This is a genomic window from Staphylococcus sp. SM3655, assembly GCF_016917315.1.
Classification (GTDB): domain Bacteria; phylum Bacillota; class Bacilli; order Staphylococcales; family Staphylococcaceae; genus Staphylococcus; species Staphylococcus aureus.
In genome coordinates this window covers 980,413-1,095,755 of the sequence record NZ_CP070305.1, presented here as the reverse complement: position 1 = coordinate 1,095,755, position 115,343 = coordinate 980,413, and the positions used below count along the sequence as shown (strand labels likewise).

Here is a 115,343-nt window from a genome sequence, read left to right as displayed (position 1 = left end):
GCAAATAAAAATCCAGCGTGATAACCATGCAACATCGTATCAACTTTAATTTGATTCATCATATCAATTTTGTTCATGCCATTATAGTCTGACATAGTTGGAGAAAAGTTTTTGCTTGCATGGGATAAAATAGTAATTAATGCAGCTGTTCCGATAGAACCAGCAATTTGTTGTACTGTGTTTGTCATAGATGAACCATGTGCATTCATTTCTGGCTTTAATTGATTCATCGTATGGGTCATTACTGGAATTAATCCTAACGCGATACCAACCATTCGAATCGCATAAACTGTTGCCAACATGATTGTTGATGTTTGTTCATCCATTACAACAAAATAAGCCGTAGTAATAACAACAATCGCCATACCTACTAAAGCAAGCTTTCTAGGACCAAACTTTTCATATAAAGCACCCGAAGTCATCGACATAAATGCCATAACAATTGCTCCTGGTAATAAAGTTAACCCAGAATCTAAAGCTGAACGATGCAATAAATTTTGCACAAAGATAGGTAAAATCGTTTCCGAACCAATCATCGATACCATTGTGACACCCATAATAATGATACCAACTGTAAATTGTTTATTTTTAAATACAGCAAAATTTAATAATGGTGTTGATAGCCGATATTGACGTAATACAAATAATGCGACTAAAACAACGCCTCCAATCATAGATACTAATACGATAGGATTATCAAAACCTTTTTCTGAAATTGAACTCGTTCCATACAATAACCCGCCGAAACCTAGTACAGAAAAAATGACAGAAATAAAATCAATAGGTACTTTAATTGTAGTTCCAACATTTTTTATCGTTTTAAATCCAATTAAAAATGTCACAGCTGCAATTGGAGCGACAACATGGAAAAGCGATCTCCAGTTAAAATATTCAACAAGGTAACCTGAAAGAGTAGGTCCAATAGCTGGTGCTAAACCAATTACCAAACCAAATATCCCCATATATTTACCGCGTTCATGCGGTTGGAAAACATCCAAAATCGTTGTCATCATCAATGGCATCATAATACCTGCGCCTAACGCCTGAATAATTCTAGCAACTAATAATGTTGCAAAGTGCGGACTCAAGCCGCCGAGTAATGTACCTAAGAAAAAGATAGAAATACCCACTAAAAACACTTGTCTTGTTGTATAACGTTGTATAACAAGCGCGGACAAAGGAATAACAATCCCATTAGTCAATAAAAAAGCTGTTGTCAACCATTGAACTTGTGTATATGAAATTTCAAAATCTTTCATAATACTTGGTAAAGCCGTCACTAATAGTGTTTCATTTAATAATCCAAAAAATCCACCCATCAGCATAGTAATAATCATCGTTAATTTTTGTTTCTTCGACATTTAAAGCTTCCCCCTCACCATCTAAAAAACAACACTCATTTTTAGATATCCGGTAATTATACCCATTTTCAAAAAAATTAGCACGACTTTATTACAATTTCTTTAAAACGTAATCATTACTATTTACATATGAGTAGTTATCGGTCATAATATATTTGCAAGGAGGGATAGAGATGAAATTAGATTTACAGACTGCTCGTCGTAATTTAAATAGCCCTAACATTAAAACAAGAAAGCGTGCTTTAAAGATTATTAAGCAACATAAAAGAGCGAAATAATTGTTTTAATTTGACTATATTGTATGTCTAACTATATTTTCGAGTATCCCTAGCTCGTTAATATAAACTCTATACTTAACTATTTCCTTACATTACTTCACATATTTAAGAGCTGCATATACACTCACTCCTTGTGTACATGCAGCTCTTTTTTTATAAGTAGTATTTATCTATAACTTCTAAATCATCCGTTAATTCATAAACAAGCGGTGCACCTGTTTTAATTTCATAATTAATGATATCTTCATCTGACACATCTTCAAGATATTTAATCAATGCGCGAATTGAATTTCCGTGTGCAGAAACTAATACCGTTTGACCATCTAGCAAATATTGTGAAATATGATCTGTCCAAAATGGTATCACTCGAACTAAAGTATCTTTCAGACTTTCAGAATAAGGCATCATACGTTTATCTAAATGATTATATCGACGATCAGCTAAGTAAGCTTCACGTTGTTCTTCGGTTTCAGCAGGTGGTTTCACATCATAAGAACGACGCCAAATATGTACTTGTTCTTCTCCAAATTCTTTTCTAGCATCATCTTTATTTAAGCCTTGCAATCCACCATAGTGGCGTTCATTTAAACGCCAGCTTTTATATACAGGAATCCATTGTTGTTTAGATTCAGTTAAAATATAATGCGTTGTATCTAAAGCACGTGTTAATAACGATGTAAAAGCTACATCGATGGCAATGTTATTTTCTCTTACTTTTTCACCTGCTCTAGTCGCTTCATTAATACCTTGTTCAGATAAATTAACATCTTCCCATCCAGTAAATAAGTTTTTAGCATTCCACTCGCTTTGTCCATGACGACATAAAATTAATTTTGGCATAACTTATAACCTCTTTCCTTTAATCTTTAGGACGTTATTTCAGGGATATTTTAAGATGATTTAATCTTAGTAATTTTCTTTTCAATATATTTTAAAATTCAATGATTAAATCAATTATCACTAGACATTAAATACATAAATCCTATTCCCCATTTTCATTTTTTAATTCATAAATGAATCAATAACCACCTAATAACAAATCATATTATACACCTTTGTTCGCCATTTTTCTAAGGTTTAAAAAATATTTTTAGGTGCACCTAAAAATAAATGTAATAAAAACGCCTACTCAGATATTTATATATCTATGAAGACGTTTAAATACATTATAGATGGTCTGGTTCTGGGTGAACGTATACTGAGGAAATACCTTTTTTGTGCAAATGATGTTCGACATTGTCACAAATTTGATGCGCTTCTACTAAGGAAAGGTTAGCATCTACAACAATTGTGACATCAATAAACACACTACTTCCATGGTAACGCCCTTTAATACTTTTAACTTCTTGTACTTCATCAACTTCTAAAATATCATTGCGATACGCTTCTAATTCAGTTTCATTGAAACCATCACTCAACATAAAAATTGCTTCTTTAAAAATACCAAAACCAGTATAAACGATTAGTAAGCCTAGTAATGTTGCTAAAATAATATCGACAATTGGGAAACCGATTTGCGTAAAAATTAATCCTATCGCTGTTCCAATGCTGACTAAACTATCTGATAAATTATCTTTGGCAGCCGAATTTAAAGAACTACTTTTCGTTCTTTTCGCTAGTCTTTGATTGACTGCAAATACAATCAACATTACAAGACCACTGATTAAGCTGACGATAATTGTTATTGCGTTAGGTACAACGTCATCTTCTTTGAACAAACGAGGTGCATTTTGAATAACTACTTGGATACCTACAAACATAATGACAAATGACACCAATAATGAAGAAATATTTTCAGACTTCAAATGGCCATAAGGATGATTTCGATCTGCAGGTTTAATTGAAATTTTCAATCCAATAATAACAGCTAAAGAAACGATAATATCTGTCATATTGTTTAATGCGTCGGCTCTTACAGCTGCAGAGTTAAAGACAAAACCCGTGACATACTTAACAATAGATAAGATTATATATACAATTAAACTCAAATAAGCACCGCGTTGCGCCAATTTAAGATTTTCATTATGAGACATGCGTTGAACCACCTTGAATTAGTATAGTAACAATATTATGAATGATTTATTTTAAATTTACAACGTTTTTAATTTTTATAAATTTTTATAAAATTAAACTAATTTATTCATTCGCAACCCCTAAAAATAATTTTTAGCCTTTCTACGAATTTTACGAGCTAGAAAGGCTTATGCAGTTGACGTCTTACGTCCAACTGCGTTCCTTCGTCTTCTTCAAATTTATTTGTTAGAAAGGTGCCCAACCCTTCCTGCTTGTTAACTTTCGTCTCGAAAGTTTCTATATTGGGACCCTATGCATTAGTTGCGAAGCTATCTAATGTCATGACCTAATTATATAGAAGAAAAAGTGCATCAGTGACAAATTAAATGAGATTTCTACTCTACCAAACTCTCTTCGAAAGACAATTTTCTCCTCTATTTATTAGCAAACTATTGCATTTCTCCATATAGTACTTCCTTACTTAAAATACGCTGAATGTTCTGAATTAAACGCTTTTTTACATAGTTAACACTAGTTAATCTATTAGTTAACATTAGTTAATAATTAGTTAATTTCCATTTGTATTCTCATGTGATAAATTCTAAAAGCATACAATAAATTTAATATGTAAAAAGAAAGGGAATACACATGAAAAATAAATATATCTCGAAGTTGCTAGTTGGGGCAGCAACAATTACTTTAGCTACAATGATTTCAAATGGGGAAGCAAAAGCGAGTGAAAACACGCAACAAACTTCAACTAAGCACCAAACAACTCAAAACAACTACGTAACAGATCAACAAAAAGCTTTTTATCAAGTATTACATCTAAAAGGTATCACAGAAGAACAACGTAACCAATACATCAAAACATTACGCGAACACCCAGAACGTGCACAAGAAGTATTCTCTGAATCACTTAAAGACAGCAAGAACCCAGACCGACGTGTTGCACAACAAAACGCTTTTTACAATGTTCTTAAAAATGATAACTTAACTGAACAAGAAAAAAATAATTACATTGCACAAATTAAAGAAAACCCTGATAGAAGCCAACAAGTTTGGGTAGAATCAGTACAATCTTCTAAAGCTAAAGAACGTCAAAATATTGAAAATGCGGATAAAGCAATTAAAGATTTCCAAGATAACAAAGCACCACACGATAAATCAGCAGCATATGAAGCTAACTCAAAATTACCTAAAGATTTACGTGATAAAAATAACCGCTTTGTAGAAAAAGTTTCAATTGAAAAAGCAATCGTTCGTCATGATGAGCGTGTGAAATCAGCAAATGATGCAATCTCAAAATTAAATGTAAAAGATTCAATTGAAAACAGACGTTTAGCACAACGTGAAGTTAACAAAGCACCTATGGATGTAAAAGAGCATTTACAGAAACAATTAGACGCATTAGTAGCTCAAAAAGATGCTGAAAAGAAAGTGGCGCCAAAAGTTGAGGCTCCTCAAATTCAATCACCACAAATTGAAAAACCTAAAGCAGAATCACCAAAAGTTGAAGTCCCTCAAATCCAATCACCAAAAGTTGAGGTTCCTCAATCTAAATTATTAGGTTACTACCAATCATTAAAAGATTCATTTAACTATGGTTACAAGTATTTAACAGATACTTATAAAAGCTATAAAGAAAAATATGATACAGCAAAGTACTACTATAATAAATATTACCAATATAAAGGTTTAATTGACCAAACAGTTTTAACAACAATCGGTAGTGGTTATGGTTCATACATTAAACCTCTTGAAGTGAGCAAAGAAAGCGGGAATTTGGCTAAATCATATGCACAAGTAAGAAACTATGTAACTGAGTCAATCAACACTGGTAAAGTGTTATACGCATTTTACCAAAAACCAGAATTAGTAAAAACAGCTATTAAAGCTCAAGAAACAGCAACAACTTTCAAAAACGCTTTAACAGGCATATTCAAATCATTCTGGAAATAATCAATCAAAAGTATCTTCTCTAGTTTTACATCATTTTTTAAATAATTTTCGTAATAAACCGTGATTAAAAAGAACCGTAGATTCTCAATCGAATCTACGGTTCTTTTTTCATTATCCATCAATTAAATGTTTCTTCGCTATTTGTCAGCCCACTTTTTTATCTGCGACTTGTTAAATAATCCTTACATCGTTAACGAATAGTTCATCATTTAGTTGAATCAGCTCAACTTTATTAACTTCAAATTTTCACAAACTGTTGCGCAATCCATTCCTCTTCCACTACAAGCACCATAATTAAACAACAATCCAATAGAATAAGACTTGCAAAACATAGTTATGTAGCTATATAAACGCCTGCGACCAATAAATCTTTTAAACATAACATAATGCAAAAACATCATTTAACAATGATAAAAATGTCTCTTCAATACATGTTGATAGTAATTAACTTTTAACGAACAGTTAATTCGAAAACGCTTACAAATAGATTATTATATATATGAACTTAAAATTAAATAGAAAGAAAGTGATTTCTATGATTAAAAATAAAATATTAACAGCAACTTTAGCAGTTGGTTTAATAGCCCCTTTAGCCAATCCATTTATAGAAATTTCTAAAGCAGAAAATAAGATAGAAGATATCGGCCAAGGTGCAGAAATCATCAAAAGAACACAAGACATTACTAGCAAACGATTAGCTATAACTCAAAACATTCAATTTGATTTTGTAAAAGATAAAAAATATAACAAAGATGCCCTAGTTGTTAAGATGCAAGGCTTCATCAGCTCTAGAACAACATATTCAGACTTAAAAAAATATCCATATATTAAAAGAATGATATGGCCATTTCAATATAATATCAGTTTGAAAACGAAAGACTCTAATGTTGATTTAATCAATTATCTTCCTAAAAATAAAATTGATTCAGCAGATGTTAGTCAGAAATTAGGCTATAATATCGGCGGAAACTTCCAATCAGCGCCATCAATCGGAGGCAGTGGCTCATTCAACTACTCTAAAACAATTAGTTATAATCAAAAAAACTATGTTACTGAAGTAGAAAGTCAGAACTCTAAAGGTGTTAAATGGGGAGTGAAAGCAAATTCATTCGTTACACCGAATGGTCAAGTATCTGCATATGATCAATACTTATTTGCACAAGACCCAACTGGTCCAGCAGCAAGAGACTATTTCGTCCCAGATAATCAATTACCTCCTTTAATTCAAAGTGGCTTTAATCCATCATTTATTACAACATTGTCACACGAAAGAGGTAAAGGTGATAAAAGCGAGTTTGAAATCACTTACGGCAGAAACATGGATGCTACATATGCTTACGTGACAAGACATCGTTTAGCCGTTGATAGAAAACATGATGCTTTTAAAAACCGAAACGTTACAGTTAAATATGAAGTGAACTGGAAAACACATGAAGTAAAAATTAAAAGCATCACACCTAAGTAAACAGTTCAATCATTTTATAAAATCCTGGGACACTTCATACTTGTCTCAGGATTTTTTAACATATTGAATCAGCCTCATAACATTAAATTAATTTATCGTATATTAAATTTAATAATAACAACTGATTTTTATAAGAACAAAGTATCACACCATAGTAGATACACAAATAATACAAATGAATCCATTTAAGTTGAAAGCTTAAATAAATATTCTCAAGTTAATAAATAATTAACTTTTAGATGGATTCATCAAAAATCGTAAAAAGAACAATTTGTATTTTACAAACATTAATTAAAAATAAAAGCAAGACATTCGTGCAATCGGTTACCTTAAATTGTTTACAACTGTTAACAATACCAAGGTTTTATTAACTATATTTCTCACAAAATTAGCTTTTAGCATTCCAAACAAAAAAGGTTAAATTGAACGGAATTATGGCATTTTTAACTTAATTGTAAAAAAAGTTGATAATGGTCAATTGTTAATGAACAGTTAATTATAATAACGCCCAAAATATATTATTATTTAATTAAGTTAAATAAAATTATAGAAAGAAAGTGAAACTTATGCTTAAAAATAAAATATTAACTACAACTTTATCTGTGAGCTTACTTGCCCCTCTTGCCAATCCGTTATTAGAAAATGCTAAAGCTGCCAACGATACTGAAGACATCGGTAAAGGAAGCGATATAGAAATTATCAAAAGGACAGAAGATAAAACAAGTAATAAATGGGGCGTGACTCAAAATATTCAATTTGATTTTGTGAAGGATAAAAAATATAACAAAGATGCTTTGATATTAAAGATGCAAGGATTCATTAGCTCTAGAACAACATATTACAACTATAAAAAAACTAATCATGTTAAAGCTATGCGATGGCCATTCCAATATAATATTGGTTTAAAAACAAATGATAAATATGTTTCTTTAATTAATTATTTACCTAAAAATAAAATTGAATCTACAAACGTGAGTCAGACATTAGGATACAATATCGGTGGTAATTTCCAATCAGCCCCATCACTCGGTGGTAATGGATCATTTAACTATTCTAAATCGATTAGCTATACACAACAAAATTATGTAAGTGAAGTAGAACAACAAAACTCAAAAAGTGTTTTATGGGGCGTCAAAGCGAATTCATTCGCCACTGAATCAGGTCAAAAATCAGCCTTTGATAGCGATTTATTTGTAGGCTACAAACCTCATAGTAAAGATCCTAGAGATTATTTCGTTCCAGACAGTGAGTTACCACCTCTTGTACAAAGTGGATTTAACCCTTCATTTATCGCCACAGTATCTCATGAAAAAGGTTCAAGCGATACAAGCGAATTTGAAATTACTTACGGAAGAAACATGGATGTCACTCATGCCATTAAAAGATCAACGCATTATGGCAACAGTTATTTAGACGGACATAGAGTCCATAATGCATTTGTAAATAGAAACTATACTGTGAAATACGAGGTCAATTGGAAGACTCATGAAATCAAGGTGAAAGGACAGAATTGATATGAAAATGAATAAATTAGTCAAATCATCCGTTGCTACATCTATGGCATTATTATTACTTTCTGGTACTGCTAATGCTGAAGGTAAAATAACACCAGTCAGCGTAAAAAAAGTCGATGACAAAGTTACTTTATACAAAACAACAGCCACAGCAGATTCTGATAAATTTAAAATTTCACAGATTTTAACATTTAATTTCATCAAAGATAAAAGTTATGATAAAGATACTTTAGTACTTAAAGCTACTGGGAATATTAACTCAGGCTTTGTGAAACCTAATCCTAATGACTATGACTTTTCAAAATTATATTGGGGAGCTAAATACAATGTATCTATAAGCTCACAATCTAATGATTCAGTAAACGTCGTTGATTATGCACCAAAAAATCAAAATGAAGAGTTTCAAGTTCAAAATACTTTAGGCTATACATTTGGTGGTGACATTAGTATCTCTAATGGTTTATCTGGTGGACTTAATGGAAATACAGCTTTTTCTGAAACAATTAATTATAAACAAGAAAGTTACAGAACAACATTAAGTCGCAACACAAATTATAAAAATGTTGGCTGGGGAGTTGAAGCACATAAAATTATGAATAATGGTTGGGGACCTTATGGAAGAGATAGCTTCCACCCAACATATGGTAATGAACTCTTCTTAGCTGGCAGACAAAGCAGTGCATACGCTGGCCAAAACTTCATAGCGCAACACCAAATGCCATTATTATCTAGAAGTAACTTCAATCCAGAATTTTTAAGCGTACTATCACACAGACAAGATGGCGCTAAAAAATCTAAAATTACAGTAACTTATCAACGTGAAATGGATTTATACCAAATTCGTTGGAATGGCTTCTACTGGGCAGGCGCAAATTATAAAAACTTTAAAACTAGAACATTTAAATCAACATATGAAATTGATTGGGAAAATCACAAAGTGAAATTGTTAGATACAAAAGAAACTGAAAACAATAAATAGCTAGTAAAACACGGTCGCCAACAGTAATTGTGACGACCGTGTTTTGATTTATTATCTTAGTAAGACTGCCATTCTTTTTCTCAATGTGAGATATAAAGGAATAGCTACAATTAAAGTGAATATTACGCCTGGAATCGCGTTTAACAACACTACCCACACAGGTAAATTTAAAATAATAGATAATAGTAGCCTAGATACCAAACTGCCTAATACACTTGCTAAAACTAATGATAGTACATTTATTTTCAATAAATAAACAACTGCAATAGCTATAACTCTAAATATAATAGAGATAATCACATTAATTGGATTAAATACGCCAAATACTAGTAATAATAGGCTAGATAATAATCCACCTAAAAAGTACTTTTTAATTCCAAAGAAAGCTAATATCAATAATGCTGCCGGTGCAGATAATTGAAAATCTAATCCTGGTATAATGGACGGTATTTTCAAAACTGCCAAAATGGTTAAAATCGCAGCAATGACACTAATTTGAGTAATATCTTTTGATGTCATACTAAAACCCCTATACCGTTTCATAAACAACTTGCTTCGGTGTGCTTTCTAAAAATGATATGTAATGATTTAAATCAATACAATCGTCCACAAATATTATTCTGCCTCCATATCTCGTATTAACTGGTTTAATATCAAACAATCGATGGTAACCAATTTTAGCAGAGGCAAAATAACCTGTCGTATACGTTAAGTCATCGGACACGCAAAGTTCTCCTTTGACATACGGATGCGCATTGATACAACTAGCAATTGCTAAGGCATCAGTCACTCTTTCATTAAGATCACCTTTATTATTTATATCTTCAAACGAAAAATGTGTTGCCCTAATCCCCCTTTGTCCAAATGAATCTAAACGTTTACCAGATATAGCAGATAGAATAATAGCTCCTGTATAAACCGTTTCATTTTTAATATATGTCATCCCTTGATTTAGCGCTTGTTCAGTGACACCACATTCTTGTGTTAAATGTTGGAGATTTGCTTTATCATCCTCAATAATTTGTAATGCTTTTATTTGTTGAATCGGTTCCATGATTTTTTGTATTTTTATATTGAGAAAATCCGGTTGCCCATTTTCATGAAAAAAACCTTTATTATAAAACCTTTGTACCGTCTGTTCTATTTTGTCAAACTCACAAATCGTTTCAGCACCACTAATATGAACATCTTGATTGCTAGAACGCATTTTTATACTATACATGACGATCACCTCAATCTTCTTGATGCAAAATTTCAAACAACCTATCTATATCTTGTTCAGTATGAAAATACGACAATGATATTCTTAACATTGGCTTAGTCACAGTTGGATACCTTAAATAACTTGTAAACACATGATGCTTTAATAATGTTTGATGAATGTTCTCAGCCGCTTCTATGTCATCAAACTCAATAAACTTAATCGGCGAGTTTGAACTATTATAATTAACATTGAGTGCTTTTAACTTTTGGTTAAAATATTTACTCAAACTATTTAATTTAGTGCGTCTATCATCAGCATTTATTAACTTTTCAATGTTTCTTTTTATAAAATACAAATTATAAATTGGCAAACTACTTGAGTAGATGAGTGGTCTACCGTGATTAATTAACATATCCTTCACATCATTTGAACTTAAAATCACACCCCCGTATGCACCACATGCTTTAGATAAACTAGAAGTGAGTATATCTACACCTTGATAATTCGAGTAATTCTCTATTCCAAAACTATGTGAAACATCGAGTATCAGTGTTGCGTTATATTTATGCTTTAATGAGACTAATTGACCAATATCCACAACGTCGCCATTCGTTGAAAATACACTATCAGATATGATTATTTTTGGTATATTTTGATTAGGGTATTTCTCTAACCTTTTTTCTAAATCAGCAATATCTAAATGCTTATATATCACTTTTTCTAAACCACTTAACTTAATACCGTCAATAATACTCGCATGATTTTCTTGATCTGAAAACACGACACAATTTGTATTTTTGAAAATATTAAATAACGCCAAATTAGCATCATAACCACTATTTAAGATAGTACATGCACTATATCCGAGCCAACCTGCTAACATTGTTTCAATTTCTTCATAAGCTGTCGAACTTCCACTAATTAATCTTGAACTTGATAAGTGATAACTATACTTCCGCATAAATCTTTCGAAATCATCCTTATCAAACGCTATTTGACCTAATCCTAAATAATCATTAGATGTATAGTTCGTACATCTCTTATTTTCTACTTCAATATACTGTCTATCTATATACCCTACCGATTTAAGCGACCGATATAACCCTTTCTGTTGTAATAAATCAATTTGCTCTTGAAACATCATTCTTGTTTTCCTTATTTTCACAAGTGTCATAATCAATTTCAAAGCCCAAATCATTAATCATATCGTAGTCTAATTGGTTCGGTTGCCCACCAGTAATTAGATAATCACCGACAAATATTGAATTCGCCGCTTTTAATGCTAATGGCTGTAACGAACGTAAGTTGACCTCTCTTCCTCCAGCAATACGAATTTCTTTCGTAGGATTGATTAATCGGAATAATGCTACGATTCTTAAACATTTCATTGGTGTTAAATCATCCATGCTTCCAAACTTTGTACCTTTGATTGGATGCAAAAAATTAATCGGAATACTGTCGGCATCCATTTCTTTTAAAGCAAATGCCATATCAACAATATCTTGATTAGATTCTCCCATACCACAAATCACGCCAGAACATGGTGATATATTATTCGCTTTCATTAGTTCTATCGTATCTGTTCTATCTTTATAACTATGCGTTGTCACGACGTTATCATGGTAATTTTCACTTGTATTAATATTGTGGTTATATCTGTCTACACCAGCTGACTTAAGTTTCTTAGCTTGTTCGTCATTCGTTAATCCTAAACATGCACAGATTTTTAGTTGCGGGTGTTGAGATTTAATCGTTCTTACAGTATTACTAATATGATCAACTTCTTTATCGCTCGGTCCTCTACCACTCATAACAATACAATATGTTCCAATATGATTATCATGTGCCACCTTTGCTCCATCGATAATTTTTTCCTCTGGAATTAAAGCATATCGCTGTTTTTGTTTAATATCTCGTGATTGTCCACAGTACCCACAATTTTCAGGACATATACCACTTTTAGCATTTAAAATCATGTTTAATTTTACTTTTTTACCAAAATAATGTTTTCTTAAAATGTACGCCTCATTTAATAAATCTAAGGTATCAATATTAGTATCCTCATAAATTTTCAATACAGTCTCTTTTGTTAATTGTTCCCCTTGTAATATGCGTTTAGCCAAATTCATATTAACACTTCCTATCTAAAATGTTATGTACTGCCTTTTTAAAAATACGTACCATCGTTTTCACTTCTTTATTTGACATACTTAACACTGGCACAAACGTAATGACATTTTCTAAATTTCTAATCATTAGCCCGTTTTCTTTACAATTACGTACAATACGTTCAACTTTTTCAATTTCTAACGGCGTTTTACTATCTTTATCTGTAACTAATTCAACTCCAAACATTAAGCCTCGTCCTCTTACATCACCAACATTTCGATGACGCTTCAGCGCATGTAACTGTTTCTCAAGTGTTGATGATGTCGTTTCAATATGTGACAATAACTTACGTTTTTCATAAAGTCTTATATTTTCTAATGCAACCGTACAAACGATTTGATTTCCGGTGTATGTATGACCATGGAAAAAGGTATTCACACCATGCGAATCACTTAAAAATGCATTGTATATTTTTTGAGATGTCAATGTAGCTGCAAGTGGTAAGTAGCCACCAGTAATCGCCTTACCTAAACACATAATATCCGGTTGAACATCTTCATGATTGCATGCAAACATCTTTCCAGTTCTCCCAAAACCAACTGCTACCTCATCACAAATTAATAAGACATCGTATTTTTTGCACAATTTCTCGACTTCTTTCAAAAAGCCTTTAGGATGAACAAACAAGCCTGTCGCACCTTGAATCAACGGTTCCAATATAAACCCTGCGATTTCATCATTTCTTTCAATTAGAATTTGCTCTATATTCGTTAAAATAGCTGTCATCATTTCATTTTCAGTATCGTAATTACTGCGATAGAAAGATGGGCTTTCTACTTGAATATTCTCAAATATTAAGTCTTTAAATATTTTATGAAAGGTCTTGATACCACCAACACTTACCGCACCAATCGTATCCCCATGATAACCGTGATTTAGCGTTATAAACTTGTTTTTCTTGGCATATTTTTCTCTATCAATATTTTTCCAATACTGATATGCCATCTTTATTGCGATTTCAACAGACGCACTGCCTGTATCAGAATAAAATACTTTTCTTAGATTACTTGGCGTGATTTCGATTAATTTTTCCGCAAGTTCTATTGACGGAATATTTGATGATCCTAGTAGCGTAGAATGGGCAATTTTATTGAGTTGCTTTTTAATTACCTTATTCAAGTATTTGTTATTATGACCATGCACATTGACCCACAACGATGCATAACCATCTAAATATTTATTGCCATTCGTATCGTAAAGGTAACTACCCTTTCCTTTTTCAATGATGATTGCTTCTTCTTTGCTATATACACCCATTTGTGTAAATGGATGCCAAACATATTCTGAGTCTTTTTGTTTAAGTTGTTGTGTGTAATTCATTTTTAACTCCTATTAATTGTTTTAAAAATGCTTCTGAGAAATTTTCATACGTGGCATGTTCTTCAAATGTATAGACTGTTTTATTTGTTAATTTTCCAATCGTAATTTGATTGTCTTTTTCAATATAGCTGTCTGTATAGCGATTCATTATTAAAAAATTACTCGCCGATACATTCTGATTAACATAATCTTGGTGAACAATGGCATCGCTAATAGCACCTAATTTTGATGGCAACACACTGATAACACAATCTGCACAATCATTGATTAAATCTTTAGTCATGTAGAAATCATCTGTACCTTCATATATTGGTACGGCAATTCCCCCAGCACCCTCAATTAAGATAAAATCAAATTCCTTATCTAAAACTTTTACCTTATCTAATACACGCTGCTTATTTAGAAAAATTTGATCTGTCATTTTAAATGCAAGGTGTGGTGATACAGGTTGCTTAAAAGTATAAAGTGACGTTATGTCATAGCTTAAATCACATTCATTTTTAAATACTTCTAAATCTGGAAATGTCCCGTCTTGGCGTTCCTCAGTTTGAAATGGTTTAAAAATACAAACTCGATGACCACGTGTTTTCAAAGCATGGTATAAATGCTTTGTAACATAGGTTTTGCCTACATCAGTATTCGTACTTGTAATAAAAATCCTCATAAAAAATAAGCACCTCAATCCGAATGTAAACTTTTATAATTAATAAGTTTACATTTAAGGCGCATGTTTTTCAAGAAAACATGAATTTAAACTTCTCAGTATAACTATAAATTTTGGCAAAATTTTGACCTTGCTATTGAAATGACTAAGACTTCTTAAGGAATTCGGGCAGATATAAACAGCGATTCGATAAAATATGTCAGTTAAAATTAATAATTGCATTATTTCTTAATAAAAAGACATCCTAGCTTTACCATCTTGTGAAACAATCCATTAATTGTAATATTACGTTGAGCGCCTTGTTCATCAATGCTATAATTAGTTACATAATAAATTGAACATCTAAATACACCAAATCCCCTCACTATTGCCCTAGTGAGGGGATTTATTTTGCTGTTGATTATCTATCACCCTTTTTATTTCCAAATTCTGATTCCATATTAAACTATTATTTATAATTTCCAGCCTGCTGATTTACTTTTTATTCTTATAAAGTCTTGATACATTCCTGGTTTTCGAATTAATTCATCATGACTACCTTTTTGAATTATTTCACCTTCATTGAGCACTATAATCTGATCTGCATTTTTAATAGTTTCAAGTTTATGTGCAATTGTAATTACTGTTTTGCCTTTACTTAATTCATTAATTGCCGTTTGAATCAGCTGTTCATTTTCAGGGTCAATACTTGCAGTTGCTTCATCTAAAATAATTATTGGTGCATCTTTTAATATCGCCCTAGCAATAGAAATCCTTTGCTTTTCTCCGCCAGATAAATTACTACCTTTTTCATTTAGCATTGTTTGATATCCCTCAGGTAATGACATGATGAAGTCGTGGCAACATGCTTGCTTCGCTGCACGAATAATTTCTTCTTTCGTTGCACCTGGATTGCCAAACAATATGTTATTTTCAATCGTATCATTAAATAAATACACCTTTTGAAATACTGCACTAATTTTCGACATTAACGTACTTAATGTCATATCTTTAATATCAACACCATCGATGCGAATATTTCCATCATCGATATCATAAAAGCGCAAGAGTAAGTGACATAATGTAGATTTCCCACTTCCTGAAGGTCCAATTATTGCTGTTGATGTTTGTGTAGGTATCTCAAAATTCACATTCTTTATCACTTGTTTATCATCATATGAAAAATTCACGTTTTGAAAAGCGATATTTTCATTTTTAATCGTCAAATTTTTTCCATTCTCATCCAGTTCTGGAGCATTTTTTATCTTTTCAATATCATCTATCGTCATATCTATCATTTCAAGTACGTGTGCAGCACTATTAATATTTTCAACACTATCAAATATCACAAATGAAAAAATTGAAATCATAATAAGGGTAGGTAAATCAATACTATGATTCATATATAATAAGCATGCAACTAATACAATCATTATTGAAACAACTTTTAAACTAAGTAAATGCAATAAATTGAATGGGATATATTGCATTTCTATTTTTGTATTTATACGTTTACTTTCATTGACTGCTTGGTTAAAACTTTTAAGACTCGTATTTTCTTTCGCGAATGATTTTATTACTTGAATACCACGAATAACCTCCAATACCTTTTCCACTAATTGGTTTTGTACATTATGATACGCTGGCGCATTTTGTCGACTCTTTCTTTCTAATAATTGAATCGCAAAAAATGATAGTAATACGCCAATGCATGCTAATAATGATACTTGCCACGAAACTACAAGTAGAGACAATATGAGTACTGTAATTAATATGTATCCATTAACAACAACGTCCACCATTTTCATAGCAAAGTTTTCTAAAAAGGTTAAATCTGTTGTTACTATTGTTGTTAACTCATTTGAATGATGCGAATTAAAATAACCTAACCTTACATTTTTCAATTTATCCCCTATATCTAAACGTTCTTTCGCACTCATTTCATAAGCGATGCTCTCATGGCTTTTGCTTTTGAAATATGCTGTAATAAATCGTCCAATCACTAATAAAACCATGATAATTACAACATTCAATATATCTTTCATATAAATAGGTTTATGAGATAGCACATTATTAAATATTTTTGCAGCTAAAAAGATAGGTAACGCAATAAAAATAGCATTTAAAAATGACATGCTAAATCCTAAAATCATTCTTGCTTTATATGGTCTTATCCAGTTTAAAATTTTAAATGTAATTTGAAACATATTTGACCTCCTTTTCTCATTAGTTTAATTATGTCCAGTATTGATTCCCCAATCTTTTGTATGCATGTGCGTATCCCACATTTTCTTATAATTACCGTTTAATTTTAGCAATAAGTGATGTGACCCTTTTTCTAAAATTTGTTGTTTACCTAAAACAATAATTTGATCTGCATGTTGAATCGTAGATAACCGATGTGCAATAACAATCAATGTTTTATCCTGCGTCAACACATTTAATGCTTCTTGAATTTTTTGTTCGTTGTCTGGATCAACGTAAGCAGTCGCTTCATCTAATACAATGATAGGCGCATCTTTTAATATCATTCTTGCAATAGTGACTCGTTGTTTTTCACCACCAGACAATTCATCTCCCACTGTACCAACATTCGTATCATATCCATCTGGCAACTTTTCAATAAATTCATGACATTGTGCTAACTTGGCAGCTTTTTCAACTGCCTCATCCGTAGCTTCTGGATTGCCAAGTTTAATATTTTCTTTAAAAGTAAGATTTAATAAAAAGTTATCTTGTCCAACAAAACCAACTAAATCGTTAAGTTGTTTCGATTCAATATCTTTTATATTTATACCGCCAATCGTAATTTCACCTGAAGTCACATCCCAGTATCGTGATATAAGCTTGGCAATGGTTGACTTACCGCTACCAGATGCCCCGACGATAGCTGTGAAATTATTTTCTGGTACTGTAAATGATAAATGCTTAAAGACCAGATCGTCCTTATCTTTGTTATATGAAAATCCAACATTATTAAAAGCAATTTCATAATGTTGAGGCTTCTTAAATTTTGTTGACAATACTAACTCTTCTAGACTTAATATTTGATTCACTTCAGTTAATGCGTATTGTATAGACTTTAAATGATTTACATAATTAGTAAAATTCTTAATCGGTGCTACTACACCTAAAGATAATACGATGCATAGGAAAAATTCCGCATAGTTTAATTGGTTGATAGATATCAAATACATGCCGACCGGTAAAATCCCTAAAAATGTTGAAGGTAATACACTAGCTCCTAAATTCATATACCCCCATGTATTTTTAAACCAATTCAAAGTGTGAATCTTATAATTATCTACTGCATCTTTATATTTTTTATATGAACTTTGAGATTGATTAAATGTTTTAATTACCTCAATGCCTTCGATAAACTCTACAATCGCGCTATTCATATAATTATTCGATTTCATTTGTTCAGCATATGTCTCATTAAATCCAGACATAACTTTTTTAAAAGCGAAAATTGAAATTGGTATCGTTACTAATAAGGCACTAGCCATACGCCAATCAATGAGCATTATGTATAAAAAGATAGCAGCTGACAAAAGTAAGTTTCCTATAACTTCAGGAATCATATGTGCTAAAGGTAATTCTATTGTTTCAACCTTATCGACAAATATATTTTTTAATTCACCTATTTTCTTAGATTCCACTACGCCTAAAGGGAGACGCATTAATTTTTGAGCTAATTTTTTACGAATTTCAGATAAAATTTCATATGCCGTAATATGTGATAGCATCGTTGACGCTCCAAAACAACACACTTGTGAAATATAAGCGATTAAAGCAATAAAGATATAAACCATAATCGAATTAATCGTATATGCATTGTTAATCATCATTAAAATAATTTTAAAGACTGCCCAATATGGAACTAATCCAGAAAAGACACTGATGATAGACAACAAAATTGATAACATAATTTTCCATTTACTATCAGAAGCAAATCCGCTGAGTATCTTTATCCAATTTGTCTGATTGTTCATCGTATATGTAACTCCTTTCAATTAATAATCTAAATTAAGCCGCTTATATTATTTATTTCACTGGATGATATACATAATATAAATTTGTTATTTGTTAAAAATTAATACTTATTACAAGTACATCATATATTAGTTGATAACGATTATCAATGTCGCGTGGATTTGTGACACATTTCTTTTAAAAATTCACAAGGTTATGGGGCAGAAATGATAAAGAGCCACTAATGATTTATTATGTAATGATTCTTTATCCTTAGCCACAGCTAATATGTACTTAAAAATAGGAATACATGAGTAAAACTCTATGTTGGGACTCCGCCAACTTGCACATTATTGTAAGCTGACTTTCCGCCAGCTACTGTGTTAGGGCCCCGCCAACTTGCATTGTCTGTAGAAACTGTGGATCCAATTTCTCTATGTTGGGTCCCTGAGTATAGCCTTGTAGAGTCTAGTACATTGATTTGTATCCCAATGTCCCTATAATTGATTATTCGCTTTATCTAATGATCCTATGACTCAACTATTAAATCATTTTTCGAAATACTTAATTCTAATATAATTAAATTCATTTATTGTAATATTACAAAAATACATTGCACACCTTGTTCATCAATGCTATAATTAATTACATAATAAATTGAACATCTAAATACACCAAATCCCCTCACTACTGCCATAGTGAGGGGATGTATTTAGGTGTTGGTTATTTGTCACCTTTTTTATTGTTGCGCGTTCGTAACCAATGTGCAAAAAACGCAACAAGACAGCCGCTTAAAGCTGAAGTCATGATGTCAATTAATAAATTGAACATCCGTCATACACCTCCTCTCTGCGTTAAAGTAACGCCCGAGATGTTAGGCGACCATTATATTATATCATTTATTTATTATATTTCACGCAATATTAAAGTTTGAGTAAAGCGTTTTTTAGTGGTTTACGCTACTTTAATTACTATCTTTTAAAATCCATTTAGATAATACAAATGTGATGGGTATCGTAATCACTAAACCTGCAAATGGCGCAATTTCCGCTGGCAAATTTAGCCAGGATACAAAAACATATAATAAAACTGTTTGTAAGCTTACGTTGACAATCTGCGTAATTGGAAAACTAATGAATTTTCTCCAAGTAGGTTTTACCCTGTAAACAAAATAACAATTCAAATAATACGAAATCACAAAAGCGACTAGAAATCCGGTAATATGACTAATCATATATTCAATGTGTAATAATTTTAACAGCAATAAATAGACAACATAATAATTTAACGTATTAATGCCGCCAACAATGATAAATTTTAAAATTTCAGCATGCGTTTGTGTTAGTTTCATATGTGTAACTCCTCAACATCAAAATATATGCATAACTACGTTCTCGAACTTGCGTGCCAATCCTCTTCACTTCAAATATGCTTATTTCAATCTTTATACCCTTTCACAGCAAATTTAGTCTCTTTCCCCTCATCCTTATACGCCATTATAATGTAACTGATTTATCGCGTGACTCATTAGCACTATAGAGATTACTTTAGTTCACTAGTAATTTTATATACAATAAGAGCGACAACAGTAATGAGAGGATGTCTACTATGCAATTACAAAAAATTGTCATCGCTCCTGACTCATTTAAGGAAAGTATGACCGCACAGCAAGTTGGCAATATTATAAAACAGGCTTTTACTAATGTTTATGGGAATACCCTTCATTATGATATCATTCCGATGGCTGATGGTGGTGAAGGTACCACAGATGCTTTAATGCATGCAACAGGTGCCACTAAGTATACAGTCATCGTTAATGACCCTTTAATGCGACCTATTGAAGCATGTTATGCACGCGCAGACGAACAACAAATTGCAATTATTGAAATGGCGGCAGCGTCAGGTTTGGATTTATTAGAAAAAGAGGAACGTAATCCTTTATACACATCATCATATGGTACCGGTGAACTAATTAAAGATGCATTAAATCATGGTGCTAAGACCATTATTTTAGGGATTGGTGGCAGTGCAACAAATGACGGTGGTACAGGTATGCTAAGTGCACTAGGCGTAAAGTTTACTGATGTAAACGGGGACTTATTACAAATGAATGGTGCTAATCTTGCTCACATTGCACAAATCGATATAACCAATCTAGATTCGCGATTAAAAGAGGTGACCTTTAAAGTGGCCTGTGATGTTTCAAATCCTTTATTGGGTGAAAATGGTGCTACCTATATTTATGGTCCTCAAAAAGGCGCTGATGCAAAGATGATACCAAAGTTGGATTTCGCAATGTCGCATTATCATGATAAGATAAAAATGTGCACAGGAAAGTCCGTTAATCAAATACCAGGTTCTGGTGCAGCTGGCGGTATGGGCGCAGCATTATTAGCGTTTTGTGAGACAACTTTAACAAAAGGTATTGATGTCGTCTTTGACATTACAGATTTTCATCAAAGAATTAAAGATGCAGACCTCGTTATTACTGGAGAAGGACGCATGGATTATCAGACCATCTTTGGTAAAACACCCGTAGGCGTTGCGTTAGCTGCAAAACAATATCATATTCCTGTCATCGCGATTTGTGGCAGTCTAGGCGAAAATTATCAACATGTTTACGATTTCGGTATTGATAGTGCCTATTCTATAATCTCTTCACCTAGCACTTTAGAAGATGTCCTACAAAATAGCGAACAAAATTTATTAAACACTGCAACTGACATTGCTCGTATTCTGAAATTACAATAATGTCAAAGTAAATCATCAGCTTTATTATTTGCAGTTAAAACTTGAATGAGGTGAAACCCATGAAAAGAACTGATAAATACCGTGATTCATATCAATACGACAATCAAAACCAAAATCATCGTCGTCAATCTGAAGACGCATCGTATAGACAACAATATGCTAAAGGCGATCCTGAAGAACACCCGGAACGATACTATAATGGTAGAGATTATCGAAGAGAACAAATTCTTGAAGAAGAAAACGAGAAATCCCGCCGTTCAAAAAAATGGTTATATATCATTATTGCCATTCTCTTAATTATTGTCGCTATTTTTGTCACACGCGCCTTACTTAACAATGATAGCGATAAAGTTAGTAATGACCCTAAAGTCTCTCAAAATTATAAAAAACAAGTTGAAAATCAAGACGGCCAAATTAACCAGCAAGTTGATAATGCTAAAGAAAATATTAAAAACAACCAAAAAACTGATGACATTATTAAAAATTTACAAAATCAAATCGACAACTTGAAGCAGCAAGAACAAAACAAAGCTGATTCTAAGCTAACTCAATTTTATCAAGACCAAATCAACAAATTGACAGAGGCAAATAATGCACTTAAAAACAATGCAAGCCAAGGTAAAATTGAAAGCATGTTAAATGATATTAATACAAAATTCGACAGTATTAAATCTAAATTAGAAAGCTTATTTAAAGATGACAATGGTGGCGCTAATTAATTATTACACCTGCTTTGATGATAAACATTAATTCCCTATACTTTATCTGTATCACTACGTTATTCGTGATGATGCATTAAGAGTATAGGGATTTTTTATATAAACTTGTATTCTAACTACATACAAATACACACAAAACGTATATAATTTATATAATTATATCATTTAAAGGAGTCTGATCATGCAATCAACGAAAACCAAAACGAAGCATTTTTCATTTTTATTGCTAATTACGTTAGGCGTCATGACCGCTTTTGGCCCACTAACTATAGATATGTACGTACCATCATTACCTAAAGTGCAAGGTGATTTTGGTTCTACTACATCAGAAATTCAATTAACATTATCATTCACAATGATTGGTCTTGCACTAGGCCAATTTATCTTTGGACCTTTATCCGATGCTTTTGGTCGCAAACGGATTGCTGTATCCATTTTGATCATTTTCATTTTGGTATCAGGTTTGTCTATGTTTGTTGATCAATTGCCATTATTCTTAACTTTACGATTTATTCAAGGTTTAACTGGTGGTGGCGTCATCGTGATTGCCAAAGCCTCTGCTGGTGATAAATTTAGTGGCAACGCACTCGCTAAATTTTTAGCATCTTTAATGGTAGTAAATGGCATCATCACTATTCTTGCACCATTAGCTGGTGGATTAGCTTTATCCGTAGCAACATGGCGTTCTATTTTCACAATTTTAACTATTGTGGCACTCATCATTTTAATTGGCGTCGCTTCTCAATTACCTAAAACATCTAAAGATGAATTAAAGCAGGTGAATTTTAGTAGCGTCATTAAAGACTTTGGAAGTCTATTGAAAAAACCAGCGTTTATTATTCCAATGCTATTACAAGGTTTAACTTATGTAATGCTATTTAGTTATTCATCTGCATCGCCATTTATTACTCAAAAATTGTATAATATGACACCCCAACAATTTAGTATCATGTTTGCTGTTAACGGTGTAGGTTTAATCATTGTCAGTCAAGTCGTTGCTTTATTAGTAGAAAAATTACATCGCCACATATTATTAATCATTTTAACTATTATACAAGTGGTAGGTGTTGCTTTAATTATCCTGACACTTACATTCCATTTACCACTTTGGGTCTTACTCATCGCATTCTTCTTAAATGTGTGTCCTGTGACGTCAATTGGACCGCTTGGTTTCACAATGGCTATGGAAGAACGAACAGGTGGCAGTGGTAACGCATCAAGTTTACTTGGCTTATTCCAATTTATCTTAGGTGGCGCTGTTGCACCATTAGTTGGCTTAAAAGGCGAATTTAATACATCACCATATATGATTATTATCTTCATTACAGCCATTCTATTAGTCAGTCTACAAATCATTTACTTTAAAATGATTAAAAAGCAACATGTCGCATAACACTTCAACATAATTAGAACCCTAGCAAAGATATCTATCTTTGTCAGGGTTCTTCTTTATGAATTATGAGATCGAATCTTCAACTAAAATTACGCCTTCATATCAAGGACATTTCTATTCAATCACCCTTTAACAGGCATCCAAATTTCTGTAATATATTTTTCACTTGTAGTATCACCATCCTGATACAACTCAAAAAATGGTGCTGATTTTACCGTATCTGCTTGATATTGATGTATGTAGTGATGCACCTCTTCCATTTTTTGTTGAACTGCTTTAGGTACTGCGCCCTGTGCTTCAAATACCATATACTTTGAACTTGCTAATGTTATGACATCATATTTTTCAATATCAGCACTATTATCTCCGGTAACTGCAATCATATATGACATCTTACCGTCTAATTCGGGTATACATAAGCCAAGTATCCCGGCTAAATCACCATTATTTTTTAACTGTAAATCCGCAATTACTCCCTCTTGATAACATCTTTGCCAAAACCCGGCTATATGTTGCTGAGCCTGTCGTCCATTTTCATACGTTTCTTTAATACCTACTAACGTTAACGACGCAAGTTGTTGTAATTGATATTCCATTTTATCACTCCATTAATTTTATTCACTCATGTAAAACATATGTTTAGGACATTTTGCATTGACGCTATATAATTATATTAAATATTTATTGAATCAATGCGAGGACTATATTATGAACCGAAAAATATTACCAGTTAAACCTATCAGTCAGCTATTTCCTATCCCTATGGTCATGGGGTGTGAAGGTGTTTCCGCAGCCATGATGTTGCAATACAACAACCAACATATCCCTGCTACAGAAATTATGAGACATTGGCCGACACATCCGAACAATCCACATAAAGGTTATGTTGGACATCACTTATTCATTAAGCTTGGCAATTATCATCAAACGATATTTCCAGAAGCATATGTACCATTTTTACAAAAATACAATCCTAATATCGTAGACGGCACTGGTAAATCCTTAGAAGATCTTAAAGGTATTATCGATCAAGGTCAACCTGTGTTAATATACCATACTAATCTTGGTTCTAAACCATTACTACGTGTTTTCCGCTTTGATAACAAGCCAGCGAAACAAGTTTCAAATATTCACGTAACGTTACTCATTGGGTACGATGATTACTATTACTATTATATCGATCCACTTTGGAGTCATATTCGTCGTGGCCTAGTTTTACCTGCCATCATTCCAAATCGCAAACAAATTATTAAAATTCGTAAAGAGAAAATGGAATACAGCTTTAATTCACCAGGAAGAAAGTGCATTTATGTGCAACCACATTCATATACAATTGAAAATCAACAACAAAATAAACACACGTAAGTAAACACATTACTCACGTGTGTAAAACATAAAATGCGCAAACTGGGTCAGGTTTGCGCATTTTAAATTTCTATTATTTGTATCGTCTCATTTATTTCCTGGTAAATATCTTCTGAACGCCATTGTCTTGGATAGCCTAGACACGGACAGAGATAACATCTGCCATCATCCATCACACTTTTACGAAAATGAACATGGCCCATAATACTATATGGTATATCGAACATCGCATACAAAGGATTGAAATCACTTGTCCCAATAAATGCATTATAAAAATCGAATATACGATGTGGCATAGGAACAATGAAATCAGGGTGCGTCACAACATGTGTGACTATAATCACTCGTCTATTTCCTACTTCTAATATATCTTTCTTCACTTGTTCAGCCGCTATTTTAGATAAATTTTGATCTGATATACCCCAAGATATTCGTTCTTTATCTTGCCAAGTCGCACCATAATGTTTTCCTCTTTGTAACTCATCTAATGAAAATCGTTGTGCTGCAAAGCTATAATCATACCAACCTGTATGTCCTATGATTGCCCATTCTTCATTTACTATAAATGGTTTTCCTACCAAGCACTGTGACATACTCTTATAATTATTCCAAATGTCTTGCGTAGTCATACTTTCAACTTCCCATAAATCATGGTTTCCAGGAACAAATTTCACAGGTATATCTAATTGTTTTGTCAATTGCGTTATAAATTGGTGCGTCAATTGATAATGATTTGAGATATCCCCCGCAATCAACAATATATCCAATTTCTTATACTTAACTATTTCAACCAATGCCTCTAAGTAATCTTCGGATGTTTTTTTATTATGACGATCAATATGTAAATCGGCGATTGTCCCTATCTTCATACCCTTACCTTCTTTACTCAAATTAAAATGTTATTTATTATGCCATAGCTTATCTAATATATATAGTTAACTGCTTCATTTAGATGATTATTTTATATTTTTGCATAAAAACTTATATCTTTTCAAAAAATCGATAAGTTTTAGTTATCATACCCTTACCTATCAAATGTTTTTTCTTATATTTAAAAAAATAATTGCTTTATTAAATGGATTTCTTTAGTATTTATAATTAAGAAAACGCTTACACACAACTTTTTTATTTGCTTTATCCTGAGGAGGAAAATTATGGCAAGAAAATTGCATAGAGAGTTGAATAACAGACACATCCAATTAATAGCAATTGGGGGCGCAATTGGAACTGGGTTATTCCTAGGATCAGGTCAAACAATATCTTTAACTGGTCCATCACTGTTATTCACATACATGATTATTGGGGTTGTACTATTCGCTTTTATGCGCGCATTAGGCGAATTGTTGTTGAGCAATACAAGATTTAATTCATTTGTTGATATTGCAAATGAATATTTAGGCCCTTTTGGTGGCTTTGTCATTGGCTGGACTTACTGGTTATGTTGGATTGTATCAAGTATGTCAGACCTAACTGCGATGGGACAATACTTTGCATTTTGGTATCCACAAGTCCCAAATTGGATTACCGTGCTATTTATTGTTTTAATCTTGATTAGCTTCAACTTATTAGGTGCCAGATTATTTGGTGAACTGGAGTTTTGGTTCTCTATTATTAAAGTTGTCACAATTATTGCGATGGTTATCGTTGGTCTTGTATTAATCTTTTTCTCATTTAAAACACATTATGGACATGCATCATTCACAAACTTAATCAGTCACGGTGGCATGTTCCCTGGTGGAACATTTGGTTTCTTAATGTCATTCCAAATTGCTGTATATTCATTCATTGGTATTGAACTTATAGGTGTAACTGCTGGTGAAACGAAAGATCCTGAAAAAACCTTACCGAAAGCAATTAATAATGTACCTATCCGTATTTTATTATTCTATATCGGTGGTCTATTAGTAATTATGTCAGTCATACCTTGGAATGATATCGATCCAAATAGTAGCCCTTTCGTTAAACTCTTTACATTAATCGGCGTACCATTTGCAGCAGGTGTCGTTAACTTTGTCGTGCTAACTGCCGCGGCCTCTGCTACAAATAGTGGTATCTATTCGAATAGTCGTATCTTATTCGGACTGTCACAACAAGGGTTAGGTCCTAAAGTTTTAAATAAAACGAATAGTCATGGCGTGCCTTATTTATCAATGTTAGTTTCATCAATTGCATTACTTATAGCAGCCTTGTTAAACTACATTTTCCCTAATGCAATTCAACTATTCATATACGTTACAACGTTATCAACTGTGTTGTTTTTAGTTGTTTGGGCAATGATTATTGTCGCTTATCTAATGTATTTGAAAAAGCATCCTGAGGCACATAAAAACAGTAAATTTAAGTTGATTGGTGGTAAGCCTATTGCTTACATTATTCTAGCGTTCTTCTTCTTTGTATTCATTTTATTATTCTTTAGTGACGAAACAAGAGCAGCTATTTATATTTCGCCATTCTGGTTTATATTTTTATTTTTCTTTTATAAAAAATACAAAACGAATGCTGAAAAGCTCGCGTATGAACAACGACAAAATGACAGCGGTCATTTCAGATATGACAATCAATAATTTAAACATCTCGCTCTAGTATCAGTTCAACCGATACTAGAGTTTTTTTGAAAATAACTTCATTTTATCAATATATCTATGTCATTATGCCTTAAAAGTGATAAAATATTAACTATTAAAATTTTGAGGAGTATTGTATGGCACTATTAGAAGCATTTTTAATTTTTATTTTTGCTGTGATTATTAGTTCGGTTATCAATAATCGATTCCCACAAATTCCTACTGCCTTTATTCAAATTGCATTAGGTGTCGTTATTTTCATTATTCCAATACAAGTTGATTTCCAATTCAATTCTGAAGTATTTATGTTTGCCGTTATCGCGCCACTACTTTTTGTGGAAGGTACCCACGTCTCTCGAACAAAATTATTAGAATATCGTAAACCTATACTATTAATGTCAATGGCACTAGTGTTTGCAACTGTAGTCGGTGTTGGCTATTTTATACATTGGATTTGGCCTGCCTTACCAATGCCAGCCGCTTTTGCAATAGCAGCAATTTTATGTCCTACTGATGCAGTAGCAGTATCTGCTATTACACGCGGAAAATTATTACCTAAAGGTTCTATGACGATTTTAGAAGGTGAATCTTTACTCAATGATGCAGCAGGTATCATTTCATTTAAAATTGCTGTTACTGCATTAGTAACTGGTACCTTTTCATTATTCCAAGCTGTTGAACAATTTATCATTTCAACAATACTAGGTGTACTTATTGGTGCAATTATTGGATTCGTTGTCGTTAGAATACGTATAGACTTAACCGCTAATAAAGGTTTAAAAGATAACAATACCTTAACTTTTATTCAATTATTAACTCCTTTTGTCGTATACTTTTTAGCAGAAGAAGTTCATGCTTCAGGTATCATTGCAGTTGTAATCGCAGGTCTAATCCATGGTTTAGAACGCGACCGTTTAATTAGAGCACAAACGGAACTACAAATGAATTACCATCAAATTTGGAACACATTTAGTTATGCCTTAAATGGTTTTGTATTTGTTGTATTAGGTTTTATGATTCCTACTGTAGTCATAGATATTTTCCAAACAGAGCCTGACAACTTTTCATTTTTAATAGTGATCACTATATTAATCGCTATTGCAATTTATGCATGTCGATTTGTTTGGGTTTATTTCTGGTACAAAGATTTTTATTTCCCGAAAAATATACAATCTTATCTAGACGAGGAACATGATTCACATGAAACACCACCTTCTCGAGTGCGTTACGCATTTATTATGACCATGTGTGGTATTCACGGTACAATTTCACTTTCAATGGCACTTACATTACCATTTATCATTACAAAAGGACAAGCATTCGAATACCGTAATGATTTATTGTTTATTGCATCTTTCATGGTATTAATTAGTTTAATCTTAGCGCAAATTGTTTTACCTTTAATTACACCATCTGCCGAAGATACTACTTTTAAAGGTATGACTTATCAATCTGCCAAAATTTTCATTGTTCAAAAAGTGATCCAGCATTTTAAAAACGAAAGTAAAAAAGACAAAAACGATACAAATTATCGCCCAGTATTAAACCAATACTATGGAGAATTGTTATTTTTATTAAATTCAGAACCTGATAATCAAAATACAAAAGAACTCAAACGTTTAGAAGATATTGCAAAAGTAATCGAAACATCTACACTTGAGCGTTTAATTGATAAAGGTAAGGCAACATATCAGGATATAAATAATTACCGCAATATTGTCGAATTAACAGAGACACACCGTACTGCTTCATTTGTTGAAAAATTTGCAAACTTCTTCAAGATGTTATGGCTTAGACTTAAAGCGATGAAGCACTACAAAGCCTTAAACAAAGAATCTAAGAAGCAAGAATTTGAAAATTCATTCAAAGATGTTCAAAAAATTATGCGTATTGTGAATCACAATATTATTTTACGCTTAAAAGAAGAACAAAATAGTACAAATGTACTTGAAGTTAGCTTAGTCATTAATCATTACTATGATATGAGTCGCTCATTAAAGTGGCGTGCACAACGTCGAAAAGAACGTCAAGAAAACAGCAATCAAATCATACCGCAAGCTATGTTCCATAACCACAAATTGGAAGCATTGTACTTACAACGTCATCTTTTAGATGAATTAATTCGCAAAAATAAAATCAACAATATCGTTGCAGCTCAAATTCGAGAAAATATCAATTACAACGAAATTGTCTTGTCTTTACAGTCCAAACATTAAGCAAGACATAACAACACCCCCGTACATATGAGACAAAGTCATTATCATCTCATATGTACGGGTTTTTTATATTCAACATCAAAAAATCGGATTGATGAAAAGTAAATAACCTTTCATCAATCCGATTTGATTATAGAATCTATTTTTTAAGTTTAAATGGAATTGTACATACGTTAACATTCTTTTGATAAATTAAATACAATTTCATACGCAAACTAGTTTGATTGTGTAACAAATTATGCCAACGTTTCTTAGTAATAAATTCTGGTATCATTACTGTAATCATATAGTTTTGATCGTTGGCTTTACGATTAATCTTATCGATAAAACGTGAAATTGGTCGTATAATACTGCGATATTCCGAGTGTAAAATAACTAATCTTACATCTGGGAAATGACGTTTCCATTTCTCTTGGAATGCTTTTTCATCTTCATCTCCAAATGATACATGTACTGCTATGACATCATTATTCGCAAGCATTTGTGCGTAATAAATAGACTTATCAACTGCTGTTGTAATACTTGTTATCGGCACAATTGCTAAATTACGATCTACCACGTCCACATTAAGAACATCAATGTCAGAACGTAATTGTTCTGCGATATCTCGATAATGTTTGTTAATTTTCAAGAAGAAAATCACCACGAACGGCAAGAAAATAAGTATCGGCCATACTTGGCTAAATTTAGTTATGAGTAAAATCATAAAAACAATAAATGTCACGATACCACCTAGTAAGTTCACAGACAACTTACTTAACCAATTCTTAGGACGTTCATGAATCCATTTAATAACCATACCGAATTGTGCTAGTGTAAATGGAATGAATACACCAACCGCATACAATGGAATTAAATCTTCAGTCATACCATCAAATACAATAATTAAAATAATGGCTAATACACCTAAAATAATAATTGAGTTAGAGTAGCCTAAGCGATCACCTCTAACAGTAAACATTCTAGGCATATATTTATCTTTAGACATTGAAGCCGCTAACATCGGAAAAGCTGTAAATCCAGTGTTGGCTGCTAATACCAAAATCATCACGGTCGTTGCCTGTACAAAATAGAAGGCAGCATTATCACCAAATATTTGCATAGCTAATTGTGATAAAACTGTCGTTTCCGTTTGTGGCATAATTCCATAAACATATGCTAAACCAACGATACCAACTAATAAAAACGCTAAAATTGAACCCATAGCAATTAACGTTTTCACAGCATTATTAGCACTTGGTTCTCTAAAATTGGTTACCGCATTTGAAATAGCTTCAACACCTGTTAATGATGAAGCCCCTGATGAAAATGCTTTTAATAGCAAGAATAATGTTACTCCAGGAACCGCAGTTCCTACTGATGCATGCATATGTGGTTGAATATCTCCTGTCGCCACACGGAAAGTACCTATAAATATTAATATCACTAACCCTATAATGAAAAGATATACTGGATAGGATAATACGGTGGCAGATTCAGTTAAACCACGTAAATTTAATATTAAAATAAAAAGTACAAGTAAACATGCAATCAGTACTTTATGCCCATATAAACTTGGGAATGCAGCAACAAATGCATCAGCACCAGATGATATACTAACAGCGACAGTCAGTATGTAATCGACTAATAATGAGCCTCCTGCAAGCAATCCCCATTTTTCTCCTAAATTGGTCTTGGACACCATATACGCGCCGCCACCTTTAGGATATGCATAAATAATTTGCCTATAAGACATAATTAAAGCAGCTAATAAGATCAGAACAGCACCTGCAATCGGTAAAGTATACCAAGTTGCAACTGCACCCACTACTGATAGTGTAATCAGTATTTGTTCGGGACCGTAAGCCACTGAAGATAATGCATCCGACGAAAGAATCGCTAACCCTTTAAACTTCGATATCTTTTCGTCTTTTAGTTCTCTGTTTTTTTTAGGTTGCCCTATAATAAGTCTTTTAAATTGATTGAACATAATCTCCTATTCCTTTTTATAGTTTTTGATGGATATCACTATACGCCTATCTTTCCAAAAAGTATAGAGAGTTAATCAATATTTTTTATGTAATTATACACCTATTAACATATAAGGTGTCAAAAATAATGGTAAATATACCTCTTTAATTAATTTATTCAATAGAACTGGTATAATAAAATAAATCTCATTAGGCACTTAAGTAAATTTAACATATAAAAAGGAACGTTTATGACTACTAAAAAACTGTATTTTCTATCCATTTCTATTATCATTTTAGTCGCCATTTCAATTGCTATATATATAACATTAAATAGCAATACGAAGACACGGTTAACCAATGATTCGCAACAACAAATAGATACAATTATCGAGCATGATTTACAAAAGGGACACATTCCTGGAGCATCAATTTTAATAGTAAAAAATGGCAAAGTTTTTTTAAATAAAGGTTATGGTTATCAAGATGTTGATAAAAAAGTCAAAGCTTCTCCCACAACAAAGTATGAAATTGCTTCTAATACGAAAGCTTTCACAGGTCTTGCAATTTTAAAATTAGCTCAAGAAGGTCGATTAAACTTAAATGATGCCGTATCCAAACATGTGCCTCATTTTAAAATGAACTATAATGGTCAAAATGAAACTATTACGATTAAGCAACTTTTGGCTCAAACAAGTGGTATACCTAGTGATATTACAAGCGAAGATTCTGTGACAAGCAAGCGAAATCAATTAACAGATGTGGCAAGTGCAATTATGGGAGATGAGCTTCACCATAAGCCAGGCGAGGAATTTGAATACTCAAATATGAATTATGATCTGTTAGGTTTAATCATCCAAAATGTCACAAAGCAATCATATACGCAATATATAACAGACCATTGGCTTAAACCACTTCAAATGAAACACACGACATTTAAACAAACAAATTACAAATCAAAACATGATGCTATTGGCTATGAATTACAAGGTTCGACACCTGTCGTCTCTAAACCTGAATTTAACCTTTGGGATACACCATCAGCATATATGATGACATCAACTGAAGATTTGGAACATTGGATAAAATTCCAACTTAATCCACCTGATAAATACAAATCATTAGTTCAACAATCACATAAAAATTTATCATCAACAATTGGTGAACCTAATGCCAATGCATATGCTTCGGGCTGGTTTACCAATAATGATGAACATTTAGTGTTTCATTCAGGAACGCTCGATAACTTTTCATCATTTATTTTACTAAATCCAAAACAAAATTATGGAATTGTTGTACTTGCAAATCTAAATTCGGAATATGTACCCAAATTAGTTGAGCATCTTAATACACAGATAGTTAACAACACACACTATACTACTGTTGCTTCAACGCTGAATCATTATAAAGGACAATTCAATATTGTTACCGTTTTGATGACAACACTTATTTTATTAGCATTTATATTCTCAGCTTATCGTGCTTGGCAAATGCGCCATGGTCAAATTCTTTTGCGTAGATCAAAACGGATTGCTGTATTGAGTTGGTTATCATTATGTATATGTATCGCTTTAGCGCTCGCGCTTTATGCATTACCATATTTAATTCTCGGTAGCAATAATTGGTCTTTTGTACTGACTTGGCTACCAATAGAAATTAAATTAGCACTAATCACAACATTAATTGCATTATTCAGTACATTAATTGTAATTCTGTTATTCCTTCATACAAAGATAACGAAGACATAATAAAAAGACTTGTTCGAGCCGTGCGTTTGATAATATATCATCCACGATTCGACCAAGTCTTTATTCTTTGTATATTAAACGGATAAATTATTATTTAATTGGATTCATGCCATCTTTCCAAGTTTTATAAATCAGAGTACCACCTTGCGCTTTAAACTTCTCATTGCTTACGCCACGTTCAAATGGTTGCGCAGGTTGAATATCAATATTTGGTTCAACACCAAGTTGTTCTTTATACCATTCTGCAAATTCAGAACCTTTAACAGGTGCATCATCTGCTACATTATAGATACCATTTTCAAAATGAATAGCTTGAATAGATGTTTCAACTGCATCATCAAGATGCACAAATGATGTTACGCCATCTGAAAGTGTCACTTGACCATCCATAAATTGATTATAAATCATGCCATCTTTTCCGTACCAAGTACCTGGGCCATATAACCAGCCAAAACGTAAAACAACGTATTCATCCATACGAGCCGTTTCTTCTAGACCAACCACACCATCAACCGTTACTTTTCTATCACCAGTTGAGTTAAAATCAAGTGAAGTTTCCTCATTTGCTAATCCTTCGCCAGGTTCATACATAAAGGCAATACTTTGGGCAATTACTTTCTTAACATCATGCTTTTTCGCCGCATCAATTAAGTTTTTAGAACCTTCAATACGTACTTTCGTATTTGCTGCCATATCAACATTTTTTAAATCCGTAATTTGGTTGATAATGATTTCTGGTTTAAAATCTGCTAACGCTTGATCAATGGTATCAGCTTTTAATATATCACCAATATATGCTTTTACATTAACCGCAGCTAGCTTTTGTTGACCATTCTCAGATGTAGTAAAACCAGCAACCTCATGCCCCTCTTCTTTTAGTCTTTGAACTAATTTAATGCCAATAAGGCCCGTTGCACCAGTTACAAAAATTTTACTCATTATAAACACCTTTTCTCTATTTGTCTTTTTAATATAATTACTTGCTTGATGAGTTTACAAAATTCACGTGAGACTTCCAAATGATTTGCCTCAAAATTTTTCAAAGTGTCGTCGTAAAAACTGTCTAGTAAATGCTAATAGTATGTCGTAGACCTATGACAAATCTGAATTATGACGAAGATCAATCAAGAAAAACAGCACCAAGATCATTTCAATTTGAAAGTACCTTACTGCTGTTCTTTATTTATTACATTTCAATCTTAATAATGACCGTAATATCACGTGATTGTCATTTCCTTGTAATCATACCTAAAAACACTAATTAATCCTGTGCATGTCGCTGACTTTCTTTAGTATGAATTAAATCAGTAATAAAGCGATTGACTGGCGCTTCAATATGACGTTGTTTACCTAATGTTGCAACTGCGCCATTAATATAATCAATTTCAGTTTTTCTATTATTAACAATTAAATCTTGATACATGGATGGATAATGCGCACCAACTTTTTCATTTAAATCAACTAAATATTCAAATACTTCATCAACATTTAAATGAACATTATCAATCGTCGCTACATACACTATTTCTTGCGTTAATTTATAAATCAAACACTTCGCATAACTACTTTCATTCAGTGATGCCATATTACACTCCAATACTGTGCTTAATGCATTTGCCGTACCATTAACACAAATCTTTTTCCAAATCGATTGGTATAAATCTTTACTAATGACACCATTCAATTCCGCTTCGTTAAGTAAATCAGCAACTTTTATAACATTTTCTTTACCTTCATCCACTAGTTCACCTATTTCAACTGGTCCACTACCAAGTAAATGACTGTGTCCAGGGCTTTCAAGACCTGCCGTCCAAGTCGTAACACCTCTGACAATTTGTGATTGAGCAACATACTGCGCAATGACTTCTTCATGCTTCAGACCATTCATCGTACATACGACGATCGTTTCATTATCAATATGTGGCTTCATATCTTCCATCACTTCTTTTAATTGCATAGACTTTGGAAATAGAAAGACAACATCGTAAATGCTTTCGTCCGGTTGATCATTAAAATGATACATCGGAATGTTTAACTCGAATGCCTCTCCATTAATCGTTATATTTAATCCATGTTGCTTAACCGCTTCAACATGAGATGTATATCCGTCAATAAGTGTGACATCATATCCTGCTTGAAATAGTTTGGCACCAAAGCCACTACCTAATGCACCCGATCCAGCAATTGCAATTTTCATCCTATAAACCCCTCTTCATCGTTGTTGTTCATTTTAAAAATACTACTTTCGCATATTAGCGTCAATTTGAAAATCATTCGCTTAATATGCACACAGCTTTTATCGTCTATAAAAGAACACACCTAACATTAAACGTCAATACGTAACATTAAGTGTGTATGATAAACTTACTTTCACAAAATTTCCTTTAAAATCCCTACATAATAACTTGCTTTCATTTCGGTTTTACAAATTCGTTTGATTTTTAGGAACTAATAGTAAAATGACTAAAAATGCAACAATTGCTAGCAAGGCATTAAACATCATACCTGTGAAACCACCTAAGTTCAAATTTAAATTAGCTGCTAACACAGTATAAACTGTACCAGATACTGCTACTCCAAATGCATTTCCTAATGATGACGCCATTTTATATACGCCTGAAGCAACACCCGACTTATCATCTGGCGCACTAGCAACTGCTGTATCAGTTGATGGTGTAGCATATAATCCTAAACCAGTACCAAACAATAAATATCCAACTATACTAGATATGATATACCACACTTCTGGTAAAAATGTTAACGACAATAAGATTAACCCAATCACTGTAAAGCCACTTCCTAGTAATAGTGGGCGCTTCGGACCATGTTGAGATAAAATCTTTTCACCTACACGAATCATTGACAACACTGCTATTAAATACGTTAATGAAATATAACCCGTTTGCGAAGAATTAAATCCTAATTGTTGTTGATAATACGTGTTAATAACGATAAGTGCACCACCTGCTACACCATTTAATAAGAAGTTTGAAATAGTTGCACCACTGTATCCTCTATTTTTAAAAATTGAAAAATCAACAAGTGGATGCTTTATTTTATTTTCGTAATATACAAAACCAACTAATGAACAGATAAACACAACAATTAAACCTAGAATTAACGGTGAAACTAAACCAAAATGAGACGTCTGTGTGATGATTACATTTAAACTTAACATCGTCACTACTAAAATGACTAAACCAATAACGTCAAACTTTTTAGCTTCTGCTTTCATACCTTTGATTGGTTCTGCTTTAGTCTCAGGTGCATGTTTGATTAAGTACATTGCTAATAATGTTAATAGAATTGAAACAACAAATATTGAACGCCAACCTATATATGTAGCCATTAAGCCACCAAACAACGTACAAATACCACTACCACCCCAAGAACCAATAGACCAATAGCTTAAGGCACGTTGTCTTCTTGTACCAATATAATATTCGTTAATAATAGCAAGTGTGGATGGCATAATACATGCTGCAGACAAACCTTGAATTATTCTACCTATAATTAAAAATGCTGGCAAAGGTGTAATGATGATGAGTAATGAACCTACAACATTTAATATCAATCCTACATAAGTAATTTTGACGCGACCAAATTTATCAGCAACATCACCAGCACCTACGATAAACAAACCAGCAAATAAGGCAGATAAGCTAACAGCGATATTTATCGTTCCAACGTCACTACTATATGTTGATTGTAATGGGACAACAAGATTAACAAGTGACTGCGCGAATAGCCAAAAGGTAATAACCCCTAAAACGATACCCAAAAGCAATCGGTTGTCACCTCTAAATTGTTTTGATGTGTCCATGAATTAGATAAGCCTCCTATGTTTAAGAAAAACAAATTTTTAATATGATATATTAAGAAACAATATCATAAATTTGCAGAAAATTATAAATAAAACATCTCATTTTTTAGCATTTTTACAATAATTAACGCTTTTTATCCAAAAACTTTCATGATAATAATTGCTATTTTAGTGTAAACGCATACAAACACAACCTATAAAAAGGCTACTCAAAGATTATTTGAGCTCCTTGAGTAGCCTCATTTTTTATAAATCATGAAACGAAATCGCTAAATTATAAACATCTTCTACTATTACATATTAATACTTTGCGGCCGATGATTAGATTGATTTTTACGATGTCGTGTTGTTGGGTCTAATCGTTTTTCTAAAAATCTTAATAGTACATCAATGACGATTGCAATGATAGCAATCGGAATCGCACCTGCTAAAATAAACGTTGTGCCATCCGTCGCATTTGTACCACGAATCACAATGTCACCAAGCGTAGGTGCTCCTATAAATGATCCAACGGCAACAACACCTATCGCAACAACCAAGGCAATACGAATGCCACCGATAATAACCGAAACAGATAACGGTAATTCAATCATTCGTAGCACTTGATTGCGTGTCATTCCCATACCTTTGCCAGCATCCTTAATATTCGCATCAACACTAGCTATACCAGTATAAGTGTTTTTTATAATTGGAAGTAACGCATATAAAAACACTGTTAAAACTACTGTTTCTGAACCTAAGCCCATGACTAACATTAAAATAGCTAACATTGCAATGACTGGAACTGTTTGAATTATATTTGCAATTGTAATTACAAATCCAGAAAGTTTTGTGTATCTTGCAAGCAAGATTCCCAATGGAATACCAATTAAAGCTGCAAACAGCACACCATAGACAGACATTAATAAGTGTTTGAAAAATAAATCCCATAGATAACCAAAGTTCGTAACATAATAATTGAATAATTGCTGTAATAAATTACCTTCCATTACTTATGACCACCTTTCTGTTTATCAAAATAGTGGTGTTTTTTCAAAAATTCTTCTGCGACGACAGCAGGTTCTTTACCTTTACCATCCGCTTCATAATTCAAGCGTTGCATCTCTGAAGTCGAAATCTTTCCTGTCAACTTATTAATCGTCGTTTTAAGTTCTGGGTGTTGCCGTAATAATTCATTTGTTGCAACAGCACTCGCAGCATAAGGTGGGAAAAATTGTTTATCATCTTTAAGTACTTTCAAATCATACGCGGCAATTCGACCATCTGTAGAATAACCTAATGCAACGTCTAACTTCTCTGTGTTTAATGCGTCGTAGACTAGACCTATTTGCATTGGTCTCACTGTACCAAAGTCAAAACCATACTCTTTTTTAAATCCTTCATAGCCATCGCCTTTACGATTCATCCATGAACTATCCATACCTAAACGTAAATCTTTACTATGCTTTGCTAAATCTGAAACTGTCTCTAAATGATATTTTTTAGCAGTTTCCTTCGTTACCATGAATGCATACGTATTCGCAAAACCATACGAATCAAAAAACGTTTGATCAAATTTCTTTTTAAATCCTTGTTGTGTGGCTATCATTGCTTTCTTAGGATCTTTAATTGGTGCTTCCTTCAAAGCTCCCGTTAAATCTGTGCCATTATATCTAACACCTGATATATTAGCATCCCCATTAATTAAGGCATTATGTTGAATCGTACTTGACCCTAAATTATTTACTAATGTTGGCTTTATCTTACCATGTGTATCATGCTCTATTAACAACCGTAACATATGTGAAATAATTTGCGATTCGCTTGTTGATAATGCTGTAATTTTGACATCATTTTTCGTGCTCTTACTACCTAGTCCGGGCAAACTACATCCAGATAATACGGTAAGCGATAAGACAAACACGACAAGTATATATTTAATTTTCTTCATTATCTTAGCCTCCTAATTATCCAGATACTTTTAAGCCTTTGGGAACTACCCATTTTTCAACTAAAGCTAATAAGGCATCAACACCTAATGCTAGTGCAGTAACGAGTACCGTTGCAGTTACAATCATCAGTGGATCATATAAATTTAAACCATTGAAAATGAAATCACCTAATCCACCCGCACCTACATAACTTGCAAGTGTAGCCCAACTAATTACATACACAGATGACAAACGAATGCCACCAATGATAAGCGGCAATGCTAACGGCAATTCAACATCCTTCATCAATTGAAATTGTGTCATTCCCATACTTTTTCCAGCTTCTTTAATGTTGCTATCAATATTTTGAACACCGAGTACCGTGTTATTTAAAATAGGTAATAATACATAAATAAATAGCGCTACAATTGCAGGCGTTTTACCAACACCAAAAATCGGTATCATAATAGCAAGTACAGCTAGTGTTGGAATAGTTTGTAAGACACCTGCCACAGTTAATACAATATTGGCAGTTCGCTTTGTTTTTGATAATAAAATGCCTATAGGTACTGCAACAATGATGGCAAGTAATAATGCCACTATAGAAATATAAAAATGTTCCAGTGTTTTCGACATCAACTGTCCACCATGTTCATGTAGGAACTCAATCATGATTTATCATCTCCTATGTCACGTACTTTGACATTAGTAGTGTGTTGCTCATGCACTTTTGAGGACGCAGTGTCTTCCCCCACATGTTCTGCTTGCACTGTATCCTCACTATCGCCCCAAATCGTGTCATAAACAATGTCAACAACATTGGCACGCGTAATCAGTCCTACTAAACGTTGCTTATCATCTACGACAGGTACATTCCTAACGTTTCTTTTTAAAATCGTACGTACAGAATCTTGTAATTTAGAATCAATTTGAACGGTATAAATATGTTGTTGCATGGTGTCTCGTAAACTTTTGTGTCCACGTATACCCTGATTTATATCTTCAATGTCTAAGAAACCTAGTAAATGGTTATTACTATCTACTACAAAAATAGTATCAACACGTTTTTGTCTCATAATATGAACGGCGTCATTCAGTGTTGCTTCTGCCTGTATCGTGATTGGTTTAATCATTACACCTTCTACAGTCTTGTCATTGGGACGGTCTTGAATCAGTCTATTTTGTCCTATAAAATCACGTACAAAATCATTTGCGGGATGTCTTAAAATATTGTCTGGTGTATCAAATTGCACCACCTTACCTTCTGACATAATACAAATTTTGTCTGCTAATTTAATCGCTTCATCCATATCATGTGTTACAAAGATAAACGTCTTGCCTAATTTTCGTTGTAACGTTTTAACTAAATCTTGTAACGTATCTCTCGTAATAGGATCCAATGCACCAAAAGGTTCATCCATTAAAATAATATCTTGTTCGGCCGCAAGTGCTCTTACGACACCGATACGTTGTTGTTGCCCACCTGATAGTTCTGCTGGATAACGCTCTAAAAATGACTCCGGTAAATCCACAAGTTTAATTAATTCCTTTGCACGTTTATCCTTTTCTTCTTTAGTCCATTTCAACAATTTGGGTACCAATACAATATTCTCTTTAATCGTCATATGAGGCATTAACCCAATTTGTTGAATAACATAACCAATATTTCTACGTAATTCGACAGGATTCATACTCCGAACATCTTTACCATCAATTTCAATTTGTCCTTCTGTCGCTTCAATCATACGGTTTATCATTCTTAAAGCAGTTGTTTTACCACTTCCACTGGTCCCAATAAATGCGATAAATTCCCCAGATTGAATATCTAAAGAGATGTCATCTACTGCCTTTTTATTACCAGAATAAATTTTCGTTAAATGCTTAATACTTAACATAATCATTTCTCCTTCCTCATAAAAAATATGACGAATGATACGCATAAAATAAAAAGACCATCATCGCAATTGTTAAACAAATAGAGTCATAAGTTAAACAAGTACACATCATGGTCTTGATTATGTAGAATTTTATATTTTTCATCTGTAATGTGAATACTTAACAGTAAACGGCGCTATGTATGTTGAATTTCTACCGATTACTTTGTTTGCACATTCGTATATTCGACATTTAAAACTAACATACTCTATATGATGTTATTAAACATTATTATTTTATCTTTGGCAACTAAATAGATAACTCATATTTTTTAAAAGCGAATTTATTGTCGCTCAATTGGTTGTTTTATAGCAAAAAAAGTGTCAAAAATGTGAAATATTATTGCAAAAGTCGAATTTTTGTAATAATGCACACGCATCCATTGTTACAGGCGGACAAACGCCCATCCGCCACTCACAAAGTCATCCTTATATTTTAATATCTTCATCATTCATTGTAGACACCCTTGCCTTTTGCTAACAGTTCCTACTCCCAAGTCTGTAACGGAATTCCACCGTCAAAGTGTTGCCCGTGACATGCACACCTAAAAAACAACCAACAGCATGAGCCATTGGTTGTTTCGTGTCATCTTGTATGTTGTTGTATAACCGGTATGCTTTTACTCATTAATTACTTATCATGCATCCCTTTACCTTCTAGTATTTGGTTAATATACTTTTCAACACGCTTTTGTCTTGTTTCACTGCGTTTAGCTTGCCCAATATGATATATATATTGATGTTGTCTGCCTGGCGTTAATTTATAAAATGACGACTCTAGCTGTGGCATTTCTTCGAACTTAGCTTCTAACTCTTTAGGAATAACATATTCCTCTGTTTTCTTCATTTCAACTTTTTTACCAGCTTTTTCAGCTTTAATTGCTTCAGCTAGATAATATTTAATTTCTTCGCTACGTGCTTGAATCTCTGTTAAATTTTCAAATCGTAACTGACGAGCTGCTTGCACCTTTTCAGTCTGTTGAATGAGTGTATGATATTTATCCTCCAAAATGGCACCTTTATGAAATAATAGTGCAACATAATTTTTGAAGCCATGGATAAGTACTACATTTTTATTATTCAACGTGTAACAAGGATGCATCCATTTATACGCTTCCTCTAATTCTGTTTCATTAAAGATTAACGCTCTCAAATATTTATATTCTTCTTGCCATTGACTCTCTTTATTTAAAAATGCTTCAACTTGTTCATTTGATTGTTTCTCACTCATAGTCATCACTTCCATTTTGTTTTTCAATACACATTGTATTATATATCCTAATTTTATAAAAAACTAATTTTACAAATGCTTTTGCGTTCTTACAAAAAATGCATTTGACTATTATTATAATAAGCGTATAATTGTCGCATATTATTTTTTGTATTTTTGGCAATAACGAAGGAGTATTTATGAATAAAGACAAGCAATTGCACAACGACAAAATCAATCTATCCCAATTAGTCTTATTAGGGTTAGGCTCTTTAATAGGATCTGGTTGGCTATTTGGTGCGTGGGAAGCATCATCAATAGCTGGACCAGCAGCAATCATATCATGGGTTCTTGGATTCCTAGTCATTGGAACCATTGCCTATAACTACATTGAAATCGGCACAATGTTTCCTCAATCAGGTGGCATGAGTAACTATGCCCAGTATACACATGGCTCATTATTAGGCTTTATTGCTGCTTGGGCGAATTGGGTGTCTTTGGTGACAATAATACCTATCGAAGCTGTGTCAGCTGTTCAATATATGAGTTCTTGGCCGTGGCATTGGGCGAAACCAATGAGATATTTAATGGAAAATGGCTCTATTAGCACATACGGATTGCTAGCTGTATATCTCATCATTGTTATTTTTTCATTATTAAACTATTGGTCCGTAAAACTTTTAACATCATTTACGAGTTTAATTTCTGTATTTAAATTAGGCGTACCCATGTTAACCATCATCATGTTGATGTTATCAGGATTCGACACTTCAAATTATGGCCATTCGGCAAGCACATTTATGCCTTACGGAAGTGCACCGATTTTTGCTGCAACAACAGCATCAGGGATTATTTTTTCATTCAATTCATTCCAGACAATTATTAATATGGGTTCAGAAATTAAAAATCCTGAAAAAAATATCGCAAGAGGCATCGCTATTTCACTGTCAATCAGTGCAGTGTTGTACATCATTTTACAAAGTACGTTTATCACTTCTATGCCTCAATCAATGTTACAACATAGTGGATGGAATGGCATCAACTTCAATTCACCATTTGCTGATTTAGCTATCTTATTAGGAATTAATTGGCTCGCAATTTTACTATATATTGAAGCTTTTGTATCACCATTCGGTACTGGCGTGTCATTTGTCGCCGTTACAGGTCGAGTTTTACGAGCAATGGAGAAAAATGGACATATCCCTAAATTTCTTGGGAAGATGAATGAAAAATATCATATCCCACGTGTAGCAATCATCTTTAATGCCATCATTAGTATGATTATGGTTACATTATTTAGAGATTGGGGTACGCTAGCAGCAGTTATTTCTACTGCAACTTTAGTAGCCTATTTAACTGGCCCAACGACAGTGATTGCATTAAGAAAAATGGGACCAACAATGACTCGTCCATTTAGAGCAAAAATTTTAAAAGTAATGGCACCATTATCATTTGTATTAGCTTCATTAGCCATATATTGGGCAATGTGGCCAACAACGGCTGAAGTTATTTTAATCATTATACTTGGATTACCAATCTACTTCTTCTATGAATATCGTATGAATTGGCGTAATACAAAGAAACAAATTGGTGGTAGCTTATGGATTATTGTATATTTAATCGTGCTATCAATACTGTCATTTATAGGAAGCAAAGAATTTAAATGCTTAAATATGATTCACTATCCATTTGACTTTATCGTTATTATTATTGTGGCGCTTATATTCTATTACATCGGTACAACGAGTTCATTTGAAAGCGTCTATTTCCGTCGCGCAACACGAATCAATACGAAGATGCGCGAATCACTAAATAATGAATCAAAGTCATCTCATTAAATATTTTAAAATGCAGTGCCATATATGATTTCAACACACACATTAACCAACCATTGATTTCAACATCTTGGTTGGTTTTTTATTTTGAAAATGGGTTATAAATAACATAACAAGATGATGAGCAGGCTGGGACATAAATCAATGTTCTATGCTCTACGATGTTATATTGGCAGTAGTTGACTGAACGAAAATGCGCTTGTAACAAGCTTTTTTCAATTCTAGTCAGGGGCCCCAACACAGAGAATTTCAAAAAGAAATTCTACAGACAATGTAAGTTGGGGTGGGACGACGATAAAGAAATACTTTTTCTATAGAAATTAGTATTTCTTATGCATGAGTTTTACTCATGTATTCCTATTTTTAAGTACACATTAGCTGTGGCTAATGTATAAGAACCACTACATAATAAATCATTAGTGGCTCTTTATCATTTCTGTCCCACTCCCGTAGAAGTACATCATATAATGCTGAAAATGGTTTGAGTTAAAACAGATATCAAGCTAGTCTGATTCAGTCACAAAATTGTCTTGTTATACTTGTCACCTATCATCTATAGACCGTGGTATGATTAAATTGGGGATGATAAAGGAGGTTAATAAATATGAAGATTAATACTACAGGTGGTCAAATTCATGGTATTACACAAGATGGTTTAGATATCTTCTTAGGCATTCCTTATGCAGAACCACCAGTTCATGATAATCGCTTTAAACATTCTACGTTAAAAACACAATGGTCAGAGCCAATTGATGCAACTGAAATACAACCCATCCCACCGCAACCAGACAACAAATTAGAAGATTTTTTCTCCTCACAATCTACAACTTTTACTGAACATGAAGACTGTTTATATCTAAATATTTGGAAACAACATAATGATCAGACGAAGAAACCTGTCATCATTTATTTTTATGGTGGTAGTTTTGAAAATGGTCATGGTACAGCCGAACTCTATCAACCGGCACATTTAGTACAAAATAACGACATTATCGTTATTACATGCAATTATCGTTTAGGCGCATTAGGATATTTAGACTGGTCATATTTTAATAAAGATTTTCATTCCAATAATGGCCTTTCAGATCAAATCAATATCATAAAATGGGTGCATCAATTTATTGAATCCTTCGGTGGCGACGCTAATAACATTACTTTAATGGGTCAGTCTGCAGGCAGTATGAGCATTTTGACTTTACTTAAAATAACTGACATTGAGCCATACTTCCATAAAGTCGTTTTGCTAAGTGGCGCACTACGATTAGACACCCTTGAGAGTGCACGCAATAAAGCACAACATTTCCAAAAAATGATGCGCGATTATTTAGATACAGATGATGTTACGTCATTATCGACAGATGATATTCTTATGCTAATGGCGAAGCTAAAACAATCTCGAGGACCTTCTAAAGGGCTTGATTTAATATATGCGCCTATTAAAACAGATTATATACAAAATAATTACCCAACAACGAAACCAATTTTTGCGTGTTATACAAAAGATGAAGGCGATATTTATATTACTAGTGAACAGAAAAAATTATCGCCGCAACGCTTTATCGACATTATGGAATTAAATGATATTCCTTTAAAATACGAAGATGTTCAGACTGCGAAGCAACAATCTTTAGCGATTACACATTGTTATTTCAAACAGCCGATGAAGCAATTTTTACAACAACTTAATATACAAGATTCAAACGCACAACTATGGCTTGCTGAATTTGCATGGCATGATACTTCTAGCGCACACTATCGCAGTGCTTACCATATTCTAGATATGGTATTTTGGTTCGGAAACTTACAAATATTAGCAGCACATCAATATCCAACAACTGCTCACCTTAAATTTTTAAGTCGACAAATGCAAAATGATTTAGCTAATTTTGCTAAAAGCGGTAAAATGCCTTGGCCGATGTATCATAATGAACGTCGCTATTATCGCACATATCAATAACGTTATCGCATCTAAAAAAGCACACCTGAATTTGATAGCAGGCGTGCTTTTCATATGAGAATTATGATGATTTAAATGTTTTAGCATAATGATTATTTTTCAATGTGAAAACAACGATTAATCCTAATGCGCCAATGATGGCACTCGTATACGTGATAGCTTGAACAGAAACATGTGTCATGACCAAGCCTCCAATAATGCCGCCAACACCAATACCAGCGTTTAAACTAGACATGTTCCAACTCATTACTTGGCTTGTGTCGCCTTCAACATGTTGAATCACACCGCTTTGCACTGCTGGATTAGTACTCCATTGCATGATATTCCAAATAAATAGTCCTGCTAACAATAGACCTGAACCAGGTAAGATTAAATTCATAAGTAACATCATGACGATAAAAATAGAAACAGAAATCATTAACCAACGCTTACTTGTAATTTTATCGGAGAATATACCACCCAATGATGTTCCAATAACGCCAGCGATTCCATTTACTAGAAGTGCTAATGAAACGAATGACATATCATGACCATTAGATAGAATAAGTGGATTTATAAAGACGAATGTCACTGAGTTTGCAATCAATACTAAAAACGTAATAATTAAATATTTTGCTACTTCAGCAGGTCTTAATATTTTCGAAGTAACATGATTTTCATGAGATGGTGCCTCATGATTCACAGGGCCTCGTTGTATTTCCTGATCCTTCGGTAAATAGATCATCATCAAGAAGCCAACAATAATACTCACAATAATTAAGAATAGAAATGTATAGCGCCAACCTACTAAATCGCCGATAACCGTTCCAATTGGTACACCAAAAACATTGGCCCCACTAAACCCTGTATAGACAAGTCCAATCATTTTGCCACGATTTTTAGGTGCTGATAACATCGCTGTAATAGCTAATACTTTTACGATAATTAGTGCTGCTGCTGCAGATGAGATAATTCTACCAACTACTAATATTGAAAAATTTGGCGCTACAGCAATAATGCCATTACCAATGATAAATATAAGTAATGTCCATAATAATACAGGCCTTGATGAAAAACGGTTCGTTAATTTAACCAGAATAGGTCCACATATCGCAAATGTTAAAGCGTACATTGTCACTAATTGACCAACGACAGCTTCTGATACATGTAAGTCCTGACTCATCAAGTTCATAATTCCTGCAACCATCATTTCAACCATTCCTACGATAAAAATACTTAAAATGAATGTAAATAGTCGCATGATTGACATTTTAAAACTCCTTTCAAACAAAATTTCCGATATTCATTTCCCTTAGAATAACGATTTATTAAAAAATGTGTGCAACACAATTTTATATATAACCGTTCTATTATATAATATTTTGCTTTAATTTTCTGTGCTTAATTGGAAAATTATTGAAATTGTTTTTCAGTATTTGAAAAATTAACACAAGTATGTCATTTAATAATTATGTATAATTACTTCAGTTTCAACAATGTCTCCAAAAAAGCACGCACGCTTTATATGTCAGAACAGATAACTGACTACAAAGTATGCGTGCCTTTATGAATATTTTCGCTGTGTTAATGAATAGCGATACTATATGTGCGCGTCACTTCATTTCCAATTAAAACTAATGCCTAAATCTGATGCAGTAAAATCTATCATGATTCACTCTTAACATCAGTATTTCGTGCTACTAATTGATGTCTTGCATTGAAAAATTGACCATAGCTTAAATATGTCGCAATCAAAGCAGACATAATGGTCGCAGTTGTATGAATAAACACGACTAACAATTGAAATTTAATCGCTTGTAAAGGTGGTACGCCACCAATAATTAAGCCTGTCATCATACCAGGAATCGACACAAGCCCATATGTTTTAACCGAATCAATTGTTGGCACTATAGCTAAACGAATACTTTCACGTATTGCACCTTTAGAAGCCAATTTAGGTGTAGCTGCAAGTGATAATTTAGATTCAATATTAGTACCATCTTGTACGAATGCACGATCTAAATTCTGGTAAGCTAAATTAATTGCAATCAAGCCATTATTAGCAAGCATGCCGCCAATAGGTATAACTTCATTGGCTGTAAATTGAATGGCCCCTGTCGCAATAGTACCTGCAAGCGGTAATGCCGTTCCAATGAAGATAGCTAGAAATGATATCCAAAACACATGATGCATCACTGGTGATGCTCGACTAATTGTATTCCATGATGCATTAATAATAATGACCAATACACATAAAATAAGCAGCCATTTATCGTTTATTTTAAAAATATAATGCAGCAAAAATCCCAAAATGATTAATTGCACAACTGCGCGTAATGTCGCAACAATTAAATCTTTAATAATATGTAAACCTTCTTTATATGAAATGATAATCGGAATGACTAAAAGCAATGCCGTCAATCCAAGTGCCGTGTTACTCATGTTGATTCAACTCCTCAACCTTAGAAATTTTGCCATCAACAATCGTTATGCGCTTTTGAAAATGTCTCATACTTTGATCATCACTATGGGTAATCCACATGATAGCAACATCCTGTTCCACTAACTTAAAAATGATATTTTCTATCTTTTCTTTATTATGAACGTCTAATGCACTGGTCGATTCATCTAATAAAAGAATATCCGGTGTATACATCAGTTGGCGCGCTATAGCAATTCTTTGCCGCTCACCACCCGACATATTTTCCACTTCCGAACTTAATTGATAATGTCCCAAACCGACATCTTTAATTAATTGCTTTGCACGTTTTCTATCAAATTTATCATTACGTGCAAGTGATGGGAATATCATGTTATCTTCAATCGTTTCACCAAACAAGTCACTTTGCTGCATCAAATAACTGATTCGTTGACGCAATTCTTCCGGGTCATAATCATTATAGGGTTTACCTTTAAAATAAAGTTCTCCACTAGTTGGACTAATCAAATTACATATTTGCTTTTGAAATGTACTTTTACCACTACCTGATGGACCTATAATGGCAATGCTCTCGCCTTTATCTACTTTTAGACTGATATGATCTAGTATGATTCTATCGCTCGCTTTATACACTAAATCTTTAATTTCTAACAACATTTGCACCGCTCCTCATGTAATATATCAGGTATATTATTCCCGTTTTTTTGGTTTTTAGTGCAATTACATTTAAGAAAAAATCATTTTCTTGTAATATCAAAATTTAGGCATAATTGATTTTCAGCATTTAAATTAAAAACAAAAAATCCTATTAACATGGATACTGTCTAATGACTAAGAATTAAAGTTAGACAATTGTTTAACAACCTACCATATTAAAAGGATTCTTTATTATTTATGGATTTGATTACCACATGATATTTTTATAACTTTCATCATTCAATGAACGGACAATTTCAGTAACAAGACGGATAGAATTTTCATAATCATCTACATTGAGCACTGAAACATTAGAATGCATGTATCGCAGCGTAACACCGATTGTCATCGTTGGAATACCTTCATTTGCGACATGAATACTTCCCGCATCTGTACCTCCACCTAGTGTCGTATCCCATTGTACTTCGATGTTATGTTCCTTAGCTACATCTTTAATATGCTTACGCAAACCTTGGTGAGCAATACTTGTAGCATCCATCATAATGACAACTGGACCATCGCCTAGTTTACTATCGCTCGTTTGACCTGACATACCTGGGGTATCATAAGCAATACCTACATCGACAGCTATCGCCAAATCTGGTTTAATTGTATTCGCTGCCACTTTCGCACCACGCAAACCAACTTCTTCTTGCACTGTGGCACCACTGTATAAGTTAATGCCAATATTTTCATCTTTTAAACGTTTTAATACCTCAACAGCTAATGCACAGCCATAGCGATTATCAAATGCTTTCGCAGTTAAATATTTATCATTTGCAAGCACTTCAAATTCACTATATGGCGTTACCATATTGCCTACTTCAACGCCAGCTTCTTCAGCTTCTTCCTTGCTACTAACACCAATATCTATAAACATATTTTTGATTTCCATTGGCTTTTTACGTTCTTCAGGCGTTAAGACATGTGGCGGTTTAGAACCGATGATACCTCTAATTTCTTTGCCCGAATCTGTTGTAATCGTTACTTTTTGAGATAGCATGACTTGATTCCACCATCCACCAACTGGCGTAAATGAAATAAAACCATGTTTATCAATCTTTGTTACCATAAAACCAACTTCATCCATATGACCAGAAATCATAATTGAGTATTGACCATTCTCAGCATTTTTCTTTCCAAAAATGCCACCCAAGTTATCTTCAATAATTTGATCACTGACAGGCTCTATATAGTTACGCATTGCTTCTTTAACTTGCATTTCATAACCAGCAATGCCGTTTACATCTGTTAAATGTTTAAGTAATTTGACTGACTGATTCATGTTATTCATCCTCCTGTATTTCAACTTAAAACTATTGTATCACTAACTTTCATAAAAACGTTCCCTACCGCTTTATCATTTTTCAGGCTTAAATATTTTTAAAATTTTGTGAGGAATCCGCTTAAAAAAACTCATATTTCTAAAATTTAATATTCCGAAAAAGTCACAATTTAAAATTCCTTATTATAATACGTTATTCTTTTATTGTTATTAATTTCAATCTGTTTAGTCTTGCGCTATTATAAAATTAAAAAGTGTAGAGATAACAACGCATTAACGTCGCAATTTCCCCTACACTTAAATACTAGTTTCTTTAATTAACTTATCATTAAAGTTATTCAGATATTGAATATTCATTAATCATAATGTGACCATGCCGATAGTATTAATACTACTTTATTTCGATCATCTATGGTATAGACGACCCTGTGCTGAAGGTTAATTCTTCTTGAATATCGCTCTAAATATTTAGGTTCTAATTTTTCAAAGGATTGTGTTATTTTATAAGGATTATTTTTTAAAGTCTCAACAATTTCTATAAATGTCTTCTTTAAATCTAACTTCGCCGAATTTTTAATCTTAACCGTGTAATTGCTCATTAAAGATTATCCCAATCAATATCATCTATATTTGTTGTACCACTATTATCTTTTTCTCTTTCTCTTACTTTGTCCATTGTACCAGTAGATACAAGATACATTGTCTCTTGTATACTTTTCCAATCTTCTAAACCTATAATCACAGCATTATTTTCGGCATTATTACCACTAATATAAATTGGTTCGTGATTATTATTAACATTTTTTAGTAATTGATAAAAATCTTTTCTCGCTTCTGTAGGGCTAGTGATAATCATATAAATCCTCCTTTGTCTTCTGTTACGCTAATTATGGCGTACGTATTTAAGTACGTCAATATCACCGACACATCCGTCGTAATCTTAGTCTCTATATGCTATCGTACACAAGCTTTTGTTCTTTTCTTCCAACATACCGCCTATAATGCTCAAAAAGAAATCAGCAGTGGAACACACTACGTTCCCTACCGCTTTATCATTTTCAGGCTTAAATATTTTTAAAATTTTGTGAGGAATCCGCTTAAAAAAACTCATATCTTCAAAAAAAATGACAAAATTTAAATTTTTGAATAACATCATTTTTTAGTAAATGTTATAATTTCTTTATAATACAAATATCGAAAGAAGGCGACTGACTTTGAAAAAATTATGTTCATTAATTGTAGTAGCATTAGTTTGTATCATTGCATTATCAGCTTGTGGTAAAGAACAAACCAAAACATATGAAGGTGATGTTAGTGGTAAACATGTACTAACTTCTATCACATATAAAGATGATAAAGTTTTAAAACAGTCTACAATCAACACAATTAAATATGACGATCTAGGTATGGATAAAGACGAAGCCAAAAAGTTATTCGCCAAATCTGAAAGTATTTTCAAAGACCTTAAAGGCGTAAAATACAAAGTAGACTATAAAGATAAAAAAGCAATTGAACACTTAGACATAGATTACACAGAAGTTGACATGAAAAAATTAAATAAACGTCTTGGTGTTTCGACTAAAGAAAATAAAGATATTAGTTTTGAAAAACTTGAAAAGCAATTAAAGCACAGAGGTTTAAAAGAAAAAGATAAAATGGACGACAAATAGTTTATAACTTAAAAATGCCCTCAGATAAGACTAAGGTTACAAACCTTAATTCATATTCTGAGGGCTTTAATATTTGAAGTTCTTGTGTGACCAGCATCCACTACTAATATAAAATTATTTGCAGTAACGCTAAAATCCGCTGCTTTCAATTTCCCGAAATAATTAAGTTAACTAATGAGTTTTAATTTATAATCATGTATCGTTTGTAACTCACCATCGACTTTTCGATATACAATATGATCAGCAGTAATTTCTGTAGGACTGGATACGCCAACAGCTGCTGCAATATTGAATAAGCCTTCATGCAAACTTGTTACATAGTTTGTGACACGATATTGCTTTTCTCCAACAATCAATGCTTTTTCTTTCTTCGCATCTGTCGTTGCAACACCTACAGGACATGTATTCATATGGCATTGTTGACTCATAATACAACCGACACTAATCATCATGCCACGTGCGATATTTACAAAATCTGCACCTAAACCTAATGCAATCGCAATTTTATCTGGTGTCACTAACTTACCAGATGCCGCCAATTTCACTTTATCTCGAATACCATATTTTTCTAACATGCCAGACACAATAGGTAGAGCTGTAAATAGCGGTAAGCCAACACCATCTTGTAATTCTTGGAATGTTGCACCAGTACCACCTTCACCACCATCAATCGTAATAAAGCTTGGATACTTATCTAGTTCCACCATCGTACGTACAAGTGTTTCAATTTCTGAAACTTTGCTTACTACAATTTTGAATCCTACTGGTTTTTGACCTAATTGCTGCAACTGATCGACGAAACGAATCAAATCTTCAGCATTATGAATAAATTCGTAACGGTTAGGTGAATTGATTGTTTTATAAGGTTCCACATTTCGGATTTTAGCAATTTCTTCGTTTACCTTTTCAGCTTCCATATGACCACCACGAGTCTTAGCACCTTGTGCCAACTTCAGCTCAAATGCGCGTACATTAGATAACTGTGCAACCTATTTAAATAAACCTTCACTAAAATTACCTTCTTTATCACGAACACCAAATAAACCGGGACCAATTTGGAAAATGATATCCCCATTACCTTTTAAATGATATTCTGATAAGCCACCTTCACCTGTATTCATCCAAGTGCCCGCTTTAGCTAGACCTTTAGATAAAGCTGTAATGGCATTTTTTCCTAAAGCGCCATAACTCATACCAGATTGTCCTACGATACGTTTTAAAATAAATGGATGTTTTAAATGTTCACCTAATTTTATTGCATGGTCATCACTTAAGTAATACGGATCAATCTTTGTCGGTACACGATATTCTTCACGACTAAATAAACGCTCATTCGCGATTTTATAAATGAATGTTGATAACAATGTTGTATTATCTACTGAAATCTCATTACGTTGCATCGGAAACATTGTGTTCTGTATGTAAAAGCCGTCTTGATAATCTTTAGTAGTACCGAAGCTGGTCATACGAGAGTTATATTTTCCAGCCAAAACGATATTTTTATAATCATTACGTGAAAAAGGTTTCCCTTCATTATCCCCAGAAAATAAATACTGACGTAATTCCGGTCCCATTTTTTCTGAAATATATCTAATACGTGCTAGTAAAGGATAATTCCTTAATACACTATGTTGTGATTGTCTTTTATCTTTAATTAACCAAATAAGCCCGATAACAATAACCGTAAGCAGGAAGCCTACAACGATAATGTTAACTATAAATTGCATGACTGTAAGAAACGTCATTACAATACCTCCCCCCAAAATTTCAATTCAATATTTATGATACACCTTACAAAACAAAACACAATGGAAGCGCTTCATTTTATAAAACAATTTTATGATATGTTTTTCATTTTAAATTTTAATGTATAAAACATACAATACAAAGTAATATGTGCTAAAGTATCTATATAATACAACTATTTAAGAGGTATACTATGTCAAATACAAATAAACATTACATAGAAGAAGAATACGCTACTGAACAATCGCGTTTTTTCAAACGTGATATTGGATTTATTTTCCTTTATATATTTTTGGTTAACATCTTGCCAATCATTATCGTCTTTTTAACTTTTGGGTTAGTAGCTGTATTCACTCAACAAGCCCCATGGGGTTTCTCTTTTCCTATTTCAATGAACATTAGCTATTTACTCGCAGTTATTATTTCACTAGCTATTTTTCGTCGGATGCATGAAGATGCATTTGTTCCGATGATACGTACGCAAATCATTGCCAGCACCAAATATAAATGGCATATTCTTATATCATTTACACTAAGTGCCGTACTCTTTTTACTTTTAAATTATTTCGATATTTTCGCACTAAATGTAGATGCCTTTACTGTCTTTGACATTTACCCGCTCATTAGAGATTATGGTTCCATCAGTTTAATAGTAATGTTGTGGTTAACCATTATATTAAATACTTTAATTTGTCAACTTATTTTCCGTCATATTTTAATTCAAGAATTAAGCAGATTAATACCTTTAAAGATTACAATAGTATTATCCGTTATCCTTGAAACACTATACTATTATCCATACATTAATACATGGTGGGAATTCATTCCAGCATTGATACTAGCTAGTAGTGCGACTTACTTATATTTAAAATCAAACCGTAATTTTATGGTGAGCTATTTCTATCAATTAGCAGTTATACTCGTTTTGCATATTTTCATGTAAAATTTTTCAGAATATTATCCATTATCCATTATCCATACACATCAAAAAGCACACTTAAAAGTCAGTATTACAACTCACTTTTAAGCGTGCTTTATTTAGATATACTGTCGTTCTAAAAACGAGCCATATAGAATGTTTCATGTCCTAGCATGAAGCACATGAATCGCCATGCTCAATATACCTTTTAAAATTTAAATATTTATTAACTTAAGATGCTTTAATTCACTTCATTAAAGACTATTTGCTGGGCGTGGTGTTGGTTTTTTCAATAAACTCATAATCATTATTACAATGACTAACATACCACAAATTAGATACATCCATTTAAATCCTACTAAATCGGAAATAGGTCCCATCAATGCGCCACCTAACGATATACCTAAGTCTGCACAGGCAATAAATAAACCTAACAACATATTACGACCTACTTTTGGTAAGACGAAACTTAAGTATGATGTTAATGTTGGATACACCATTGCTTGTGTCATTCCTATTAATATTGCACTGCCATAGAAAATAATTGCACCTACTTGCGGACCAAATGCCACTATAAATGACGCGATCACTAATAATGATAGTACAGATACCATATATTTAGGATGCCACATACCATCTGACGGAATGTATTTCCTTAAGTAAAACCTTGCCGCAACAACTGCGATGGCCTGTATTGTCAAAAAGATTCCCGCATTCGCGAATCCTAAACTCACTGTGTATAACGGTACAAATGTACTAACTGCACCAAATACAATCGATGCAACAATCATGATAATACCACTGTTCAACAACTCTTTATTTTTGAAAAATTGCGCAAAAACAGTTACAGCGTTAAACGGCATTTTTTCAATCTTATCTGACGTATCGGGTTCCTGTTCAGCAAAGGTCACGCGATAGCCAAAGAATGTTGTTGTTAATGCGATAAAGATAATGACAATTGCAAATAGTGAAATATTATTTGCATTCCAAATACCTACGGCAACTAATGGTCCGATTAAGTTTGGAATCGTTGAAAATAGCGAGTACAATGATACACCTTCAGAACGATGTTCCTCTGGTAATGCATCAATAATACCTAGCTGTAAAGACATAGAAAAGAATGCCGTACACACACCTTGCATAACACGTGCTACGAAATAACCTTCTAAGCCAGTAAAACCATAAATAATTAAAGCTATGGCATTGATAATCAAAATAGTTCTTAATACTTTAATGGGACCGACACGAGCAATAATTTGTCCTGCCCATGGTCGAAATACCATTGCTGTTAACATGTATGCCCCCATAACGATACCGATAACCGTATTCGTTGCGCCTAAATCATGCCCTCGTAACGGTATAAATACGTTTAAGATTGCATTGGCACTAAAGAACATCAATGTTAATATATATAATCTCAAAAAGGGCCAAGCCATTGCACCTTTCATTATCTCACTCCTTAGAATGATAGTTGTTTTTCTATTAATTCTCTTGTATAAGCATTGTCACTTTTATGCAATGCGCTTGTCGGAATTTGTTCTTCTATTTTTCCGTTTTTAAAAATAATTAATTGATCACATAAATACGTGGCAGCTTGAATATCATGTGTGATAAAAATATAACTCAACTGACGCGTTTCACGTAAATGAATCAATAAATCTAATATTTGTGTTTGAATTGACATGTCGAGTGAACTAATGGCTTCATCAAACAAAATATATTTAGGGTTAATACATATTGCACGCGCAATCGCAACACGCTGCGCTTCTCCACCTGATAACATATTAGGATATTTATCCATATATGCCTTAGATAGACCGACTTCTTCCAACAATGTAATTGCTTGGACTTCCATAACTTCTTTAGGTTGTCCATCACATTGACACATCACTTCAAATAAGATTTCTCTAACAGTCTGAAATGGGTGTAATGATGACGTATAATCTTGAAATACAGCACCAATTTGATGACGTCTGACTTTCTTCTTATGCATCGGTAGATCATTTAAGGTTACACAGCCTTTATCCGGTTTCTCAATACCTAATATCATACGACTCAACGTCGATTTACCGCTACCACTTTCTCCGATAATCGCAATCGTCGCACCGATTGGACACTCAAATGACACACCTTTCACGATAGGTGTTCGACGACGCTTAAAAACATGTGCGCTTTGATATGACTTTTCAACATCTTTAATTTTAATCATGTACATCACCCCTCATCACATGTTTAAAATGATCATTAATCTTCTTCTTCGTTGATAATAAATACTTCGTATAAACATGTTCTGGATGATGCAAGACTGATTCACGTGTCCCTTGTTCAATAAGTTGACCATTTTTCATCACAACAACACGGTCTGCAATCTTGTTAATAACCGTTAAATCATGTGAAATGAAAATCATCGCACAGTCAAAGTGTTTTTTAATATCTATAAATGCTTCCAGTACATCATATTGTGTAATTGTATCTAAAGCCGTTGTCGGCTCATCAGCAATGATTAACTTTGGTTTCAAAGCTAACGCTAAAGCAATCATCAATCGCTGTAACATTCCTCCTGATAACATGTAAGGGTATGATTTTAATATACGTTTAGGATCTTTCAAACTTAAATAATCCATATATTCAATCAATGTCTTTTCAATTTCTTGTGTAGACATTGACGTATGTACTTTCATAGTCTCAAACATTTGTTTACCGACAGTAGTTGATGGGTCAAAGGCACGACTACCTTGTTGCATGACCATCGCAATATCTTTACCACGGTATTTTTTCAATTGTGCTTCCGATAACGACAACATTGGCTTACCATCAAAGGTTATATCACCTGTTACGCGTAATCGTTCTGGATTTAAACCTACAATCGATTTGCATGTAATTGATTTACCGCTACCACTTTCTCCAATAACGCCTAAAGTTTCACCCTTAGTTAATGTAAAATTCACATCACTCACGAGTGGTTGATCTGTCCAAGTATCTGTAATCGTCAAATGCTTAACTGTTAACAATGTCATGATTGCACCACTCCTTTTTTCACAGAACGAAGTTTATCTTTAGAAGAGATGCGGGGATCAATGGCAATTTGTAAAGCATCGGATAAGAAGTTAAATGCCATCACTATAATCACTATGGCAATACCTGGCGCAAACATCATTTCAGGATGTGTAAACATCACTTTTCTAGCTTCGTTAAGCATCATGCCCCACTCTGCAGTAGGCGCTTTGACACCTAATCCTAAAAATGAAAAGCCAGATATTTGCAAGATCATTGAACACATCGAGCTACTAGAGATAATAGCAATATCTGCTAATGTTAACGGCATAATATGTTTGTGAATAATTTTCATATCATTCATACCGATTGTTTTAGCAAATCTTACATGGTCAGAAGCAGTGTACTGCATAACACTTGTACGTATAACACGACAGAACCATGCCCAACGCGTCAAAATAAATGCCATGATAATATTTTCGGCACCCATACCAAACAATGCAATTAATGCTAACGTTACAACATAACTTGGGAATGCCAACATAACATCACACGCACGCATGATTAAGGCGTCAACAAACCCTTGGAAATATCCTGATAAGAATCCTAAAATAGATCCAATAAGTACAGAAACAAATAGTGCAACAAAGACATATAACAAACTTGGTCTAATCGCATAAATTAACCTAGTTAAAATATCTCTACCTAAATGGTCCGTACCTAGTAAATGTTGAAAACTCATACCAGCAAATTTGTTTGCTGTATCGATATGGTTAGGATCATAAAATGTCACAAGTGGTGCTGCTAATCCTAAAAAGACATATAATACAATAATGCCTAAAGCAATCACTGCACCTTTATCTTGTAATAATCGTTTTAAAATTATCATCGTGCGCCCTCCCTTAGTCTTGGATTTAATAGCGCATTAATGATATCTGCTAATGTATTAAATACAATAAATAATACCGCTACAATTAATACATATGCTTGAATGACTGGAAAATCGTGTTCAAGTATTGCTTTTAAACTTAATTGACCTAGTCCAGGCCATGCAAAGATATACTCGATAACAACTAGTCCACCCATTATCATTGGTATAGACATACAAAAGATTGATACCGCAACTTGTAAAGCATTACGCAACACATGCAACATTAATGTGATAGATTTCACACCGCTTGCTCTTAAATAAAGTACATAATCTTCATTTAATTGTTCCACCATCGAACGTCTAACATTTCTAAAGTAAATACCAGCATAGGCAATCGTAATAACGATCACTGGCAATATGTAACTTTCTGGACCTGTTAATCCAGAAGTCGGCAATATGTTTAACTTCACTGAAACGTAAATAATAAGTATTGAAGCTATCCAATATGATGGTAATGCAGTTAGAAAGAAAGCCACTGAACGTATCGCACGATCAGTGAACTTTCCTCTTTTTAAAGCACTAACTACACCTAAAATAATTGATGTAATCATCACCATAACACTTGAAATTATTGTTAATTTCAATGTATTCATAAATGCTGGACCAATGCGTTCAGCAACAGGATCACCTGTAATGTAGCTTGTACCAAAATTAAATTGCATCGCTTCAAGTAACCAATTTTTATATTGAATTAATAATGGATCATTGAAACCGTACTTCTCATTCGTTTCTGCAATCAACTCTGGTGTTACATTTGGCGTTCCTTGTGCATGTAAAATTGTCACAGCTGGATTTTCATTTGTAATATACGTCAATAGAAATGTCATAAAACTTACTACAATCATCAATGGAAACATGAGCGCAATACGTTTTAAGATAAATTTGAACATCTAAACGCTCCTTTATTTATACTGCATTTCATTGAATGGTAATTCATACTGTGATTGTGTGAATGATACTTTTTCTAAATCTTTCGGCGCAACAATTGTCATACTACCGTGTGAAATAGGGATAAAGATACCTTCATCATCAACTTGTTTCAAAATGTTTTTATAAGCGTCTGAACGCTCTTTACCGTTTTGGATTTTAAATGCGTCATCAATGCTGTTGTATATTTTATCTTTATTCTCAATGCCTGATGTTGCACTTTCATAACCATTTTTCGCTTTAAATGCTGCAATAGTACTTTGTGGATCGTACAATAATCCCCAAGTTTGGTTGAACATTAAGTCATAATCACCAGAAGTACGACGTTCAGCAATTTTATCTGATGTTTCGCCATTGATGTTTAACTTAATACCCATTTTCTTAAATTCTGCTTGTAAGTATTCTGCTTGTTCTTTTTGACTTGAAGAACCTTTGTCATAGTACATTGCCATTTCAAGGTTTTTACCATCTTTTTGACGAACATCGCTGTCTTTACCTTTCTTCCAACCAGCTTCATCTAATAATGATTCTGCTTTTTTAAGGTCATACTTACGTGTTGGCATATCGAAATTAATGTCTGTTACATTTTTCGCAAATAATTGAGTTGCTGGTTTTTCTTGACCATCTAAAATTTCTTTGGCAATTTTATCTCTGTTTACCATATGACCAATCGCTTGTCTGACTGTTTTGTCACTGACAGCGTTATCTTTTTTACCAGAATTGACAACTAACATTTTCGTATTCATAGGTTGACTACGCTTAACTTGATAGTCACCTGTATCTTTCAATTGTTTTAAAGAGTCTTTGTCTAAGCTATCCGTACCTCTATCATCTGTGAAGGCAAAGTTCGTTTCACCTTTTTTCATTGATAGGAATGCTGTTTCACCAGCAGGCATTACTTTTGCTTGTACTTTGTTAAGTTTAGACTTTTCGCCCCAGTATTGATCATTTTTGTTAAAGTCTGCAGACTCATCTTTTTTGTGTTCACCTAATTTAAATGGACCAGTACCATCGAACTTTTTAACGCCATCTTTTGTTGTACCGTTTTTAAAGTCTTTTGGAGACACAAATACATATGGACGAGGCATCGCTAATTCAGCCAATGCAGGTTGATATGCTTCTTTCAAATTCAATTCAACCGTGTACTTATCTTTAACTTTAACATTGTCAATTAATGTTGAAATCTTTAACCAAGAATGCAATTTTTTATTTTGTTGAACCGCATCAATATTTTTCTTAACTGCGTCAGCATCAAATGGTGTACCATCATGGAATTTAACGTCATCTCTCAAATGGAATGTATATGTCTTCCCATCTTCAGACACATCCCATTTTTTAGCTAGTAAAGGCTTAATTCCATCTTTCGTGTTACGTACAAGCGGCTCGTATATCATACTTTCAGCAGACATCGATCCACCGTAAACATGCGGGTTCATATCCCCGATATCTTTAACCGTCGTATACGTTAATTGCTTGTTTTCTTTTTTCTCCTCTAAACCTTTATTACCGCCACAACCAGTTAAAATTAGCCCTGATGCAAGTAACATTGCACTCATTTTAGTTAGTTTTCTCATTTGCTTTTCCTCTTTCTAAATTGATAAGTTGCATTACTTAATCAAATCGTAATGATTATTTTTCTCAATTATTTGCTTATTTTTATGTAAATGTCAAACATAATTCAATAATTTTTTTCTATTATAAAACTTCAAACCCTTATTATGAAAGCGTTCTATTGATTTCCAAAAATTTTGTGACGAGTGCTTTATCTCCTTCAAATAGATTTGTATTAAATTGAGAAGATAGTTGTTGATCTTGGTGCATATCCTTGTACGCCTGGCAACTTGCTTCATAGCGAGTTAGGAACTGATCAATCATTGGCGTTTTGATACCTAGCATTTTCCCAATATGCTGAATCATCGCCGTTCTGTAATAATCCTCACTTGGCATTCTTGGAATTTGAACAACATCCTGTTCATTTTTATAGACTTGCTTAAATGGTACAGCTGAAAAATCAAAGTAATGTCCGTTTTCGTCTGGCTGTGAAAATGGATCAATGAGGATTGCGGTATATCTTACATAAAGCAGATATTCTTGTAAGATATCTGGCAAGATTTCGAAATGCTCAATATCACCTTCATCCAAAGTTTCAGGACGTACTGGATAATTTTCCTTCACCATAAATTGAAGCAGGTTGACTGACGGCACTCTAAATGCTTGTAAAATAGCCATCATTTCCTTCCACATTAAACGCATTTCACGGATTAGTGTCATCGTTATCGGTCCTTCAGGAAATAACTTATACACATAAACCGGTACATCCGTTCCTTCGAAAATGGCTTTCAATGAAAAGTCATTCATAAATAGTGGTGGGTGCACATAAAGCGAACTGTTTCGCGTTTCAGCATGCAGTGGCGATTCAACGACTTCTAATTGAATCTTCAATTGCTCAGCTAAAGCAGAGATTCGTTGACACATTGTTGAGTTTGAATGTGTCGATCCCATGTACAATTTCTTTTTTACACCTGTTGTCAACACATGATTAGGTGCTTCTTTATCAACAATACGTGTATCGCCAAGATAAGTTGAAAATGAAATCACTTCGATATCCTGACTGAACTTAGACATAAATTGTTCCACAATCATTTGCGATCCAAATGTCGGTGAAATTAAAATGACATGTTTGACACTTTGCAAAGTTTCTAACGACAATTGCTGTAGTGTGTCATAATAAGCATCTGCTGTGCATGCCATGACAACCGTTTCGTATTCACCCTTAACGTTTTTAACATCTTTATACAAACGATTAATTTCAAACTTACCTTCCAGATGTTGATGCGCCTCGTTTTGTATTTTGACTTCAAATTGTTTCTCTTTTTTATACGCTTGATATAAGCGTTTTGATTTTTCTGATGTTGAGGCACGTCCAACCATATCAATCTCATAATCTGATTTTAAATAGCAAATATTCGCTAATTGGATTGCGACCGGACCAGTGCCTATCATTAATAATTTAGACATCCGTAATACCTACCTTTATAGCTGCTTTTTTATAAAGTGCTATATCAAAAATTTGCTGTGATCTCATATGTTTATTCACACATTGCCACTTATCTTCCGCTGTTTCTTGTGACGGATAATTAAATATTGCTTTGATGCCATCACCAAAGCGCATTGCAACTACGACATTTTCATTTGTTAAATCATATAATTCTTCTAAAATGCTGTACTTTAAAGGAATTGTCGAGCTGAATATGATATGCGTCACATCTTTGATATCTTTAAGTTCAGATACCTTTTGATCCGTAATTGTTATATCTTCATTTGGTGCTAAGACGTTAACGATTCTGCGCCCTAGGTCAACGGCTTGTGGATCAATATCAATACCGATTACTGAAGCACCTGTTTCTTTTGCTACTTGAATTAACGTCATTGGATATGCACCTGAACCAACTAACAATAATTTGTCATTGCTAGTGATACTACATTGTCCAAACTCTTCATCAATACAATGTTCTATATTGTCAAAGTAACCTGTGGTAGACGCCTGTCCGTCTAATAGACGTCTCGCTCTAATGACTTCCACTTGTTTAACACACTGCGCTGTAATATATTGCAGTGATTTTATTAATTGTGCTTTTTCTTCAACGTCACGCCAAGCATTAAATTGTTGTTCATAAATAGGATTTAAAATAAATTCACTATAGTCATCCATCAATGTTTCTAATGCTTCGATATATTGATCGTCTTGTAATACACGCTCGTAATGCGCTTCAAACTTTTCTATATATTGTTGTAATATCAATTTGATTTCATTATTAAAGTTATTCATTGTAGGCTCCTTATTCTATATATGCTTTTCCTGTAGCTACAGTTGTAACCTGTCCTTTAATTGAAGTTTGATATCCCAATTGATGACATCGCTTTGATGTCACTAAAATACTGCCCCCTGGCTGATGTACTGTAAAATCTTTGCATGCGTCATTACGTTGATAATTATTAAAAACCCCAATTGATGCTGTACCAGAACCACAGCTATTTTCCCAAATTAAACTTTGGATTTCTGGTATATAGATTAATGGCTGTAAAAATTGACGTTGTTCATCAAAAAGCATCATACCTACTGTTTTATATTTGTGATTCCATTGATGCTTACGCACATACGTTTCAACCAAATGTTGAATTTCTGTTGTTACTTGTTTAACTGGAATCACATAATGTACATATGTTTCATAAATAATTTCTATTGCTTTCCATGAATGATTACCCATATTAATTGTTGTTGGCACAACACGATGGGCTTGTGGCATTTGAACTTCATAGTATTGGCAATCATGAATTGCGCATTGCACTAAATCCGAACAGCCAGACACCTTCACCTTAAACTGTTGGTCTTTAAGCAAATGACTTTCTTGCAAATGATGTATATATGACATCGTCGCATTACCGCAAAATTCATTACCGCTCATAACTAGATGGAAATCATTGCCATCATCATTTTGTGTTGATTCTATAAAGCCTACCTGTTCACAACATACATGTGTTGCGGCCATCAACTGATTGGCGATAGATGCATATTCACTAGCATCATGTTTTGAATGAACAAGTATCGTCATATTCCCCGAAGGATTATACTTAGAAAATTCTATAACCTGCCGATTCATACGACACTCCTTTAGATGTATTTTTAGAGCCTCTGTAATTTTAATTACTAGAGGCTCTTATGCAGTTGTTGCGAAGCAAGCAACTGTATTCCTCTAGCTCTTTTACTTTAAGTGATTTTTTAGAAGATGAACCTAATAGTTTCCCATCTATTAGGTAAGTCATGCTAACCCGCAAAGTGGAAAGCATGACTTAGTAATCGGTTGTTGCATCAACATGCAACCGTAAACCTTATTTAAAGTTGCTTCTTGTGGCTCTACAAGTGAATGCAGTTGTCCGTTAACTTCATTCACTTAGGTGCTTTTACTGTTTTCACCTCAACTAAAACTTCAAAAAAGTTGCAGAAAACAAATCGTAACTATTACGATTTGATTATATACTATATTAGTTGAGAATCATTGTCAATAAAGGTTGTAAATGAAAGCACATTTATATTTTGATAATCCTTCCATAAACTTCGTATTCTCAGCACATTCAAGTCTTTTTGAAAATTTTTATCAATAATTGAGTAGAAGTTCCGTTCTAGTCAGTTCAAAATTTTACGTAAGTTGTCTCTGCGTATTGCTTTAGTGAGAATAACCCACACTTGTGGAAACGTCCTTTTGTTAATCTACAATGGATACCCTTGTCTTTCGCTAACATTTCCTATTACCAATCCTGTAACGGATTTTCATCGTCAAGTTGTTGCCCATACAATACGCACCAAAAAAAGCTTTGTACAATTTCGTACAAAGCTTTAAAAATTTAAATAAAAATATCATTGTTTTAATGAACTAGCCATATCAGATTTTATTTCGTTTGCTAATACTTGTAATTCAGGGAAGTAATTATTAGCAAAGCCAATTATTATTTTATTTTTTACAAACGTGTTAATCTCTCAATCTTCTGGAATCGTATTTTCTATTAAATTCAAAAGCTCACTATGACTTATGTTCTCTATACTTACTGTATTTAAATATTTTAAAATCACAAGATACAATTCATCAAATACTTCATGTTCAAAATCAAAGTCCAATAATAATAAACTAACGGAATTAGTTTCTAACTGATTATCTCCAATTTTATCTGCAATCTCTCTTATAGCTTGATATAGCAATCTAAAACTTTCTTTTTCTTTTAACATAAAATTCTCCTTAATTTATTAGAATAGACAAAATACAGCTTATTTTAAAGATACTCCAAAAGTTTGAACTCGAGATTCTGATAAATTAGATGCACGACCTACAATACGTTAAAACAAGCTTTAAGCAATACACTTCAAATGAACAATATGTGATTTTCAAAGATTAATTAATCTCCGCTTTAAATGTCTTTCATTGCGACAATATGCATACATTGCCTACTTCATGCCAAATTCTTTTCCACTGGATATCGATTTTAAATAATTATTCCAATGTCCGCTTCCACGAATCATCACTTAACATCTCGCCAGGCCATGTGTAAGCCATCACACCACCATCAATTCGAATCGTCTCTCCAGTTATGAATGAACTGTCGTCAGATGCTAAGAAGACTACTAATTTAGCAACTTCTTCTGGTTTACCTAAACGTCCCAGCGGAGTCATCCATTTTTGATTTTCTCTAAATGTTTTACCTGCATCATCCTCACTCGTACCTGTCAGTTTATCTACTAACGGGGTTTCAATTGTACCTGGTGCAATTGCATTGGATCGAATGCCATCACGACCATACTCAATTGCGATTGATTTTGTAAAATTAATCACTGCGCCTTTCGCAGCATTATATCCTGAGCGATACAAATCTGCTGCCTGTCCTGAAAATGAAGATGTGTTAACAATAGAGCCACCTTTAGTCATCATTAAAGGTAACATCATTTTCGTCATCAAAAATGTTCCACGCATATCTACATTCATAATCTTGTCGTATACATCTGTTGGATACTCATGAATTCTACCAGCCGCATTATCCACACCGGCATTATTAAATAATACATCAACATGCCCAATCTGTTCTCTAATTTCTGATGCAAAATTGTCAATTTGTTGTTCATCTGAAATATCCACATTATACGCCTTCGCATTGTCACCATTACTTTTAATTTTATCGACAGTCTCCGATACCGCTTCAGCTATGTCTACCGCCAATACATACGCACCTTCTTGAGCTAAAGCGATTGCAGAAGCTTGTCCGATACCTGTACTTGCTCCTGTTACGACTGCAACTTTATTTTCCAAACGTTTCATTCAGTCACTCCTATACAACATATCTTAAACTTACAGTCCTTATTTTCCACTGTTCAATGCTTCATAAACCTAATAGATAAGTCTCCAGGCAGTCTTAGCTACTCTCTGCTATACAATTTCTATTGAATAACTCAAAATATTTAACAATATTAGTCTTTTCATTTTCTGAAAATTGTTACTTTTGAGAGTATTTTTTGTTACACTTTAAATATTTAACAAAGGGGGGAATCATTGATGACATCAAAACATCAACAAAAGGGGTCTATCGTCAATCGTTTCTTGAATAGTGTTGAAAAAATTGGAAATAAATTGCCAGATCCTAGCGTCTTATTCTTTTTAATGTGTGTGGGCTTAGCCATTATGACGTGGGTTATCTCATTATTTAATGTATCAGTTAAGCATCCAGGTACGCATCAAACCATTTATATTAAAAATATAATTAGCCATGATGGATTTACGATGATAATGAATGATACGATTAAAAATTTCTCAGAGTTCCCAGCATTAGGCTTAGTACTAGCAGTGATGATTGGTATTGGTGTTGCAGAGAAAACAGGATACTTCGACAAGTTAATGATTTCTGTTGTGAATCGCGCACCACGTTTCTTAATTTTACCGACTATTATATTAATTGGTATTTTAGGTAGTACAGCCGGCGATGCTGCTACAATTATCTTGCCGCCGCTCGCAGCAATGCTTTTTATTAAAATTGGCTATCACCCTATCGCTGGACTAACGATGGCATATGCTTCCGCTGTAGGTGGCTTTGCCGCAAATATAGTTGTTGGTATGCAAGATGCTTTGGTCTATTCATTTACAGAACCGGCAACACGTATCGTTTCAGATTCTATTAAAACAAACGTTGCTATGAACTGGTACTTTATCGCAGCGAGTGTCGTTGTATTACTTCCTACGATATTGCTAGTTACAACTAAGCTCATTATTCCTAGATTAGGAAAATATGATGACAGTTTAATGCATGATGACCATGAAGAAACATCTTCACATATTACTGACAAAGAAGCACATGCTTTAAAATGGGCAAATATCAGTTTCATAGTCACAATTATTTTATTAATTATTACAGCTATTCCTGAACATAGTTTTTTAAGAAATGCTAAAACAGGCAGCTTACTAGACGATGCGCCATTAATTAATGGTGTCGGATTAATTATTCTTGTCGTATTTTTAGTACCTGGATTAGTTTATGGGATTTTAAGCAAAGAAATTAAAAATACAAAAGACTTAGGTAAAATGTTCGGCGATGCTGTAGGATCAATGGGAACATTTATCGTTATTGTGTTTTTTGCAGCACAGCTACTTGCGTATTTAAAGTGGAGTAATTTAGGAATTATCGCTGCTGTTAAAGGTGCCAAATTATTAGAACATCAAAACGGTATTGTATTGATACTAGGTATTATTGTACTGAGTGCAATGGTCAACATGTTAATCGGAAGCGCATCGGCTAAATGGGGTATTTTAGGACCGATATTCGTACCAATGTTAATCCTTATCGGCTTTCATCCCGCATTCACACAAGTCATTTACCATGTAGGAGATTCAATTACCAATCCAATTACACCGATGATGCCGTACTTACCTTTATTATTAACTTATGCACAAAAATACGATAAACGCATGAAACTCGGAGCCTTACTTTCTAGTTTAATGCCGTATTCAATCGCACTAAGTATTGTGTGGACAGTATTTGTCATTATTTGGTTCCTATTAGGTATCCCTGTTGGACCAGGTGGACCGATATTCGTTAAATAACAGTATTCAAAGGGATAAATTAAAATGTCACTATACAAGATTTGACCTGTATAGTGGCATGATTTGTTATGATATAGCGTTCGAGATGAAACTCTGCATTTATATGAACAATTATAGTCTATCACTAATAATATTTAATCTGTTCCAACCGTTAATTTGGTTTACAACAAAGACAAGATCAATAATTTGTTCTTCATCATAAAATGATTTTAGCCGGTCAATAATTTCAAACTTCTTAAAGTCTTTGATTGAATTTAACATTTCTGCAAATTCAAGCGTCACTTTTTCTTGATCAGTAAATAAATCTAAATGTCTAAAACTCAAGACTTCATCAATTTTCATTTGTGTTACACCCAATTCCTTTAATTCTTTTTTATGGATATCAACACAATAATGACAACCGTTAATTTTTGAAATTAATAACTTAATCAATGCACTAAGTTCATCATTAACGGGTGATTGATGAATAAACTTTTCACCTTGGCTCATTACAGACATTAACTCTCCATTTTGTTTCTTGTAATTATAAGGCATTTGCAATCTCTCCTTTACATTGTTTAATACCAATCCAGTGATACTACACTTCGAACAATATTGGATAGAATTTGAAATTCTGTATAACATCTTGTCAATCTATGCTTTAGTTAAAACATTTAGCGCTTATATTTAAAAAATATATAAATTATGAAAACAGATTGAAAGGATATTATACCTTGCTCTACCCTTTTTTATAAAAAATCACACACATTTGAGAAAATTTGATAATGTCAATAAACCACGTCATCGACATTGTTATTAGGTATATATTGTTCTTATAATGGCCAAACTATTATTCCATTTACATTAATGGGATTCACTTGTGTTAATGTACTGTAAAAAACTGGGGAAGTATTGGTGATGATGAAGTGATTTATATTAATTGCGAAACACCTTCGATAGCAATGACATAGATTATTGGAAGATTAAATCAAAAATAAAGAAGACCCTAGTGGCCTTCTTTTTTGTCTAATTCTTCTTTGATTTTTTCTGGTGATTTTAATTCCTGTGCTGGTTTTAGTAATTCACTTAATTTTTCACTTTCTATCATATCTCCACCAAATTGATAATTATGTTCTGGAGACCCATATGCAACAAAATCAGCTTTTTTGTTTTCATTGATGTATCCTTCAATTACGGCATCGCCCATAGGACTTGTTTCCAATTTTGTGAAATGTACTGTTTTGATGGTATTGGGTTCTTTGCTATTATGCTTGAGATAAAGTGTAATGCGCTCTTGTTGTCCTTTGTAATAAATTTCTTTTTGTTTTTCTTTTTCGTCATATTTCATTTTTAAATAAATGACGGATGCAACTATACATATACATAATATGACACCAATAATTACAAAAACATGTTTTTTGTTCATTAAAGTAACTCCTAAAATGTGGTGGAAAATGAAAAAATTTTTGTAATCTATAATTATGAACATTACAGATTATAAACCATAACACTAACATCGCCCCATTCATTAACTCGATTGTTAAAATCACCAGTTAGTGAAAATTGTGCAAGGAATAATTGCCTATCATGCTTTTATATCATTATTGCCTTACTAATATTAACAAAACCGATAGCTATTACATTAAATGTCTATCTCCCACACCTCAAACACATTTTTATACAGGACGCACTGTAATTTCATTCACGTTAACGTGACTCGGTTGTGTTAATGCATATAATACTGCTTCTGCAATATCTTGTGGTTCAAGTTTTTTACGATCTGTTGGATTGTATGCGGCAGTTATTGCTGTATCTACCATTCCTGGAGAAATGCTTGTTACTTTAACACCTGTCTTTGCCAACTCTTTTTCTAATCCTTGAGTAATAGTGTGAACTGCTGCTTTCGTCGCACTATAAATCGTACTGCTTTTCGTTACTTCAAAGCCAGAAATAGATGCAATGTTAATAAGATGACCACTTGATTGTTCTAACATAGTTGGTAATGCAGCCTGTGTCGTGTATAAAGTGCCTTTGATATTCACATCAATCATACTATCCCACTCATCTACTTGATAATCAGTAATCTTAGACGACAACATTTGCCCCGCACTATTGATGACAATATCCAAACCACCGAATGTTTGTTGTGCAATTTTTATCAATTCATCGACTTCTTCTTTTTTCGTTACATCTGTTGGCACTACCTTCACACTATCTTGAGCTAATTGATTCGCCACATTCTGCAGTTTATCTTTATTTCTACCGGCTAAGATGACTTTCACACCCTCTTCATGTAGTAATGTTGCAATTGCTTCTCCAATACCACTGCCTGCACCTGTAACTACTGCTACTTTATCTGTTAATACTGTCATAATGATCGACTCCTTTGATTCTTTTTATTTTTTCAGGGTAAATCATAAATACATATTACTTTTAAAAAGCGTATCACAATTCATATGCTGGTTATACTAACTCGATTTATTTCCGCTGATAAAGTACATTTTTAAGTTATTCGAAATATACAAATGATCGTTGCTTATATTTTTTATTTTTAAAAATGTTGAAAAATCGTCACTTCTTTATTGTAAAAACATTATATTAGTACTAAAGTTAATACTGTGATTTATCATTCGATTGAATGATTAGAGGGAGGAATAAAACATGACATATCATGAGCGTGTTTTAGCATTAAGAGCAGAAAGTAAAAGAACCGCATTTGATTTTCGATTCGAAGATTTATTTAGCAAAGAAGAATGGCTAAGTATGTCGCTTGCAGAAAGACAAAAAGCTGAAAAAGCATTTCGACACGAAGTTAAAAATATGGACGATGTAAGAATGCCCTTCTCAAGTGTCCATGACGCCCAAGTAAAATTATATAATGTTGTATATTCTTATAACGGCATTAAACGTAATTTTAAACAAGTTGAAAATGAAGGATTCTAATATCATTTCGTTTATATATAGCAGACATGATAGAATTTTATATGTAAATCTTGTAGGTAATCGTTTTAAAAATAATATAAGCATGACTAAAGCCACATCCAATATAGGACGTGGCTTTTAGTATCGTTCCAGATTTGTGGGGAGTTAGGGTTTACTTAATTAAAGGGGTCTGCCCTCAATTGCTCACCAACGAGGGCAAGTTACATCAATCACACTTCAATTGCCGCCGACTAGGGATAGTAATCATTGGCAATAAGAACTAGTTAGTGACTAACGATTTACGTTCCATAGCAAAGTGATACAAACGCTCAGCATCAATGTAAGGCATAGAATCAATAGTTAGGTAACCATCTTTGATGTCTCCAATTAATCCTTGATTTACACCAGTGTTCACGTAAATATCATAGCTACTTACGTCTGAGAAAATAAGCGCTTCAATCTCTTTTCTCATAATCATCACTCCAATGTTTATATATTATTTATATAAACTCTCTCGTCTCTCTCTATTTATTAACTTCTTACAAGTCTAATATTACATGAATTTCCAAATAAATAAAGAGGTTTGTGATGAATTTCACAAATTTATCACTATTTTGGAAAATTAAGAAATATTTAATTATATAAAAGTTTAATAAGTAAGAAAATATGATAAAATGTAGATGTTCTTTAGACATTAAAAGCTTCTAACATGATACGGAATATGAGGTTCCTGTATCACATTAGAAGCTTTTTTGTTGTAGTGATTATATTGATAATGGCATGAATGAACACAAGCTGTCTTAGTTTCAGGAATCGGCTAGAATATTAAACTTCCGTTCTTTGAATATTTTTTAATTTCTTACTAATATCATCCAGTTCATTCTTCGCCTTTTTAACCCAATCTCCTTGAGCTACATTATCAAATTCACCTTTAAATTTTTTGAAATGGCTACCTATATTTCACAGCTCACTTTAGATATCGAACTTGTTTCTTCAGAGTTACTTGTTATATTACCAGGTTTTATTTGATATTCAGTTTGACTCATAACTTGTATCCTCACTTGGAGTATATTGTACAGAATCTGTAAAATAAATGTTTTCTTCTTTATTTTCTACAAAGGTAAATTCTAGATTTTTTGACCCTACAGATGAGCCTTTTAAATCACCATCACCTTTTATTAATAATTTCGGAGCTTTGTTGGTTGGAATATTATATCTTTTTCGAAGTTGCTTCACATTGTAGTCATCGTTTTTCAATTGATATTTTGCGGAATAACTTGGAACATTAGGATTATATGAAATGTCCCCATCTTTATAATCATTAATATCTTTAAAGTCACCGTATTGTACAAAAAACTTAAAGTCTTCAATTTCTTTTCTTAATTTATCATCAGCTATCGGTTTGGTTGGAATGATTCTATTATGTTCCATTTTCACTGGATATTTTGTATCTTTACTATGTGAATACCCTTTACTATCCTCGGTTATTTCTCTAACAACAAAATTACCTTTCGTTGTTCTAGTATTACGATTTATATAGAGCACCATTCCTCTAGATTCCATATTGCTATTATTTGTCTCAATAATCATTTTAGAGTGAATTATCCAAGTGCCTTTGTCACCCTTTTCAAACTCTTCATCTCGAAAACCTTCCTTATCATAAAAGTCTTCAATATTTTTGGTTGGATACAAGCTCAACGTTTTGTTGAAGTTTTCTTTAATTTGTTTATCTTTACTACTTTCTTCTTTTTTCATTCCGCAAGCGCCTATAAAAACAGATAGTATTATCAGGCATAGACACAATTTTAACCTTTTTGAATGAATCATCATTTCTCCACCTTATATTTTTAATACTGACTCAATCTTTAATTTATACAAATAAAACGAAAAATTGTTTTGAACAAATGAATTTAATTGTAAATATTTTGTATTTCAAATCTTCTTATCAGAATTATAAAACAATTAAATCAAAAGATAAAGTTGGTATGATTTACAATTAATTCCAGGAATTATCTTTTACCTAATTAGAGCATTATGAAAATTTAACTCCAAACTTCAATTAACCCTATTCAGTTTGACTCATAACTTGTATCCTCACTTGGAGTAAATTCAACCGAATCTGTAAAATAGATGTTTTCCTCTTTATTTCTTACAAAGTTAAATTCTAAGTCTTTAGAGCCTATGGATGAACCTTTTAAATCGCCATCACCTTTCAACAATAGTTCTGGTACTTGTTTCGTTGGTATATCATATCTTTTTCTTAATTGTTGGACATTATAATCATCATTACTTAATTGATATTTTGCCGAATAACTTGGTACGTTTGGATTGTATGAAATATCCCCATCTTTATCATCTTTAAAATCTTTAAAGTTGCCATATTGTACAAAAAACTTGAAGTTTTCAATTTCTTTTTTTAACTTCTCGTCTTTTATAGGTTTTGTTGGGATAATTTGATTATGTTCCATTTTGACTGGATATTTTTTATCTTTATCATGGACGTATCCCTTTTTATCTTTAGTTATCTCACCTACTAAAAAATATCCCTTAGTTGTTCTAGTGTTACGATTGATGTAAAGTACCATCTCTCTGGATTTTAAAGCTCCTCCCTTTAATTGAATATTCATTTCAGAGCTGATTATCCAAGTACCTTTGTCTCCTTTGCCAAATTCTTGATCTCGAAAGCCTTCCTTATCGTAAAAATCATCGAGATTTTTGGTTGGATATAATTTTAATGTTTGATTAAATGTGTCTTTAATTTGGGCGCTTCGACTATTTATTTTTGTCATAATGATACAACCTCCAATCAATATAATGAGTAATACCAAACATATACCGAGCGTTAATTTTTTTGAATGAATCATCATTTCTCCACCTTATATTTTTAATACTCACTCAATCTTTAATTTATACATCTAAAGCGAAAAATCATTTTGAACACTTTATGGAATTTTCATTCCAATCTTCTATTAACACTATTCAGTAGGTTTGAAATTAATACTATCCGTAAAATAGATGTTTTCTTCTTTACTTGTTACAAAAGAAAATTCTAAATTTTTGTGTCCTATAGATGATCCTTTTAAATCACCATCGCCTTTTATTAATAATTTAGGTGCTTTCTTAGTTGGTATATCATACCTCTTTCTAAGTTGCTTAACATTGTAGTCATTGTTACTCAATTGATACTCGGCCGAATAACTAGGTACATTGGGATTATATGATATGTCACCATCTTTATAATCATTAATATCTTTAAAGTCACCGTATTGTACAAAAAACTTAAAGTTTTCGATTTCTTTTCTCAATTTATCATCAGCTATCGGTTTGGTTGGGATAATTCGATTATGTTTCATTTTCACTGGATATTTTGTATCTTTACTTTGTGCATACCCTTTACTATCTTCCCACAATTCTCTAACAATAAAATTACCTTTCGTTGTTCTAGTATTACGATTTATATAGAGCACCATACTTCTAGATTCCATTTTTTTATCCTTCAGCTCAACTACCATCTCAGAATCAACAATCCAAGTCCCTTTATCTCCTTTTTCAAACTCTTGATCTCGAAAGCCTTCCTTATCATAAAAGTCTTCAAGATTTTTAGTTGGATACAGGCTCAATGTTTTATTGAAACTTTCTTTGATTTGTTTCTCTTCTTTCATACCACACGCGCTAATAAAAACAGCTAATAATACTAAATATAAACAGAGTATCAGCTTTCTTGAGTGAATCATTATTTCACATCCCCATTATTTATTTTTGATGCAAAATTAAGTTCAAATTCCAATATTAATATTACTAGAGGGAATTTTATGATTGAAACATCGTAGACTTTAATTGTTAGTTGTATTTTTTCACATATCAACATCACAAATTATTTAAAAAGCGCAAATATCTTTATAATTTTTATTGGCCTAACCAACTAATTAATTAAGATAAATTGCGCTTATATTTAAAATAATAACACTGAAACTTCAATGTCTTTACTTATTACAATTGATGTTTAAATACATCTTTACTAACATTCATTTTTCGGTTTACATTAATTTGTTATATAGCGATATATATCATCTCTTACAGCTTTATCGAGTGCTAAATCCATCGTTACTACGTTTGAACCATTCGGCATTTTATCTTGCTTCTCTGAACCTTCTATATATCCAGCAGTTCCTAAATAATAAAAATATATACCATCATCATCTTTTTTCTGTACAAAAATATACATTTTAATTCCTTTTGCTCTATGGGACAAAATTTTCTGAACTTCTTTTGATTTTAGCGTTCTATTAGATTTAGTAAACCATTTTAATTCATCTTGACTTAAAAATTCATCTTCATATTTTGTGCTATCACTTATATCCTCATGCTTATCATAAGTGATAAATATTGGCATTTCTTGGCTTCTTATCATGTATCCCATGATTACAGACGAACCATTTTTATTCCAATTAAATATTTTGCTAAAATCTTCTCTTGAATATTTATTATATAAAATCAGTCCATTTTTACCTTTTTGGTATTTTTCATTGTTATACTTTGATAATTCAATAAGATCTTCTAAAAATATTTTAAATGTTTGATTACTTAGAGCATTAGTAAATGCATCGCTTAGTCTTATCATTCTTTCATTACATTCTATAATGGGACTTCCATAGATTTTTTCAATTCCTGCGTTGTAAAATGAAAAATCTAAAATTCTTAATGAAGTATCTATATCATCTTCTGTTATATCCTTAACTTCGTTCAACATTTTATTTTTTAATTCATCATATGTTAATTCATTTTTTAAAAGTTCTTCTAAAACTAAACTATCGATTCTTTTCAATCCAGGTGCTATTTGTCTTGAAAAGAAAACCAGATTTTTAGATTCATTTTCCGTCAATAAAGCATCTATTTTTTTATACCTTACTAAAAACTCGTAATAATTACTAAATTTAGAAAATATAACGCTTGGATCTATAGAATGTTGTTGTATAAAGTCCATTAGTAACGGCATGTGTCCCAATCTATTTTCAACTTCTTCATAAGCTTTTAATATTAATTTATTTTGATTCAATGATACTGCATCCAATGAATTGTAAATCTGTTTTTTAGCAACTTCTTCAAAATTAATTGTAGATACTCCATTAATCGAATCGTTATTCGTTAAAAACTTCTTATAATTATCTTTATTTTGCGATTGATCCCCAGAAAGCGCAATCGGAATTAAATAATTTGTCTTATAATTACCAATAAAATCAATTACTGTAACATACTCTTTATTTGAACTTTTTCTTAATCCTCTACCAAGTTGCTGAATGAATATAATACTAGACTCTGTTGGTCTCAACATTACAACTTGATTGACTTCTGGAATATCAATACCTTCGTTAAAAAGATCTACAGTTATAATATAGTTAATCTTACCTTCTTTTAATTTTTCTATTACAATTTGGCGATAATTAACACTATCATCTCCTGTTAAAGCAACACTTTTAATCCCTTTTGAACTTAGTTTATCCGCTAAATCATAAGCTTCTTTTTTGCTACTTACAAAAATCAATCCTTGTAAAATTTCACCTGAATATCCATAGTAATCTGTCTTTTGAATAATATAATTAACTCTTTCATCAGAAGTTAAATATCTCAGTTTAGTTACATCATCTTCTTTAATACCTTGATGTACATAATCAGTCACACCAAAATAATGAAATGGACATAAAATATCACTTTCTAATGCTGCTTGTAACCTTATTTCATATGCAATATTATAATCAAACAGTTCAAATATACTTAATTCATCTGATCTTTCTGGTGTAGCAGTCATTCCCAGCATGAACTTAGGTTTGAAGTAGTTAAATACTCGTTGATAAGTAGATGCAGCAGAACGATGTGCTTCATCAAAAACAATATAATCAAATTCATTTTCATCAAATTGCTTAAAATTATCATCTCTAGATAATGTTTGAATGGTTGCAAATAAATATTTGGCATCGACATCTCTATGTTTTCCTGTCAACAATCCAAAATCACTATCATTTTTTATAGGTAATACTTTTTTAAATTCTTCCTTAGCTCTATTTAAAATCCCCTCATTATGAACAATAAATAAAAATTTATTAGGGTTTACTTCTCTAACATCTAATGCACATAAAATCGTTTTACCTGTACCAGTTGCAGATATTATTAACGCCTTATCTTTGGCTTTATCCCTAATAGCTTTTAATGACCTTAATGCTTCTGCTTGCATTAAATTGGGTACAATTTCCACTGATTTTTTCACCTTATCAGCTAGCAGCATTTGAGTTTGTTCAACCTCCGCTAATTTTTCTAAGGAACGGTACTCAAATGATTCTTTATATGAATTAATCCATTGCTCAGTCAGTGGGGTACTCTTTTGCCATAACAAGTCAAATTCACTTTTTACACTATCAACTAAATCGCCATTTTTCATAGTAGACAGTAAAACATTATGCTCATAATTAACCTTTAACGCATTAGATGTTAAATTAGAGCTTCCTATTACCATAGAACTATAATCCTTATGCTCAAAAATATATCCTTTGGCATGGAATCCAGCAATATCAGTTAATCTTACCTCTACATTTTTTAATTTAAGTAATTCTCCATACATTTTAGGACTATTAAACCCTAAGTAATTAGATGTTAATATTTTCCCTTTAACACCCTTATTGCTTAAATCTAATAGTTGAGCCTTTAAGCTGGCTAAACCGCTTTCTGTTATAAAAGCCACAGAAAAATAAAACGTTTCACATTTTTGAAGTTCATCTATAATTGTTGAAAGAACTTTTTCATTTTTATTATTTACTAAAAGCTTCGGTGTATAATTCCCTTTATGAGAAATATGTTTGTCTATAAACCCTTTATGTAAAGATTGATTGAAATCATTTAGTAATCTACTCATATTATCCCTCAGTCATAATTTTATTAACGGCTGGTATATCCGCTGGGGCCCAATTTAATTTATCAAGTTCGTTTATTGACAACCATTCAATACTCTTATGTTCAGTTAGAGTTGGTAACTCTTTGTTTAAAGTACATTTGTATGTTGTTAACCTAACAATTCCAAAATCATATTCATGTTCTGTAGTTATAACTTTGTCTCCAACAATTAAATCACATTTCATTTCTTCTCTAATTTCTCTAATCAAAGCGTCTTTTTCAGTTTCATTCTTTTCAACCTTACCGCCAGGAAATTCCCACATTAAAGGCAGACTCATTTTTTCACTTCTCTGTGCACAAAGAATTTTGTTATCAGAAAAAATAATAGCTCCTACTACATTGATTACTTTTTTCATAAGACTCACCCTTCAATTTAAAATCATCTTAATTGTTATTCTATCAAAAATTACAAAACTATATATAAATCAATATTAAAAATTAATATTTTACAATTTCCTGCATGATATATCACTCTTACATCTACTCCATGCATTTTCATACACAAGTATTATATAATACTTGTGAAAAGTATTGTCTTGGGGCTGTGTTTTTTTACTTTTGGGGCGTATTTCTTTATAATTCATTACATAAATGTAAGGGCTTTAGTTTTCATGTTTTATTAAGTCTAACTGAGATTTTGAAAGGATGTTTAGCAACAATGGATAAAGAATTATGGATAGAACGAGCTAATGATAGTTTAGTTAAACATTTTTATGAGCAGCAATCTGACATTGAACAGCGAGAAGGTTTTGAAAGTAAATTAACGTTTGGTACTGCGGGTATACGCGGAAAATTCGGTCTTGGTGAAGGTCGACTTAATAAGTTTACTATTGAAAAATTGGCATTAGGTTTAGCGCGTTATTTAAATGCCCAAACAAACAATCCAACAATAGTCATTCATTATGATATTAGACATCTTTCAACTGAATTCGCCCAAATTATTGCTAATGTATTAGCAAACAATCAAATAACAGTTTATTTACCTGATACATATAAAACGACACCGGAATTATCGTTCGCGGTGCGCAGTCTTAATACTACTGCTGGCATTATGATTACAGCAAGTCATAATCCGAAAGACTATAACGGCATTAAAGTATATGGTTCTGATGGCGCGCAACTATCGACTGATGCATCTGAGCTTGCAAGTCGTTATATCGAAGAAGTTGGCGATCCATTACAGATTGATATACCTATTTCAAAACAAAATACATCTTATATCAAGCCATTTCCGAAATCTATAACTGATGACTATATGAAACACATTCAAAATATGATTGGCTATATTCCTAAATCTGATTTACAAGTTGTGTTCACTAGTTTGCATGGTACAAGTGTTCCGATTGTACCTGAATTATTAAAATCTTTGAATTTCAATCAATTTAATCTTGTAGAAGCACAATGTAAACCTGATCCGAATTTCAGCTCAGTTCAAAGTGCTAATCCTGAAGATCATCGCGCTTTTGATCAAGCAGTCGAACTTGCAAATAAAAGTCATGCAAACTTATTAATATCAACTGACCCTGATGCGGATCGACTTGGTATTGCTGAACGTGATGCACATGGTCATATCACGTATTTTAATGGCAACCAAATTGGTGCGCTGTTACTTAATTATCGTATTCAACAAACGTCTCAATTACGTCACCGCTTAATGATTCAATCTATTGTAAGTAGTGAGTTAACAAAGTCATTAGCACGCTATAATAATGTTAAATACAAAGAGGTACTGACGGGCTTTAAATTTATTGCTCAGGAAATAAGACAACTGGATGATCATCAAAATATGATTTTCGCATTTGAAGAGAGTTACGGTTTTCTATCAGAGCCTTTTGTACGTGATAAAGATGCCGTACAAATTGTGCCACTCATTATAAAATACGCTTCTGAGTTAAAATTATATGGCAAAACATTGAAAGATGAATTAAAACAGATTTATCAAACTGTTGGTAGACATGAGGATACATTATTCTCGCATACGCTAGAAGGATTAGAAGGGAAAAAGAAAATTAATGCAATAATGACCAAATTCCGTTCAAATCCACCGCAAGAGATTCAAGGACTGAAAGTGAAAGCAATTGAAGATTATTTAACTAGCGAGGTTTATCATTTGGATAAAGACACAACGTCGCAGATTAATTCTCCTAAATCAAATGTTATTCGTGTCTTATTTGACGAAGGATTTATCGCTTTACGTCCTTCTGGTACTGAACCTAAAATTAAATTATATGTGTCGTTAAAATGTCCGAATTTTGATGATGTAGCTCAAAAAATTAATGCGATGATTTTTAGCTAATTAAAAATTTTATACACCGAAATATTACATTTCATTTTATGCTTATCAGCCCTTTTGAAACTAGAATCCTTATGTTTTCGCGTTTTGAAGGGGTTAATTTGTAATAATTTTTCAAAAGTATATTAGAAAATTAATTTTCATGTATTTTTCATATTAAGCGGTAATAATATAATAATTAATACCGCGACCTATTTAATTGTTTTCGCGATGAAAAAGGTTTAGAATTACAAAAATAACTATTTTAAATTTAGTTACAAATATATTTTAGAAAGGATGTGAAATAATGAAAGGCTCTAAACAAATACTTTTGATTATGGGCATTATATCTCTTATTGTTTTATTTATTTTTACACTATTCATCATGGCGCAATATGCAAAACATTATGAACAAAAATCCGACAGTTCCAACGCACATACTTTAAATTCATCATCAGCCATAATTGAGCAACATACTATGTCGAATTTAGCGTCTCTAGATTTATACGCTCCTGTTCGTAACATTACTTCTAGTCGTGATATTCATCCCATTTATTTCATGACAAAAGATTAAAACTTCCTTTTTCATAACCCCATTCATTCAACTAATAAATTAAAAAATGATAAAAACGTACTGTTTTTTAGAAACATACATATATAAGAAACGCATCCATTACTAAAAGACAGTACATTATATTCTATCGGGAAGGTGCAACAATGACCGTCAACATCGTAGTTTCTATCGTGTTCTGTATCAGTATGGTTATATTAGGCATTTATGTCGCAATAACTAAAGATTTCACACTAATTTCTTATATAAATCAAACGGCCATTGCAGATAAACACAAGAACCAAATTGCATATATATTTGCGCTATGTATCAGTTTGAGTGCAGTATTTTTAATGTCTTCAATTCTATGCTTTGAATATGATTTTATTGTATTGGCATTCTTATTTTTAACTATAGCATTATTACTTATCGCATTATTCTATGTGTGCTTTTATAAAATTACAAAATATCCATAAATGTTTGTGATAGTGTGTTGGTTAGATTTAATGGTGCGCTTTCAGCAAGCAATTGTTTGCGAAAAAAATACAACCTTGTACGAATACAAAGTTGCATTAATATAGAATCATTTATGCTTTTTAATATCACAAAATAAATTGATTAAACTAGCTAAAACAGTCAAAATTGGAATCAAGATTACATAAATATCATGACCTCTAGATATTAGTATACATAATATAATTAGCGACCCTATTATAATTGCTAAATTATAAGCCAAACTAATTTTATATTTCATTTCAATTCCCACCTTAATAGCATTGATTAAAATTCTATTATGTTTACATAGACTTCTTAAAAAACTTTAACCCCGATAAGCTAAGCATTGAAATAATTGCACCTCCTGATATAAATATATTACTTAAGCTTAGTAAAGGTATAATTAAACTTATCAGTCCTAAAGATAATGTATCCGCTGCGTAATTCGATGTAGATGAGATACTAAATACTTTCCCCATCAAATGATTTGGCGTTTTTATTTGAATGGCAACTGATCTTGTTAGTCCCTCTATAGATTGTCCAAGTCCCACTAATGTTGCACCTATATACAATATCGCCACACTTGGAAACACATTAATAATCGATAAACCAATTCCCCAAACTAAAACACCAATACTAAATTTAAAGATTAATCGTTTTTCTGACAGCAAACCCATAATCAATGACATTAGTAAAGACGCAATACCTAAACATGATGTAGCTAGTCCATATACACCAACGCCCTCTTTTAATATATTGGAAATAAACAATGGTAATGCAACACGCCAAAGGCCAGTATTAATCAATATGCAGGCAAATTGAATGATAATGATAAATGGAATTTCTTTAGATTGTTTCAAGAATTCCCAAGTTTCAGAAAAATCTTCTTTTGAGTGTCTATCAATCATGTTGTTATTTGTATATTTTAAAAGTGCATTAAAAATAAATCCTAAAAATAGCAATATACTGCAAATAAAAAAGACGCCAACATTACCAACTAGTATTACAATGACACCAATTAAAGCAGGTAAAATAATATTTGAGCCTCTTTGCAAACTATCGATTAACGCATTACTTGTTGCTAAATGCTCCTCATCAATAATTTCAGGAAGAATTGCCCTAAACGCAGGATCCGTATAGCAGTTAATAATGGTGATAGCTGTAGATATGGTTAGAAGCGTCAGATAATTTAAATTTGATGTTATTGCAAGTAAAGGAATAATTATAATAATCAAACTTAGTATAAGATCAGATAGATAAAGTATTTTCTTTTTATTATGTTTATCAGAATATGCGCCACCGAAAATACCAAATATAATAAATGGTAGTGTTTGACTCATAACCATCATTGATAATTTTAAAGATGATTGGTTTGTCAATTCAACAGTAAACCAAATTATTTGTAGCGAAAACAGCACAAAGCAACTCCGACGTAAGAAATTACCAATCAATAAATATGTAAAGTTTCTATTTTTCAAAACTTCTAAATACAACATATTTATCACCTCTCATAAAAATAATTGAATGCATCCACCAGCCTTTTTAGACCTTCTTCTAAACTCTCTTTATCCAAAGCGCAATTAATTCTAATATAATTTAGTCAGTTAAATATCAATTATTTCGAAATATACATACTACTTGAAACACCATACATAACCCCCAAAATGACTACTCAGAGGTTATATTCTACTAATTATGATTATATTAAATATGAAAATATTATCAAAAAAATCAAATTTATAACAAAAATACACCCCTTAAAGTTAGGTCTTTCAATCCAACTTTTGGGGTGTATATCATTCTCATCATATTCTAGGTTGTTTTTAACAAACTAAATATAGTGAATGCAAATCAACTATTATTTAAATTATGAATTATTTTAATTCTTTCTTCTACGAGCCAATAACATTAATCCAGCAATTCCAATTATACTACTAAAGATCAAACCTTTTTGCGTGCTTTCTAAACCTGTTTTTGGTAATTCTGCTCGTTTTTTCTCTTGATTAGCTACTGATTCTTTAGCAATTTTAGATTTTTTAACTTTATCATTTTTATCCATTGAATGAACTGGGCCATTTGGTTTTGCTCTGTCTTTCGATAATCCTGGATTGTTAGGATTTACTGGGCCACTTGGATGAGTTGGTCTGCTCGGCTTCTCTGGGTTTTCAGGTCCTTTTGGATCTTTTGGTTTCTCTCCACCGAACTCTACAATCTTATCTACTGGTTGTTTTGTGATCTCTTCTGTTGGTTGACCCTCGCCAACTTTTTCACCTGTTAATGGGTTCACTGTGATTGGTGTTGTGATTGTCTTACTTCCTGGTTGTCCTTCTTGTTTCACTCGCTCTTCACCAGGTTGTAATTTTGGATTAAACTCACGTTTTGTTTCAAACGGTATCTCTACTGTTTTTGTTTCTGGTGTACCCGTTTTTGGTCCGTGTTTAATCACATCATCCACTGGCTCTTCGATCACTTTTCCTGTGTCTGGATTCTTGATTCCTGGTTTACCTGGTACTTTTTCCGTTTGATCTGTTGGTAAGTTTGGATCAAAGATATCTTTATGACCTTGCGGTATTTTCTCGCCACCGAATTCTGTTAATTCATTAACTGGATCTTTTGTGATTTCTTCTTTCGATTCACCTTTACTAATAATTTCTCCAGTTAATGGATTTTTTAGTGTTGGCGTCGTTATTGTCTTCTCACCTTTTTGTCCTTCTCTTGTTACTTTTTCTGTCCCTGGTGCTAAATCAGGATTAAATTTACGTTCTTTCTCGAATGGAATTTCTTCTTTTTCTACAATCGAGTCTCCTTTTACAGGTCCATATTTTGTTACGCTATCGACCGGTGGTCTAACTACATCTCCTGTTTCTGGATTCTTAATTCCTGGTTTACCTGGAACTTCCTCTTTCTCTCCTGTTGGTAACTTCGGATCAAATTCGTCTCGATGACCTGGTGTTATCGTTTCTGGTCCGTATTCTGTTAATTCATTAATCGGATCTTTTGTGATTTCTTCTTTCGATTCACCTTTACTAATAATTTCTCCAGTTAATGGATTTTTTAGTGTTGGCGTCGTTATTGTCTTCTCACCTTTTTGTCCTTCTCTTGTTACTTTTTCTGTCCCTGGTGCTAAATCAGGATTAAATTTACGTTCTTTCTCGAATGGAATTTCTTCTTTTTCTACAATCGAGTCTCCTTTTACAGGTCCATATTTTGTTACGCTATCGACCGGTGGTCTAACTACATCTCCTGTTTCTGGATTCTTAATTCCTGGTTTACCTGGAACTTCCTCTTTCTCTCCTGTTGGTAACTTCGGATCAAATTCGTCTCGATGACCTGGTGTTATCGTTTCTGGTCCGTATTCTGTTAATTCATTAATCGGATCTTTTGTGATTTCTTCTTTCGATTCACCTTTACTAATAATTTCTCCAGTTAATGGATTTTTTAGTGTTGGCGTCGTTATTGTCTTCTCACCTTTTTGTCCTTCTCTTGTTACTTTTTCTGTCCCTGGTGCTAAATCAGGATTAAATTTACGTTCTTTCTTGAATGGAATTTCTTCTTTTTCTACAATCGAGTCTCCTTTTACAGGTCCATATTTTGTTACGCTATCGACCGGTGGTCTAACTACGTCTCCTGTTTCTGGATTCTTAATTCCTGGTTTACCTGGAACTTCCTCTTTCTCTCCTGTTGGTAACTTCGGATCAAATTCGTCTCGATGACCTGGTGTTATCGTTTCTGGTCCGTATTCTGTTAATTCATTAATCGGATCTTTTGTGATTTCTTCTTTCGATTCACCTTTACTAATAATTTCTCCAGTTAATGGATTTTTTAGTGTTGGCGTCATTATTGTCTTCTCACCTTTTTGTCCTTCTCTTGTTACTTTTTCTGTCCCTGGTGCTAAATCAGGATTAAATTTACGTTCTTTCTTGAATGGAATTTCTTCTTTTTCTACAATCGAGTCTCCTTTTACAGGTCCATATTTTGTTACGCTATCGACCGGTGGTCTAACTACGTCTCCTGTTTCTGGATTCTTAATTCCTGGTTTACCTGGAACTTCTTCTTTCTCTCCTGTTGGTAACTTCGGATCAAATTCGTCTCGATGACCTGGTGTTATCGTTTCTGGTCCGTATTCTGTTAATTCATTAATCGGATCTTTTGTGATTTCTTCTTTTGGTTCACCTTTACTAATAATTACTCCAGTTAATGGATTTTTTAGTGTTGGTGTCGTTATTGTCTTCTCACCTTTTTGTCCTTCTCTTGTTACTTTTTCTGTCCCTGGTGCTAAATCCGGATTAAATTTACGTTCTTTCTCGAATGGAATCTCTTCTTTTTCTACAATCGAGTCTCCTTTTACAGGTCCATATTTTGTTACGCTATCGACCGGTGGTCTAACTACGTCTCCTGTTTCTGGATTCTTAATTCCTGGTTTACCTGGAACTTCTTCTTTCTCTCCTATTGGTAACTTCGGATCAAATTCGTCTCGATGACCTGGTGCTATCGTTTCTGGTCCGTATTCTGTTAATTCATTAATCGGATCTTTTGTGATCTCTTCTTTCGATTCACCTTTACTAATAATTTCTCCAGTTAATGGATTTTTTAGTGTCGGTGTCGTTATTGTCTTCTCACCTTTTTGTCCTTCTCTTGTTACTTTTTCTGTCCCTGGTGCTAAATCAGGATTAAATTTACGTTCTTTCTCGAATGGAATTTCTTCTTTTTCTACAATCGAGTCTCCTTTTACAGGTCCATATTTTGTTACGCTATCGACCGGTGGTCTAACTACATCTCCTGTTTCTGGATTCTTAATTCCTGGTTTACCTGGAACTTCTTCTTTCTCTCCTGTTGGTAACTTCGGATCAAATTCGTCTCGATGACCTGGTGTTATCGTTTCTGGTCCGTATTCTGTTAATTCATTAATCGGATCTTTTGTGATTTCTTCTTTCGATTCACCTTTACTAATAATTTCTCCAGTTAATGGATTTTTTAGTGTTGGCGTCGTTATTGTCTTCTCACCTTTTTGTCCTTCTCTTGTTACTTTTTCTGTCCCTGGTGCTAAATCCGGATTAAATTTACGTTCTTTCTCGAATGGAATCTCTTCTTTTTCTACAATCGAGTCTCCTTTTACAGGTCCATATTTTGTTACGCTATCGACCGGCGGTCTAACTACGTCTCCTGTTTCTGGATTCTTAATTCCTGGTTTACCTGGAACTTCCTCTTTCTCTCCTGTTGGTAACTTCGGATCAAATTCGTCTCGATGACCTGGCGCTATTGTTTCAGGTCCGTATTCTGTTAATTCATTAATCGGATCTTTTGTAATCTCTTCTTTTGGTTCACCTTTACTAATAATTACTCCAGTTAATGGATTTTTTAGTGTTGGTGTCGTTATTGTCTTCTCACCTTTTTGTCCTTCTCTTGTTACTTTTTCTGTCCCTGGTGCTAAATCCGGATTAAATTTACGTTCTTTCTTGAATGGAATCTCTTCAACTTTTTTTTCTAATTCTGTTATTGTTTTTGGCGCTTCTGGTGTAAAAGTAAACTCTGAACCTTTCAAGTCAGTTCTCATCCAGCCATTTGCATTTATCCCTTGATTAAGGCCCCATCTTTGACTAGATGTAATTAAGAAATTATATGCCTGATTTTTAGATAAACCTAAATCTGTTATTGAAGTCTCCCAAGTTTTACCAGCATATTCTGCTCTCATTTTACCAGTTGAAGCAACATAAGTTAAGATGACATCATTTAAACGTTGCCCATGAAACTTTCCATCTGATGTATTAGTTGAATTGTCCGCATAGTTTAAAAAATTAGTTTTTGATTTATCAATATTTTCTCCAACCATTTGTGAATTACCAGAACTGTCATTTTTCACAAAAGCTCCGTATCCTCTATAACCTTGTCCAGCTTGCTTTTCAGTTTTGTCCATGGAACTTGTATAAATGTATCCAGTATCAATTTTAAATCCGCCTGAATTTACCAGACCTTTATCCCCAAGGATTCCACCATTAGTTAAATATTCTTCTGCATTTCCTTTACTAAATAAGAACCCCCAACCATCAGCACCTGTGGTATTTGATTGATGGTTATTTGCCACTCTAACTTTAAAATTGAAATCCTTACTAAAATCTATTTTATTTTTTAATTGTAAAGCTCCTATCAAACCATTACTTTCATTACCAACATTAAACCTGGTTACCTCTGATACCCCTAAATCTGTTGGTTTTTTTTGTATATCAACACTTCCGTAACCTTCAAAATGTTCTTTACCTTGAATTGTAATTGGGGTAGATTCAACTACATTTTTAGAATCTCTTGTAATATCAAAAGAGCCTTCATCAACAGAACGAGCTTTTCTAACCTTAGGTGTCTCTGCGTTATGAGTGACTGACGATTTCGGCTGAACTTCAGCAACATCAGCTACTTCTTTTGGTGTATCCTCCTTTTTTGATATATCTTCAGCTTTTACTGATGGTTCATGTTCGATTGTGTCTTTGTTTGAAGTTACTTCAGATTTAGCTTCTACACCCTGTGGTGCAGTGTCTTTGTTTGTTACTTCTTCAATCTTCACTTCTTTTGATTGGACATTATCTTTTAATGTAGTTGGATTCTCAATATTGTTTTCAGCTGCTTCTGCCTCTTGTTGAGTTCCCAAATACATTAGTGAGCCAATTAAAATAGATGCTGTTCCAACTGTAAATTTTCTTATTGAATATTTATTCAATTTATTTGATAGAAAATCTACTCTTTTATTTACCGGTCCTTTCTTATCTCTCATTTGCATACTCCTTTTTCCATATTTTCCACTTTACTTACAGTGAATTTACATGTAATTTTACAAATACAATAGGAGTTGCACAATGGAATATAACACTTATCTTTATAAAATTATTTTATATATTGACACACTTAAAACAATCTACAAATAAAATTATTATTTTTAGTTTTCAATGAATAATTCATTCTTATCTGTTGGAAAAACCCATCAACTCAATAGCATTGAATTTCTAAAATAAAAAATACCTTAACGCATTTAAAAATACATTTAACTGCACCAAGATATTAAAATCTCGAAACATACTTTATGTTTCATTAATATTTATTTCACTCAAAAGATTTTTAATATAATTGTGTTGTTTTACAGAAACAACAATGATTACATTTCTACTATCATGTGGGTCTCTACATTTATTCAAGTAACCCTTTTTTGATAATTCTTTTACGCTTTTAACAATTCTAGATTGGTCTATACCGATATAACTTATAATGTCTCTCATAAAATATTTACCTTCATCATTTTTAAATACATCTAAATATGCTAATACTAAATAATTATCTAATGTAAGACAAAAATATTTTTTTAAATATTTACGCAGCTCATATGTAGTTAATACTCTTTTCATTAATTTAATATTGCTCTTGCTTTTCAAATCATTCATCAAGTCTTCATCCCTTACTTTTAATTGTCACGTCAAATAATATTTGTCTTTAACTAGTAATAACTCCAAATATATTTAGTTTGTGGTGCTAGCTATAAACACAAATGAATCATAACACTATATTTTGATTTTGTTCAATTGTTTTTGTTTTTGGATAATAAATGAATTTGTCATTTGTTATTCCGTGATTTTTAGTTATTTATATTTTATATATATTATATATAAAAATATTTAGGTTAACATGTCTTCAAAAGGGATTGCTTTTATATTACTTTAAATAATATAAAGTATTGGGACATCAGAAAATAGTAGGAGAATGTAAGGTGGACTATCAAACTTTCGAAAAGGTCAATAAATTCATAAATGTAGAAGCGTACATATTTTTTCTCACTCAAGAGTTAAAGCAACAATATAAATTATCATTAAAAGAATTGTTGATATTAGCATATTTTTATTACAAAAATGAACACAGTATTTCACTAAAAGAAATCATTGGTGACATACTTTACAAACAATCTGATGTTGTTAAGAACATTAAGTCACTATCTAAAAAAGGATTTATAAATAAGTCTAGAAACGAAGCAGATGAACGCCGTATTTTTGTTTCAGTTACTCCAATACAACGTAAAAAGATTGCTTGTGTTATTAATGAGTTAGATAAAATAATTAAAGGATTTAATAAGGAAAGAGACTACATAAAATATCAATGGGCTCCAAAATATAGCAAAGAATTTTTTATACTTTTTATGAACATTATGTACTCAAAAGATTTTTTAAAATATCGATTTAATTTAACATTTCTTGATTTATCTATCTTATATGTAATATCATCTCGAAAAAATGAGATACTAAATTTAAAAGATTTGTTTGAAAGTATTAGATTTATGTATCCTCAAATTGTTAGGTCAGTTAATAGATTAAATAATAAAGGTATGCTAATCAAAGAACGATCCCTTGCAGATGAAAGGATTGTGTTAATCAAAATAAATAAAATACAATATAACACTATTAAAAGCATATTCACAGATACTTCCAAGATTCTCAAACCAAGAAAATTTTTCTTTTAAATTTAAACAGATTTACCTCTTGATAAAATAAATAAGCAATCATAATACTTCTCAATTTAGTATAAATAAAAATACATAATTAACTTTCTTTTGTTTTTATATTATTTCAATACCCTACTATATATCACAACACATAAATTAAGCATGACACTCATTCAATTTAGTTCACCATTTCGTGTTCCAATTTTATTGAGTATCATGCTTTTAATGTTATAACCCTAATTCTTTAATAAATCGTGTTAATTCTTCTCGCATACTGTCATCTTTCAATGCATATTCTATGGTAGTTTTAACGAAGCCTAATTTTTCTCCAACGTCATAACGTTCGCCTTCGAAGTCATATGCATACACTTGGTTATCATTATTCATACGTTCAATCGCATCTGTTAACTGAATTTCGTTACCTGCGCCTTCTTTTTGCGTTTTTAAATAATCGAAAATTTCAGGCGTTAATACATAACGTCCCATAATAGCTAGGTTTGATGGTGCCGTACCTTGTGCTGGCTTTTCCACAAACTTTTTCACTTCATACTGACGTCCGTTTTTAGTTAATGGATCAATAATTCCATAACGATGAGTATCTGCTTCTGGAACTTCTTGGACGCCTATAACTGAGTGCCCAGTTTCTTCATAAACGTCAATCAACTGTTTCACTGCTGGTACTTCAGATTCAACAATATCGTCACCTAATAACACCGCAAATGGTTCATTGCCGATAAATTGACGCGCAGAACTAATCGCATGCCCCAAACCCTTTTGTTCTTTCTGTCTTACATAAAAAATATTCGCAAGTTCCGTTGAATACTGAACTTTTTCTAGTAATTCAGATTTACCTTTTTCTTTTAACACCATTTCTAATTCTTTTTGACTATCAAAATGATCTTCAATCGCGCGTTTGTGGCGACCTGTCACTATAATAATATCTTCAATTCCAGCTCTTGCAGCTTCTTCAACGATATATTGTATTGTGGGTTTATCTAAGATAGGAAGCATTTCCTTTGGCATCGCTTTAGTTGCTGGTAAAAATCTAGTCCCTAAACCAGCAGCGGGAATGATTGCCTTTTTTATTTTTTTCAAAGTTAATGTGCTCCTTTTCCTAAGTATTAAATCTATGTATCAACGTCATTTTAACACTAATTAGAACGCCTTCATAGTGTCATTGAGTATGTAATTATTTCTTGGGAAATTTGATTTAATTTTAAAAAACAGGCTTACTTCATATAATTTATGAAATAAACCTGCCAATTTTGGATTGATTATGCTTTGTGATTCTTTTTATTTCTACGTAATAACGCTAATCCTAAAATGCTAAATAATCCGCCGAACAACATACCTTTGTTTGTTGATTCTTCTCCACCTGTTTCAGGTAGTTCAGATTTCTTAGATTGTGCTTTTTTAGTTGGTGCCACTGCTTTAACCTTTTCATTGATTTCAATAACAGGTGTTACTACCTTACCTTGTTCCACTGGTTTAGAAGGCTTTTTAGGTTCTTCTTTTGCGGGTGGTACTGGTTTACCTGGCTCAGATGGTATTTCTGGCGTTGGTGGCGTTGGTACTTCCGGTTCACTTGGTACTTCTGGTGTCGGTGGCGTTGGTGTTTCCGGCTCACTCGGCACTTCCGGCGTCGGTGGTGTTGGTGTTTCCGGCTCGCTTGGTACTTCTGGTGTCGGTGGCGTTGGTGGCACGATTGGAGGTGTTGTATCTTCTTCAATCGTTTGTTGACCTTCATTATGACCACTTACTTGTGGAAGTGTATCTTCTTCAAAGTCAACACTACTGTGTCCACCGAATTGATAATTAGGTTTATCTTTGTTTGTATCTTCTTCAATAATTTCAGTGTGCTTATTGAATCCATGAATATGTGGCACACTATCGAAGTCGATATCAATGATATTACCACCTTGTTCATACTTAGGTTTGTCTTCTTCTGTGTCTTCCTCGAATGACTGGTCACCATTATTTTGACCTTGGATTTGAGGTACACTATCGAAATCGATATCTACGATATTGCCACCTTGTTCATATTTCGGTTTATCTTCTTCTGTGTCTTCCTCGAATGACTGATTACCGCTATTTTGGCCACCTTCGTAACCTAATTCACTCTTAATATCAACATGGCTATTTTCTTCGATTTCTTCAATCACGCCATAATTACCGTGACCATTTTCAGTTCCTAAACCAGAATGAGAAATATGCTGGTAATTTTCAGTAATCTCTTCGATTGGACCTTGAGCTTGACCATGTTCTTCAGGTAATTCATCCACTAGTTCGATAAGATTACTTTCAGTTGTATATTCTTTCGTATCTTCAACTGTTGTATGATCGCTCACTGCGCCAGTTACAATACCTTTTGTAGAATCTTCGTCAAATTCAACTAGGTTAGACTCAGTAGTAACCTGACCACCACCTGGGTTTGTATCCTCTTCATATTCAACAACATCAGCGTGATGTTTTGAATTTTCATGTGTAGATTCTTCAAAATCCACATGAATAGAATCTTCTTCAGTTTCAATAATACCTTCTGCATGACCTTCTGCACCTTCAACAGCTGTATGATATTCAAAATCAATTGGCTTAGAATCGTTACTTTCTTCGATTGTACCAGTCAATTCATGCTTCTCCACTGGCGGCTCTGATTTAAATTCAAGTTCGATAGGAGTACTATGTTCTATAATAGGTTCCTTTGGTTTATCTTTGCCGTCGCCTTGAGCGTTATTAGAGTAAAATGCAACGCCATTGTTCCAAGTTAGTTGAACTGGATAATATGGGTAGTAAGGATAGTAGTTATGGTAACCTGTAAGTCTCGTTTGAAAGTTTAAGTCTTTAGCCTTTGTATTATACTCTCCTTCATATTTGACAACATAATTATTATTATCTTCTAAACTATCAAATGTGAATGAGTATCCGCCTTCTCCTGTATAAGATAGATTTACTTTCTCAGTCACATCTTCAAATTTGCTGGCATCATCAAGCTTTGCATAAACACTTTCAGCTAACTCATCTGAGCCAATGTGTTTATATACTTTGACTGTTGGATTATTAGCATTTTGTTTATGTCCAGATGTTACTTGACCAGTTACTGTGACAGAGCTTAACGATCGGTTATTAGGTTTTATATACGCAAAATGGCTAAATTTACCATCTTCTTTATTCAAAGTATCAATTCGACCATTAACAGTTACACCCATTCTATCTTTAACACCGTCTAAATATTTGATATCGAACTCTTTTTCAATCGTTTTATCACCTAGTGTTACTTCGACTTTTTGCTTTCCTTGCTTTGTCACTGTTGTAGGGTCAATAAATAGATTTAAAGATAATTCAGCAGTTAAATCTTTTTTATCTTTAACGTACTCTTTAAAAGTATATCTAATTTTTCTTTCTTCAACCACTTCACCTATTGCCATAACTTGACCATCTGTACTTTTTATTTCTGGAACTTTACGCAGTGTTGAAATACCGTGAGTTTCAACATTATCACTTAACGTGAAATCAAAATAATCTCCTTCTTTAATTCCTTCACCGAATTTCCATTTATATTTTAAAGTTACTCTTTCAGCGTTATGAGGATTAACGACATTCGTATCTTGTTTATGTCCTACAATTTCACTACCATTTTCTACTGTAACTTTATTTGTTACATCTGTACCTGTCGCCTTAGCTTCTCCTGCTACTACGGCAACGTCAGCTGATCTTTTCACTCTTGGTTTAATTTCTGAGAAGTTACTTGGTTGAGCTGTGTCAACTTGAGTTCCTGTAGTTTCCTTATCAGCAACTTTTTCCGATGGCAAATCAACTCGCGAAGTTTCTACTTTTGGTGCTTGCACAGTTGTTGGTGCTTCTTCTGTTGTTACTTGTGTTGATTGTGATGGTTGCTCAGTTGATGTCACGCTGTATGATTGTGTTTCATCTATTGTATTAACGTTATTTGTAGTTGTTTGTGTTTCGCTTGCTTTACTTTCAGTAGCTGAACTCCCACTTTCCTCTACTGTAGTATTGTTTTGTTCCGATGCTGCAGCTTCTTTTTCTTGTCCCATTCCAACAACGATCATTGTTCCTAAGAATACTGAGGCCGCTCCCAATTTGTGTTTTCTTATGCCGTATCTAAGATTGCTTTTCACTATAATATTCTCCCTTAAATGCAAAATTCATTTATTTTTAAAACTCAATAAATGCAATTCTATATTGTTCGGTTTTTAAAAGCAATGAAAAAAAGCGAGTTAATAAAAAGTTAAGATTGTTGTTAACTTTATGTATAATGAGTTTTTTATTATTTGGAACTCACATATATATTGCATACAAAGCTCTTGAATACCTTGATATAACAGTCTTGTATTTTTTATACTTACTTTTTAAATTAAATTCAAATTCATCTAATTTAAAGCAATATACTAAAGCATACATAATAATCGCCTGTACAATGCATCATTAAAAAGTCACTGAAATGCCTTTCATTGTATTAATAACGTCATTATAATTTTATATCGTTCGGTTTTTGTTCGATTTTAATGATTATTTATACAGAAACAGCCGTATTTCAAGACGACATTTTAAATTTCACTAAATTTGCATCTAGTTAATAATTGCATTTATCAAATTTGTCTTATTGATTCAATCTAATTTGTACTTACAAACTAGTTTTAAATTCTAACTTTACCTCTCAGTTCGTTATCAATCATCAGACATAAACCAATGAAGCAATCAGAAAACACTCTAATTTTCTATTAAAAATTTGATTTAATATAAAAAAAACAGGCTTACTTCATGTAATTTATGAAATAAACCCGTCAATTTTTGTTAATTATGCTTTGTTATTCTTTTTATTTCTACGTAATAACGCTAAACCTAGAATGCTGAATAATCCGCCGAACAACATACCTTTGTTTGTTGATTCTTCTCCACCTGTTTCAGGTAGTTCAGATTTCTTAGATTGTTTTTGTTTAGTTGGTGCCACTGCTTTAACCTTTTCATTGATTTCAATAACAGGTGTTACTACTTTACCTTGTTCCACTGGTTTAGAAGGTTTTTTAGGTTCTTCTTTAGCAGGTGGTACTGGTTTACCAGGTTCAGCTGGTACCTCTGGTGTTGGCGGTGTTGGTGTTTCCGGCTCACTTGGTACCTCTGGTGTTGGCGGTGTTGGTGTTTCCGGCTCACTTGGTACTTCTGGTGTCGGTGGCGTTGGTGTTTCTGGCTCACTCGGTACTTCCGGCGTCGGTGGTGTTGGTGTTTCCGGCTCACTCGGTACTTCTGGTGTCGGTGGCGTTGGCGGCGTTGTATCTTCTTCAATCGTTTGTTGACCTTCATTTTGACCGCTTACTTTCGGAAGTGTATCTTCTTCAAAATCAACAATGTTGTGTCCACCGAATTGATAATTTGGTTTATCTTTGTTTGTATCTTCTTCAATAATTTCATTATGCTTATTGAATCCATGAATTTGTGGCACACTGTCGAAGTCGATATCAATGATATTACCACCTTGTTCATACTTAGGTTTGTCTTTCTCTGTATCTTCTTCGAATGACTGATCACCTTTATTTTGACCATGAATTTGAGGTACACTATCGAAATCGATATCTACGATATTGCCACCTTGTTCATATTTAGGTTTATCTTCTTCTGTGTCTTCCTCGAATGACTGGTTACCGCTATTTTGGCCACCTTCATAACCTAATTCACTCTTAATATCAACATGGCTATTTTCTTCGATTTCTTCAATCACACCATAATTACCGTGACCATTTTCAGTTCCTAAACCAGAATGAGAAATATGATGATTGTTTTCAGTAATTTCCTCGATTGGTCCTTGTGCTTGACCATGTTCTTCAGGTAGTTCATCTACTAGTTCAATCAGATTACTTTCAGTTGTATATTCTTTCGTATCTTCAATTGTTGTATGGTCGCTCACTGCGCCAGTTACAATACCTTTTGTAGACTCTTCGTCAAATTCAACTAAGTTAGACTCAGTAGTAACCTGACCACCACCTGGGTTTGTATCCTCTTCATATTCAACAACATCAGCGTGATGTTTTGAATTTTCATGCGTAGATTCTTCAAAGTCAATTGGATTTGATTCCTCAGAGGACTCAGTGTATCCTCCAACGTGACCCGCTTCGCTATCCACAGCAGTATGGTAATCGATATCAATAGCTGATGAATCCGTTTCTTCTATTGTTTCAATGTATCCATCAACATAACCACCTTCACCATCTATAGCTGTGTGGTAATCAATGTCAAGAGTTGAAGAATCATATTCTTCTTCAACAGTAGTTACTAAATTCTTATCATATTGACCTGTAATAACTCCAGTTCCATATTCTTCATCAAATGTCATATTATTCGATTCTGTTATTGTTCCATTCGTTCCATCACCTTTTGCTTTGTTACTATATAAAACTAATCCATTATCCCATGTAAGTTGGTATCCCAAATGAGTATAGTAGTACTTATACTGCTGTTCTGGATATCCAAACATATGCGTTCTAAAATTCACTTGATCTGAACCACTTAAGTATTCACCATCATAGTGTATAACATAACTTTTTTCTAATTTCTCAATGTCTAATTTATAACTCCCATTATTTTCTACTTTTAATTTATCTTTCATTTCCTGAGTTACATCTTTAAACATTGTAGAGTCTGATATGTTTGCATATACACTTTCTGGTAATTCTTTAGCATCCTTTAAGACTTCATATACTTTTACAGTTGGAACATTTCCATTAGCTTTGCTACCTTGAGTTAGTGTACCAGTAATTGAAACGCTATCTGATTTATGCCCATTTTGTGGTTTTATGTAAGCTACATGAGTGAATTTATTGTTCCCTTTATCGAAAGTTTCAATAGATCCATTTACATTAGCATAGCTATTACTTACTCCTGGATTATATTCTATTGGCAATGTGTTTTTTGTTTCCTTATCATTCAACGTTGAAGTTATTGTTTGTTGTCCATTGCTTTGTACAGTTTTAGGATCAATAAATAAATTGATTTCTAAATCAGCAGTCACATTTACTTTATAATCAATATAGTCTGTAAATGTATACCTAATTTTCCCATTTCCAAGAAGTTGACCTGTCGCCATTACGACTGAACCATTTTTGATTTCTGGTACTTTTCTAGCTGTTGAAACTCCATAAGTATTTACATTATTAGACAAGGTGAAATCAAAATAATCTCCTTTGTGTAAACCCTTTTCGAATTTCAATTTGTATTTCAGTACGACACGTTGACCAGCATGTGGCTCTACTTTATTTCCTTGAGGTGCCTCAATAGAACCACTTTCCACTGTAACTTTACTTGTCACATCTGTACCCGTTTCCACTTTCGCGTCACTAGCTTCCTTAGCTTCCGCTACATCTGCTGATCTTGTCACACGTGGTTTACTTTCTGATACCGTTCTTGGCTGTGCCACTTCAACTTGTGTTTCTGCTGCTTGATTTTGTGTAGCCTTTTTAGGTGTTAAATCTACTTGTCTTTGATCTCCGCTATTGTCTTGAGATTGTGTCGTTTCCTTAACTTGAGGGTTCGCTTCTTCCTTAACTACCTCTTCTTTAACTGTTTCTACATTTGCTGGTTGTGCAGTTTGTGGTGCTTGTACTGCTTTTGGTGCTTTTTCAGTTGTTACTTGTGTTGCGTTTGACGGTTGTTCTGTTGCTGTTGCGCTGTATGATTGTGTTTCATCTATAGTATTAACGTTAGTTGTAGTTGTTTGTGTTTCGTTTACTTTATTATCAGTAGCTGAATTCCCATTTTCTTCTACTGTAGTTGTCTTTTGTTCTGATGCTGCAGCTTCTTTATCTTGTCCCATCCCAACAACGATCATTGTTCCTAAGAATACTGATGCTGCTCCCAATTTATGTTTTCTAATGCCGTACCTAAGATTGTTTTTCACTATAATATCTCCCTTTAAATGCAAAATTCATTAATTTTTTTAAACTTAATAAATGCAAGTCTATATTGTTCGGTTTTTAAAAGCAATACAAAAAAGCGAGTTAATGAAAAGTTAAGATTGTCATTAATTTTATGTTAATTGATAATTTTATTATTTGAAATATACCTATAAATTGTATTCAAGTCATCAGAAACCCTTGTCACACAAGGCTTGTATTTTTTATACTTATTTTTTAAATTAAATTCATCATTATCTAATTTAAAACAATATACTAAACGTTTCATAATTATCGCCTGTACAATACGCACAAAAACATGTCTTGAAACGCCTTTCATTACTCTAAAATACCCAATATACTTTTTATATCGTTCGGATTCTGAGTATTTCAGACGATTTTCTGCATAAAAATAAACGTGTTTCAAGGCAATATATTGCAATTACCTAAAAACACGTTTACTTAATATTTAGTTAAACAAATAAGCTGATGAATAAAATGAAGATGATACCTGAAACGGAAATAATTGTTTCTAATAATGACCATGTTAAGAATGTTTCTTTTACAGTTAAACCAAAATATTCTTTAAACATCCAAAATCCTGCGTCATTTACATGAGACAAAATCACACTACCTGCACCTATCGCAAGTACAACTAATGCAACATTTACATCTGATGATTGTAATAATGGTAAGACAATACCTGTAGTTGAAATCGCAGCTACTGTAGCCGAACCTAATGCGATACGTAGCACAGCTGCAACAATCCATGCTAGTAAAATTGGAGACATCTCTGTACCTTCAAACATTTTAGCAATTGTATTTCCGACACCACCGTCAATTAATACTTGTTTAAATGTACCGCCACCGCCAATAATCAATAACATCATTCCGATTGGATAAATCGCATTCGTCACTGATTCCATAATATGATTCATCTTACGCTTTCTCATTAATCCCATCGTAACGATTGCAAACATTACTGCAATAAGCATAGCTGTCCCTGCTGTTCCTATCATATAAATGATAGATTCAAATAGATTTGTAGGTTTGTCGTGCCCAGTTACAAGTTGCGTTATCGTAGACACTAACATTAATATGACTGGTAATGTTGCAGTTAATAAACTCATACCAAATCCTGGCATCTCTTGATCCGTAAATTCTTTTTGTGCACCTAACGCTGAAATATCGCCTTCTCGTGTATACGCAGACGGAATCATTTTTTGTGCAACTTTGTTAAATATAGGTCCTGCAATGAGTGTAACTGGAATGGCAATAATCATACCGTACAGTAATACATCTCCAACATTTGCCTTTAATTCTTTTGCGATGACTACCGGTCCTGGATGTGGTGGTAAAAAGCCATGTGTCACAGATAAAGCTGTTACCATAGGTAGTCCTAGTTTTAACACTGAAACATTTGCGCGTTTTGCTACTGTAAATACTAATGGAATCAGTAAGACTAAACCTACTTCAAAGAACAATGCAATACCGACGATAAATGCTGCAACAAGCATTGCCCATTGTACATGTTTTTGACCAAATTTTTGAATCAACGTGTCTGCAATTCGAGTTGCACCACCACCATCAGCAAGTAATTTCCCAAGTATGGCACCTAAACCGAAAATTAGTGCAATGTGGCCGAGCGTACTGCCCATCCCTTTCTCAATCGTCTCCATAATTTTAGTCAATGGTATACCTAGCATTAACGCTGTAATCATCGATGTGATAATTAATGAAATAAATGTATTTAATTTAAACCCAATAATTAATACTAATAAAATAACGATACCTAAAACAACACTGATTAACGGCCATATTTCGTTAAACATGACATTCCCCTCTTTCTCTTTTCAATAGAATGTAACACCGTCGTCGCGCACGTATTCCACATAATATATAGTAGTCATGGCACAACAACTTTATCTAAGATGCTTAAGTGACGTATTTATTGTGTTTTATTTTCAGCCATATGTTGGCGTTGAAAATCTGCAATTTGTTCATAATTCTCAGTTAAAGAACGACTTAAATTGATAAAAATGGATACGAGCTCTTGATAAACAGCGACATTTTCTTTAATCGGCGTATGATTGTTTGTGGCACCGACCATCGATGAAACGATTGAAAAATCTTCAATGTCACCTACAGCCTTAAGTCCGAGTACGCAGGCACCTAAGCATGAACTTTCATAACTTTCAGGAACCAATAACTCTGTGTCAAATATATCTGACATCATTTGACGCCATACTTCACTTTTCGCAAAACCACCTGTTGCTTTTATCATCTTAGGTGTTTCATTCATTACTTCAATAAGCGCAAGATAGACGGTATATAAATTGTAAAGAACACCCTCTAATGCGGCGCGAATCATATGTTCTTTTTTATGAGATAAAGTTAAACCGAAGAATGAACCTCTTGCATTTGCGTTCCAAAGCGGCGCACGTTCTCCAGCTAAATAGGGATGGAATATTAAACCATCTGCACCTGGTTTAACACGCTTTGCAATTTGAGTTAAGACATCATAAGGATCAACACCGAGACGTTTCGCAGTTTCGACTTCACTCGCTAGCAACTCGTCGCGCAACCATCTCAATACGACACCACCATTATTTACAGGACCTCCGATGACGTAGTGGTCCTCTGTTAAGACATAACAAAATATTCTACCTTTGTAATCAGTACGCGGTTTATCTATCACAGTACGAATCGCCCCAGATGTACCGATTGTGACAGCAACTTCTCCTTTACCAACACTATTGACACCCAAATTAGAAAGGACCCCATCACTCGCACCAATAACAAACGGTGTATCTTCATTAAGCCCCATTAATGTTGCATAACATTCTTTCATGCCTTTCATTACGTACGTTGTTGGCACTAATTCCGGCAACATTTCCTTGGAAATACCAAGCAATTCTAATGCCCCAACATCCCAATCTAATGTTTCTAAATTAAACATCCCTGTTGCGGAAGCCATTGAATAATCAATGATATATGTATCAAATAAATGATAGAAAATGTATGTTTTAATATCTGCAAACTTAGCAGTACGTTGAAATACATCTTGCCATTCATGTTTCATCCAAAAAATTTTCACTAAAGGCGACATAGGATGAATAGGCGTACCTGTTCGCTGATAAATCGCATTGCCATCATGCACTTCATTTATTACTGTTGCATATTTTGCAGCGCGGTTATCTGCCCAAGTAATATTATTTGTTAATCTTTGATGTTGCTGATCCATCGCAATCAAGCTATGCATTTGCGCACTAAATGACACAAATTTAATATCATCTTGATTAACTTTCGATTCTCTCATTATGTATTTAATTGTCATTAATACCGCATCAAATAATTCATCTGGGTTTTCTTCTGAGACATCAACGTTTGGTGTGTGTAAATCATAGCCGATTTGATGTTTCATGATGAAAGTTCCATTTTCATCATATAAGACTGACTTGGTACTCGTCGTTCCAATGTCGACACCAATCATATATTTCATGACAAATCCTTCTTTCTTTCATTTTAATTCAACCAAAATCCTTCAATATCTTTACCAACATCGTCAAAATTTAAATGAAACGCTTCTTTCAAAATTTGACTGTCGTATTGTTCCACTGCATCAATAAACACTTGATGATTATGATGTATACGTTCAAAATCTTGTAGGTTCTGTTGCATACGTTGTCGCATGGATGTTAAAACGAGTGCCATCATTACTGGTTTTAAATGACTCCAAAATGAGTTTAAATATTGGTGGTTAGATGCTTTGATTAATGTTTCATGAAATTCAAAGTCATGCTTCGTAAATGATTCTGCATCTTCAAATTTTACTGCCACTTTCATCATTTCAAGTTGTTTCTTCATTTCTTTTACGATGGGTAGTCGATCTTGATTTTTAACTCTTGAAAATGCAAAAGACTCTAGCATCAGTCGCAAATCGTACATTTCTTTCTTTTCTTGTTCCCCAAACGGCAACACATGTGCACCCATTCTTTCTAATTGGATGAGTTGATTTTGTTGCAATAATTTAAATGCATCTCGAATTGGCGAACGACTCACATTAAATTGCTTTGCCATTTGATTTTCAGTGAGTAACGTACCTTCAGCTATGTGACCATTCACAATACCTAAGCGTAATTCTGCCGCGATACCTTCTCCAGTTGTCATACCTTCCAACCATTTCTCTGGATATCCATACATCATCAAAGCCACTCCTTCATTACACGACATACTTGTATACAAGTATGTTAATATAGTTCTTAATCGTTTGCAAGCGCTTTCTTTACGCGTACTAAAATAGTGACCACCCCTTTTCGATGTAAGTTTAAAGGGAATGGTCACTATCACACGAATAATTTAATTGTTATGTTGTATGCGGGATATTTCTAATTGTTCTGTACTCATATGCGCTTTAGGTACTTCAATGCAATAATGCGTTTCATGACAGTTCGGACATTCGAATCGACGTGTTGTCGCTGTATGCTTCGCTTTGATAACTTGCCATAAAGATGGTGAGAATATATGCTGGCAGTTAGGACATAAATAGGCAACCTTTTGTTGGTAATAAAAAGTAACTCCAATGCCGTATCCAATCATAAACGGCAACGCAATTAGAAACGGCCATTTATTTTTCATCAAAATTGCACTTATAATGCTAGAATATTGAATTATTCCTATAATACCAGCACTAATCCAAATGTTACGACGAATACTTTTCATTTCAGCTGATTTACTCATGACATGCTCTATGTCTTTTAAGTGAGTGATTGGAGACGTCGACGCTTCATTTACGTAATATTGAACATTTTTAATTTTGTTTAATACCGCTTGTTGCTGTTTAACTTGTTGGTTAATTTCTTGTTGTTTCATAGTTAGTAAAGTATTGAGCGTCTTCAAAGTACCTTCACCTTTTAGCAACATATCTATATCGCTTAACGCACAACCTAAATCTTTAAGCAATAAGATTAACTCTAATGTTTGTCGCTGTTGTTCTGTATACACACGACGCTTTCCTTCTGTAAATCCTTGTGGTTTCAAAATACCTTTGCGATCATAATATTGAATCGTTCGCGTTGTCACATTGCATAATTTTGCGAGTTCTCCAGTCGAATAGTTAGACATAGATTCCACCTCCTACAATCACCATAGTTGATGACCCGACGTCACGAGCAAGTACTTTTTCTACATTTTAAAGAAATTTATTATACTAGGCGTCTTATTTTTGTGATTTCGTACCATGTTGATTTACAAAATCACTCAAATTAAGCAACACTACTACTAAACGTCTACTCTGTTATTTCAGAATGAATTTGTTGTAATTTATCTTCAACTTCAGTAATCTCTGTCGCACATTCTTTCAGTAAATCTCGATACTTTTCCGTCTCTGCATTGTTTTTATAACGTATTTTATGTTCTAAACTTGCCCACATATCCATACCTATCGTTCTAATTTGAATTTCAACAGGCAATACCTCAACGCGTTCTGCTAAAAAGACTGGAATGGATACAACGATATGTAAACTGCGGTAACCATTTTCTTTAGGGTGCTGAATATAATCTTTACGTTTTATCAATTGTACGTCTTCTTGTTTAAGCAACATCTCTTCAATCAAATAAATATCATCTAAGTAATTACATACTACGCGAATTCCCGCAATATCCAGTATGTATTCTTTGGCAGTTTCTGCACTAATCTGTAATCCTTTACGATTAAGCTTTTCTATTAAACTACGCATTTCTTTCACACGTCGCTCCATATGATGTATAGGATTGTGTTTATAAATGTGATTGAAATTGTCATCTAAAATACTCAGTTTAGTGCTTATTTCCTTTAGTGCTGACGAATAAATATGATCTAACTCTACGAAACCTAATAACGTATCAAATGCTTCATCACCATTTTCAAATTTACTTAAACTATTTTTAAAATCATGTCGCAAATCCTCTAAATATAGTGATGGTTTTCGATCTACATACATTTTTATACTAACCTCCGATATATAATCATCTTTATTGTACCTAACATTTTATTAAGATAATACTAATACACTATCGAACTTTGGGCTGATACTGAAACAGCACAAAGAAACTCAAACAATCCGAATTATGTATCAAAACCTTCAATTACAGGAAGTAATTTTAAAATGATTTAACGCAAAAAAACACCTGTTACCGTTATATAGGTACAAGTGTTTAATTGATAGAGATGTTATACGTCTTTAAATGATTCCACAACTTTTGGATGTGGACCATCCATAAGCGGTTCTCTTTGTCGAACGCCACCACTTTGGTTGCCAATTGATTCGCTATCAAAGTACGATTTATCTTGATTTGATTGTTCTTGAATATGTTCTTCATTATCAGTTGTTGCATATTCACTATCCACCTCTGCTTTTTCCATTGTTGCTGTATGGAATTGTACGAAGTTCTCTTCTTCTAATGCTTTGATTTCTTCTTTCGATAACGCTCGATACCAATCTTTGGCTTTTTTCGCCGCAATAGGAACAACATCTTTTTCAAGATATCCTTCTTTTAACATTGCATTCGCAATTTCTATCGCTTTTTGCCGTTTAATTACTTCAAATTCTTTCCATTTTTCGGGGTAACCTTTCATTGTAAAGGGCATTTCCTTAACCTCCAATATGTTATAATTCATGTTATATACCACCATAATTATAAAATGAAACATATTAAACACAATTTTTTAGACTCCCGTCATAATAACTTCAGACAAACGTTAGTCTGACCTGATAAATATTTTATTTTAAACGTTCTTGTCTCTCTCACGAAAACCATTGTGTTGAATATTCATCATTGCTGATTGAATATAATTATACTGTGGTAAATCTGGTAATATCTTTATTTCTAATCCTGTATTTAATTCGAAATGCTTAGCGATGTTTTCAAATGTTGCTAAATACTCGCCCATTAATTGTTCATTTATTGTAAGTCTATCTTCATTAGCCATGGCTCTATTTAACATAAAGCTAATTTCTTCTAATGCGAATAAGCTAGGATAATAATTTTGAATCAATGTCTTATCACTAAATAATTCACCATTAGCTGCATTATAAACTTGCGTCATGTTATTTAATTTCACAGATAGGTTCATAGCCGTGTTTTTCTGATACACATCATCTTTATATTGGTTTTCAGAAAACAAATAATGGAAGAGCGTTGCTTCTTTACGAACAACTTCAGCCATTACATTAGGAAGCAATGCGGATGCGGTACGTTGTCCAAGGACAAATAAACCTATGATTGCAATCATAATACCCATTGCAACGTCAATAACTCTTGGAAACGCAATGTTAATTGTTAAATTCTGTGATGCTAATCCATTCATTAAAATAACTTGTATTGTAATAAAAACTACTGCAATCGCATAATTTGCTCCCACCAATGCTTCAGTAAACAATGCTGCAATGCCCATTAAAATTACTGCAACAGGTGTTGGTATTGAAAACAACAATATGACTGAAAGTACTAACACACCTAAAATAGTACCTAAACCTCGTGCCATACCTCTCTCGATTGCATGTATAGTTGATGTTCCTAGTAATATTGTATGTGCAGATAACGGTATCCAGTATGCTTTTTCAAAATCAAACATTAACGCAATAAATATCGCTATCATCATAATCGCTGTATATCTCAATGTATTTCTAAAAACAATAGAGTCTAATGTTAAATTTTGATAAATGCGTTTACTATATAAAGGTTTTCGCATGTCTGCTTCATACGCAATACGCGCTTCATTTGCATGCACCATTTCATCAATTTTCAATATATGGTTGAATAAATTTTGAAATTCCTCTGTTACTGTCACTTCTTTTCGCCAATATCTTACATTTTCCTCACTATTATCTAGTTGTGCAATGATATGATCCATCATTTCAATTAACTCATCTGGCAATGGTCGAATTTGTTTAGCGTTCAACTCTAACAGTTCAGAATAAATCCCTTGGGCAGATGTGTGTAATAATAATAATTTTTGGAAACGTCTACTTAATTTATCGTTACTTGAAGTAGAAGTGATTAATAATTTATCAGATGCTTTAAAACTATCCACCGCTGTTTTTGCTACTTGTAAAAAAGCAGATTTATCATTATAAGTGTGTAACAACTTAGATATGAGTTTAAAATCATTTTGAATTGCTTGTTCTTCAGCTTTGTTTTTAGAAAATACGATCGTGATTAACACCATCATAGTGGCAAGTATACCGCCTACTAAAATCGCAAAGCCTCTATATAATGCTTCTTCGGGAGCTATAGGTAAGTTAATGGGTAGACTGAATGTCACAATGAAGAATGTCGATGACGGTCCAGCTATTTTTAAGGCAGTAAATATATAAAATGGTATAACCGTAACAATTAATAATGTCATTCCAAAAACGAGTGGCGTTTTGGCTGTTAGCGTACCAAGCATCATACATATTGCAAACGCTAAATTACAAATTATTACAGTTCGCAGCTTAGATCGCGACGGACCTTTAAAAACATAAATATGGGCTAGTGTTCCGGTTGCAACTAATAATCCAAATTGGAAATTACCACATAAGTAACCGATTATTGCAGGAATAATCATTAACAGTCCCTGTCTTACACCTTTATAAAAGTCTAAGTTAAGTCGATTGATTTTTGTGAGTGATGTCAAAAAGATGTCATTTCGACTTCTCCTTTCCTGGTCAAAATATTTCCATAATCTTTTTATTAGCATAGTTAAAATGAATTTGTTGCTATAAATTTTAATTACGCAACATATGTCATTATAACACCTTATGCTCAATTATCTAAATTTAAAAACTTTTAAAGTCCAATTAAAATTAATTTCTAATGTTATTTAACATCGTTGAACCTTTGGTCGCCCACCTTTGCGCTAGTTAAGATTTATTTGTGACATGTTGAAATTATTTTAGTGAATACGATATTTAGGGTTAGAAAAACATTCACATAGACTTAAGGTTTATTTACTTCATATTATTCCTAGGGTTCATGATCCAAACTATAGTGAATTTAAGAAAGTTTATAAAACATATTTGCCTCATAAGCTTGAATAGTTCCTATATTCGTTATTTAAAATGACATTCGATGTCAGTTCATTTCTTAAAATATCGAAAGATGATTACGTATAATATATATAGTGACGTATTTACAAATAATGGCAGTAAGCAGTACAAAATGATTACACAAAAATTTCCTTCTACTCGATAAATTAAGAAGTATAAAATAATTAAAAAAATACTTATAATCAGACCTATAAGAGGCAAACTTCTAATATATTTCTCTAAGTTTTCCTTCATATGTATAACCTCCTAAAATTTATATGTACTTTTACAAGCGTTACCTGACTAATGTTTTAAAACTTTATTTCTTTACATATATCATTTTAATAACTTCCCGTTCATCTTAAACCATATCTGTTTTAAAAAGTTTCAATTTCAACGTAAAAAAGCAATAAGCCCCAACAATGTGAAAGCTTACTGCTTGTTCAAATTATTTTTCTATTGCTTTATCATCACTAACAATTAAAGGTTGATCTGGTTTCACATAGAACCACATAATCACAGCGATTACTGCTGGAACGATTAACAATTGGAATGTCATTGTCCAACCTAAATGTTCTACGAATAGACCTGCTAATAGCGGACTGATTAATGCACCTATATTACCCCATAAGTTCATCCACCCTGATACTGTACCAGAGAAGTTACGTCCTAAGTCAGTTGCTGCAGCCCAACTCATACCCATTGAAATACCGATACCACCAAGACCTAGTGATAACCAGAAAATACTTACATATAAATTTCCTGTACGTACAGCAAAGATAATTGAAACTGCAAACACAATAAATCCTGCGATTGCAATTACACCTCTAGCTACGAATTTTGAACGACCTAATCCTACTACACGGTCAGAAATTGCACCTGCTGATAAGATTAAGAAGAACATTAATAACCAAGGTAATGAACTAATGCTCATTTCTTTAAAGTTAACGTGGAACACTTCTGTTAAATACGTCGGTAACCAAATTAAGAATAATGTAATGATAAATTGTACAACAAAGTATTGAATTGCAATTGCATAGAAGCTAAAACGTTTAAAGAAATCATTCCATGGTGGTGATGACTTTTCAGTAGCTACGATATCACGATTTTCCATAATGAAACGTTTCTCCGCTTCATTAACCATTCTATGTTGCTCAGGTAAGTCTTTGGCAATAATCGCCCATAATACAGCCATTAAAATACCTACTGCACCAAAAATGTAAAATACTGCTTGCCAGTTAAATGCGTTAACAATAGCAATTGTAACTATTGGTGCTAATACAGGTCCGAAATATGATCCTGCTAATAATGCACTTGATGCTCTACCTTTTTCATTTTTAGAGAACCAAAATGAGTTAAACACAGCATTAGAAGGATACATTGGCGCCTCACCCACACCAAATAAGAATCTCACTAAATAAATTAAACCGTGGTTCTTAATCATACCCGTTAAGATTGTAAATGCACTCCACCAAACTAATGCAATTGTAATCATCTTACGTGGACCGAATTTTTCAGCCAACATCCCCGATGGTACTTGCATTAATGCATAACCTAGAGAGAAGAATGATGCCAATAAACCAAATTGTGGTTTGGTCATCCCTAAATCATCCATCATTTGTTTAGCGATATATGAAATGTTTGCTCTATCCATATACGCAATAACCCCAATAAAGAAGAACGCAAGCGCGAACATCCACCTTACGTTAGTTCGTTTTTCCTTCATAACTATTCCTACTTCCCTAATTAATTTTTTAAAACTTACCCTGAAACGTTAAAATTTTCGGACATCTGGCATGTCCACCCCTACTTTGTCACAAAATTGTACCAAAGTTATTTTTTATAATATTATCAGACATGGAAAGCGTTTACAATAGAATATATAAAAATTTTATTAAATTCCGCTTAACTTTTGCTATTAAAACGATATAAAGGAACTTTTAGTTACATAGTAGCCTATCATTTGTTAATTAAAAATACTGCAATCCTAGTGTTTTAAAACGTATATTGCAGGCTTTCTTACATATTCGACATTCATTTTAAATTGCATAAAACTGCATTGCTCATTCATTGTGCAGCGCCTGTTATTTAGATGATCATTTGTTGACTTTTCGTACTTATAGCAAGCAATTTTTTGATTTATTGCTTATAATACATTTTAAGACAAATGCTTGTTTCAACATCGCATACGACATCATTCATTATTCATTTGAATTTATCCAGTTTCTATTTGTCTGCAATTGCTGAAAATTAAAGGAGCTTATTTTTAATAATGGAACAAATTATCACTGAATTTATTAGTCGTTTTGGGTATGCAGCCATTTTTATATTAATTTTATTAGAAAATGTTTTACCTATCGTACCATCGGAAATTATTCTGACATTTGCTGGCCTTATGTCTGTTAAATCACATTTATCAATTTTAACCTTATTTATTATTGCAACCATCGCATCGTTTATAGGGCTGTTAATTTTATATTATATCTGCCGTTTGATTTCAGAAGAACGTCTATATCGTTTTATTGATCGACACGGTAAGTGGATTAAATTGAAAAGTAAGGATTTAAAGCGAGCAAATGATTGGTTTAAAAAGTATGGCGTATGGGCTGTATTTATCTGTCGTTTCATACCTGTATTACGTGTATTGATTACCATTCCAGCCGGTGTAAACCGCATGAATGTTGTGACATTTACCGTTATTTCATTAATAGGTACAACAATTTGGAATTTCGGATTAATTTTACTAGGACGCACGTTGAGCGATAGCTTTGGTATGTTGATGACTGGTCTTCATACATATTCACGTATTATGTATGTTGTCATCATTATCGCAGTCATTTACTTTGCTATACGTTACATTGGCAAACGTAAGAGAGTAAAATAATATTGTTGTTAGTATAAAGGCATGAATTTTAAATTTCTATACACAAAAAGCAGTGAATCATTCCATCTATTGAAATGATTCACTGCTTTTTTAAGTTTATTTGGCATACTTTAGCTGAAAGTCACCTATCTTTATATAAAGAAATATTATTATTAACATGCTAGTTATAGTTGTGAAGTAAAAGGCTACCAACGGCTGAGAAATGATACCAATTAATAATGCACCGACAGTCATTCCAATATATCTCACAAAATTAAATACACCTAGCACTTTTCCTTTTATATGTTCAAACCTTTTAGAAATTATAGTAGACAGCAAAGCTGGCACAATACCAACACAAGTACCTAATATAAATATAATTACTGATAATATAATTACATTTGATTCGTTTAACCAACCAAACAATAACGTAAATATAGCAAATCCAGTTATAGTAACACGAAGTATCATTATTTCATTATATTTTTTTGACAATCGTTTATAAAATAAACTTCCTAATATAACACTAACAGTAATAGGTAAAAACAAAACTCCTGATATTCCAACGCCTATATCATAGGTATTATTTAATAATGTCGGTAAATAAACTAATATTGAAAAGTACGTCAAAAATATTAAAAATCCCAATGTCACTAAAGTAATAAACACTTTATCGATCAAATATTTTTCTTCAATTTTTTCAGTTAATTTCACAATCCCTTTTTCAACATTTGGAATATCAATAAAAAAGATAATCAGAAATAATACGATAGATATAACAAGCAAAAAACTAAAAATACCAATATAATCCCATCTTGCACCTAAAGTACTCCCTAAGATTGGTGCCAAAGCTGGCGCACATGATAAAAATATTTGATAGTTCGCCATAGCTTGAGCTCTACCATTATCTGTACTTAGTTTGGCTAATAAAGTTAAAGTCACGAGAGGAATAATTCCGCAACCAATTGCTTGAAATAACCTTGATATAGCAAATAATATAAAGTTATGTGTCACTGCACAAATAAAGCTAGATATGATTACTATTCCCAATCCCGTTAAAAGTACTTTTTTCGAATCACGAGAATCTATACTTCTACCAAGTACAATTTGCATAACTGCAACGATAAATATAAAACCGCCAACTGTCGCATTTATCCAAAATAGTGGTACTTGAAAATCGTCATATAGTCTCGGAATAATAGGCGTGTATATGTTTTGAATCAATGATGCAAAAAATGCTAAAAATCCTAGAATATATAATCTGATATTACTATTAGTCATTTAAACCATCTTCTTTTTTTAATTCTTCTATACTACGATTTAAAAACTCTACAATAACTGCCATTTCATCATTATCAAAGACTTTAAGTACCTCTTCATATTTTTTTACCGCTTTTTCATGTAATTCATCATGTATATAAGATAATTTTTTTCCTTCTTGTGTTAATGAATAATTAACTTCTCTTTTGTTAAATTCATTGTGCGATTCAACTACTAAGCCTTTCGCTAAAAGTTTTTTTATCGATTTAGTAATTGCTGGTTTTGATACATTTAACATTTCAGACAAAAATTTATTATTCACTTTATCATTATTATCAATCAACTCTATGATATGAAATTGTGTTAGAGATAAATCTAGTTCCTCATTTTCCTTTTTATACTGTCTTCTTTTATCGGCATTTTCTCTTTCTATAATAAATTGTTGTAACTTTAAAATAACTTCTCTCTTCATATCCACTATTATTCCTCCTCTTCGTTAGTTAACCGGTTAACTATATTATTGTTGTCACTCCCATTTTTGTCAAATATTGTTGTAATTAACATATATTTACTTAGTTATGCACCATTTATTCCGCAAACTTATCTCACAAATCCATCTATAATACAAACTATCATCTTAAATAAGCAGAATTTACCCTGTCCTCCACACAAATTGTTTTCGTCACTTTAATGTGCCTACTATCCAAAAAAGTTACTCATAACAAATTGCGAATTTTAATAAATGTAGCAATGCCATTTGCATGCTACAAAAATACTCGTATTCATATTTATGTTTTATATTATTAAAGTTTTTTAAATCCATATTTTTATAACACTTGCTATGTGATAAAATTAATTTTATATATAAAAACTTAAGATTCAGATTATTTAATAGCAAAGGAGATAGTGATATGGATGTTTTAACAATAGAACATTTAACAAAGAAGATAGGCAACAAAACGATTCTCGAAGATGTATCATTTAAGCTGAAACGCGGACAAATAGTTGGTCTCGTTGGAGCGAATGGTGCAGGTAAAACAACTTTAATGAAAGTTATATTAGGTTACTCTAGTTTCCAAAGCGGGAATTTTAATGTTATTAACAGCAAGGACAGTAAAAACAATATCGGTGCATTGATTGAAAATCCAGGAATATATCCTTTTATGTCTGGATATGAAAACTTGAAGTTATTGAACGAATCAAAAAACACTCAAGATATCGATAAAATTGTCTCACAACTTCATATGAATGAATACATTCATAAAAAAGCTAAAACGTATTCTCTTGGTATGAAACAAAAATTAGGAATTGCTATAGCATTTTTAAATAAACCTCAATTTATTATCTTAGATGAACCAATGAACGGCTTAGATCCAAAAGCTGTGCGAGATGTACGTGAATTGATTGTCCAAAAAGCGCAAGAAGGTGTTACTTTCTTAATTTCGAGTCATATTTTAAGTGAATTAGTTAAAATCACAAACTCTATCCTTATTATTAACAAAGGTAAAATTGTTACAGAAACATCGGAAGAAGAACTTAAACAATTTAAAGATAATGATTTAGAAAATGTATTACTAGAAATCATAGAAAGGGAGGACCAAGCATAAAATGGGAACTTTAATTAAACAAGAATGTTTCAAATTATTTAAAAAGAAATCAACTTTTATCGCACCTATTGTCTTCATTCTACTAATGGTTGCTCAAGGTTATATCGCTACAAAATACAATGAAATTTTTACGCCACAGGAATCTTTCACATCTGCTTATAATGGTTTTTCATGGTTTGCATTTTTATTAATTATTCAAGCAAGTACAATCATTTCAATGGAATTTCATTACGGTACGATTAAAAATTTACTCTATCGTGAATATTCAAGAACAACTATGATTGTTAGCAAAATCATCACATTATTTATTATTTCTTTAATTTATTTTATTATTACAATTATTGCTTCAATTGTTATTGGTTCTTTATTCTTTAATGATTTAAATATATTTGAAAGTAGCGGTAATCAATTATCTTTATTGAATCAATTATTATTAGTTAGTTTAGGCACATTTGTTGGCGTTTGGTTAGTTTTAAGCTTAACGTTGCTATTATCATCTGCAACAAATTCAACGGGAGTAGCCATTGCTGTAGGTATTGTTTTTTATTTTGCAAGTTCTATTTTAGCAGTTATTCAAACGGCACTTTTAGAAAAAATAGACTGGCTAAAGTGGAATCCTATTAATATGATGAATATTATGCTTCAAACAGTTGAAAAAGGTTTTAGTAAGTCGACGAAATTAGAACTTCATGAATTGTTTATTGGTAATATTGCTTATATTTCTATTTTCTTAATACTTGTAGTATTTATTTTCAAGAAGAAAAATATTTAGTAACTTAAAGTTATTAAATGTCTAAATACACACATATTCCATCGTATTCCAAAATCATTTTCAAATCCCTTCACCCAAATAATGGTGCGGGGATTTTTTCATCCAAATTTTGGCAATTACACATTTTACATATCGTAATTTTTTAGGAAACTAGTGAATATAACAAATCTCTTCTCTCATTTTTAAAATAGATATATCACTTCCCCACTTTTACTTAACTAAACTGCAACGGCTCCTAATACCAAAATCCTGCCCTCTATTTTTATCAATTCAAGCATACTTATTGAAAAATGTTAACGTTTTCTTGATAATCATTGTAAGCGCATTTATTTTATAAACTAACGTTTGAAATATACTACAGGAGTGACACGTAATGACTCAAATTACTGAAAAAGAATTAAAAAAGAAGTATTTAGATTTACTATCCCAAAATTTTGATACTCCAGAAAAACTTGCAACTGAAATTATCAATTTAGAATCAATTTTAGAATTACCTAAAGGTACGGAACATTTCGTCAGCGATTTACATGGTGAATATGAAGCTTTCCAACACGTATTACGCAACGGTTCTGGGAACGTGCGAGCGAAAATCAATGATATTTTCAAAGAGAGACTTTCAACTAAGGAGCTTAATGACTTAACTGCTCTTGTCTACTATCCAGAAGACAAATTAAAATTGATTAAAAGTGATTTCCAAAATTGCGGTCAACTTAATGTCTGGTATATCACAACAATCGAACATTTAATTGAGTTAATTAAATATTGTTCTTCAAAATATACGCGTTCAAAACTGCGTAAAGCATTGCCAAAACAATACGTTTATATTATTGAGGAACTACTGTATAAAAGTAATGAATATCAAAATAAAAAATCATATTACGAAACACTTGTTAACCAAGTAATTGAACTTAAACAGGCAGATGATTTAATTATTGGACTCGCTTATTCCGTACAACGCTTAGTCGTCGATCATTTACACGTTGTCGGTGATATTTATGATCGTGGACCACAACCAGATAAAATTATGGATACACTGATTAATTATCATTCCCTAGATATTCAATGGGGTAATCATGATGTGCTTTGGGTTGGAGCCTATGCTGGGTCAAAAGTATGCTTAGCAAACTTACTTCGAATTTGTGCACGTTATGATAATTTAGATATTATCGAAGACGCTTATGGCATTAATTTAAGACCACTGCTTACTTTAGCTGAAAAATACTATGACGCAGATAATCCTGCTTTTAAGCCTAAAAAAAGACCTGACAAACACGAACGTTTAACTCAACGTGAAGAAAGTCAAATTACTAAAATTCATCAAGCTATTGCGATGATTCAATTCAAGTTAGAAATACCAATTATTAAACGTCGTCCAAATTTCGAAATGGAAGAACGTCTTGTGCTTGAAAAGGTTAATTATGATACAAATGAAATTACAGTTTATGGTAATACATACCCATTGAAAGACACATGTTTCCAAACTGTCAATCGTGATAATCCAGCAGAATTACTACCTGAAGAAGAAGAAGTCATGAATAAACTATTATTGTCATTCCAACAATCTGAAAAATTACGTCGTCATATGTCTTTCTTGATGCGTAAAGGCTCTCTTTACTTACCATATAATGGCAATTTACTCATTCATGGTTGTATTCCAGTTGATGAAAATGGTGAGATGGAATCATTTGAAATTGATGGTCATACTTACAGCGGCCAAGAATTATTAGATGTGTTTGAGTATCATGTCCGTAAATCATTTGATGAAAAAGAAAAT

At 32.8% G+C, this 115,343-nt stretch carries 97 protein-coding genes and 6 pseudogenes (2 of these 103 only partly in view); 27 read left to right on the top strand and 76 right to left on the bottom strand.

Annotated elements, in window-relative coordinates:
• Nucleotides 1-1,361, bottom strand: partial view of a multidrug efflux MFS transporter MdeA gene (gene mdeA, locus JQN76_RS05295; protein ID WP_000038960.1) — the 5' portion only. The gene continues 79 nt to the left of window position 1, outside the view; only the first 1,361 of its 1,440 coding nucleotides appear in the window; it begins with the start codon at nucleotides 1,359-1,361; its stop codon lies beyond the left edge, outside the window.
• Between the two features lie 173 nt (nucleotides 1,362-1,534).
• Between mdeA and JQN76_RS05290 the strand changes: the two genes are divergently transcribed.
• Entirely contained in the window at nucleotides 1,535-1,639 is a 105-nt protein-coding gene (locus JQN76_RS05290; protein ID WP_000762708.1) for a putative metal homeostasis protein, read from the top strand.
• Between the two features lie 153 nt (nucleotides 1,640-1,792).
• On the opposite strand, the gene JQN76_RS05285 is transcribed toward JQN76_RS05290, so the two are convergent.
• The 3 genes from JQN76_RS05285 to JQN76_RS05275 all read right to left on the bottom strand — a co-directional run bounded on the left by JQN76_RS05285 (nucleotide 1,793) and on the right by JQN76_RS05275 (nucleotide 4,206).
• Nucleotides 1,793-2,479, bottom strand: coding sequence for a 2,3-diphosphoglycerate-dependent phosphoglycerate mutase (locus tag JQN76_RS05285; RefSeq protein ID WP_001125208.1), 687 nt, complete (start codon nucleotides 2,477-2,479; stop codon nucleotides 1,793-1,795).
• 326 nt (nucleotides 2,480-2,805) lie between these two features.
• Nucleotides 2,806-3,672, bottom strand: coding sequence for a cation diffusion facilitator family transporter (locus JQN76_RS05280; RefSeq protein WP_000019127.1), 867 nt, complete (start codon nucleotides 3,670-3,672; stop codon nucleotides 2,806-2,808).
• A 429-nt stretch (nucleotides 3,673-4,101) separates the two neighbouring features.
• Nucleotides 4,102-4,206 (bottom strand): hypothetical protein, encoded by a 105-nt coding sequence (locus tag JQN76_RS05275; RefSeq protein WP_001789935.1) that lies wholly within the window; start codon nucleotides 4,204-4,206, stop codon nucleotides 4,102-4,104.
• 94 nt (nucleotides 4,207-4,300) lie between these two features.
• On the opposite strand from JQN76_RS05275, the gene sbi reads away from it, so the two are divergent.
• From sbi to hlgB, 4 genes are all read left to right on the top strand, one after another.
• Nucleotides 4,301-5,614: an immunoglobulin-binding protein Sbi gene (sbi, locus tag JQN76_RS05270; RefSeq protein WP_000792570.1), complete on the top strand. Its 1,314-nt coding sequence runs from the start codon at nucleotides 4,301-4,303 to the stop codon at nucleotides 5,612-5,614.
• A 535-nt stretch (nucleotides 5,615-6,149) separates the two neighbouring features.
• A complete protein-coding gene (gene hlgA, locus JQN76_RS05265) occupies nucleotides 6,150-7,079 on the top strand; it encodes a bi-component gamma-hemolysin HlgAB subunit A (protein ID WP_000594519.1) in 930 nt (309 codons plus the stop codon).
• Between the two features lie 566 nt (nucleotides 7,080-7,645).
• The gene (gene hlgC / locus JQN76_RS05260) at nucleotides 7,646-8,593 is read left to right on the top strand and encodes a bi-component gamma-hemolysin HlgCB subunit C (RefSeq protein WP_000916713.1); all 948 of its coding nucleotides are present in this window, start codon (nucleotides 7,646-7,648) and stop codon (nucleotides 8,591-8,593) included.
• Nucleotide 8,594: 1 nt separating this feature from the next.
• Nucleotides 8,595-9,572, top strand: a complete 978-nt coding sequence (gene hlgB / locus JQN76_RS05255) for a bi-component gamma-hemolysin HlgAB/HlgCB subunit B (protein ID WP_000783428.1) — start codon at nucleotides 8,595-8,597, stop codon at nucleotides 9,570-9,572.
• A 51-nt stretch (nucleotides 9,573-9,623) separates the two neighbouring features.
• Here hlgB and JQN76_RS05250 read toward each other — a convergent pair whose 3' ends face one another.
• From JQN76_RS05250 to gtxA, 11 genes are all read right to left on the bottom strand, one after another.
• Entirely contained in the window at nucleotides 9,624-10,091 is a 468-nt protein-coding gene (locus tag JQN76_RS05250; protein WP_000200948.1) for a QueT transporter family protein, read from the bottom strand.
• 10 nt (nucleotides 10,092-10,101) lie between these two features.
• Nucleotides 10,102-10,794, bottom strand: coding sequence for a 6-carboxyhexanoate--CoA ligase (locus JQN76_RS05245; RefSeq protein ID WP_000286877.1), 693 nt, complete (start codon nucleotides 10,792-10,794; stop codon nucleotides 10,102-10,104).
• A 10-nt stretch (nucleotides 10,795-10,804) separates the two neighbouring features.
• Nucleotides 10,805-11,920, bottom strand: a complete 1,116-nt coding sequence (locus tag JQN76_RS05240; protein WP_000971550.1) for an aminotransferase class I/II-fold pyridoxal phosphate-dependent enzyme — start codon at nucleotides 11,918-11,920, stop codon at nucleotides 10,805-10,807.
• Nucleotides 11,898-12,905, bottom strand: a complete 1,008-nt coding sequence (gene bioB / locus JQN76_RS05235) for a biotin synthase BioB (RefSeq protein WP_001046640.1) — start codon at nucleotides 12,903-12,905, stop codon at nucleotides 11,898-11,900. Before bioB ends, JQN76_RS05240 begins: the two co-directional genes overlap by 23 nt.
• Nucleotide 12,906: 1 nt before the next feature.
• Entirely contained in the window at nucleotides 12,907-14,265 is a 1,359-nt protein-coding gene (gene bioA / locus JQN76_RS05230) for an adenosylmethionine--8-amino-7-oxononanoate transaminase (RefSeq protein ID WP_001110071.1), read from the bottom strand.
• The gene (bioD, locus tag JQN76_RS05225; RefSeq protein WP_001217916.1) at nucleotides 14,243-14,929 is read right to left on the bottom strand and encodes a dethiobiotin synthase; all 687 of its coding nucleotides are present in this window, start codon (nucleotides 14,927-14,929) and stop codon (nucleotides 14,243-14,245) included. Before bioD ends, bioA begins: the two co-directional genes overlap by 23 nt.
• 54 nt (nucleotides 14,930-14,983) lie before the next feature.
• On the bottom strand, nucleotides 14,984-15,151 hold the full coding sequence (locus JQN76_RS05220; protein ID WP_001790576.1) for a hypothetical protein: 168 nt from the start codon (nucleotides 15,149-15,151) through the stop codon (nucleotides 14,984-14,986).
• Nucleotides 15,152-15,381: 230 nt separating this feature from the next.
• Nucleotides 15,382-17,115: an ABC transporter ATP-binding protein gene (locus JQN76_RS05215; protein WP_000486494.1), complete on the bottom strand. Its 1,734-nt coding sequence runs from the start codon at nucleotides 17,113-17,115 to the stop codon at nucleotides 15,382-15,384.
• Between the two features lie 24 nt (nucleotides 17,116-17,139).
• Nucleotides 17,140-18,903, bottom strand: a complete 1,764-nt coding sequence (locus JQN76_RS05210) for an ABC transporter ATP-binding protein (protein ID WP_001064814.1) — start codon at nucleotides 18,901-18,903, stop codon at nucleotides 17,140-17,142.
• A 703-nt stretch (nucleotides 18,904-19,606) separates the two neighbouring features.
• Nucleotides 19,607-19,714, bottom strand: a complete 108-nt coding sequence (locus JQN76_RS05205) for a type I toxin-antitoxin system Fst family toxin (protein WP_000482647.1) — start codon at nucleotides 19,712-19,714, stop codon at nucleotides 19,607-19,609.
• A gap of 133 nt (nucleotides 19,715-19,847) precedes the next feature.
• The gene (gene gtxA, locus JQN76_RS05200) at nucleotides 19,848-20,234 is read right to left on the bottom strand and encodes a flippase GtxA (RefSeq protein WP_000779360.1); all 387 of its coding nucleotides are present in this window, start codon (nucleotides 20,232-20,234) and stop codon (nucleotides 19,848-19,850) included.
• Nucleotides 20,235-20,491: 257 nt separating this feature from the next.
• On the opposite strand from gtxA, the gene JQN76_RS05195 reads away from it, so the two are divergent.
• From JQN76_RS05195 to JQN76_RS05185, 3 genes are all read left to right on the top strand, one after another.
• On the top strand, nucleotides 20,492-21,634 hold the full coding sequence (locus tag JQN76_RS05195; RefSeq protein WP_001176863.1) for a glycerate kinase: 1,143 nt from the start codon (nucleotides 20,492-20,494) through the stop codon (nucleotides 21,632-21,634).
• Between the two features lie 59 nt (nucleotides 21,635-21,693).
• Complete coding sequence (locus tag JQN76_RS05190) at nucleotides 21,694-22,353, top strand: membrane protein (RefSeq protein ID WP_000831298.1); 660 nt, start codon at nucleotides 21,694-21,696, stop codon at nucleotides 22,351-22,353.
• Nucleotides 22,354-22,534: 181 nt separating this feature from the next.
• Complete coding sequence (locus JQN76_RS05185; RefSeq protein ID WP_001192075.1) at nucleotides 22,535-23,746, top strand: putative multidrug effflux MFS transporter TcaB; 1,212 nt, start codon at nucleotides 22,535-22,537, stop codon at nucleotides 23,744-23,746.
• A 122-nt stretch (nucleotides 23,747-23,868) separates the two neighbouring features.
• Here JQN76_RS05185 and JQN76_RS05180 read toward each other — a convergent pair whose 3' ends face one another.
• Nucleotides 23,869-24,342: a GyrI-like domain-containing protein gene (locus JQN76_RS05180; protein WP_000456489.1), complete on the bottom strand. Its 474-nt coding sequence runs from the start codon at nucleotides 24,340-24,342 to the stop codon at nucleotides 23,869-23,871.
• 112 nt (nucleotides 24,343-24,454) lie between these two features.
• Between JQN76_RS05180 and JQN76_RS05175 the strand changes: the two genes are divergently transcribed.
• The gene (locus tag JQN76_RS05175) at nucleotides 24,455-25,111 is read left to right on the top strand and encodes a C39 family peptidase (protein WP_001080281.1); all 657 of its coding nucleotides are present in this window, start codon (nucleotides 24,455-24,457) and stop codon (nucleotides 25,109-25,111) included.
• Between the two features lie 62 nt (nucleotides 25,112-25,173).
• Here the strand turns inward: JQN76_RS05175 and JQN76_RS05170 are convergent, their stop codons facing one another.
• Complete coding sequence (locus JQN76_RS05170; RefSeq protein ID WP_000690198.1) at nucleotides 25,174-25,980, bottom strand: metallophosphoesterase; 807 nt, start codon at nucleotides 25,978-25,980, stop codon at nucleotides 25,174-25,176.
• A 285-nt stretch (nucleotides 25,981-26,265) separates the two neighbouring features.
• Between JQN76_RS05170 and JQN76_RS05165 the strand changes: the two genes are divergently transcribed.
• Complete coding sequence (locus JQN76_RS05165; RefSeq protein WP_000101538.1) at nucleotides 26,266-27,675, top strand: amino acid permease; 1,410 nt, start codon at nucleotides 26,266-26,268, stop codon at nucleotides 27,673-27,675.
• Between the two features lie 137 nt (nucleotides 27,676-27,812).
• Nucleotides 27,813-29,891: a cation:proton antiporter gene (locus tag JQN76_RS05160; RefSeq protein ID WP_001185692.1), complete on the top strand. Its 2,079-nt coding sequence runs from the start codon at nucleotides 27,813-27,815 to the stop codon at nucleotides 29,889-29,891.
• Between the two features lie 139 nt (nucleotides 29,892-30,030).
• Here JQN76_RS05160 and JQN76_RS05155 read toward each other — a convergent pair whose 3' ends face one another.
• Nucleotides 30,031-31,860: an APC family permease gene (locus JQN76_RS05155; RefSeq protein ID WP_001836694.1), complete on the bottom strand. Its 1,830-nt coding sequence runs from the start codon at nucleotides 31,858-31,860 to the stop codon at nucleotides 30,031-30,033.
• Nucleotides 31,861-32,091: 231 nt separating this feature from the next.
• On the opposite strand from JQN76_RS05155, the gene JQN76_RS05150 reads away from it, so the two are divergent.
• Nucleotides 32,092-33,588, top strand: a complete 1,497-nt coding sequence (locus JQN76_RS05150; RefSeq protein WP_000208577.1) for a serine hydrolase FLP — start codon at nucleotides 32,092-32,094, stop codon at nucleotides 33,586-33,588.
• A 90-nt stretch (nucleotides 33,589-33,678) separates the two neighbouring features.
• Here JQN76_RS05150 and JQN76_RS05145 read toward each other — a convergent pair whose 3' ends face one another.
• From JQN76_RS05145 to JQN76_RS05100, 10 genes and pseudogenes are all read right to left on the bottom strand, one after another.
• On the bottom strand, nucleotides 33,679-34,527 hold the full coding sequence (locus JQN76_RS05145; RefSeq protein WP_000034514.1) for an NAD-dependent epimerase/dehydratase family protein: 849 nt from the start codon (nucleotides 34,525-34,527) through the stop codon (nucleotides 33,679-33,681).
• 322 nt (nucleotides 34,528-34,849) lie between these two features.
• Nucleotides 34,850-35,785 (bottom strand): 2-dehydropantoate 2-reductase, encoded by a 936-nt coding sequence (locus tag JQN76_RS05140; RefSeq protein WP_001836693.1) that lies wholly within the window; start codon nucleotides 35,783-35,785, stop codon nucleotides 34,850-34,852.
• 225 nt (nucleotides 35,786-36,010) lie between these two features.
• A complete protein-coding gene (locus tag JQN76_RS05135) occupies nucleotides 36,011-37,411 on the bottom strand; it encodes an MFS transporter (RefSeq protein ID WP_000381269.1) in 1,401 nt (466 codons plus the stop codon).
• A 293-nt stretch (nucleotides 37,412-37,704) separates the two neighbouring features.
• Nucleotides 37,705-38,400: an ABC transporter permease gene (locus tag JQN76_RS05130; RefSeq protein WP_000398941.1), complete on the bottom strand. Its 696-nt coding sequence runs from the start codon at nucleotides 38,398-38,400 to the stop codon at nucleotides 37,705-37,707.
• The gene (locus JQN76_RS05125; protein WP_000721551.1) at nucleotides 38,400-39,341 is read right to left on the bottom strand and encodes an osmoprotectant ABC transporter substrate-binding protein; all 942 of its coding nucleotides are present in this window, start codon (nucleotides 39,339-39,341) and stop codon (nucleotides 38,400-38,402) included. The genes JQN76_RS05130 and JQN76_RS05125 overlap by 1 nt, the downstream gene beginning before the upstream one ends.
• Before the next feature lie 16 nt (nucleotides 39,342-39,357).
• Nucleotides 39,358-39,993: an ABC transporter permease gene (locus JQN76_RS05120; protein WP_000569120.1), complete on the bottom strand. Its 636-nt coding sequence runs from the start codon at nucleotides 39,991-39,993 to the stop codon at nucleotides 39,358-39,360.
• Entirely contained in the window at nucleotides 39,990-41,216 is a 1,227-nt protein-coding gene (locus JQN76_RS05115; protein ID WP_000948979.1) for a betaine/proline/choline family ABC transporter ATP-binding protein, read from the bottom strand. The genes JQN76_RS05120 and JQN76_RS05115 overlap by 4 nt, the downstream gene beginning before the upstream one ends.
• 323 nt (nucleotides 41,217-41,539) lie before the next feature.
• Nucleotides 41,540-41,663, bottom strand: a pseudogene (locus JQN76_RS05110) (hypothetical protein).
• Nucleotides 41,664-41,742: 79 nt separating this feature from the next.
• Nucleotides 41,743-41,852, bottom strand: a pseudogene (locus JQN76_RS05105) (hypothetical protein).
• Between the two features lie 34 nt (nucleotides 41,853-41,886).
• The gene (locus tag JQN76_RS05100; RefSeq protein ID WP_001291515.1) at nucleotides 41,887-42,486 is read right to left on the bottom strand and encodes a YdeI/OmpD-associated family protein; all 600 of its coding nucleotides are present in this window, start codon (nucleotides 42,484-42,486) and stop codon (nucleotides 41,887-41,889) included.
• 179 nt (nucleotides 42,487-42,665) lie between these two features.
• Here JQN76_RS05100 and JQN76_RS05095 point away from each other — a divergent pair, with 179 nt between their 5' ends.
• On the top strand, nucleotides 42,666-44,303 hold the full coding sequence (locus tag JQN76_RS05095) for an APC family permease (RefSeq protein ID WP_001836692.1): 1,638 nt from the start codon (nucleotides 42,666-42,668) through the stop codon (nucleotides 44,301-44,303).
• A gap of 601 nt (nucleotides 44,304-44,904) precedes the next feature.
• Nucleotides 44,905-46,257: a carboxylesterase family protein gene (locus JQN76_RS05090; protein WP_000700912.1), complete on the top strand. Its 1,353-nt coding sequence runs from the start codon at nucleotides 44,905-44,907 to the stop codon at nucleotides 46,255-46,257.
• Nucleotides 46,258-46,318: 61 nt separating this feature from the next.
• Here the strand turns inward: JQN76_RS05090 and JQN76_RS05085 are convergent, their stop codons facing one another.
• The 6 genes from JQN76_RS05085 to JQN76_RS05060 form a co-directional block, all read right to left on the bottom strand.
• Nucleotides 46,319-47,506, bottom strand: coding sequence for an MFS transporter (locus JQN76_RS05085; RefSeq protein WP_000026189.1), 1,188 nt, complete (start codon nucleotides 47,504-47,506; stop codon nucleotides 46,319-46,321).
• A gap of 395 nt (nucleotides 47,507-47,901) precedes the next feature.
• Entirely contained in the window at nucleotides 47,902-48,678 is a 777-nt protein-coding gene (locus JQN76_RS05080) for an ABC transporter permease (RefSeq protein ID WP_000072147.1), read from the bottom strand.
• Nucleotides 48,671-49,333, bottom strand: a complete 663-nt coding sequence (locus JQN76_RS05075; RefSeq protein WP_000923523.1) for an ABC transporter ATP-binding protein — start codon at nucleotides 49,331-49,333, stop codon at nucleotides 48,671-48,673. The genes JQN76_RS05080 and JQN76_RS05075 overlap by 8 nt, the downstream gene beginning before the upstream one ends.
• Nucleotides 49,334-49,580: 247 nt before the next feature.
• A complete protein-coding gene (locus tag JQN76_RS05070) occupies nucleotides 49,581-50,657 on the bottom strand; it encodes a M42 family metallopeptidase (protein WP_001836950.1) in 1,077 nt (358 codons plus the stop codon).
• Nucleotides 50,658-51,013: 356 nt separating this feature from the next.
• A complete protein-coding gene (locus JQN76_RS05065; protein WP_000074044.1) occupies nucleotides 51,014-51,256 on the bottom strand; it encodes a Txe/YoeB family addiction module toxin in 243 nt (80 codons plus the stop codon).
• Complete coding sequence (locus JQN76_RS05060) at nucleotides 51,256-51,513, bottom strand: type II toxin-antitoxin system Phd/YefM family antitoxin (protein WP_000587618.1); 258 nt, start codon at nucleotides 51,511-51,513, stop codon at nucleotides 51,256-51,258. Before JQN76_RS05060 ends, JQN76_RS05065 begins: the two co-directional genes overlap by 1 nt.
• A 358-nt stretch (nucleotides 51,514-51,871) precedes the next feature.
• On the opposite strand from JQN76_RS05060, the gene JQN76_RS05055 reads away from it, so the two are divergent.
• Nucleotides 51,872-52,327, top strand: a complete 456-nt coding sequence (locus tag JQN76_RS05055) for a YehR family lipoprotein (protein WP_000732082.1) — start codon at nucleotides 51,872-51,874, stop codon at nucleotides 52,325-52,327.
• A 167-nt stretch (nucleotides 52,328-52,494) separates the two neighbouring features.
• Here the strand turns inward: JQN76_RS05055 and JQN76_RS05050 are convergent.
• Nucleotides 52,495-54,072 (bottom strand): annotated as a pseudogene (locus tag JQN76_RS05050) (FMN-binding glutamate synthase family protein).
• Nucleotides 54,073-54,266: 194 nt separating this feature from the next.
• On the opposite strand from JQN76_RS05050, the gene lnsB reads away from it, so the two are divergent.
• On the top strand, nucleotides 54,267-55,016 hold the full coding sequence (gene lnsB / locus JQN76_RS05045; protein ID WP_000072459.1) for a CPBP family lipoprotein N-acylation protein LnsB: 750 nt from the start codon (nucleotides 54,267-54,269) through the stop codon (nucleotides 55,014-55,016).
• A gap of 230 nt (nucleotides 55,017-55,246) precedes the next feature.
• Here the strand turns inward: lnsB and cntE are convergent, their stop codons facing one another.
• The 11 genes and pseudogenes from cntE to JQN76_RS04990 all read right to left on the bottom strand — a co-directional run bounded on the left by cntE (nucleotide 55,247) and on the right by JQN76_RS04990 (nucleotide 66,707).
• Nucleotides 55,247-56,440: a staphylopine family metallophore export MFS transporter CntE gene (gene cntE / locus JQN76_RS05040; RefSeq protein WP_000675411.1), complete on the bottom strand. Its 1,194-nt coding sequence runs from the start codon at nucleotides 56,438-56,440 to the stop codon at nucleotides 55,247-55,249.
• 11 nt (nucleotides 56,441-56,451) lie between these two features.
• Nucleotides 56,452-57,201: an ABC transporter ATP-binding protein gene (locus JQN76_RS05035; protein WP_000590512.1), complete on the bottom strand. Its 750-nt coding sequence runs from the start codon at nucleotides 57,199-57,201 to the stop codon at nucleotides 56,452-56,454.
• On the bottom strand, nucleotides 57,194-58,009 hold the full coding sequence (gene cntD / locus JQN76_RS05030; RefSeq protein ID WP_000173875.1) for a staphylopine uptake ABC transporter ATP-binding protein CntD: 816 nt from the start codon (nucleotides 58,007-58,009) through the stop codon (nucleotides 57,194-57,196). The genes JQN76_RS05035 and cntD overlap by 8 nt, the downstream gene beginning before the upstream one ends.
• Entirely contained in the window at nucleotides 58,006-58,875 is an 870-nt protein-coding gene (cntC, locus tag JQN76_RS05025; protein ID WP_000584765.1) for a staphylopine uptake ABC transporter permease subunit CntC, read from the bottom strand. Before cntC ends, cntD begins: the two co-directional genes overlap by 4 nt.
• Entirely contained in the window at nucleotides 58,872-59,807 is a 936-nt protein-coding gene (gene opp1B / locus JQN76_RS05020; protein WP_000472235.1) for a nickel/cobalt ABC transporter permease, read from the bottom strand. Before opp1B ends, cntC begins: the two co-directional genes overlap by 4 nt.
• A gap of 12 nt (nucleotides 59,808-59,819) precedes the next feature.
• Entirely contained in the window at nucleotides 59,820-61,418 is a 1,599-nt protein-coding gene (cntA, locus tag JQN76_RS05015; protein WP_001836952.1) for a staphylopine-dependent metal ABC transporter substrate-binding lipoprotein CntA, read from the bottom strand.
• A gap of 142 nt (nucleotides 61,419-61,560) precedes the next feature.
• Nucleotides 61,561-62,862 (bottom strand): staphylopine dehydrogenase CntM, encoded by a 1,302-nt coding sequence (gene cntM / locus JQN76_RS05010; RefSeq protein ID WP_000040588.1) that lies wholly within the window; start codon nucleotides 62,860-62,862, stop codon nucleotides 61,561-61,563.
• A complete protein-coding gene (cntL, locus tag JQN76_RS05005; protein ID WP_001058838.1) occupies nucleotides 62,855-63,673 on the bottom strand; it encodes a D-histidine (S)-2-aminobutanoyltransferase CntL in 819 nt (272 codons plus the stop codon). Before cntL ends, cntM begins: the two co-directional genes overlap by 8 nt.
• A 10-nt stretch (nucleotides 63,674-63,683) precedes the next feature.
• Nucleotides 63,684-64,505 carry a histidine racemase CntK gene (gene cntK / locus JQN76_RS05000; protein ID WP_001081686.1) on the bottom strand — a complete coding sequence of 274 codons (822 nt, stop codon included), beginning with the start codon at nucleotides 64,503-64,505 and terminating at the stop codon, nucleotides 63,684-63,686.
• A 755-nt stretch (nucleotides 64,506-65,260) separates the two neighbouring features.
• Nucleotides 65,261-65,626: pseudogene (locus JQN76_RS04995) on the bottom strand (hypothetical protein).
• 262 nt (nucleotides 65,627-65,888) lie between these two features.
• On the bottom strand, nucleotides 65,889-66,707 hold the full coding sequence (locus tag JQN76_RS04990) for an SDR family oxidoreductase (protein WP_000824941.1): 819 nt from the start codon (nucleotides 66,705-66,707) through the stop codon (nucleotides 65,889-65,891).
• A 234-nt stretch (nucleotides 66,708-66,941) separates the two neighbouring features.
• Between JQN76_RS04990 and JQN76_RS04985 the strand changes: the two genes are divergently transcribed.
• On the top strand, nucleotides 66,942-68,480 hold the full coding sequence (locus tag JQN76_RS04985; RefSeq protein ID WP_205397784.1) for an AbgT family transporter: 1,539 nt from the start codon (nucleotides 66,942-66,944) through the stop codon (nucleotides 68,478-68,480).
• 111 nt (nucleotides 68,481-68,591) lie between these two features.
• Here the strand turns inward: JQN76_RS04985 and JQN76_RS04980 are convergent, their stop codons facing one another.
• From JQN76_RS04980 to JQN76_RS04970, 3 genes are all read right to left on the bottom strand, one after another.
• Nucleotides 68,592-69,014, bottom strand: a complete 423-nt coding sequence (locus tag JQN76_RS04980; protein ID WP_001146763.1) for a carboxymuconolactone decarboxylase family protein — start codon at nucleotides 69,012-69,014, stop codon at nucleotides 68,592-68,594.
• Between the two features lie 451 nt (nucleotides 69,015-69,465).
• On the bottom strand, nucleotides 69,466-69,885 hold the full coding sequence (locus JQN76_RS04975) for a DUF1433 domain-containing protein (protein WP_001034764.1): 420 nt from the start codon (nucleotides 69,883-69,885) through the stop codon (nucleotides 69,466-69,468).
• Between the two features lie 250 nt (nucleotides 69,886-70,135).
• Nucleotides 70,136-70,831, bottom strand: coding sequence for an SDR family oxidoreductase (locus JQN76_RS04970; RefSeq protein ID WP_000217471.1), 696 nt, complete (start codon nucleotides 70,829-70,831; stop codon nucleotides 70,136-70,138).
• Nucleotides 70,832-71,120: 289 nt separating this feature from the next.
• Here JQN76_RS04970 and JQN76_RS04965 point away from each other — a divergent pair, with 289 nt between their 5' ends.
• The gene (locus tag JQN76_RS04965) at nucleotides 71,121-71,402 is read left to right on the top strand and encodes a single-stranded DNA-binding protein (RefSeq protein WP_000220938.1); all 282 of its coding nucleotides are present in this window, start codon (nucleotides 71,121-71,123) and stop codon (nucleotides 71,400-71,402) included.
• Nucleotides 71,338-71,523, top strand: coding sequence for a hypothetical protein (locus JQN76_RS04960; RefSeq protein WP_001791851.1), 186 nt, complete (start codon nucleotides 71,338-71,340; stop codon nucleotides 71,521-71,523). Before JQN76_RS04965 ends, JQN76_RS04960 begins: the two co-directional genes overlap by 65 nt.
• Before the next feature lie 138 nt (nucleotides 71,524-71,661).
• Here the strand turns inward: JQN76_RS04960 and JQN76_RS04955 are convergent, their stop codons facing one another.
• The 6 genes from JQN76_RS04955 to JQN76_RS04925 all read right to left on the bottom strand — a co-directional run bounded on the left by JQN76_RS04955 (nucleotide 71,662) and on the right by JQN76_RS04925 (nucleotide 78,679).
• On the bottom strand, nucleotides 71,662-71,853 hold the full coding sequence (locus JQN76_RS04955; RefSeq protein WP_001224379.1) for a hypothetical protein: 192 nt from the start codon (nucleotides 71,851-71,853) through the stop codon (nucleotides 71,662-71,664).
• Between the two features lie 560 nt (nucleotides 71,854-72,413).
• Nucleotides 72,414-73,208 carry a tandem-type lipoprotein gene (locus JQN76_RS04945; RefSeq protein ID WP_000581904.1) on the bottom strand — a complete coding sequence of 265 codons (795 nt, stop codon included), beginning with the start codon at nucleotides 73,206-73,208 and terminating at the stop codon, nucleotides 72,414-72,416.
• Nucleotides 73,209-73,450: 242 nt separating this feature from the next.
• Nucleotides 73,451-74,245, bottom strand: a complete 795-nt coding sequence (locus JQN76_RS04940; protein WP_000581872.1) for a tandem-type lipoprotein — start codon at nucleotides 74,243-74,245, stop codon at nucleotides 73,451-73,453.
• 111 nt (nucleotides 74,246-74,356) lie between these two features.
• Entirely contained in the window at nucleotides 74,357-75,115 is a 759-nt protein-coding gene (locus JQN76_RS04935) for a tandem-type lipoprotein (protein WP_000581918.1), read from the bottom strand.
• Nucleotides 75,116-75,423: 308 nt separating this feature from the next.
• A complete protein-coding gene (locus JQN76_RS04930; RefSeq protein WP_000088720.1) occupies nucleotides 75,424-78,285 on the bottom strand; it encodes a DEAD/DEAH box helicase in 2,862 nt (953 codons plus the stop codon).
• 1 nt (nucleotide 78,286) lies between these two features.
• Nucleotides 78,287-78,679 (bottom strand): (deoxy)nucleoside triphosphate pyrophosphohydrolase, encoded by a 393-nt coding sequence (locus JQN76_RS04925; RefSeq protein WP_000755954.1) that lies wholly within the window; start codon nucleotides 78,677-78,679, stop codon nucleotides 78,287-78,289.
• A 131-nt stretch (nucleotides 78,680-78,810) separates the two neighbouring features.
• Here JQN76_RS04925 and JQN76_RS04920 point away from each other — a divergent pair, with 131 nt between their 5' ends.
• The 3 genes from JQN76_RS04920 (at nucleotide 78,811) to JQN76_RS04910 (ending at nucleotide 81,621) form a co-directional block, all read left to right on the top strand.
• Nucleotides 78,811-80,619, top strand: a complete 1,809-nt coding sequence (locus tag JQN76_RS04920) for a phospho-sugar mutase (RefSeq protein WP_076079486.1) — start codon at nucleotides 78,811-78,813, stop codon at nucleotides 80,617-80,619.
• Nucleotides 80,620-80,902: 283 nt separating this feature from the next.
• Nucleotides 80,903-81,169 carry a SaeRS system activator ScrA gene (gene scrA, locus JQN76_RS04915; RefSeq protein ID WP_000678764.1) on the top strand — a complete coding sequence of 89 codons (267 nt, stop codon included), beginning with the start codon at nucleotides 80,903-80,905 and terminating at the stop codon, nucleotides 81,167-81,169.
• 143 nt (nucleotides 81,170-81,312) lie between these two features.
• On the top strand, nucleotides 81,313-81,621 hold the full coding sequence (locus JQN76_RS04910; RefSeq protein WP_000217722.1) for a hypothetical protein: 309 nt from the start codon (nucleotides 81,313-81,315) through the stop codon (nucleotides 81,619-81,621).
• Between the two features lie 107 nt (nucleotides 81,622-81,728).
• Here the strand turns inward: JQN76_RS04910 and JQN76_RS04905 are convergent, their stop codons facing one another.
• The 4 genes from JQN76_RS04905 to sarT form a co-directional block, all read right to left on the bottom strand.
• Entirely contained in the window at nucleotides 81,729-81,932 is a 204-nt protein-coding gene (locus tag JQN76_RS04905; protein ID WP_072361956.1) for a hypothetical protein, read from the bottom strand.
• 10 nt (nucleotides 81,933-81,942) lie between these two features.
• Nucleotides 81,943-83,136, bottom strand: coding sequence for an MFS transporter (locus JQN76_RS04900; RefSeq protein WP_000966098.1), 1,194 nt, complete (start codon nucleotides 83,134-83,136; stop codon nucleotides 81,943-81,945).
• A gap of 383 nt (nucleotides 83,137-83,519) precedes the next feature.
• The gene (sasG, locus tag JQN76_RS04895) at nucleotides 83,520-88,403 is read right to left on the bottom strand and encodes an LPXTG-anchored surface protein SasG (protein WP_047210385.1); all 4,884 of its coding nucleotides are present in this window, start codon (nucleotides 88,401-88,403) and stop codon (nucleotides 83,520-83,522) included.
• A gap of 304 nt (nucleotides 88,404-88,707) precedes the next feature.
• Complete coding sequence (gene sarT / locus JQN76_RS04890) at nucleotides 88,708-89,064, bottom strand: HTH-type transcriptional regulator SarT (protein WP_000998872.1); 357 nt, start codon at nucleotides 89,062-89,064, stop codon at nucleotides 88,708-88,710.
• 323 nt (nucleotides 89,065-89,387) lie between these two features.
• On the opposite strand from sarT, the gene sarU reads away from it, so the two are divergent.
• Nucleotides 89,388-90,131 (top strand): HTH-type transcriptional regulator SarU, encoded by a 744-nt coding sequence (gene sarU, locus JQN76_RS04885; RefSeq protein ID WP_000386367.1) that lies wholly within the window; start codon nucleotides 89,388-89,390, stop codon nucleotides 90,129-90,131.
• Between the two features lie 210 nt (nucleotides 90,132-90,341).
• On the opposite strand, the gene galU is transcribed toward sarU, so the two are convergent.
• The 14 genes and pseudogenes from galU to JQN76_RS04825 form a co-directional block, all read right to left on the bottom strand.
• Complete coding sequence (gene galU, locus JQN76_RS04880) at nucleotides 90,342-91,208, bottom strand: UTP--glucose-1-phosphate uridylyltransferase GalU (protein ID WP_000721337.1); 867 nt, start codon at nucleotides 91,206-91,208, stop codon at nucleotides 90,342-90,344.
• Between the two features lie 179 nt (nucleotides 91,209-91,387).
• Complete coding sequence (gene fnbB, locus JQN76_RS04875) at nucleotides 91,388-94,252, bottom strand: fibronectin-binding protein FnbB (protein ID WP_000841437.1); 2,865 nt, start codon at nucleotides 94,250-94,252, stop codon at nucleotides 91,388-91,390.
• Nucleotides 94,236-94,337, bottom strand: a pseudogene (locus JQN76_RS14325) (hypothetical protein). The gene fnbB and the pseudogene JQN76_RS14325 overlap by 17 nt, the downstream one beginning before the upstream one ends.
• A 595-nt stretch (nucleotides 94,338-94,932) precedes the next feature.
• A complete protein-coding gene (fnbA, locus tag JQN76_RS04870; RefSeq protein WP_000794620.1) occupies nucleotides 94,933-98,022 on the bottom strand; it encodes a fibronectin-binding protein FnbA in 3,090 nt (1,029 codons plus the stop codon).
• Nucleotides 98,006-98,108 (bottom strand): annotated as a pseudogene (locus JQN76_RS04865) (hypothetical protein). Before JQN76_RS04865 ends, fnbA begins: the two are co-directional and overlap by 17 nt.
• A gap of 382 nt (nucleotides 98,109-98,490) precedes the next feature.
• Complete coding sequence (locus JQN76_RS04860) at nucleotides 98,491-99,849, bottom strand: gluconate:H+ symporter (protein WP_000481427.1); 1,359 nt, start codon at nucleotides 99,847-99,849, stop codon at nucleotides 98,491-98,493.
• Between the two features lie 116 nt (nucleotides 99,850-99,965).
• Nucleotides 99,966-101,519, bottom strand: a complete 1,554-nt coding sequence (gntK, locus tag JQN76_RS04855; RefSeq protein WP_000876654.1) for a gluconokinase — start codon at nucleotides 101,517-101,519, stop codon at nucleotides 99,966-99,968.
• A 23-nt stretch (nucleotides 101,520-101,542) separates the two neighbouring features.
• Nucleotides 101,543-102,223 carry a GntR family transcriptional regulator gene (locus tag JQN76_RS04850; RefSeq protein ID WP_000990131.1) on the bottom strand — a complete coding sequence of 227 codons (681 nt, stop codon included), beginning with the start codon at nucleotides 102,221-102,223 and terminating at the stop codon, nucleotides 101,543-101,545.
• Between the two features lie 153 nt (nucleotides 102,224-102,376).
• A complete protein-coding gene (locus JQN76_RS04845; protein ID WP_000074008.1) occupies nucleotides 102,377-103,141 on the bottom strand; it encodes a MerR family transcriptional regulator in 765 nt (254 codons plus the stop codon).
• A 164-nt stretch (nucleotides 103,142-103,305) separates the two neighbouring features.
• Nucleotides 103,306-103,998: a GTP pyrophosphokinase gene (locus JQN76_RS04840; RefSeq protein WP_000289140.1), complete on the bottom strand. Its 693-nt coding sequence runs from the start codon at nucleotides 103,996-103,998 to the stop codon at nucleotides 103,306-103,308.
• Between the two features lie 230 nt (nucleotides 103,999-104,228).
• Complete coding sequence (locus JQN76_RS04835) at nucleotides 104,229-104,645, bottom strand: DUF2188 domain-containing protein (RefSeq protein WP_001117050.1); 417 nt, start codon at nucleotides 104,643-104,645, stop codon at nucleotides 104,229-104,231.
• Between the two features lie 138 nt (nucleotides 104,646-104,783).
• The gene (locus JQN76_RS04830) at nucleotides 104,784-106,607 is read right to left on the bottom strand and encodes an FUSC family protein (RefSeq protein WP_001815353.1); all 1,824 of its coding nucleotides are present in this window, start codon (nucleotides 106,605-106,607) and stop codon (nucleotides 104,784-104,786) included.
• A 511-nt stretch (nucleotides 106,608-107,118) separates the two neighbouring features.
• Complete coding sequence (locus tag JQN76_RS14190; RefSeq protein WP_001621913.1) at nucleotides 107,119-107,322, bottom strand: hypothetical protein; 204 nt, start codon at nucleotides 107,320-107,322, stop codon at nucleotides 107,119-107,121.
• A gap of 193 nt (nucleotides 107,323-107,515) precedes the next feature.
• On the bottom strand, nucleotides 107,516-108,793 hold the full coding sequence (locus JQN76_RS04825; protein ID WP_001836834.1) for a pyruvate MFS transporter: 1,278 nt from the start codon (nucleotides 108,791-108,793) through the stop codon (nucleotides 107,516-107,518).
• A gap of 546 nt (nucleotides 108,794-109,339) precedes the next feature.
• Between JQN76_RS04825 and uptA the strand changes: the two genes are divergently transcribed.
• Nucleotides 109,340-109,951 (top strand): undecaprenyl phosphate transporter UptA, encoded by a 612-nt coding sequence (gene uptA, locus JQN76_RS04820; RefSeq protein WP_000435044.1) that lies wholly within the window; start codon nucleotides 109,340-109,342, stop codon nucleotides 109,949-109,951.
• Between the two features lie 8 nt (nucleotides 109,952-109,959).
• Here the strand turns inward: uptA and JQN76_RS04815 are convergent, their stop codons facing one another.
• The 3 genes from JQN76_RS04815 to JQN76_RS04805 are packed head-to-tail and all read right to left on the bottom strand — an operon-like array spanning nucleotide 109,960 to nucleotide 111,662.
• Nucleotides 109,960-110,058, bottom strand: a complete 99-nt coding sequence (locus tag JQN76_RS04815; RefSeq protein WP_031774931.1) for a hypothetical protein — start codon at nucleotides 110,056-110,058, stop codon at nucleotides 109,960-109,962.
• Nucleotides 110,048-111,211: an MFS transporter gene (locus JQN76_RS04810; RefSeq protein WP_000185195.1), complete on the bottom strand. Its 1,164-nt coding sequence runs from the start codon at nucleotides 111,209-111,211 to the stop codon at nucleotides 110,048-110,050. Before JQN76_RS04810 ends, JQN76_RS04815 begins: the two co-directional genes overlap by 11 nt.
• Complete coding sequence (locus tag JQN76_RS04805) at nucleotides 111,204-111,662, bottom strand: MarR family winged helix-turn-helix transcriptional regulator (protein ID WP_001834516.1); 459 nt, start codon at nucleotides 111,660-111,662, stop codon at nucleotides 111,204-111,206. The genes JQN76_RS04810 and JQN76_RS04805 overlap by 8 nt, the downstream gene beginning before the upstream one ends.
• 439 nt (nucleotides 111,663-112,101) lie before the next feature.
• On the opposite strand from JQN76_RS04805, the gene JQN76_RS04800 reads away from it, so the two are divergent.
• The 3 genes from JQN76_RS04800 to JQN76_RS04790 form a co-directional block, all read left to right on the top strand.
• Nucleotides 112,102-112,797, top strand: coding sequence for an ABC transporter ATP-binding protein (locus JQN76_RS04800; RefSeq protein WP_000382899.1), 696 nt, complete (start codon nucleotides 112,102-112,104; stop codon nucleotides 112,795-112,797).
• Nucleotide 112,798: 1 nt separating this feature from the next.
• Nucleotides 112,799-113,569 (top strand): DUF2705 family protein, encoded by a 771-nt coding sequence (locus JQN76_RS04795; protein ID WP_000536959.1) that lies wholly within the window; start codon nucleotides 112,799-112,801, stop codon nucleotides 113,567-113,569.
• Nucleotides 113,570-113,942: 373 nt separating this feature from the next.
• Nucleotides 113,943-115,343: the 5' portion of a fructose-1,6-bisphosphatase gene (locus tag JQN76_RS04790; RefSeq protein ID WP_000192168.1), read on the top strand. Its footprint extends 564 nt past the window's final position; the window shows 1,401 of its 1,965 coding nt (coding positions 1-1,401); the start codon lies at nucleotides 113,943-113,945; the stop codon falls past the right edge of the window.

Excerpts from the sequence above, each read along its gene's own strand:
- JQN76_RS05290 (WP_000762708.1), top strand. The coding sequence starts at position 1,535 with ATGAAATTAGATTTACAGACTGCTCGTCGTAATTTAAATAGCCCTAAC.
- JQN76_RS05285 (WP_001125208.1), bottom strand. The coding sequence starts at position 2,479 with ATGCCAAAATTAATTTTATGTCGTCATGGACAAAGCGAGTGGAATGCT.
- JQN76_RS05280 (WP_000019127.1), bottom strand. The coding sequence starts at position 3,672 with ATGTCTCATAATGAAAATCTTAAATTGGCGCAACGCGGTGCTTATTTG.
- JQN76_RS05275 (WP_001789935.1), bottom strand. The coding sequence starts at position 4,206 with ATGTTAACTAATAGATTAACTAGTGTTAACTATGTAAAAAAGCGTTTA.
- sbi (WP_000792570.1), top strand. The coding sequence starts at position 4,301 with ATGAAAAATAAATATATCTCGAAGTTGCTAGTTGGGGCAGCAACAATT.
- hlgA (WP_000594519.1), top strand. The coding sequence starts at position 6,150 with ATGATTAAAAATAAAATATTAACAGCAACTTTAGCAGTTGGTTTAATA.
- hlgC (WP_000916713.1), top strand. The coding sequence starts at position 7,646 with ATGCTTAAAAATAAAATATTAACTACAACTTTATCTGTGAGCTTACTT.
- hlgB (WP_000783428.1), top strand. The coding sequence starts at position 8,595 with ATGAAAATGAATAAATTAGTCAAATCATCCGTTGCTACATCTATGGCA.
- JQN76_RS05250 (WP_000200948.1), bottom strand. The coding sequence starts at position 10,091 with ATGACATCAAAAGATATTACTCAAATTAGTGTCATTGCTGCGATTTTA.
- JQN76_RS05245 (WP_000286877.1), bottom strand. The coding sequence starts at position 10,794 with ATGTATAGTATAAAAATGCGTTCTAGCAATCAAGATGTTCATATTAGT.
- JQN76_RS05240 (WP_000971550.1), bottom strand. The coding sequence starts at position 11,920 with ATGATGTTTCAAGAGCAAATTGATTTATTACAACAGAAAGGGTTATAT.
- bioB (WP_001046640.1), bottom strand. The coding sequence starts at position 12,905 with ATGAATTTGGCTAAACGCATATTACAAGGGGAACAATTAACAAAAGAG.
- bioA (WP_001110071.1), bottom strand. The coding sequence starts at position 14,265 with ATGAATTACACACAACAACTTAAACAAAAAGACTCAGAATATGTTTGG.
- bioD (WP_001217916.1), bottom strand. The coding sequence starts at position 14,929 with ATGAGGATTTTTATTACAAGTACGAATACTGATGTAGGCAAAACCTAT.
- JQN76_RS05220 (WP_001790576.1), bottom strand. The coding sequence starts at position 15,151 with ATGCAATTATTAATTTTAACTGACATATTTTATCGAATCGCTGTTTAT.
- JQN76_RS05215 (WP_000486494.1), bottom strand. The coding sequence starts at position 17,115 with ATGTTTCAAATTACATTTAAAATTTTAAACTGGATAAGACCATATAAA.
- JQN76_RS05210 (WP_001064814.1), bottom strand. The coding sequence starts at position 18,903 with ATGAACAATCAGACAAATTGGATAAAGATACTCAGCGGATTTGCTTCT.
- JQN76_RS05205 (WP_000482647.1), bottom strand. The coding sequence starts at position 19,714 with ATGTTCAATTTATTAATTGACATCATGACTTCAGCTTTAAGCGGCTGT.
- gtxA (WP_000779360.1), bottom strand. The coding sequence starts at position 20,234 with ATGAAACTAACACAAACGCATGCTGAAATTTTAAAATTTATCATTGTT.
- JQN76_RS05195 (WP_001176863.1), top strand. The coding sequence starts at position 20,492 with ATGCAATTACAAAAAATTGTCATCGCTCCTGACTCATTTAAGGAAAGT.
- JQN76_RS05190 (WP_000831298.1), top strand. The coding sequence starts at position 21,694 with ATGAAAAGAACTGATAAATACCGTGATTCATATCAATACGACAATCAA.
- JQN76_RS05185 (WP_001192075.1), top strand. The coding sequence starts at position 22,535 with ATGCAATCAACGAAAACCAAAACGAAGCATTTTTCATTTTTATTGCTA.
- JQN76_RS05180 (WP_000456489.1), bottom strand. The coding sequence starts at position 24,342 with ATGGAATATCAATTACAACAACTTGCGTCGTTAACGTTAGTAGGTATT.
- JQN76_RS05175 (WP_001080281.1), top strand. The coding sequence starts at position 24,455 with ATGAACCGAAAAATATTACCAGTTAAACCTATCAGTCAGCTATTTCCT.
- JQN76_RS05170 (WP_000690198.1), bottom strand. The coding sequence starts at position 25,980 with ATGAAGATAGGGACAATCGCCGATTTACATATTGATCGTCATAATAAA.
- JQN76_RS05165 (WP_000101538.1), top strand. The coding sequence starts at position 26,266 with ATGGCAAGAAAATTGCATAGAGAGTTGAATAACAGACACATCCAATTA.
- JQN76_RS05160 (WP_001185692.1), top strand. The coding sequence starts at position 27,813 with ATGGCACTATTAGAAGCATTTTTAATTTTTATTTTTGCTGTGATTATT.
- JQN76_RS05155 (WP_001836694.1), bottom strand. The coding sequence starts at position 31,860 with ATGTTCAATCAATTTAAAAGACTTATTATAGGGCAACCTAAAAAAAAC.
- JQN76_RS05150 (WP_000208577.1), top strand. The coding sequence starts at position 32,092 with ATGACTACTAAAAAACTGTATTTTCTATCCATTTCTATTATCATTTTA.
- JQN76_RS05145 (WP_000034514.1), bottom strand. The coding sequence starts at position 34,527 with ATGAGTAAAATTTTTGTAACTGGTGCAACGGGCCTTATTGGCATTAAA.
- JQN76_RS05140 (WP_001836693.1), bottom strand. The coding sequence starts at position 35,785 with ATGAAAATTGCAATTGCTGGATCGGGTGCATTAGGTAGTGGCTTTGGT.
- JQN76_RS05135 (WP_000381269.1), bottom strand. The coding sequence starts at position 37,411 with ATGGACACATCAAAACAATTTAGAGGTGACAACCGATTGCTTTTGGGT.
- JQN76_RS05130 (WP_000398941.1), bottom strand. The coding sequence starts at position 38,400 with ATGGAAGGTAATTTATTACAGCAATTATTCAATTATTATGTTACGAAC.
- JQN76_RS05125 (WP_000721551.1), bottom strand. The coding sequence starts at position 39,341 with ATGAAGAAAATTAAATATATACTTGTCGTGTTTGTCTTATCGCTTACC.
- JQN76_RS05120 (WP_000569120.1), bottom strand. The coding sequence starts at position 39,993 with ATGATTGAGTTCCTACATGAACATGGTGGACAGTTGATGTCGAAAACA.
- JQN76_RS05115 (WP_000948979.1), bottom strand. The coding sequence starts at position 41,216 with ATGTTAAGTATTAAGCATTTAACGAAAATTTATTCTGGTAATAAAAAG.
- JQN76_RS05100 (WP_001291515.1), bottom strand. The coding sequence starts at position 42,486 with ATGAGTGAGAAACAATCAAATGAACAAGTTGAAGCATTTTTAAATAAA.
- JQN76_RS05095 (WP_001836692.1), top strand. The coding sequence starts at position 42,666 with ATGAATAAAGACAAGCAATTGCACAACGACAAAATCAATCTATCCCAA.
- JQN76_RS05090 (WP_000700912.1), top strand. The coding sequence starts at position 44,905 with ATGAAGATTAATACTACAGGTGGTCAAATTCATGGTATTACACAAGAT.
- JQN76_RS05085 (WP_000026189.1), bottom strand. The coding sequence starts at position 47,506 with ATGTCAATCATGCGACTATTTACATTCATTTTAAGTATTTTTATCGTA.
- JQN76_RS05080 (WP_000072147.1), bottom strand. The coding sequence starts at position 48,678 with ATGAGTAACACGGCACTTGGATTGACGGCATTGCTTTTAGTCATTCCG.
- JQN76_RS05075 (WP_000923523.1), bottom strand. The coding sequence starts at position 49,333 with ATGTTGTTAGAAATTAAAGATTTAGTGTATAAAGCGAGCGATAGAATC.
- JQN76_RS05070 (WP_001836950.1), bottom strand. The coding sequence starts at position 50,657 with ATGAATCAGTCAGTCAAATTACTTAAACATTTAACAGATGTAAACGGC.
- JQN76_RS05065 (WP_000074044.1), bottom strand. The coding sequence starts at position 51,256 with ATGAGCAATTACACGGTTAAGATTAAAAATTCGGCGAAGTTAGATTTA.
- JQN76_RS05060 (WP_000587618.1), bottom strand. The coding sequence starts at position 51,513 with ATGATTATCACTAGCCCTACAGAAGCGAGAAAAGATTTTTATCAATTA.
- lnsB (WP_000072459.1), top strand. The coding sequence starts at position 54,267 with ATGTCAAATACAAATAAACATTACATAGAAGAAGAATACGCTACTGAA.
- cntE (WP_000675411.1), bottom strand. The coding sequence starts at position 56,440 with ATGAAAGGTGCAATGGCTTGGCCCTTTTTGAGATTATATATATTAACA.
- JQN76_RS05035 (WP_000590512.1), bottom strand. The coding sequence starts at position 57,201 with ATGATTAAAATTAAAGATGTTGAAAAGTCATATCAAAGCGCACATGTT.
- cntD (WP_000173875.1), bottom strand. The coding sequence starts at position 58,009 with ATGACATTGTTAACAGTTAAGCATTTGACGATTACAGATACTTGGACA.
- cntC (WP_000584765.1), bottom strand. The coding sequence starts at position 58,875 with ATGATAATTTTAAAACGATTATTACAAGATAAAGGTGCAGTGATTGCT.
- opp1B (WP_000472235.1), bottom strand. The coding sequence starts at position 59,807 with ATGTTCAAATTTATCTTAAAACGTATTGCGCTCATGTTTCCATTGATG.
- cntA (WP_001836952.1), bottom strand. The coding sequence starts at position 61,418 with ATGAGAAAACTAACTAAAATGAGTGCAATGTTACTTGCATCAGGGCTA.
- cntM (WP_000040588.1), bottom strand. The coding sequence starts at position 62,862 with ATGTCTAAATTATTAATGATAGGCACTGGTCCGGTCGCAATCCAATTA.
- cntL (WP_001058838.1), bottom strand. The coding sequence starts at position 63,673 with ATGAATAACTTTAATAATGAAATCAAATTGATATTACAACAATATATA.
- cntK (WP_001081686.1), bottom strand. The coding sequence starts at position 64,505 with ATGAATCGGCAGGTTATAGAATTTTCTAAGTATAATCCTTCGGGGAAT.
- JQN76_RS04990 (WP_000824941.1), bottom strand. The coding sequence starts at position 66,707 with ATGAAACGTTTGGAAAATAAAGTTGCAGTCGTAACAGGAGCAAGTACA.
- JQN76_RS04985 (WP_205397784.1), top strand. The coding sequence starts at position 66,942 with ATGACATCAAAACATCAACAAAAGGGGTCTATCGTCAATCGTTTCTTG.
- JQN76_RS04980 (WP_001146763.1), bottom strand. The coding sequence starts at position 69,014 with ATGCCTTATAATTACAAGAAACAAAATGGAGAGTTAATGTCTGTAATG.
- JQN76_RS04975 (WP_001034764.1), bottom strand. The coding sequence starts at position 69,885 with ATGAACAAAAAACATGTTTTTGTAATTATTGGTGTCATATTATGTATA.
- JQN76_RS04970 (WP_000217471.1), bottom strand. The coding sequence starts at position 70,831 with ATGACAGTATTAACAGATAAAGTAGCAGTAGTTACAGGTGCAGGCAGT.
- JQN76_RS04965 (WP_000220938.1), top strand. The coding sequence starts at position 71,121 with ATGACATATCATGAGCGTGTTTTAGCATTAAGAGCAGAAAGTAAAAGA.
- JQN76_RS04960 (WP_001791851.1), top strand. The coding sequence starts at position 71,338 with ATGTTGTATATTCTTATAACGGCATTAAACGTAATTTTAAACAAGTTG.
- JQN76_RS04955 (WP_001224379.1), bottom strand. The coding sequence starts at position 71,853 with ATGAGAAAAGAGATTGAAGCGCTTATTTTCTCAGACGTAAGTAGCTAT.
- JQN76_RS04945 (WP_000581904.1), bottom strand. The coding sequence starts at position 73,208 with ATGATTCATTCAAAAAGGTTAAAATTGTGTCTATGCCTGATAATACTA.
- JQN76_RS04940 (WP_000581872.1), bottom strand. The coding sequence starts at position 74,245 with ATGATTCATTCAAAAAAATTAACGCTCGGTATATGTTTGGTATTACTC.
- JQN76_RS04935 (WP_000581918.1), bottom strand. The coding sequence starts at position 75,115 with ATGATTCACTCAAGAAAGCTGATACTCTGTTTATATTTAGTATTATTA.
- JQN76_RS04930 (WP_000088720.1), bottom strand. The coding sequence starts at position 78,285 with ATGAGTAGATTACTAAATGATTTCAATCAATCTTTACATAAAGGGTTT.
- JQN76_RS04925 (WP_000755954.1), bottom strand. The coding sequence starts at position 78,679 with ATGAAAAAAGTAATCAATGTAGTAGGAGCTATTATTTTTTCTGATAAC.
- JQN76_RS04920 (WP_076079486.1), top strand. The coding sequence starts at position 78,811 with ATGCATTTTCATACACAAGTATTATATAATACTTGTGAAAAGTATTGT.
- scrA (WP_000678764.1), top strand. The coding sequence starts at position 80,903 with ATGAAAGGCTCTAAACAAATACTTTTGATTATGGGCATTATATCTCTT.
- JQN76_RS04910 (WP_000217722.1), top strand. The coding sequence starts at position 81,313 with ATGACCGTCAACATCGTAGTTTCTATCGTGTTCTGTATCAGTATGGTT.
- JQN76_RS04900 (WP_000966098.1), bottom strand. The coding sequence starts at position 83,136 with ATGTTGTATTTAGAAGTTTTGAAAAATAGAAACTTTACATATTTATTG.
- sasG (WP_047210385.1), bottom strand. The coding sequence starts at position 88,403 with ATGAGAGATAAGAAAGGACCGGTAAATAAAAGAGTAGATTTTCTATCA.
- sarT (WP_000998872.1), bottom strand. The coding sequence starts at position 89,064 with ATGAATGATTTGAAAAGCAAGAGCAATATTAAATTAATGAAAAGAGTA.
- JQN76_RS04860 (WP_000481427.1), bottom strand. The coding sequence starts at position 99,849 with ATGTTTAACGAAATATGGCCGTTAATCAGTGTTGTTTTAGGTATCGTT.
- gntK (WP_000876654.1), bottom strand. The coding sequence starts at position 101,519 with ATGAAATATATGATTGGTGTCGACATTGGAACGACGAGTACCAAGTCA.
- JQN76_RS04850 (WP_000990131.1), bottom strand. The coding sequence starts at position 102,223 with ATGATGTATGGATATCCAGAGAAATGGTTGGAAGGTATGACAACTGGA.
- JQN76_RS04845 (WP_000074008.1), bottom strand. The coding sequence starts at position 103,141 with ATGTCTAACTATTCGACTGGAGAACTCGCAAAATTATGCAATGTGACA.
- JQN76_RS04840 (WP_000289140.1), bottom strand. The coding sequence starts at position 103,998 with ATGTATGTAGATCGAAAACCATCACTATATTTAGAGGATTTGCGACAT.
- JQN76_RS04835 (WP_001117050.1), bottom strand. The coding sequence starts at position 104,645 with ATGCCCTTTACAATGAAAGGTTACCCCGAAAAATGGAAAGAATTTGAA.
- JQN76_RS04830 (WP_001815353.1), bottom strand. The coding sequence starts at position 106,607 with ATGATTATTCCTGCAATAATCGGTTACTTATGTGGTAATTTCCAATTT.
- JQN76_RS14190 (WP_001621913.1), bottom strand. The coding sequence starts at position 107,322 with ATGAAGGAAAACTTAGAGAAATATATTAGAAGTTTGCCTCTTATAGGT.
- JQN76_RS04825 (WP_001836834.1), bottom strand. The coding sequence starts at position 108,793 with ATGAAGGAAAAACGAACTAACGTAAGGTGGATGTTCGCGCTTGCGTTC.
- uptA (WP_000435044.1), top strand. The coding sequence starts at position 109,340 with ATGGAACAAATTATCACTGAATTTATTAGTCGTTTTGGGTATGCAGCC.
- JQN76_RS04815 (WP_031774931.1), bottom strand. The coding sequence starts at position 110,058 with ATGCCAAATAAACTTAAAAAAGCAGTGAATCATTTCAATAGATGGAAT.
- JQN76_RS04810 (WP_000185195.1), bottom strand. The coding sequence starts at position 111,211 with ATGACTAATAGTAATATCAGATTATATATTCTAGGATTTTTAGCATTT.
- JQN76_RS04805 (WP_001834516.1), bottom strand. The coding sequence starts at position 111,662 with ATGAAGAGAGAAGTTATTTTAAAGTTACAACAATTTATTATAGAAAGA.
- JQN76_RS04800 (WP_000382899.1), top strand. The coding sequence starts at position 112,102 with ATGGATGTTTTAACAATAGAACATTTAACAAAGAAGATAGGCAACAAA.
- JQN76_RS04795 (WP_000536959.1), top strand. The coding sequence starts at position 112,799 with ATGGGAACTTTAATTAAACAAGAATGTTTCAAATTATTTAAAAAGAAA.